The organism is Streptomyces anthophorae (assembly GCF_049310305.1).
Lineage (GTDB): Bacteria > Actinomycetota > Actinomycetes > Streptomycetales > Streptomycetaceae > Streptomyces.
Genome location: NZ_JBLWQQ010000001.1, coordinates 1,136,900 through 1,249,592, shown reverse-complemented (window position 1 = coordinate 1,249,592; position 112,693 = coordinate 1,136,900). Strand labels below are relative to the sequence as shown.

Below are 112,693 nucleotides of genomic sequence, written 5' to 3'. Positions count from 1 at the left end.
CCACGTCGACGAAGAGCGAAGGCGGCGAGTACGCGAGGATCGCCTTGCCGGTGCCCGTGCAGTACAGCGGCAGTCGGCCCGCCACCCGGGACTCGGCGTTCAGCCCGCGATGCGGGAAGATCTTGTCCAGGTAGACGACGTCCAGGCTGTCGGGGATGGCGAAATGGATGGTCTCCCGCGTGATCAGGAGGAGATCCTCCATGTACGGCTGCACGGCCTCGCGCAGGATGCGCTGCCGGTGCACCCGCTGCCCCAGCTCGAACAGCCGCAGACCGAGCCGGTAGTCGCAGCCCTCGCGCTCCAACAGCCCCCAGGTGACCAGCTCCTGGGCCAGCCGGTGCACCGTGGCCTTGGCCGCGCCCGACCGGCGCACCAGTTCGGCCAGCGAGAGCGCGGCGTCGTCGGAGGTGAAGGCCTCCAGGATCGGACGGACCTTCCCCAGAACGGAGTTCATCGGGTCCGCGTCGTCCGGCCCTGCCGCCGGCCCCGGCTCGGTGCGACGTGCCGAGAGCACGAACCCGGCAGCCCCCGTGACGCCCGGGCGGTGATCGGCCGTCGGTGCCCCGGCCGCCCCGCTCATGCCGACTGCCCCGCGTCCGCGGCCGCCGGGTCGATGACCGCGACCCCCATCCCGGTGAGCCACTCGGGCATCGGCTCGTACGCCAGACGCCGGGCGGGCGCATGGTCGAGGGCGGCGGCCATCAGCAGCCACGTCCGCAGCTCCTGGGCGCCGTTGCCCGCGGCCTTCTCCAGCTCCTCCGTCGTGTACGCGGTGAGGCGGTGTGCCTCGCCGCGTTCGAGCAGGGCCAGGAACTCGTTGTCGAACTCCGGCGTGAGGGAGGCCTCGGCGGCCCGGATGATCTCGCGGCGGCGCTTGTCGTAGTCCTGCCAGTTGTCGCGCCCGTTCAGCCAGGCGCCGACCATGAACTCCTCGTCGTCGCCGTGCGGTTCGCGCCAGTCCGGCCAGGGCAGCCGGTGCGAGAGCCCGCCCGATCCGACCACCGCGACGCGCCGGTCGCCGGGGAAGGCGAGCACGGCCTCGCGGATGGCGCGCCCCAGCTCCTGACATCGCTCCAGCGTCGGCAGCGGCTGCGCGAAGACGTTCACCACCAGCGGCACGATCTCCACGCCGAGCCCGTCGAGCAGGTACTGGATGGCGTGCGACTGCCCGTGGTCGATCTGGAGCCTGGCGGAGAACGCCGGGTCGAACCGTCCGCTCTCCACCAGCGAGTCGGCGATGTGCTGAGCGAGCGGCACATCAACAGGCTGCGGACCCTTGGGAGTTCCGGACTCGCCGCTCGCGATGCATTCCCCGACGCCAAGGGTGAAGGGCGGGATGAGGTCGAGCCAGAACCCGCGGAAGTGGTTCGAGCCGATCAGGACGACGGTGTCGGGCCGGGTCCTGGCCAGCTCCGCGCGGGCCGCACCGAGCGCGTCGCGGAAGCGTTCGGCGCGGTCCTTGTGGAGGGTCTCCTCCCAGTGCGTGTTCATCAGCGTGCTGTGGGAGGCCCCTATGCCGAGCACGATCTCGCTCATGCCGTTGCTCCTTCCGGCTCCAGGGCGGCCTCGCAGTCCGCGCGGGAGCGGGTGACGGTGTCGACCGCCGTACGGATCAGATGGCGGGTCAGCTTCTGCATCTCCTGTACGGAGACGGTGTTCATGCCGCGGGTGAAGTCGATGTCGAACGGTGCCTCGGTGACCTTGGGCATGCCGACACGGACCGTCGGGATGCCCCGCCCGCGCAGGATGTTCGCGTCGGTGGCGCCGCTGTTGCCGGTCACGACCTCATGGGGGCGGCCCTCCAGGGCCTCCCATCCGGCGACCGCGCTGCGGAACACCCAGCTCTCCCGGCTCGTGGACGTCCCGGGAATCGCCAGGATCATCTCCACGGTCGCGTCGAGCCCCGGCATCGAGCGCCGCAACTCATCCACAGCGGCGGTGAATTCACGCTTCGCCCGCATCGGCGTCGTCTCCGGCCCGATCCGCAGATCCACGCGCAGGGTGCAGACCGCCGGGGTGGCGGCGGCGAGCCGGGGCCAGCCGCCGCGCACCGACGACACGACCCCTTGCGGCGCGACCGTGCCGCCGGTGTGCCGCTTCGCGTACTCGGTGAACCACTGCTCCAGGTGCCGTACGACGTCGCCGGCGCGGCTGATCGCGTTGTCGTACGGGAGGCGGTGGCGCGAGCCCACGTAGGTGTGGGTGCCGTGCACCGTCACCTCGAACCACACCAGGCCGACCTCGTCCCACGACACGGTCCACCCCGGCTTGGCGATGACCGCGTAGTCGGTCCACACGCCCTGCTCGAGCAGGAACGAACAGCCCACGCCCTGACCGGTGTTGAACCGGTCGCTGCCGGGCCGGGCGTTCGTCGGCATGCCGCCCGCACCGAACGCGGCCACCAGATCCCCGGTGAGCGGGACCCCGGCGAGCGCGATCGCCTCGGCGGCCATCATCACGCAGGCCGCGTGGCCCTTGGGGTTGGAGGCGCCGAGACCGGTCACCAGGTCGTCGTAGACCGTCGCCTCGGGACGCATGTCCTCCCGCAGCTTCGGACCGGCCCACGGAACGTCCTCGCTCTCCTCGCCCACGGTGAACGTGTCGATGGGCGCGTACAGCATCAGGTCGGGCCCGGTACCGTCGCCCTCGAGGCGGGCCCAGGCGTTGGCCTGCCGCGCGTCGATCGGCTGACAGGCGGCGCGCAGGCCGGTCGATGCGAGCGTCCCCGCGATGTGTTCCGCCAGCGGACGCTCGTCACCGGTCGGGCTGGGGACACCGACCAGGCCCACGATCAGCTCGCGCAGTCGTTCCTCGGTGACGTGCTTCCACGCCTCCGACACCCAGCCGCGACGCTGTGCGTCGAGTCCGGAGAGTCCGTCGGGGTCGTTGCCCGAGCTCACTGGTTGACCCGGTGGACCTGGGTCATGGTCTTCTCCGCGAACAGCTGCTTGGCGCGGGGCAGTGCCACCGCGACCGCGACGCCGAGCAGGATCTTGAACAGGGTGCGGGCCATGATCAGGCCTCCTTTTCCGTGGTGTCCGCGGCGGGGTCGACGCCTGTGGCGGCGAGCTTCTTGGCGTACTGCTCCTCGCTGAGGTTGCGCCAGGCGGTCAGTGACACGTCGGGGCGGTAGAGCTTCTCCGGCGGCGCGTCGGTGATGTCGACCATCCAGGCGTCCTGGCCGGAGAACTGGCCGTGGAACAGCCAGCGGATGGCGCCGAGGTACTTGCCGTAGAAGCGGAGGGTGTCCCAGCCCCGCTTGAAGTTGACCATCACGCCGACGTACATGTGGTTGTCGGCGTCGATGGGCACGTAGAACTCGTAGTGCATGAAGTTGGGGTAGGCGATCCGCAGCATGCCCGGCATCGAAAGCGACGCGAAGCCGGGGAAGTTCTGGGACTCGATCACCGGGTCGACCTTGTCGGTCGCGCCGGTGTTGCCGAGGTTGAACGTCCCCTCCGGAGGCTGCTTCATCCACCACCGCTTGTTGGTCCAGCGACCCACGCCCGGGAAGTCGGCATCCCAGTAGACCTCGTCCTGGACGCGGTAGATCCAGCGGCCCTCCGGCACGATCCGGGTGATGTTCCACGTCGGCATCGGCTTGAGCAGCCGCCAAAGAGCCGTGCGGTGGAGGTACTTGGCGTGTCCTTCGTCGAAGCCGTTCTCGCAGGCGAAGCGCCAGTTGCCGCCGCGCTGATCGAAGCGGCCGCCCATCACGAAGGCGTTCGACACCAGCTCCTCGGGCAGCTGCTCGTCGATCGGGTGCGGCTCCTCGTCGGCGACCGGCATGTACACCCAGACCATGCCGAGCCGCTCCTCGACGGCGTACGTGCGCACGCCGAGCTTGCCCGTGAGGCGGCAGCCGGGGCCGTCGGTGATGACCGCGGACAGATTGCCGGTGGGCAGGTCGAAGGTCCAGCCGTGGTACGGGCAGGACACCGTGCCGGGGAACTGCTGGTTGCCCTCGGACAGCGGCACGCCGCGGTGCGGGCAGCGGTTGTGCAGCGCGTACACCTTGCCGTTGTCGCGGATCAGCGTGATCTTCTCGCCGCACAGCGTGAAAGGCTTGGGGTCGCCGGTGATGTGGCTGGCCCAGGTGACCGGGTACCAGTAGCCGCGGAAACCGGACGCCGCCGCGTCGTAGTGGGGCCAGGACGACCAGTCCTGCCGGCCGATCTTGTCGTCGGACGCGCGGCGCGCCTTGGCGGGCTGCTTCTCGGCGGCTTTCTTCACGGCGGGGGATCGTTCGCTCGTCGTCATCTCGTCGTGGCCTCCTGCTCAAGTGGGTGTGCGGCACGAGCATCCGACGGAGTGCGGCCCCCGCCTATGAACCTGTTCCGGTGAACGGACCGGGCTTGCGCGGACCGGTCAGCGAACCGGCGGCCTTGAGCGGACGGGAGCGGGTGGACAGCATCCGCTCATGAACCGCATGACGATTCCCGGCCTCGTCGACGCGGCGGCCGCGCACCACGGCGAGCGGACCTTCCTCACCGTCGACGGGACCCGGCGCACCTACGCGCAGACACGCGACGCCGCCGCCACCATGGCCGGCGCGCTCGCGGCCCGCGGCTGCCGACCGGGCGACCGTGTCGCCGCGCTGCTCCCCAACCGCGTCGAACTGGTCGACCTGGTCCTCGGCTGCGCCTGGCTCGGCGCGGTCGTGGTCCCGCTGAACACCGCACTGCACGGGCGGCTGCTCCGGCACGCGCTGGACGAGTCGAAGCCCCAATTCCTGTACGTCGACGAGGAATTCGCCGAGCGGGTGGAGGCGGTGGAGTACGCGGGCGACGCATGGGTTGCCGGTTCGCCGCGGGCGCCCGTCCCCGGCGTCGACGAGGCGCTCGCCCCGCACCCGTCCCGGCCGGGGGACACGGCCGCCGTCCTGTTCACCTCCGGCACCACGGGCCCCTCCCGCGGCGTGCGCTGCCCGCACGCCCAGTTCGCCTGGTGGGGCCGGAACGTGGCCGACTCGCTGCGCTTGACCGCCGACGACACCCTCTACACGTGCCTCCCGCTGTTCCACACCAACGCCCTCAACACACTGGCGCAGGCGATGACCGTGGGCGCCTCCATCGTGGTGGACCGCAAGTTCTCCGCCTCGCGGCACTGGCGGCGGGCCGCCGAGACCGGAGCCACGTGCGTGTACGTGCTCGGCGCCATGGTGCCGATGCTGCTCGCGCAACCGCCCGGACCCGGTGACCGTGCGCACCGGGCGTGGCGCGGGCTCGGCCCGGGGACGCCCGGCGGGCTGTGGGAGACCTTCCGCGAACGCTTCGGTGTGACGCTCGTCGACGGGTTCGGTTCCACGGAGACCAACCTGGTCATCGGCTCCGTACCGGAGGACTGTCGCCCCGGGCACATGGGCACGGTGCGCGACGGCTTCGAGGCGCGGGTCGTCGACACGGACCTCGCCGACGTGCCGGACGGAACCCCCGGTGAACTCGTGGTCCGCACCGCCCGGGAACACGCCTTCGCCACCGGGTACTTGGGGGAGGCGGCGCTTGACCCCGGCTCGTGGCGCCGCACCGGGGACCGCGTGGTGCGCGAACCCGACGGCTGGTTCCGCTTCGTCGACCGCGTCAAGGACTGCATCCGGCGCCGCGGCGAGAACATCTCCTCGTACGAGGTCGAGAGCGCCCTGCGTACTCATCCCGGCATCGAGGAGGCCGCCGCGTTCCCGGTGCCGTCCGAACTCGCCGAGGACGAGGTGATGGTGGCTGTGGTGCCGCGCGCCGGGAGCGGTCTTGAGCCGGCGGAGGTCGCGCGGCACTGCGCGGCGGAGCTGCCGGGGTTCGCGGTGCCGCGATACGTGGATGTGGTGGGGGAGTTGCCGCTCACCGAGACGGGGAAGGTGCGCAAGTCCGTGCTGCGGTCGCGCGGGGTCACGAAGGAGACGTGGGACCGATTCGGCTAGGGAGCCGGGGCGTTGGCACCGCCTGCGGCGGGCCGCACGCTGCTGGGCGCGCAGTTCCCCGCGCCCCTGGGGCATGCGGCTTCGCCGCTGCCATCAGGGACGCGGGGTGGGTGCGTCAGGCCGGCAGGAGGACCGCCCGACCCCGGACCCGTCCGCCCCGCAGCGCCTCCAGCGCCCTCGCGGCCTCCGCAAGAGCGAACTCCTGCACGGCCAGGGTCAGTTCACCCTCGGCGAGTCGCCGGACCAGGTCGCCGGAGACCTCCCGGGCCCGGCGTTCCTGGCGGATCATGTTCACCGGCAGCAGCGCCACCTCGTCGAGCAGCCAGCTCGGCAGGTCCAGCTCGACGCGGGGGCCCGCCACGTACCCGATGACGACCGCGCGTCCGCCCTGCCGCACCCACCGGCTGCGGCCGACAAGGCCTTCGCCGCCGAGCGTGTCGACGAGCAGCGACGCCGAACGGTCCCGGGCGAGGTCCGCCGCGCTCTCCAGTGTCACGGCCTCCACGCCCTTCGGCACGTCGGCCAGCTGGTCCTCCCGGCCGACCACACCGGTCACCCGGGCGCCCGCGGCCAGCGCCTGCTGGGCCACCATCGCGCCGACCGCGCCCGCCGCGCCCACCACGACGACGTTCTCGTCCTGACCGATCCGGGCGACGTCGTGCAGAGCCACGTACGCGGTCGTGGCCGGGACGAAGAAGCTCGCCGCCACGGCCGGGTCGAGCGGGGCCGCGAGCGGGGTGACGGCCTTGCGCTTCACGCTGACCCGCTCGGTCCAGGTGCCGTCGCGCAGGAGGCCGAGGCCGCCGCCGCGCAGCACGACCTGGGTGCCCGGCGCGAGACCGGATTCGGCGTCCGCCTCCAGGACCGTGCCCGCGCCCTCGACCCCTCCGACGTAGGGGAGTTGGGGCTTGAGCTCGAAGCCGCCGGACGCGACGGTGGCATCGAGGTGCGAGACACCGCCCGCCGTCACCTGGACGAGAACCTCGCCCGGCGCACGGACGGGCTCGGGCACCTCGTCCAGGACCGGAGCGGCGCCCCAGTCGTGGAAGCGGACCGCCCGCATCAGCCGGCCGCCTTGCCGATGAATTCGAGGCTGAGGGCGTTGAAGCGCTCGGCCTGCTCGTGCTGCGGCCAGTGCCCGCAGTCGTCGAACAGCTCCAGGCGGGAGCCGGGGATGCCCTCGTGCAGCGCCTTCGCCTCCGGCACGTCGCCGAACGGGTTCTTGCGGCCCCACACCACCAGGGTCGGCCGGGTGATCCGGGCCTGCTGCTCGGGGGTCAGCAGGTTGCGCTTGCGGCGATCCATCTGCTGGAGGGACAGCAGGTTGTCGACGCCCGCGACGAACTCCGGCGTGTGGTAGATCGCGTGCCGGACCTCGACGAGTTCCTCGGTGGCGGAGGCGTCGTCGGCCATCAGCAGCCGCATCCGCTTGCGGGTGAGTTCGATGTCGTCGGAGGTGACGGCCTTCTTGGTGCTGGTGCGGATGCGGTCCATCACCTCGGGGTTGGCCACCGTGCCCCCGGAGCACAGGAGTTGGAGGCTGCGCACCCGCTCCGGGTGCTCGACGGCGGCGCGGGCGCCGACCCAGCCGCCGAGGGACTCGCCGACGATGTGTGCGCTGTCGACACCGACGGCGTCCAGGTAGTCGAGCAGATGGGCCACGTAGTCGGCGATCTCGTACGGCCTGTCGGGCTTGCCGGTGTAGCCGTGGCCGAGCATGTCGATGGCGTGCAGGTCGTAGGCGGCGTGCGCGGTGATGTTGCGCGCGAAGGCCTCCAGGTGGCCGCTGGTGCCGTGCAGGAAGACGACGGCCTGGGCGTTCGGGTCACCGGCGCGCAGGGCGCGGGTGGGGACACCGGCGGCGTCGACGTACTCGACGCGGAAAGGGGTGGGGCTGATCTCCGTCCAGATGGACATGGGGCGCACTCCGTAAGGCAGTTGGGAGAGGGGGGCGAGGGCTTGGCTCAAGGAGCCTCAGCTCAGGGAGTCTCAGCTCAAGGAGTCTCAGCTCAGGGAGTTGAGGAAGCCGCTGACCACCGAGTGGTACGCCTCGGGGCGCTCCTCCTCGAGGTGGTGGGAGGTGTGGTCCATCACGTGGAGGTTCCCGTTCGGCACCATGCGGGCCAGCATCAGCGGGTAGTCCGGGGTGAGGAACGCGTCCTGCATGCCCCACATGAACAGCGTGGGAGCCTGGATCTTCCCCAGTTCCTCGGTGAGGTCCTGCCAGTCGCCGCGCGGCGAGTCGGACATGGCCGCAAGGGCGCGCTCCTCCTCGTCGAGGCTCTGCTCGTAGCGCAGCGTCAGCGTCTCCTCGGGGAGCTTCGCGCCGTCGTACCACTCCAGCTTCGTGATGAGGTCCCGCATCTTCTCGCGGGTCGGGCCCTCGCCGCCGTAGTAGACGTCGCGGGCCGTGCGACCGCGGTGACCGTTCTCCGGGAGCGGGGCGAGCGGCCCGTAGAAGACGGGCATGCTGCCGGTGATCACGAGGGACCGGACGCGCTCCGGGTACTTCGCGGCGAGGTTGAGGGCGATGGTGCCGCCCCACGAGCTGCACACGAAGTCCGCGCGGTCGACACCGAGCGTGTCGAGGAGGCCGACGGTCTTCGCCGCGTGGTGGTCCCACATCGGACCCTCGATGGGGGACTTCTCCGACTTGCCGTACTGCTGGATGTCGACGAGCAGACAGCGCCGGTCGGCCGCGAACAGGTCCGCGACGGGCCCGAAGTCGCTCCATGCGGTGCAGCCGGGTCCGCCACCGTGCAGGAAGACGGTGTCGGGCCCCGAGCCGAGGTCGTGGTAGTGGTAGCGGATGCCCGCGCCGTCCGCGTAGTGGCTCTCCGGTGCTGGTGACATGCGAGTCCTTCCGTCCTTCTGTACGACTGCGGGGGGGGATACGGTGTCGAGCCCATCACCGCGCGGGGCGCGGGCCCAGCGTCGCGGTCCGTTCAGCGAACCGCTCCCGCTGGGTGACGTGGACGACCGTTCACTGCGCGGTGTAGCCGCCGTCCGCGTGCAGCAGCGCGCCCGTGGTGAAGGACGAGCCGGCGGCGAGCAGCGGGAGCACCGCGTGCGCGATGTCCTCGGGCCTGCCCCAGCGGCCGAGCGGCACCTTGGCGGTGAAGGCGGCCTGCGCGGCGGCGTCGGTCGTGGCGTCACTCTCGTTCATCGGGGTGCGAACGGGGCCGGGCGCGACGCAGTTGACGGTGACGCCGGTCCCTGCGACCTCCAGGGCCGCCGACCTGGTGAGCGCGGCGACCGCGCCCTTGGTGGCGGCGTAGCCACCCCGTTCGGGGGCGCCCGTCGAGCCGAGCACGGAGCCGATCGTGACGATGCGGCCGTGACCGGCGTCGAGCATGCCGGGCAGGACGGCGCGGATCGCCAGCCAGGTTCCGATGACGTTGGTGTCGAGGGCGGCGCGGAAGTCGTCGGGTGTCAGGTCGAGCACCGAGCCGCGGGCCAGCTGCCCGGCGGCCGTCACCAGGCCGGTGACGGGGCCCCAGAGTTCGGCGGCCCGGCTCACGACCGAGGCCAGCGCGTCGGGGTCGGTGGTGTCCGCGACCCGCGCCAGCCGGCGTTCGCCCGCGATGCTTTCGAGCTGCTTCGCCGCGGTGCGGCAGCGGTCCTCGGAACGCCCGGTGACCACCACGGGGCGCCCGGAACGGGCCACCGCCTCCGCGACGGCAAGGCCGATCCCGCTCGTGCCGCCCGTGACGAGCACGGGCCCGTTCTGGAATGTCTCTTCAGTGCGCTGTGGAGAACTCATCCGCCGAGGATGCGGAACATACGGGAGGACGCCAACGCGGGCGGTCCGGTCACCGGAACCGGATCACCCGCGTCGGCGCGGCCTCAGTGTCCGATGAACACCGGAGCCCGCTTGTCGATGAACGCCTGAAGCCCCTCCGCCGCGTCGGCCGTCCCGATCAGGTCGGCGACGCCCTTCTCCTCGCGTTCCAGGGCCTGTTCGACGGGCAGCCCGTATCCCTCGTCGACGACCCGCTTCAGCAGAGCGATGGTGGCCGTCGGCTGCGCCGCGAGGCGGCGGGCCCGCTCGGCGACCGTCGCATCGAACTCGTCCTGTTCCACCACGACGTCGACGAGTCCGAGCTCCAGGGCGCGCCGCGGTGTCAGCCCTTCTCCCTCGATCATCAGGCGCTTCGCCAGGTGGGGTCCTACGAGCCGGGGGAGTCGCTGACTGCCACCGGCCCCCGGGAACAGCCCGAGCCGCATCTCCGGGAACCCGAACGTGGCCTCCTCCGAGAGGATCCGCAGGTCGCAGGCGAGCGCCAACTCCGCGCCGCCGCCCAGCGCGTGGCCGTTCATCGCCGCGACGACCGGCTTGGGGGCCTGCTCGATCACTCGCTGCACGTGGATCCAGCGACGCATCTTCGCCTGGTTCTCGGCGGACAGGTCCCGCATGACGGCGATGTCGGCGCCGGCGACGAAGAACCGGCCGGTGCCGGTGATGACGACGCAGCGCACCTCCGGATCGGCGGCCAGCGGCGACAGAGTCGCGAGGAACTCCTCGATCATCGCCGGATCCACGGCGTTCACCTTGGGACGGTCCACGCGGACCGTGGCCACGGCGCCGTCGCGCGTCACGTGCAGTACGGAGGGCTGCTCGTGGCTCGTGGTGGTCGTCTCGCTCATTCCGTCACTCCCTCGATGGTCAGTGCCGCCAGCTGTTCATCGCTCAGGTCGAGCAGCTCTCGCAGCACCTCGTGCGTGTGCTGCCCGAGGAGCGGTGCGGGCCGGTCGAGTCCGCCGGGCGTCGCGGCCAGCCGCGCGACGATGCCCTCGTGCGGGACCGGCCCGGCCAGGGGGTGGTCCAGTACGGGATAGAAGCCGCGGGCGGCGAGCTGGTCGTCGGCCTCGACCAGGTCCTGTCCGGTCGCCACGACCGCCGCCGGCACACCCTCGGCCTGGAGCAGCTCGGCCAGCTTGTGGCCGTCCTGCCCGCGCGTCCAGGCGGCGAGGGCGGCATCGATCTCGTCCTCGTGCGCCCGCCGTGCCGCCAAGTCGCCTTCGGTGCAGGGGAGTTCGGCGAGACGCGTCAGGGCGTGCCACTGCGCCTCGTCCGTCACCGACACCGCCACCCACCGGTCGTTCCCGGCCGCCGGGTACACACCGTGGGGCACGGCGTGCGGTGACCGGTTCGGATGCTCCGCCGTCCGGGGATCGGGCGCGCCGGCGCCGAGGACGGGCTCCAGGGCCGCCGGGCCCATCGTGGCGGCCATCGCCTCCAGTTGGGAGAGGTCCACGTGCCCGCCGCGTCCCCGGGCCAGCAGATCGAGGGTGGCGAGCACCGCGGAGTTGGCCGCGATCATGTCGCCGAGCCCGAAGGTCAGACCCTGTGGCGGGCCGTCCGGATCACGTGTCTCGTAGGACAGGCCGGACATCGCGGCGAGCGTGTCGGCGAACGTCACGGCCTTGCGCCAGGGCCCGGTCTGTCCCACCCCCGCCATCGACACCAGGACGACGTCGGGGTTCAGCTCGCGCAGCGACGCGTAGTCCATGCCCCACCGGGCCAGCACGCCCGGGCTGAAGTTCTCCACGACGACGTCGCAGTGCGGTACCAGCTCGCGCACCAGCCGTTGGCCCTCCTCGGTCCGCAGATTGAGGGCGACGCTGCGCTTGTTGCGGTTGAAGTTGAGGAAGTAGCCGCTGTCGTCGGGGTCGGAGCCCGGCCTCAGATGCATCGAGGGCGCGAAGCGCGTGGGGTCCTGACGGTGCCGGGACTCGACCTTGACGATGTCCGCGCCGTGCTCCCCGAACTGCTTGGTCACGTACGGTCCTGCGAGTACCCAGGTCAGATCGAGGACCCGAACGCCCTCCATGGCCCGGGACGTGGGCCGTTCCCGCTGTCGGCGCGCCGGGGCGGGGTGGCGCCACGGTGAATCGCCCTCCGCCTCGTGCAGCGTGGGCAGGGTGACCGGCCGGGGGAGCGCCGCCCACGGAAAGCCGACGTCCTCGACGCCTTCGTCCGGCAGTCCTTCGCCCGTGACGGTGACCAGGGACTGGCGGTCGCGCAGCTGCGGATGGGTGGTCAGCCGCTCGGGCGGCACGACCTCGGCCCACGGCAGGGCGCGCCGCCGCGCCTCCGCGGCGATGTCGGCGGCGGGCTGCCCCTTCGCGAACCGCCGCACCAGCTCGTCGACATGGGGGCGTCCGCGCCACCGGAACGCGGCGTCCTGCCAGCGCTCGTCGAGCAGGTCACCTGCCTCGCCCCGCTCGGCCATCCACGCCAGCAGATCCGTCCACATCCGGGGGCTGCCGGAGTAGCCCCCGGCCACATACCCGTCCGCCGCCTCGAAGATCCGGTGCGCGACGTGCTCGTACACCCCTCCGTTGCGCACGGGGAAACGTCCCGCGTGGATCCAGGCGACGGCGGCGGTCTCCAGCGTGGCGGCGACGGCCTCCTGCGCGGAAATGTCGACGAGCTGGGGAGTTCCCGACACGACGGCGAGCAGCGCGCCGATCGCCGCATGGGCCCCGGCGGTCTGCAACGCCTGCTCGCGTGGTGGGGGCTTGGGCTGCCCGTCGGGGCGCCCGCCGAGCCACGTCATGCCGCCCGCGGACGCCAGGACCAGATCGTCGCCGACCCAGTCGCGGCGCGGCCCGGTCAGACCGAACGGCGTCACCACCACGTGCACCGCGTGCGGCCAGCGGGACGAGCCGTCCTCGCGCAGGCCGCGCACCCGTGCCACGGGTCCGCTCTCCAGCACGACATCGGCCCCCGCCGCGAGTGCGTCGAGCTCCGCCGCGTCGCGCACGGCGGTCCACCGTTTGCCCGCGTGCCAGTGGGCCCGGGCAGCCGGGCCGAGGCCCGCGCCCGGTTCGATCCGGACGACGTCGGCGCCGATCCCGACGAGCAACCGGGCGCCCTGGTGGGCGAGTTCGTCGGTCAGATCGAGCACGCGCAGCGCTGTGGGGTCAGGGTCTGTTCGCACCACGGCTCCTCCCTTGACGTGACCGCAGCCTTTGCGGACTGCCACGATCACCGTGGCCGGGGAGGAGGACCATCGCGATGTTCTGTTGACCGGACCACAGGAGCGGCGGGGGTGGTCAGCCCACCGCGTGGCTCGTGTCGTACGACGCCTTCTGCGCCACACCGCGTTCGATGCGCTCGGCGGTGGCCCGCAACGCGGCGAGGTGGCGATCCACCGACACCTGCGCGACCGGCGCGGTGACCGAGAGCGCGGCGTGTACGGCGCCGCCCGCGACCACCGGCACGGCGAGGCTGGCGTCCCCGATCCTGACCCCTTCGAGCTCCAGCACGTACCTCTGACGGGCCGCCGCGGACAGGCGCCGCCTCAGCACCTCGGGGTCCGTCACGGAGCGCGGCGTCATGGTGGGAAGGCCGCCGCGGGTGAGGGCCGCCACCTGCTGCGGACCGTCCGGGGCCAGGGCGAGCAGCAGCTGACCTGTCGCGGTGCAGGAGGCGGGCAGCCGGCCGCCGACGTAGGAGTGGGTGAGCACATTGGCCTCACCCGCGATCTTCTCCAGGAACAGGACGTGGGTGCCGTCGAGGACCGAGAGGTGCACGGCGGCGCGGGTGCGGGTGAACAGGTCCGCCATCAGCGGACGGGCGACGGTGCGCAGCACCGCGGACGCGGGCACCCGCTCCCCCAGGTGAAAGAGCCGGATGCCCAGCTCGTACCGCTCGTCGTGCCGGTCGAGGAGGCCCCACTGCACCAGTTCCTGGGCGAGCCGGTACGCCGACGCCTTGGGCACCCCCGACCGGCGGCTCAGCTCGCTCAGCCGGAGCCGGTCCGCACCCGACTCGAACGCGGCGAGCAGCAGCTGAGCCTTCCCCAGGACGGAATTCGGCAGCAGGACCTCTTCGTCGGCATACGAGCCCATCGGCGCCCCTCACTTCTTCGCACGGCGGTACAGCCATTTGAAGTGCATCAACGCCATGTTGCCTAGAGGGTCGGGCCTGTGAACATCACGCAACGGGAGCGCCGGCCCCTTCCTCGGCCGGGTCCACGTCCCGCCCGCCCGGTCCCGCGGCGCCCCGGTCCTTCGGCACGTGTGCGAAGAAGACCAGGGCCACCAGAGAGACGACGGCCATCCCCATGGTGAGCAGCGCGATCGGCAGGAAGTGTCCCGTGGCGGCCAGCAGCGCCGCGGCCACGACCGGCGACAGGCCGCCGGCGATCGCCGTCGACAGCTCGTGGCCGAGCGCCATCCCGGAGTAACGGGTACTGGTGCTGAACAGCTCGGAGAAGTACGAGGGCTGGACCCCGATCATCGCGGCCATGGCGATGTGCCCGACGATGAACGCCACATACACCCCGACGGCCGACCCCGTGTCCATGAGCAGGAAGAAGGGCGCGGCCCACAGCAGCATGCCGATCGCCCCGCCGATGTAGACCGGCCGCCTGCCCACCTTGTCGGAGAGCCGACCGAAGACGACCATCATCGCCGAGTCCACCAGCATCGCGACGATCCCGGCCCACAGCAGCACGTTCGAGGAGATCCCCACGTACGCCCCGTACACGAGGGAGAAGGACATGAAGATGTAGCTGGCGCCGCTGTCGGCGAAGCGCAGCGCCATCGCGAACAGCACCTGGCGCGGATGGCGGCGCAGCACTTCCCGCAGGGGTGAGTGAGCCGGTGCCCCGGTCTTCGTGGAGTCGGCCTCGAAGCTGTCCGTCTCGCCGAGGTTGCGGCGGATGTAGATCCCCACCACGAAGATCACCACGCTGGCAAGGAACGGGAGTCGCCAGCCCCAGACGGCGAAGCCGTCCCCCGAGACCTGTTCGGCGAGCCACAGAGCCAGCGCCGACAGGACGAAGCCCAGCCCCATGCCGCAAGAGCTGAACGAGGCGAGAAATCCGCGGCGTTCGGCCGGAACGTTCTCGGTGATGACGAGCACGCCGCCGCCCCACTCGCCGCCGGCCGCCGCGCCCTGGAGAACCCGGAGCAGCACCAGGAGCAGCGGCGAGAGCAGACCGGCCGTGGAGTACGAGGGCAGCAGCCCCATGCAGAAGGTGGCGCCGCCCATCAGGGAGAGCGTCCCCATGAGAGCGGCCTTGCGCCCCCGCCGGTCACCGATGTGCCCGAAGACCAGGCCCCCGATGGGGCGGGCGGCGAACCCCACGGCGTGACCGGCAAGCGCGGCGATCGTGCCGAGCAGCGGATTCTCGCCGGAGGGGAAGAAGACCTGGCCGAGGACCAGTGCGGCGGCCGTGGTGTAGAGGAAGAAGTCGTACCACTCCATCATGTTGCCGGCGACGGACGCGATGACCACGCGTCGCGTCGTGGACGCGCCCTCGGTCGCGCTCTTGCGGGGCATACGGGCTCCTTGCCGTTCGACCTTGAGATCGCTGGAGCGTAGGGACGGCCCGGAGCCTCCTCAATCGGGTCGGTCCGCCAGATGGGACAGGGCGCCCGGCGGCAGCCCGACCGTACGGATCGGCAGCCCGACCGTACGGATCGACCGACACGCCGGGTGACCGAGTCCGCGGGCCGGCGGGCCCTCCCCGGCCCGGTCCGCTGAACGGACCGGGACGCAAGCCTCCGGCCTGCGGAGGCAGTAGTTTGCGCCAACTCACGGACCCGCACCTGATGACCTGCCGAGAAGTGTCCTACTCAGAGGTGACCATGCACACAGCGTCCCGTCCGGTCCATCGCATCACCGGCTCCGCCCTCCTCGTCGCGGCACTGCTCGCCGCGACCGGATGCGGCGCGGGCACCACCGATTCCGGAGCCCAATCGGGCTCCGGCGGCAAGGCGAGCGGCCCGCAGGTGCGGATCGCCGTCAGCGTCGACGGGGCGTACGCGCCGTTCTTCCTGGCCGACAAGGAAGGACTGTGGGCCAAGCACGGAGTGAACGTCGACCTCGTCCAGTTCGCCAAGGGCGGGGAAGGCGTCGACGCCCTGGGCGCCGGACAGGTCCAGATGGCGGGGAACTCCGACGCCACCACGATCGGTGTCCTCGGACAGCACCCGAACCTGCGCTCGCTCGCCGTCTACGAGGACTCGGGGAAGTTCCTCAAGGTCGTCCTCGGCCCCGGTGTGAAGTCCCCCGCGAAGATCAAGAAGATGGCGGTGGTCCCGGGCCTGTCCGAGCTCGCCGCCACCCGGTTCCTCGAATCGAAGGGCATCGACCCCAAGTCGGTGGAGTTCGTGACGAGCGACCCCGCGGAGATCCCGGCACTCACCAAGAAGGGCGACGTGGACGCCTACGTCCTGTGGGAGCCGTGGCCCGCCAAGGGGAAGGAACTCGGCTCGCGGATCGTGGAGACCACGGGCGACTACGGCTTCAGCTACCAGCACTGGCTGCTTTCGACCTCCACCTGGCTCAAGGGCCACAAGGACGTGGCGGGCAAGGTGGCCGAGACCCTCGCGGAAGCGGCCAAGAAGGTCGAGAAGGACCCGGAGGCCGCCGCACAGGCCACCAAGGAAGCGGCGAAGATCCCCACGGACCAGACCCTGACCGCGGTGAAGGAGATCGACTTCGGTGTCCGTGACTTCACCGCGAAGGACCTGAAGCGCTACGCCGACACGGCCCGGTTCTACGTCGACACCGGCAAGGTCAAGGCCCGCCCCGACGTGTCGGGCGCCGTCCAGCGGGGCTGGCTTCCCGACAACACGAAGGACTCCCGATGAACAAAGGGATCGAGAAGGACACGACGGCCGTGCCGGGGGAGGGGGCCGAGACGATGGACACCATGACGGCGCCCGCTGCCGGGGCGGAGCGCGCGGCGGGCCGCGGAGCGGCTCTGCGCGTCGAGCGCGCCGGGATCTCCTTCGGTGACTTCCAGGCCGTCCGGGACATCGACCTCGACATCCCGGCCGGCGAGTTCCTCTGTCTGCTCGGCCCGAGCGGCTGCGGCAAGTCCACGCTGTTGTCGGCGATGGCCGGCTTCCTCCCGGTCAGCGAGGGGTCGCTCACCGCCGACGGCGTACCCGTCAGCGGCCCCGACCCCGAACTCGGCATGGTGTTCCAGAGCAGCGAGGCCCTCTTCGACTGGCTGACGGTGCGGCAGAACGTCACCTTCGGGCCCCGCATGCGCGGCCGTTCGCGCGCCGAACAGGACCGGGCCGCCGAGGAGTTCCTCGGCCTGGTCGGCCTGCGTCACTGCGCGGACCGCTACCCGAACCAGCTCAGCGGCGGCATGCGCCAGCGCGTCCAGATCGCCCGGGTCCTGGCCAACGAGCCGGACGTCGTCCTCATGGACGAGCCCTTCGGCGCCCTCGACGCGCAGACCCGGCAGGTGCTCCAGGAGGAGACGGCCCGGATCTGGCGGGCGTCCGGCTGCACCGTCGTCTTCGTCACCCATGACATCGACGAGGCGATCCTGCTCGCCGACCGCATCGCCGTCATGACGGCGGGCCCCGCGGCCTCGATCAAGTCCCTGTACGAGGTCGACCTGCCGCGCCCCCGCGACGAGTCCGACCCCGCCGCCGTGCGCCTGCGCCACAAGCTGCGAGAGGACATCGGAGAAGAGGTCCGCAAGGCCATGCGCGACCAAGGACTCGACGACCAGCTCGACCGGGAGGCGAAAGGCGCATGACGATCACCACAACCGAGGCCCCGGCCCCGGCCCGCACACGCACCCGCCCGCGCCGCACCGGCGGGGCGCGGGGCCAGGGACTGCGCACCCTCGGCCTGTACGCCCTCGCCGTCCTCGTCGGCCTGGGGATCTGGCAGCTCGTCGCGATGAAGTACGGCCCCTCGCTGGTCGCCTCGCCCAGCCGGACCCTGTCGGCCGCGGGCGAGTTGGCCTCCGACGGCACCCTCACCAATTCGGTCATCGCCTCAAGCCGCCGCATCCTCATCGGCTGGGGCCTCGGCGTCGTCGTCGGCGCCCCGGTCGGCCTGCTGATCGGACAGATCAGAATCGTCCGCCAACTCCTCGATCCCTACATCGAGTTCTTCCGCTTCATCCCGCCCGTGGCCTTCGTGACCCTGGCGGTGGTGTGGCTGGGCATCGGCGAGTCGTCGAAGGTGGTCCTGATCTTCTACACGGCCGTCTTCATCGTCACGCTCAACACCAGCGCGGGCGTGATGGCCGTCAACGAGTCCAAGCTGCGGGCGGCGGCGAGCCTCGGCGCGAGCCGCCGCCAGATCCTGCAGCGGGTCGTGCTGCCGTCCACCGTCCCGTACATCCTCACGGGCGCCCGCCTCGCCATGGGCAACAGCTTCCTGACGATCGTCTCGGCCGAGATCGTCGCCTCCCAGGTGGGCCTCGGCTCCCTGATCTGGACTTCTCGCAATTACGGCCGCATCGACTGGGTCTTCGTCGGCATCATCACCCTCGGAATCCTGGGCCTCGTCTACGACCGGATCCTGCGCCTCATCGCGATGCGTGTACTGCACAAGTACGGAGCTAGGGTGTGAGTGTGGGGACAAGGCCGGCCAACGGGGACAAGAACGGAGAACGCAAGCACGTGAGCACTTCCGCAACGACATCGAGGGCCCTGCTCCTGGAGGAGTTCGGCACCCTGCCCCGCCTCACGGAGCGGGCCGTCCCCAAGCCCCGGCCGGGTCACACCCTGGTCCGGATGGCGGCGGCCACCGCCGCCCACCTGGACCTGAACATCCTCGACGGACAGTTCGGCATCCTGCCCGAGCTTCCCTTCATCCCCGGCACCCAGGGCAGCGGCTACGTCGTCGCCTCGGACACGCACCCCGAGGGTGCCCTGGTGCGACTGCGCGGCGAGGGGCTCGGCCTCAGCCGTGACGGCGCCTGGGCCGAGCACGCGCTCGTGCCGGACGCCGCCGCCGAGGTCATGCCCGAGGGCACCGACCCCGCCCTCGCCTGCATCTACTTCTCGCCTGTCGGCACCGCCTGGGCGACCGTCCACGCGATCGCCCAGGTCAAGCCGGGGGAGCGGGTCCTGGTGACCGGTGCGTCCGGCGCGGTCGGCGCCATGGCCGTGCAGCTCGCGGCCCGCGCGGGCGCCGAGGTGATCGGCGCGGTCGGCCGTCCGACGAAGCTGGAGCACGTTCCCGACGCCGCCAAGGCGCTGCTCGCCAAGGACCTCTCCGAGGAGGCGATCGGCGGCAAGGTCGACGTCCTCATCGACACGGTCGGCGGCCAGATCCTGCGCGACGCCCTCACCATGGTCCGCCCGCGCGGCCGGGCCGCACTCCTCGGCTACACGGCCGGCCGCGAGCTCAAACTGGACCTGGCGGACTTCTTCCTCGCCGACGTCACGCTCCTGCCGGTCAACATGATGACCCGCACCCCGGAGGTCGCCCCCGAGGTGCTGCGGCTGCTGCCGGACCTGTCCTCCGGCGCGCTGACGCTGCCGTACGAGAGTTACGGGATGGACGCCCTCGGCGAGGCGGTGGAGCGGCTGCGCTCGGGCTCGGCGGTGGGCAAGATCGTGATCGACCTGGGCGGCACCGCCGCCAACTGACCCGCCCCCTCCTTCCTACGAAGACACGAAGGGCCCCCTCCCGCCGGAGGGGGCCCTGCGCGTACGCCGGAGGGGAGGGTCAGGACTGGGGAACGCCCACCTGCGCGGCGAGCTTGTCCGGGCCGACGGGCAACCAGTCGTAGTCGATGGAGTTCCAGAACGCGCACTGGTGGCGCGCCTCGTACACCCCGGTCTTCAGCGCCCGGCTCTCACCGCCCGGCAGCAGGGACATGAACTTCCCCGCCCTGTACGAGGGCCAGTCGGCGATCCCCGGGGTGGCGGGGTTCCCGTGCTTCACGAACGAGCCCCAGTAACGCACCATCTCCCCGGACAGCTGCCGCTGCTCGTCAGTCAGCAGCTTCGAGGTCTCCGAGGGGAACAGGTACGACAGCTCGCTGGCGTGCGAGGCACCCGGGTCGAAGCCGGTCGAGGGCTGGCCGGTGGGCGGGTGCGGGTCGTCGAACTCGTAGAAGTACGTGCGCGGTTGACGCCGCGCGAGCCCGTCGGTGAGCTTCTGGTACTGGCAGCCCCCGAGCCCGAGGAAGACACTGCTGTCGCCCCACAGGGCACCGAAGGCGTACGCCCCGGTGTTGGAGTCGCCGTAGGCGCTGAACGGATAGCGCGCGAGGACGGCGTTGGCCTCGTCGCCGAACTCGATCCGGACCGCGCGCTCGTACTGTTCCTTGGTCGCGTTCGCGAACGGCAGCGCCCACGCGCGTACTTCGTTACGTGTCTGGCCGATGAGGAGGGGGACGTTCGCGGTACGGCCGGTGCGTGCGGCCTCCAGCGGCGCGACGGGCAGTTCGGGCGTCCCGGAGGTGGGCAGCGGGGTGGTCACGAGGTCGCCGGTGAAGTCCTTCGCCGCGGACTGCAGTTCACCGGCGGACTTGGAGCGCAGGCAGGACAGGTCGGCCGAATCGGGGTCGGCGGAGCAGCCGGTGGCCGTCGCGTACTTCTTTCCGCGGGCGACGGCCTGCTCGGGCGTGTAACTCGGGCAGCCGCCACTCTGGATGATCGCGCCGGAGAACAGGCCGCGTGCCGAGGGCGATGCCAACTGCGCGCACACGGAGTGGCCACCGGCCGACTCCCCGGCGATGGTCACCCGGCCCGCGTCCCCGCCGAACGCGCCGATGTTGCGCTGCGTCCAGCGCAGCGCCGCCTGCTGGTCGAGCAGGCCGTAGTTGCCCGCGCCCCGCTCGCTGAGTCCGGGCAGGTCGAGGAAGCCGAACGCGCCGAGCCGGTAGTTGATCGAGACGACCACGACGTTGTTGGCCTCGGCGATCTGAGAGCCGTCGTACGCGTCGCCGGAACCGGTGGAGAAGCCGCCGCCGTGGATCCAGAACATCACCGGCAACGGGCGGCCGGTCCGGTGGGCCGGCGTGTAGACGTTCAGGTACAGGCAGTCCTCGCTCATGCCCGGGCCGGAGTCGCCCGAGCCGTCACCGGGCTGCATGCAGCGGGGGCCGGGGGAGGTGGCCGACCGGGTGCCCGTCCAGGAAGCGGCGGGTGCCGGAGGCTGCCAGCGCTTGGCGCCGACGGGTGGGGCCGCGTAGGGGATGCCTTGGAAGCGGTCGACCTCGTCCGACGAGGCTCCCGCGACCGCACCCTTGTCGGTGGGCACCGTCATGGAGCGCGGGGCGGCAGACGCGGGCACAGCAGACAGGAGGGAAACGAGGAAGAGGAGGCTCGCCGTCCAGGCGAGTCTCCGTCGGGCAGTGGAACGCACTGAATCTCCCGAGAGGCCGGAGCGATGGGGGCGCCATGCTGCGGCTCGGGCGGCGGCCGCGCCACGTTCACGGTCCGCCCAGCGGACCCGCGGCGACGGGGGCCTCGTTCAGGACATGCGCAGGGCCGGATTGGTGCGGTCGGCTTCGTCGCGCGCGAGCAGTGCCAGCAGCGAGGCGACGTTCACGTCGGACTCGGCGGGGTGGCGCAGGATTCTGGACGGGTCGATCTCGTACACGTTGCTCCGGCCCTCGCGGACGTGGGAGAGATAGCCGGCCTCTTCGAGATCCGTGATGATCCGCTGCACCGCACGCTCGGTCAGGCGGCAGTGTGCGGCCAGGTCGCGGATGCGGACCTGTCGGTTGTCTGCGATGGCGGCCAGGACCCGGGCGTGGTTGGTCAAGAACGTCCACCCGGTGTGCGACGCGGTCTGCTCCTCCATGCCACCACTATAGGGCCTTCACCGCCAATCGAATCACGAATTTCTTTTCAGGTATTGGTTGACGTGATTTGAAGTTCGTACCAAGCTATGGGCCACTCGACAGGGCGACCGGACCGGGACGCGACACACGTAGGTGCGATTCCACATTCGTCAGCACAGTTGCAGAGGGGCATCCTCATGAACACCGAGACGGCACATGAACTCGCACAGCACCCTGCTTCACGGCCCCGGCGCGGGCTGATCGAGCGCGCCTGCGCGGATCCCGCCGCCATCGCTCCCCGGGATGCCCGTGAAGTGGGCAGGTACTTCTTCGAGCGCCTCGCCCACCTCGAGGAGGGCACCCGCGAACATCAATATGTCCGCAACACGCTGATCGAGATGAACCTCTCCTTCGTGAAGTACGCCGCCTCCCGCTTCAGGCACCGCGGCCCGGAGGAGATGGAGGACATCGTCCAGGTCGGCACCATCGGCCTCATCAAGGCGATCGACCGGTTCGAGCTGTCCCGTGAGGTCGAGTTCACCTCCTTCGCCCTGCCGTACATCACCGGTGAGATCAAGCGGTTCTTCCGCGACACCACCTGGGCGGTGCACGTCCCGCGCCGACTCCAGGAGGCGCGCGTCGAACTGTCCAAGGCCACCGACGAGTTGCAGACGCACCTGGGACGGCATCCCACCACGGCCGAACTCGCCGAGCTCATGCAGCTGGAGCCGGCCGAGATCGCCGAAGCGCAGAAGGCGGCCAACGGCTACAACGCCGCCTCCCTCGACGCCTCACTCACCGGCCAGGACGCCGAGGGGGAGGAATCCCGGCTCGCCGACGTGATCGGCGTCGAGGAGAACACCTACGAACTGATCGAGAACTACCGCTCCCTGGCTCCGCTCATCGACCGGCTCGACACCCGCGACCGTACGATCATCCACCTCCGCTTCGTGGAGGAACGGACTCAGAAGGAGATCGCCGAGACCCTCGGCATCTCCCAGATGCACGTCTCCCGCCTCCTGGCCCGTCTGCTCGCCCAACTCCGGGCCGGTCTCATGGCTACGGCGTAGGAGCCGCGCCGCGCGCCGCCATCACTCCGAACCCGGCGATGTACTCCTTGATCGGCCGGTAGAAGGAGTACGTCACGTCGTACGGGCCCGCCGCGCCCAGCGCCGCGAACGCGGCGACCCATGTACGCACCTCGTGGGCGGAGTTGCCGGCGTCCTCGGCCATCCGCTCCGGTGTCATCGCGTCGACGGGGGAGAGGTCACCGGAGGCGAACGTCGCCATCAGGGCCGTGTCCCAGTCGGGGTTCAGGTCCCGGATGCCGGCCGTGCCCGCGGCGAACGCCTTCGCCGTGTCCACGACCCGCTGCTGGCGGGCGTCGCGGGCCGCGGCCGTGGGGTGGCGGCCGTTCAGCAGCAGCGCGCGGGCGGCGTCGTCGGCGGTGGCCCACTGGGGGACCGGCGGGTCGTGGGAGAGGCCGCCGGAGCCGATGACGAGAACCCGCTCGTCCTCCAGGGTGGCGAGGAAGGAGCCGATCGCCTCGCCGAGCCGCCGCACGCGGCGCATCGTCACGAAGGGCTTGGCCACACCGTTCACGAAGACGGGAACGGTCGGCACCCGGTCGATGCCGCCGAAGAGGATCTCCAGTGGCTGGATCGCGCCGTGGTCGACCTCCATGCGGCGCGAGACGGCCACGTCGACGTCGCGCTCGGCCACCCACTGCGCGAGTTCCTCGGCCCGCCCGGTCGGCACGTTCAGCGGGCCCGCGGTGGTGCCGTAGTCCCCGACGCCCAGCGCCTCGTAGCCGATGCAGAATGGTGGCATCAGGTCGTAGAAGAAGCCGTTGTAGTGGTCGGGCGCGAAGGAGACCACCAGCGTGGGGTCGTACTCCCTGACGAAGGTCCGTGCGGCGGAGAAGGCGCCCTGGACCGCGGCATTCACCTCGGCGGGCGGGTCCGCGTACTCCAGGAGTGGGCTGTGCGACATGGTGACGAGGGCGACGGTCATGCCGGGGCTCCTTCCAGGGCCGGTTCCTCGACGGGTTCGGTGGTGAGCGACGCGGCCGTGCGCAGGGCGGCGAGGGCCCGGGACGCCTGGCGGGTGAGGCAGGCCGCCGCCACGAAGTGGTCGGGGCGCAGCACGACCAGGCCGCAGGCGCGCACGTCGAACCAGTCCTTGAGGGCGCCGGTGCTGTCGCCGACGACGGTGACGGGTGCCGGTGAGTTCGCGAACTCTTGCTCCGCCCAAGGGCGTTGGGTCTCCGGAACGAAGGAGACCAGCTCGATGCGGTGGCGGCGGACCAGGGCCAGGTCGGCCTGGGTGAGGAACGCCGTCGGGTTCGTTCCCCACGTGGGCAGCGTCCACCAGTCGCCCGTGACCTCGTCGAGGAGGACGTTCGCGGCGGCGGCGGTGGTGACGCGCGGCTGGATGAACTGGAGCCCCACCGGGGAGAGTTCACCGGCGGAGTCGGTGAACGGCGCCAGCTTTCCCCTTCGCTTGAAGTCGGCCCGCGCCCTGCCCGGCGTGAGCGTCGCCTGGTCGACCACGACCCCGGCGGCGTAGCGCGGCATCGGCTTGAAGTGCAGCTCGGTGAAGTACGACTTCCACTTCGGTACGAGGTTCAGCGCGGAGGCGGCGACGTCGCGCACCGCGCCGCCGAAACGGCCCATCTTCATGACCGTGCCCGCCGCCATGTTCACATCGATCATGTCGGAGGCGTGCTTGCGGCGTTCCTCGGTGTACGTGTCCAGGAGCGCGTCGGACGCGTCGCCCGCGAGGACCGCGCTGAGCTTCCACGCCAGGTTCGTCGCGTCGCGGATGCCGGAGTTCCAGCCCTGGCCGAGCCACACCGGCATCAGGTGCGCGGCGTCGCCGGCGAGGAAGACACGTCCCTTGCGGAAGTCGGAGGCCACGCGACCGTGGTGGGTGAAAGTGCGCTGGTTGATGACGTTCAGCGCGGCAGGGTCGGGGACGTGCCGTCGCAGCAGGGAGTGCATGAACGCCGGGTCGTCGCACAGGGCGGTCGGCTCGTCGTCGTGGAGCATGAACTCCCAGCGGCGGATGCCCTGCGGCAGGCCGATGGAGACGTACGGGCGGCGCGGGTCGGCGCCGAGATAGACCGAGGGGGTGCCGATCGGGTCGTCCGCCACGTCCACGACCACCCAGCGGGTCGAGGGTGACTTCCCCTCGAAGTCCGCGCCCATCCACTTGCGGGTGAAGGAGCTGCCGCCCTCGCAGCCGACGGCGTACCGGGCGGTGACGGTGACCGTGTCCGTCAACTCGCCCTCTGCGTCGCGCTGTTCGGCGGTGACGGTGACGTGATCGCCGTGCTCCTCCAGGCCGACGACCTTGTGGCCGAAGCGCAGTTCGGTGTCGGGGAACCGGTCGAGGCCCGCGGCGAGTTCCTTGTCGACGAGCGGCTGCACGAAGCCGTGCTTGCGCGGATAGCCGAACTCCTGGGCGCGCGGGTTGTTGGTGGCGAGCACCTGGCCGGTGCCGTTGACGAGCCGTACCACGTGGTGCGGGACCGTGAACGGCTGTACGCGCTCCCACAGGCCCGCCGTGTGCAGGGTGCGGATCGACTCGTCGTCGAGGCCGACGCCGCGCGGGTAGTCGATGAGTTCGTCGCGGGCCTCCAGGACGGTGGCCCGGTGGCCGCGGACGCCGAGCAGATTGGCGAGGGTGAGGCCGACGGGCCCCGCTCCGATGACGACGACGTCGGTGTCGAAGGTGGTCATGGGGTGTTCCGATCGATGCGGTGAGTTGCGGTGCGGGTCGGCTCAGTTGTGCGCGAGGAAGTCGACGACCAGGCGGTTGAACTCGGCGGCGTGCTCGATCATCGCCCAGTGACCGCACCGATTGAGCAGCACCAGACGGGAGTCGGGGATGTTGGCCAGCAGCCACAGGCTCGTCTCGTAGTGCAGGACGCGGTCGTCCTTGCCGTGGATCAGCAGGGTCGGCGCCTGGATGCCCGGGATCTTGTCGCGGTCGACCTTGATCGGGATGGGGGCGCCGTGCGCGAGGCCCTCGACGTAGTTCGCCAGGTGGTCGGGGCGGGCGAGCGCCGCCTCGGAGCGCGCCCGGGTCAGCTCAGGGGTCGCGAACCGCGCCTTGTCGTACGCCATGATCTCGACGAGCGCCCGCATGTTCTCGGGGCTCGCGTCCTTGTAGGCCCTGACCAGCACCTTCAGGCCCTCGCTCGGGCCGTCGCCGGGGCCGAAGAGGGAGGCCGGGCCACGGCCGAGCGAGGCACCCATGGTCACGAGGTGGGTGATGCGCTCGGGGTGCAGCGTGGCGAAGCGGACCGCGGTGTGTCCGCCCATGGAGTTGCCGACGAGGGCGGCCCTGGTGAGGCCCAGCGCGTCCAGGAACTCCACGAGTGTCGCGTCGTGGTCCATGTCCTTGGTGGCCTGGGCGTCGGAGTCGCCCCAGCCCGGCATGTCGGGGGCCACGACGTGGAATCCGGCGTCGGCGATCGCGCCGATGTTGCCCGAGAAGTTCGACCAGCCCGTCGCGCCGGGACCCGAACCGTGCAGCAGCACGACGGGCGTGGCGCCGGGTTCCCCGGCCTCGTAGTAGCGCATGCGCAGGCCCGACGGAAGGGCGATGTCGTGCGAGGCGGCTTCCTTGGTGAGGGACATGACCTGGCTCCTCGTTCTTTATGTGCACTCTCAAGGGCGTTATTTACACGCCAGACATCTCGATGGAACGCCGACCGGGTGGGAATGTCAAGAGGTGTTCGGCCGCGTCGTTCGTGCGTCGCACGCCCGTGACCTGGGGATTCGTGCTCGTGCGGGCATGCCGACGAGGGCCGGGAGCTCGTGCCCTCCCGGCCCTGCGTCGTACGAGGTGTCAGCTCGCTTCGGTGAGTCCCAGCGCCACGTCGACGATCATGTCCTCCTGGCCGCCGACCAGGCCCCGCTTGCCGACCTCGACGAGGATCGTGCGGACGTCGACGCCGTAGCGCTCGGCCGCCGCCTCCGCGTGCCGCAGGAAGGACCCGTACACCCCGGCGTACCCGAGGGTGAGGGTCTCGCGGTCGACGCGCACCGGGCGGTCCTGGAGCGGGCGCACCAGGTCCTCGGCGGCGTCCTGGAGGGCGAACAGGTCGCAGCCGTGCTTCCAGCCGTTGAGGTCGGCGACCGCGACGAACGGTTCGATGGGGCAGTTGCCCGCGCCCGCGCCCTGGCCGGCGAGGGAGGCGTCGACGCGGGTCACGCCCTCCTCGACGGCGACCATCGAGTTGGCGACGGCGAGGGAGAGGTTCTCGTGGGCGTGGATGCCGATCTCGGTGGCCGGGTCGAGGACGTCGCGGTAGGCGCGCATCCGCTCGCGGACACCGTCCATCATCAGGCGGCCGCCGGAGTCGGTGACGTAGACGCAGTGCGCGCCGTAGGACTCCATGAGCTTTGCCTGCGCCGCGAGCGTCTTCGCGTCGGCCATGTGGCTCATCATCAGGAAGCCGGACACATCCATGCCCAACTCGCGCGCCGTGGCGATGTGTTGGGCCGACACGTCCGCCTCGGTGCAGTGCGTGGCGACCCGCACGGAGCGCACCCCGAGTGCGTACGCCTGCTTCAGCTCCTCGATGGTGCCGATGCCGGGCAGCAGGAGGGTGGTCAGGCGGGCGTTCTTGATGTGCGCGGCGGCGGTCTCGATCCACTCCCAGTCGGTGTGGCTGCCGGGGCCGTAATTGAGGGAGCCGCCGGCGAGTCCGTCTCCGTGGGACACCTCGATGCCGTCGACACCGGCCGCGTCGAGGGCGGCGACGATCTTCCCGACCTGCTCGGGCTCGATCCGGTGCCGGATGGCGTGCATGCCGTCGCGCAGGGTGACGTCCTGGATGAACAGCTTGGTGTCACTCATGCGTCGGCTCCCTGGAGTTCGGTGGCGCGGGCGGCCATGGCTTCGGCCATCCGCAGGGCCGCGCTGGTCATGATGTCGAGGTTCCCGGCGTACGCCGGAAGGTAGTGGGCGGCCCCCTCGACCTCGAGGAAGACCGACACCTGGTGGGTGACCGGCGCCTCGGTGAGGGTGTGCACCGGCTGGTCGGCCGGGACCGGCGTGATCTGCACCTGCTGCTTGAGGCGGTACCCGGGCACGTACGCCGACACCTCGTCGACGCGCTGGGCGATCGCCGCGCGGATCGCGTCGTGCGCGGCCTCGTCCGGGGCGTTCACCAGCGCGAGCACGGTGTCCCGCATGATCAGCGGGGGCTCCGCCGGGTTCAGGACGATGACGGCCTTGCCGCGGTCCGCGCCGCCGACCGTCTCGATGGCGTGGCTCGTCGTCTCGGTGAACTCGTCGATGTTCGCGCGGGTGCCGGGGCCCGCGCTCTTCGACGCGATCGAGGCGACGATCTCCGCGTACGGGACGGGCGTCACGGAGGACACGGCCGCGACGATCGGGATGGTGGCCTGGCCGCCGCACGTCACCATGTTCACGTTGTCCGCGCCGACATGGTCGTCGAGGTTGACCGCCGGGATCACCATCGGACCGATGGCCGCGGGGGTCAGGTCGACGAGCTGCTTGCCGTACGGGGCGAGCGCGGCGGCGTTGGCGACATGTGCCTTCGCGGAGGTGGCGTCGAAGACGATCCTGATGTCGTCGAAGCCGTCCATGGCGATCAGGCCCTGGACACCCTCGGCGGTGACCGGAACGCCGAGCCGCTTGGCGCGGGCGAGCCCGTCGGAGGCGGGGTCGATGCCGACCATCGCCCCCATTTCGAGGGTGTCCGAGAGCCGGAGCACCTTGATCATCAGGTCGGTGCCGATGTTGCCCGAGCCGATGACGGCGACCTTGGTCTTCATGCGGTGGCTCCCTCATGGGTGGAGGCGTGGAAGCGGACGGAGACGGCGCCGAGTCCGCCGATGTCGGCGGTGAACGTGTCACCGGCCGCGGCGGGCACCATCGGGCCGAGCGCGCCGGACAGCACGACCTGGCCCGCGCGCAGCGGATCGCCGACGTCGCGGGCGGTCCGGGCGAGCCAGGCGAGGGCGATCAGCGGGTCGCCCAGACAGGCCGCGCCGTTGCCGGTGGAGACGGTCTCCTCGCCGCGCCGCATGGTCATCTCGGCCTCGACCGGCTCGAACTCGGCGAGCTGCTTGGCCGGGGAGCCGAGGACGTAGAGAGCGGAGGAACCGTTGTCGGCGACGGTGTCACCGAAGGTGATGTCCCAGTCGGCGATCCGGCTGTCCACGATCTCCAGGGCGGGCACGGCGTGCGCCACGGCGGCCCGGATCTGCGCGTCGTCGAGCGGGCCCTCGGCGAGGTCGGCGCCCAGGACGAACGCGATCTCCGCCTCGACCTTCGGCTGGAGCAGCGACCCGACCGCCACGGACGCCCCGTCGTCGACGCTCATGTCGGCGAACAGCACCCCGAAGTCCGGCTGGTCCACGCCCAGTTGCTGCTGCACGGCGGGGGAGGTGAGGCCGATCTTGCGGCCGGTGACACGACCGCCCGCCTTCAGGCGGTCCGCGGTGAGCAGCTCCTGGACGGCGTAGGCCGCCTTCACGTCGTCGCTGCCGATCAGGTCGCGGACCGGGGCGCAAGGGGCGTGGTCGGCGGCGGCGCGCAGCAGCCGCCGGGCGGCCCGTGCCACGGCGTCGTCGCCGGGGCCGCTGCCGTTGCTGGTGGCGGGGGGAGTCTCGTTCATGCCCTCAGCTTGGACACTCGGGCCGCCGCACGCCCAGCGTCGAGTTCCGTCTGGCGGAACTCTTCCGCAGATCAGTGCTTGCGCAGCTCCGCGCGGCGCCCGAGCGTCGCGGAGATCCCCGCCGCGGCGGCCCGCACGCTGTTGGCGTGCCGCGCGGGCTGGAAGCGGTGCACCGGGCCCGTGACACTGACGGCCGCCACGATCTCGTCCGCAGGACCGAAGATCCCTGCCGCGACGCACACGATGCCGACCGCCGACTCCTCGTACTCGAAGGCCACGCCCTTCGTGACGACGTCGGACAGTTGGCGCGTCAGGACGTCGACGTGGGTGATGGTCCGCGGTGCCTTGCGCTCCAAGGGCCCGCGCAGCGCGGTCTCGCGCACCTCGGCCGGAGCGTGTGCGAGCAGCACCTTGCCGATGGCCGTCGCGTGCAGCGGCATCCGGCCGCCGAGCCGGGAGGGTGAGTCGGCCTGCTGGTGGCCGCCCATCTTGGCGACGTAGACGACCTCGGTGCCCTCACGGGTCCCCAGATGGACCAGCTCGTGCGTGCGCACGAAGAGGTCCTCCAGGAAGGGGGTGGCCACTTCGAGCAGTCCGCGCTCGACCGACGCGCGCATGCCCAGCTCGAAGACGAGTCCGGACAGCCGATAGCGCCCCTGGACACGGTCGAGGAGACGCGCTGCCACGAGATCGCCGAGAACCCGGTGCAGGGTGCTCTTGGCGAACTCCGTGCGCCGTTGCAGCTCGGCGAAGCCCAAGGTGGTGTCCTCGACGGTGAAGGCCTGCAACACGGTGAGGGCCTTGGCCAGGACGCCGCTCGGCGCGTCGTCGCTCACGGGGACTTCCTTCCGGGGTCTTGCTTCCCAGGGACGTGTCCCGACTGTACGGGACGGGGGGCGCGGGCACCGGGCCGTGCGCCCGCGCCGGGGTGACGGTGTGTCACCACCGCGCACGTAGACTGAGCGGATGAGCGACAAGCAGGTGGGCAAGGCCGTCGGGTCCCAGACCCTCTCCCGTGGACTGCGCGCCCTCGAACTGGTCGCCGGGCAGCCGCAGGGGCTCGCCGTCCAGGACGTGGCGGAACACCTCGGCGTCCACCGCACCATCGCCTACCGCACCCTGGTCACGCTCGCCGAGCACCACCTCGTCGTCCGGGCCTCCGACGGCCGCTACCGCGCCGGGTCCGGCACCGTCACGCTGGCGCGCGGCTACGCGGCGGGCGTCCGCGAGGCCGCACTGCCGGTGCTGCGCCGCACGGCGGACGAGCTCGGCGCCACGGTCGCGCTGATCGCGGCGGAGGGGGACGAGGCGGTCGCCGTCGCCGTGGTCGAACCGCGGTCGGTGGACTACCACATCGGCTACCGGGTCGGCAGCCGTCACCCCGTCGGCGTCGGCGCCGCCGGCCTGGCGCTCGCGACGCTGCGGCTGCCCGCGCCCGGGGAATCGGCCCAGGTCACGCAGGCCCGCGAGCAGGGGTACGCCCGCACCTTCGGCCAGATCGAACCCGGCGCGCACGGTGTTGCCGTTCCCCTGCACACCGCGGACCCGGCGCTGCACATGTGCGTCAACCTCATCACCTCGCGCGAGGACGTGGCCGACGCCTCCGTGGCCGCGATGCGGGCGGTCGCCAAGGAAATCTCGGCGCACACATGACACAGGCCTCCACGTCCGACGTGGATGCTCTTCAGCCCTGCCGCTTCGCTCCCAGATGCTTCGTACCCGTGTGAATACCGTGCCCAATGCCGATGAGTCCAGACGCAGTGACCAAGGGGGTGGCCTCGCTGGTGGGCAGCCAGTGGAGCGTGACGCACAACAGGAGAATCACAAAGGCGAACAGCCCCCATGGAATGTCGGCGATGCCCATGAAGACACAGTCGACCTTTTTCCATCGCTCCTGGAGGCTGAGACGGTTGTCACTCGGCGGCGTTTCTTTGGGTGAGGTCATCGCGTCTCCCTCCGTCCGCGCCCTGTCGGCCGCTCCCCTCCGGTGTCTCGGCTGCACGCCTGCCGTGCAAGGTGCCGGCCGGTACCTGTCAGGGGCCGAAGGTCCCTCGCCCGGAGCGTTGTCCCGGGTTTCCGGGGAGATGTCACCTCACAACTCGACCTCGAATTCGAGGTCGTCGTAGCGGCGCTCCGCGATCCTTTCCCGGCGCCCCGCGATGAGGGTGAGGTAGGCGTCCTCCTCGCAGACCGCGCTCGCCGGGATACGGAGGAACAGCACGTCCCCGCGGTCCTCCACCGGGTTCTGCCAGGCGCGGGAGTGGCCGCCGAGCTGGATGTCGTGTGTCCACCGGGGGTAGAGGACGGCGTCGATCTTCCCGATCAGCCGGTCCACGAGACGTCGGCGCTCGGCGTCCTCTCCGGCGTACTCCGCGGCTTCCGCGACGTCGGACCAGCGCTGGAAGTCGGGCATGGTGGCGCCCGGGACGGCGTAGAGCGGGAACGGATCGTGGAAGTCAGGACCGGCTGTCCCCTCGACTTCCCGCAAGGGGTGTTCGGCGGCTCCGGCCTCCCCCGGCGGGAGGTGGATGACGGCGCCTTCCCCCGGGTAGTCGCTGATCTCGGCGAAGACCACCAGGTGCCCGTCAGCGGGGAAATCGATGTCGAGGGAATCGGCGGGTATGGCGGCGCAGTCGAGGGTCAGGATGTGCGGCAGGCCCTCGGGAGCCTCCAAGTCCTTTGGCAGACGGGCGGGTCCGGCGGCTCGGCCGACCGGCCGGGCCCCTTGTCTCTGCGCCTCCGGCACCATGTCGTAGGCGCAGAGATGAACGCAGGGGCGCAGGTGGCGGAGGAACGACTCCGTCACCGGATCGGGCACACCAAGGCCCCGTCCGGCGTCGAGGACGGCCTCCCGCGTGGTCTCACGTACGGTCGAAGTCATGGTCGGCACAGTGCCATGCGGCACTGACATCGGGGGCCGCGGACTCGACCCGTTACGAGGACTCCCGCACCACCAGCTCCGTATCGAGCACCAGTCGCGTCCGCGCGAGCGCCGGGTTCCCGATCTCGCGCAGCAGCGTGCGCGCGATCGTGCCGCCGATCTCCTCCGTGGGCTGGCGGACCGTCGTGAGCGGAGGGTTGGTGTGGCGGGCGAGGTAGGAGTCCTCGAAGCCGACGACCGAGACGTCCTCCGGCACCCGGCGTCCCTGGGCGCGCAGCTCGAGGAGGGCCCCCGCTGCCATCAGGTCGGAGGCGGCGAACACGGCGTCCAGGTCGGGGGCGCGTTCAAGTAGCGAACGCATCGCCGCGCGGGCGCCCTCCTCGGTGAAGTCTCCGGCCGCGACCAGGTGTTCCTCGGCCGGGATGCCGGCCTCGACGAGTGCCTCCCGGAAGCCGCGCAGCCGGCTGCGGCCGACCTCCATGTCCTGGGGGCCCGCGATGGTGGCGATACGGCGCCGGCCGCGCTCCAGGAGGTGGCGTACGGCGGTGGCGGCCCCGCCCCGGTTGTCGGCGCACACGTAGCTGAGCGGGTCGTCCTCGCGGCGGCGACCGGCGAGGACGGTCGGCAGCCCGGCGGACTCCAACAGGCCCGGCAGCACGTCGTGTTCGTGCACCGAGACCAGCAGCACGCCGTCGACCCGGCGTTCGGCGACGGACTGGGTGAGCTGGTCGCGCTCGGCCTGGTCGCGCACGAGCGTGAGCTGGAGCTGGGTGCGCGTGTCGGCGAGCGCCGCGCTCACCCCGCGGATCACGGCCGAGAAGTAGGGCTCCGAACCCAGGCGGCTCTCGGACTCGGGGATGACGAGGGCGACGGCGTTGGTCCGGCTGGTGACCAGGCCGCGGGCCACCGAGTTGGGAACGTAGCCCAGTTCGGCGATGGCGTTGAGCACGGCCTCCCGCGCCTGCTCGCTGACCAGCTCCGAGCCGTTCACCACACGGGAGACGGTGGTGCGCCCGACACCGGCCCGGGCCGCCACGGTCTTGATGGTCGGCCGGGAGGCGGACGCCCGGCCCTGTTCGCGCTCCGGCGGTGCGCTCCCGCTCCGCTCCCGGCGCGCGCGTTCGCTCTGCTCCGGGCGCGAGCCCAACTCCGTGCTGGTGTCCGACTTCCGCCGCGCGCCCTGCACCTGATGCGCGACCTGCTCGCCGTTCGTCATCGTCCTCGATCCTCCAATTCGCCGCCACGGCCTTCCTGTTGGATGTGCCGGCCCTCCGGACGCGCCCCGGCCCCCTCCCGGCCTGCGCATTCTGCCAGTCGCCACCCCGATTCTGCCCGCCCCGCGGCCCCGTTCGGGAAGCGTCCGTCGATAACGAGGTGGAAACGAGCTGGATTCGACTTCTTGACAAGGGAGTTGCCGGCAGCCAGTCTTCCAGCAACTCAGTGGGCACGTTCCCACCAACTCTTCAGCAGGCGCGCCAGAGACCGTGAACCTTGGTTGTCGGCCTCCGTCAAACCTGCCCTGAGCTGGGAACTTGTTGGTGCCTACCGCGGGCGGCCGAGCTTCGGGCCGACTCGTTCCACCGGTGCGTCGGCGCCGTCTCAGGGAGGACGTTCATGCTCAAGGTCGAGCGGAAACTGCGTACAAAAGTCACAGCCGTGCTGGCCTGTACGGCGGCGGGCGCCCTGCTCGCGGGCTGCGGCGGAGAGGGCGCCGGCGCCACGGGCGGCGGCGTCAAGGACGGCAAGGTCACCATCACCATGGGCCTGTACGGCGTGATGGGCTTCAAGGAGACCGGCCTGATCGAGAAGTACGAGAAGGAGCACCCGAACGTCACCGTCAAGGTCGAGGCGGCCGGCGACGAGCAGACGTACTACACGGCCCTCCAGACCCACCTCGCCAGCGGCTCCGGGCTCAAGGACGTCCAGGGCATCGAGGTGGCGCGGGCCAAGGAGATCACCGAGACGCAGGCCGACAAGTTCACGGACTTCGCCGGCACCAAGGGCACCGACCACTTCCAGCCGTGGAAGCAGGCCCAGATCACCACGAAGGACGACAAGGTCCTCGGTCTCGGCACGGACACCGGGCCCATGGCGGTCTGTTACCGCAAGGACCTGTTCGAGCAGGCCGGGCTGCCCACCGACCGCGAGAAGGTCGGCAAGCTGTGGGAGGGGGACTGGAAGAAGTACGTCGAGACCGGCGAGAAGTTCGCCAAGGGCAACAAGGACAAGAAGGTCTCGTACCTGGACTCGGCGTCCGGCCTGTTCAACGCCATGGTCTACGGCAACTCCGAGCAGTACTACGACAAGTCCGGCCAACTGATCTACAAGACCAACCCGGCGATCAAGGAGGCCTGGAACCTGTCGACCGAGGCCGCCCAGAAGGACCTGACCGCCAAGTTGCCGCAGTTCCAGCCGGGTTGGGACCCGGGGCTCGCCAACGGCACCTTCGCCACCACCGTCTGCCCGGCCTGGATGCTCGCCCACATCACCGACAAGGCCGGCAAGGCCAACAAGGGCAAGTGGGACGTCGCCAAGGCCCCCAAGGGCGCCAACTGGGGCGGCTCCTTCCTCGGTGTCACCGAGAAGAGCCCGGTGAAGGACGAGGCCAAGAAGCTCGTGGCATGGCTGACCGCTCCCGAGCAGCAGGCCTACCTCTTCGAGAAGCTCGGCAACTTCCCGTCCTCCAAGACCGCGCTTGAGGACCCGAAGGTGAAGGACGCGAAGTCGGAGTACTTCTCCGGAGCTCCGACCGGCCGGATCTTCGGTGAAGCGGCCAACGAGGTGCCCGCCGAGCAGATCCTCGGCCGTAAGGACGGCACCATCAAGGACGCCTTCTCGCAGGGCCTCCAGCTGGTCGAGAACGGCAAGTCCCCGGCGCAGGCCTGGAAGACCACCGACGAGCGCGTGAAGAAGGCGGTCGGCTGACGCGTACGGCACCGGACGGGTGCGGCCGGATCGCCCTCCGGCCGCGCCCGTCGCCCGCCGCATCGCTCATCCGCCAGCCCGCCGCCCCACGGAAGGACCCCCGGTGGCCGCCTCAACTCTCGCTTCGGACAAGCCCCGTTCAAGGATTCCGCTGCTGCACCGCCTTGACGTGAAGGGCGCACCGTACGCGTTCGTCGCGCCCTTCTTCGTCATCTTCGCCGCGTTCAGCTTCTACCCGTTGATCTACACCGCCTGGATCTCCCTCCACCAGGTCGAGCTGTCCACCTTCGACGTCATGACATGGCGGGGCCTGGACAACTACACGGCGCTCTTCGCCGACGAGCGGTTCTGGAACGCACTGCGCAACACCGTCACCATCGGCGTGATCTCCACGGTTCCGCAGCTGCTCATGGCCCTCGGCCTGGCGCATCTGCTCAACTACAAGATGCGCGGCTCGACCTTCTTCCGGGTCGCCGCCATCACCCCGTACGCCACCTCGGTCGGCGCCGCCGCGCTCGTTTTCACGATGCTCTTCCAGCGCGACTTCGGGATGATCAACTGGGGTCTCGGCCTGGTGGGCATCGACCCGATCGACTGGGAGAACTCCACCGGAGCCTCCCAGACCGCCATCTCCGCCATCGTGATCTGGCGCTGGACCGGCTACAACGCCCTGCTCTACCTGGCCGCCATGCAGGCCGTGCCGCTGGAGCGCTACGAGGCCGCCGCCATCGACGGCGCCAACCGCTGGCAGCAGTTCCGCACCGTCACGGTCCCCGGCATCAGGGCCACGATCGTCTTCACCATCGTCCTGTCGACGATCGGCGCCACCCAGCTCTTCGGTGAACCACTGATCTTCGGCCAGGGTCCCAACGGGGTCACGGGCGGCACCGACAACCAGTACCAGACGCTCGGCCTGCTGCTCTACGAAGAGGGCTGGAAGAACTACCAGATGGGCCGCGCGGCCACCGTGGCCTGGGCGATGTTCCTGCTGCTCGTCCTCGTCTTCGTCCTGCAGCGCGTCATCTCGCGCCTGCGCAACCGCACGCACTGACCGGGGGAGCCACGCCATGACCACCGACACCGCTCCGGTCCGCACCGGCGCCGCACGCCGCGGCGCCGTCGAACGCCCCGCACCGGCCCGCCGCAGGCGCCTGCGGCAGGGCGCGGGCAAACAGCACCACGCCGGGCCCCTCGCCTACATACTGCTCGGGCTCACGGCCCTGGTCTCGCTCTTCCCGCTGTACTGGACGCTGGTCGCGGCCTCCACGGACAGCGCCCGGATCTCGCGGACCCCGCCCCCGTTCCTGCCGGGACCGAACCTGTTCACCAACCTGTCCCGGGCCTGGACCGAGGCCGCCATGGGCAAGGCGATGATGAACTCGCTGATCGTGGCCGGTGCCATCGCGCTGTCCACGGTGCTCTTCGCGACCCTCGCCGGATTCGCCTTCGCCAAGCTCCGCTTCAAGGGCCGCAACGCCCTGCTCATGGTCGTCATCGGAACCATGATGGTGCCGCCCCAACTCGGCGTCGTCCCGCTGTTCATGATGATGAGCGACCTCGGCTGGGGCCAGCAGCTGCCCTCCGTCATCTTCCCGACGCTGGTCAGCGCGGTCGGCGTGTTCTTCATGCGGCAGTACTTCGCCGAGGCGCTGCCCGACGAGCTCGTCGAGGCGGGCCGGGTCGACGGCGCGCACTCGCTGCGCATCTTCTGGTCCATTGTGCTGCCGATCGCCCGCGCCCCCATGGCCGTCATCTTCATGATCACGTTCGTGCACGCCTGGAACGACTTCTTCTGGCCGTTCATCGCCCTCGACATGAGCAACCCGACGGTGCCCGTGGCCCTCACCCAGCTGAGCGCCGGCTACGTCCGCGACCAGTCCCTGATCATGGCGGGCGCGCTGCTCGGCACGCTGCCGCTGCTCGCGATGTTCATCGTCTTCGGCCGCCAGATCGTCGGCGGCATCATGCAGGGCGCCGTCAAGGGCTGAGCAAAGCGCTCAATCGGCCCCGCACTGCGCCAACTCCCCTACCTCTCACGTCCGTTCTTCTCGGAGGAGCCCTCCATGTCATCCGCGCTCACGTTCCCCGCCGACTTCCTGTGGGGCACGGCGACCGCCTCGTACCAGATCGAGGGCGCCGCCCAGGAGGACGGCCGCACGCCCTCCATCTGGGACACCTATGCACGCACCCCCGGCAAGGTCCTCAACGGCGACACCGGCGACATCGCCTGCGACCACTACCACCGGTGGGCCGAGGACGTCGACATCATGGCCGACCTCGGCGTCAAGGCGTACCGCTTCTCGCTGGCCTGGCCGCGCATCCAGCCGACCGGCCGCGGCCCGGCCCTCCAGAAGGGCCTCGACTTCTACCGGCGCCTCGCCGACGCGCTGCGCGAGAAGGGCATCAAGCCGGTCGCCACGCTCTACCACTGGGACCTGCCACAGGAGTTGGAGGACCTGGGCGGCTGGCCGGCCCGCGAGACCGCCGAGCGGTTCGCCGAGTACGCGGCGCTCGCCGCCGAGGGCCTGGGCGACCACATCGACACCTGGACCACCCTCAACGAGCCCTGGTGCAGCGCTTTCCTCGGCTACGCGTCCGGCGTGCACGCCCCCGGTCGCACCGAGCCCGTCGCCGCCCTGCGCGCCGCACACCACCTCAATCTCGGCCACGGCCTGGCCGTTCAGGCGCTGCGCTCCCGACTGCGCCCGGCCGCCGAGATCTCGGTGACACTCAACGTCCATCACGTGCGCCCGCTGACCGACGCGGCCGGGGACGTGGACGCCGCCCGCCGCATCGACGCGCTCGCCAACCGGGTCTTCACCGGCCCGATGCTGCGCGGCGAGTACCCCGATGACCTGCTGAAGGACACGGCGCCGCTGACCGACTGGTCCTTCGTCGAGGACGGCGACCTGAAGAAGATCAACCAGCCGCTGGACTTCCTGGGCGTCAACTACTACTCGCCCACGCTGGTCTCCGAGGGCGACCCGGCCCACGGCAACGACGGCCACGGCGCCAGCACGCACAGCCCCTGGGTGGGCGCGGACCGCGTCGCCTTCCACTCCACGCCCGGCGACCGCACGGCGATGGGCTGGACGATCGACGCCTCCGGCCTGGAGGAACTCCTCCTCCGCCTGGGCGCCGACCACCCCGGCCTGCCCATGGTGATCACCGAGAACGGCGCCGCGTTCCACGACTACGCGGACCCCGAGGGCAAGGTCAACGACCCGCAGCGCATCGCCTACGTCCGCGACCACCTGGCCGCAGTGCACCGCGCGCTGTCCGCGGGCGCGGACATCCGCGGCTACTTCCTGTGGTCCCTGCTGGACAACTTCGAGTGGGGCTACGGCTACAGCAAGCGCTTCGGCATGGTCCACGTCGACTACCCGACGGGAAGGCGTACGCCGAAGGCAAGCGCCCGCTGGTACGCGGGAGTGGCCGCGACGGGGGTGCTGGAGGGCTGACGGAGGGGGCGGGGACGAAGGGCGGGGGCTCGACCCCCGCCCCCTACCGCCGGACCGGAAGCGCCGCCCGCCTCCGGAACAGTTCCTCCGCCGCGCTCTGCGCCCGCCGCCGCACCTCGTCCGTGTCCACGCTCAGCACCTTCCCGCCGGACACCCGCAGTTCGCCGTCGACCCATACGTGGTCGACGTCCGCGGCGGATGCGGAGAACACCAGGTGGGGGACGGCGTTGAAGTCGTCGCCGTGCAGGAGGGGAGTGGTGTGCAGGGTGCGCAGGTCGACGGTGACGACGTCGGCGCGCTTGCCCGGAACCAGCGATCCCGTGACGTCGTCGAGGCCGAGCGCGCGGGCCCCGTCGCGGGTGGCCATGTCGAGGATGTCCCACGGGTCGCCGGTGGTCGGGTCCAGGGAGGTCACCTTCTGGAGCAGCGAGGCGAACTTCATCTCCTCCAGCAGATCGAGGTTGTTGTTCTCCTTCTCGCCGTCGCTGCCGATGCCGACGGCGATGCCCCGGCGACGCATGTCGGCGACCCGGGCGGGGCCCGACGACAGCTTCATGTTGGAGCAGGGGCAGTGCGCGACGCTCGTACCCGTCCCGGCGAGCAGGTCGAGTTCGCGGTCGTCGAGCCACACACAGTGGGCGATCACGGTGCGCGGTCCGAGGATGCCGCGATGGTGGAACTCCTCGACGGGGCGGCGTCCGAACTGCCGTAGTGACTCCTCGACTTCCCACGTCGTCTCGGAGGAGTGGGTGTGCAGGCCGGTGTCGAACTCCTCGGCCAGCGCGGCCGCCGCCCGGAACGCCTGCTCGGTGCAGTAGAAGAGGTGCTCCAGGCCCACCCAGGAGCGCACCCGCCCGTGGGCGTACGTGCGGTACTCCTTCAGCAGGCGGCGGTTGGTCTCCAGCGTCTCGAAGTAGTCGTAGCCGGGGAGATCGGCGACGTAGGGGACGAGGGTGGCGCGGATGCCGACCTGTTCGGCGGCGTGCGCCGAGCCCTCCATGTGGCGCCACATGTCCATCACGGACGTGGTGCCCGCGCGCAGCGACTCCGTGTAGCAGAGCAGCGAGGCGGCCTCGGCGATCTCGGGCGTAATGGCCTTGTGGGCCGGATCCACGTAGTCGCGCAGCCAGTCCCACAGGGACTTGGACTCGGCGGTGCCCCGCAGCAGGCCCGAGTGCAGGTGGGTGTTGTGCAGGCCGGGGACGACGGCGTGGCCGGTGGCGTCGACGACCCGCGCGTCGGTGGTGGCGAAGGCCTCCGGGCGGTCGACGGCGACGATGCGGTCGCCCTCCAGGAGGACGGAGCCGGGGTCCAGGACCGTGCGCGTGCCGTCGCAGGGGATGACGATGCCGTTGTGGATCAGCGTGCGGGCCCGCCCGTGCTGTGTGTGCGTCATGACCAGAACCCTTCGTGGACCGAGGACGCCTCCGCGTGCAGGCAGGGGCCGACGACATCCACCTGCCGCTGCCCGGCGGCCAGCACTTCCCGGCACGGCAGCGCCATCGTCGGGTTCTCGGGGTTCGCGCCGGTGAGGGCGAGGAGTTCGTCCTCACCGAGGGCGTACGCGACCCGGCCGATGCCGCTCCAGTAGACGGCGCCGGTGCACATCGCGCACGGCTCGGTGGAGGTGTACAGGGTGGCGCGGGCCAGTGTGTCGCGGTCGTAGGCGCGGGTCGCCAGGCGCACCAGGTTGGTCTCGGCGTGGCCGGTGGCGTCCCGTTCCGACACGACGGTGTTTCCGGCCTCCAGGACCTGCTCGCCGTCCAGGACGAGCAGCGCGCCGAAGGGATGGTTGCCGGCGGCGCGGGACTTCGCCGCCGCGGCGATGGCGGCACGCAGGAAGGTCTCGTCCCTCGTGTCGGGCGCGGTGGTGACGGTCATGCCTGGCTCCTCAACTTCTCGTACGAAGGGGTGGGTTGGGGTCGGACGCGCGGGGGCGGGGGCACACCACGGTGTACGCGGCCCCCGCCACCGCGAACCCGACGAACAGGCCGAACGGGCCGAGCACCGGGTGTGCCTCGGCGAGCGGCCCCGTATAGAGGGACTGGTTCATGAACGGCAGCTCGGCGGCGATGGCCAGGAGTACGCACGGCAGGCCCCGGCCGAAACGGTGCCGGGTGTCGTACGGATCCGCGAGGGCGCGCCGCCCGCGCCCCCAGTACGCGACGATCATCACCGCACCCCAGGGCGCCAGCCAGTAACCCGTCATCAGCAGAAAGTCGTTGAGCTGCGCCGCGAAATCGCCGTGCCCCGCGTACCAGGCGAGCGCCGTGCCGAGCCCGCCGACGACGAGGACCGACACCCAGCGAGGAATGCGGACCCCGGCGACGAGCGCGGCCATCGCACCGGAGTACAGGTCGATGACCGTGGAGGCCAGCGTGGACAGGAGCAGGCACAGCAGCACGACGGTGCCGAGGGCGGGCGGCAGCAGGCCGCTGACCATGGCGCTCGGATCGTCGAGCGCGCCCACCGTGCCGAGGGCCGCGCCGAGCGAACCGATCCACACCCCGGCGAGCGCTCCGCCGCCGCCCGCCGCGAGGAACACGCGGCGCGGCGAGCTCTGCGCCGGCAGATAGCGGCTGTAGTCGGAGGCGTACGCCGACCAGCCGAGCACGCGGGCCGAGGTGACGGCGACGACCAGCAGGAATGCCGCGGTCGAGCCGTCGGCCGGGGCCACGGGGGCGGTCGCGTGCGCGGCGCCGAAGCCGTACACCGACATCACGGCGAACACCACGACCAGGACCACGGCCAACACCCGCTCCACGGTGTGGATCAGCCGGTACCCCACGACCGCGATGCCGAGCTGTGCCACCGCCATCAGGGCGAGCGCGGGTCCGAAGCCCATGCCCGTCAGATCGCGCAGGATGAAGACACCGAGCAGCGAGTCGACGACACACCAACCGACGCCGTTGACCACGGTGAACGCGGCGGACGGCAGATTCCCGAGCCGGCCGAACGGGCCGCGCGACTGGATGAGTTGCAGCACGCCCGTCAGCGGCCCGCGCGTCGAGAACAGGCCGACCAGGGCCGAGCTGAGCAGTGTGCCCATGACGATCGCGAGGACGGCGGGCAGCAGGTCGAGGCCGAACACCGAGGTCGACAGGGCGCCCACGCTGAGCGTCGCGAACTGCACGTTCGCACCGAACCAGAGCGTGAACAGCGACCAGGGCCGACCGTGCCGCCGCGTGAGCGGCACGGGTTCGGCCCCCAGGCGTTCGACGGTCGAGGGGCGGTCGGGGGCGGGATGTTCGGGGGCGGCGCGCATGGTGGGCTCCTCACCAGGACAGGACGGGAGTACGGAGCGGGGTGGGACGGGTGCGTGTGCGGGTGCAGGTGCGGGACATGCGGCTCGTTGCGTGTCTCAGTGAACCGGCGTCGCGGCGCTCGCGGGATTGCACATCTCTCCAGACGAGCGGCCCTTTTCGCGCGGTGGGCCCGTACTATGCTCCAAACCCCTTGCACGCCGGTGTGCATGCCTGTAACACGAGTCGCCCGCCCCTCCCGTGGGCGGTGCCGAGGAGGCCGACCGGTGGAGCTCGCCGAACTGCTCGCGATGCCACGACTCGGGCTGCGGTCCGTCGTGGCGTCCCCCGTCGAGAGCCCGCGCATCCGGGGCGTCTACACCACGGACCTGCCCGATCCGGGGCGCTACCTCGACGGCGGGGAACTCGTCCTGACCAGCACCACCTGGTACCACGAGCCGCGCGACGCCGATGTGTTCGTCGCCGCCCTGTCGGGCGCGGGCGTCGCCGCGCTCGTCGCCGGGACCGCGGACGTCGGCACGGTGCCCGCGCCGCTCGCCGACGCCTGCACCCGGCACGGCCTGACACTGCTCACCATCGACGACGACGTGTCGTTCGCGGCGCTCACCGAGACCGTGCTCGCCGCGCTCGGGGGCGGCCACCGTCGCGCGCCCTCCGTGAACCTGCACCGCGGGCTTGTCGCCAGCATGGCCGCGGGGGAGGGGGCCGAAGGGCTCATCGACGTGTTCGCACGGGCCACGGGTGTGTGGTGCGCGGTGCTCTCCGCGACCGGCGCGCCGCGCGCGGGCGGGGTCCCCATGGTGAGCGAGCGGCAACTCGCCCGCGCCCACCACGACGCGCTCGGCGCGGGCGGTTTCCCCGCCGTACGCGCCGTCTCCGGCCGCGGCGAACTCACCCTGTTCCCCGTCGAGTCACCGGCCGCGCGCCGCCCGCCCTCCGCGTATCTCGCCTCCTTCGGCGACTACCGGGACTGGGCGCCGGGCGTGGCCGACGCCGCGTGGGAGGTGTGCGCGCTGCTCGCGCTCGACGGCGCCGCGGCTCAGGAGCGCCGCCGCGTCGAGGCGCGCTTCCTGCGGGAGGCCGTCGACCTGCTCGCAGCCGGCCGGGAGGAGGCGGCCGCCGCCCGGCTCACCAGCCTCGGCCTCGACCTCGGCGCGCCGCTGAGCGCCGTGTACGTGCGCACCACCGGCAGCCCGTACGGGGCCGAACTCGCCGCCACCGTCCTGGAGGACGTCGCCGAACGGCTGCCCGGCAGCTCGGTGCCGATACCCGCAGAGGGCGGGGCGTACCTCATGCTCGTACCCGAGGGCGACCACGACACGTCCGGCGCCGCCGAGCGGCTCGCCCCGCTCCTCGCGGACGGTCACGCCGCCATCGGCACGGGGGAGCCGGCCACCGGCACGACCGGCCTGCGCCGCTCCCTGGAGGAGGGCCGCAACGCGCTCCGCGTCGCGGCCCTCGAAACCGGCACCGTGCGCACCGCGGGCACCGGTTCGCTCTCTTCCTACCAACTCCTGCTCGCGGCCGTCCCCGACGACGTGCGCCGCTTCTACCGCGACCGCCTGATCGGCGTCGTCGAGAGCTACGACGCCGCGCACGGCAGCGAACTCGTGGCCACGCTCAGGGCGTTCCTCGACGCCTCCGGCTCGTGGCAGCGCTGTGCGGAGCAACTCCACATCCACGTCAACACGTTGCGCTACCGGCTCCAGCGGGTGGAACAGCTGACCGGCCACAGTCTCGCCACCCTGCGCGACCGCATCGACTTCTGCCTGGCGCTGAGCATCGGGTGAAAAGCCGTGTCAGTCCCGCGAGTTGCCGAACATGACCCGGTAGCCGACGAGGAGGACGAGCGAGCCCGCGATGGCGGCGATCCAGGTCGGCAGGTCGAAGAAGTCCTTGGTGATGGGGCGGTCGAGGAAGCGGGACGACAGCCAGCCGCCCACGAAGGCGCCCGCGACGCCGATGAGTGTGGTGCCGATGAGGCCGCCCGGATCACGGCCGGGGAGCAGAACCTTGGCGATGGCTCCGGCTATGAGGCCCAGGATGATCCAGCTGATGATGCCCATGAGTTGGTCGGTCTCCGTTCGCGTTCGTACCTTGCTTGTTTGCGCAACTCTATAGGTGTGCAAGGGGGTGTCGGGAACGGCGGCAGCGGCGTGGGTCGGTCAGTGCCGTTCCGGGCTGATCCCCGCCACCGCGAGGCCGAGCAGCGCCTCGGCGCGTGCCGTGGGCTCGGGGTGGTGTTCCGTTGCGAGGGCCAGGCCGACGGCCAGGGTGATCAGGTCCTCGACCGTGAGCCGTGAATCGACCGCGCCCTCCCGTGCGGCGCCGCGCAGCAGGGGCTCGCCCGCCTCGATCAGCGCCGCCGCACAGGAGTTGCCGCCCACGGGGTCGTGGTCCGCGTCGTACGAGAGGGCGGCCGCAAGCCCCCGCGCGGTGACACAGTAGGCGAGCACCTCGCCCAGCCATTCCAGGAGCGCTCCGCGGCTGCCGCCGTCATCGCCGTCGCGACCGTCGAGCTCTCGTGCCCGCGCGCACAATGTCTGGATCCGCTGCTGGGACACCGCCTCGAGGAGTGCCCGTCGGGTCGGGAAGTGCCTGCGCACGGTCGCGGAGCCGACCCCGGCCACGCGCGCGATCTGCTCCAGCGAGGCGTCCGCGCCCCGGGCGGCGACCTCCTCCTCGGCCACGGCGAGGATCCGCTCGTAGTTGCGCCGGGCGTCGGCGCGCTGCCGCTCGACCATGTGATCAGCTCCAGGATTGCTAAACGGCGGGGTCCGCCATATCGTATCCGAGCATAAGTGGCGGGCCCCGCCGTTTAGCTTGTCGAGGGAGTTCATCCATGTCTGTTCCGCACACTGATCCGTCGCGGCTCCATGCCCCCGTGCTCGTCACCGGCGCCACCGGGCGTCAGGGCGGCGCCACCGCCCGTGCGCTGCTCGCCGCGGGCGTGCCCGTACGTGCCCTGGTCCGGGACCCCGGCACCGAACGGGCCCGCGCCGTCGAAGCGCTCGGCGCCCGGCTCGTCACCGGAGACCTCCTGGACCGCGACTCCGTGACGCGCGCCGCAGAGGGGGCCCGCGCCGTCTTCTCGGTCCAGATGCCGCTCTTCACCGCGGAGGGAGTCGACTTCGACAACGAGCTGACGCAGGCCACCAACCTCGTCGAAGGTGCGCAGGCCGCCGGGGTGGAGCAGTTCGTGCACACCTCCGTCGCCGGGGCGGGGCAGCACACCGAGGTGTCCGGCTGGGCCGAGGGGCGCTGGGACTTCATGGCCCCCTCCCTCGACACCAAGGCCGCCATCCAGGACCTGGTCCGCAAGGCCGGCTTCGCGCGCTGGACCCTCGTCAAGCCGGGCTTCTTCATGGAGAACCTGCTGCCCTCCATGGCCTACCTCTTCCCGCACGGCATCGAGGGCGGCCTGATCACGATCATCAAGCCCGACACCCGACTCTCCCTCACCGCGGTCGCCGACATCGGCACCGCGGCCGCGGCGGCCCTGACGGACCCGGACCGCTTCCACGAGGTGGAGCTCGAACTGGCCAGTGAGTACCGGTCGATGGCGGAGATCGCCGAGGTCCTCAGTCGCGTCCTCGACCGGCCGATCACCGCGCCCGACCTGACCCTGGAGCAGGCCCTCGCCGCCGGAATGCCGCCCATGGGCGCCTCCGGTGCCTTCATGAACGCCGCGAGCCAGCCGGGCCGCCCGGAGTTCGCGCGAGCGCTGGGCCTGCCGCTGACCCGCTTCGAGGACTGGGCGAGGGACAACCTGGGTTAGCCGGTCAGCTCCGGGCGTCGGACTCCCGTCGTCGCCCGGCCGCAAGCGCGACGTCGATGGCCGTCCACGCCATGCCGGTCGCCCCGTCGAGCACGGCCCGGTCCGCCGCCTGCGTGGCGCACGCGGCGGTGAACTCCGGCTGGTGATTGACAGCGGGCGCGCAGTCGAGGCCGAGCATGGGGTGGATGGTGGGCACGACATGGGAGACGTTGCCCATGTCGGTGGCGGCGCCCGCGACGCTCTTCGGCAGCTCGGGAAAACTGCGGCCGAGCGCCGTCGCGTTGGCGACCCACAGGTCGAGCAGTCCCTGGTCCGGGCGCAGGTCGGCGTAGTCGGGGCCGACCGGCGTGGTGGCCAGATCGCAGCCGGTGGCCAGTGCGCCCGCTTCGAAACAGCGGTACACACGCTCCGTCAGCGGCTGGAGGGCGTCCAGGGTGTCGCTGCGCACGATCCAGTGGCCGCGGCTGACGTCGGGGATGACATTGGCGGCGGAGCCGGCCTCTGTGACGACGCCGTGGATGCGGTCGGAGGCGGCGGTCTGCTGGCGCAGCAGCCCGATGCCCACCTGGGCGAGGGTCATGGCGTCCGCCGCGTTCACGCCCAGTTCGGGGTAGGCGCCGGCGTGTGCCGGCTTGCCCTTGTAGGTCACATCGAGCTGGGTGACGGCCAGGCCCGGCATCGCCGCCATCTCGACCGCGGCCGGGTGCACCATCATGGCCGCGTGCACGCCGTCGAAGGCGCCCCGCTCCAGCATGAGCACCTTGCCGCCGCCGCCCTCCTCGGCGGGTGTGCCCAACACCCTTACGGTCAGGCCGAGTTCGTCCGCCAAAGGGGCCAGTCCGATCCCGGCGCCGACCGCCGCGGCGGCGATGATGTTGTGGCCACAGGCGTGCCCGATGTCCGGCAGCGCGTCGTACTCCGCGCAGATCGCGATGTGCGTCGGACCGCTGCCGATGGTCGCTTCCACGGCGGTCGGCAGGTCGCAGTACCCGTGCCGGACCTCGAACCCCGCATCGCTGAGAGCATCGGCGACCCAGCGGCTGGCGCGATGCTCCTCGAACGCCAACTCCGGGTGGGAGTGGATGCGGTGGGACAGTTCGATCAGGCTGTCCTCGGCGGCACGGATGTGCCGTGCCGCGGTCTCCTTGGCGGCCATCACCGGGCCACCGCCGGGGACGTGGCGGCGATGTGCACGGTGGCGGGCCGGGTCGCGGCGTCGTACGCGGCACGTGCGCCGGTGGCGCCCATGCCGCTGTCGCGGGCGGGTTCGTAGAGCCGCTCGGGGCCGCCGCCCTGCCACTGGTTGACCCAGACGACACCCACGGGGAGGTGTGCTGCCGCCGCGATGTGGTCGGGGTCGTCGGTGTAGACGGTGGCTGCGAGGCCGTAGCGCGAGTCGGCGGCGCGGGTGAGGCCCTCCTCGAAGTCGGCCACGACGGTGACGGGCGCCACCGGCCCGAACGTCTCCTCGGTCATCACCAGCATGGTGTCGTCGACCCCGGTGAGCACGGTCGCCGGGTAGAAGTAGCCGGGACGTTCCGGAACCGCCCCTCCGGTGTGCACGGTGGCACCCTTGGCGACGGCGTCCTCGACATGGCGTCGTACGGTGTCGCGCTGGCGGGCGTCCACGAGGGGGCCGAGCATCGTGGCGGGGTCGAGGCCGTCGCCGATGGTGAAGGTGTGTGCCGCGGCCACCAGGGCCTCGACGAACTCGTCCGCGACCCGCTCATGGACGTAGATCCGTTCCATGGAGGTGCAGATCTGGCCGGTGTTGATGAACGCGCCGAAAGCGACGGCCTGCGCGGTGGCCACCGGGTCGACCCCGGCGTCGACCACGACGGCGTCCTTGCCGCCGAGTTCGAGCACGCAGCGGTTCAGGCGTCCCGCGGTCGCCGTGCCCACGGCGCGGCCCGCTGCGACCGACCCGGTGAAGTGGACGAGTCGTACGTCCTCGTGCTCCGCCAGCGCCGCGCCGGTGGGGCCGTCGCCGAGGAGCAGGTTGAGTACGCCCGCCGGCAGCCCGGAAGCGGCGGCCAGCTCGAACAGCCGCACCGTCGAGAGCGGGGACCGCTCCGAGGGCTTGACCACGACGGTGTTCCCGGCGGCCAGCAGGGGGCCGAGGGCGCCGAGGACCATGGCGACGGGGAAGTTCCACGGGGTGATCACGGCGGTGACACCGAGCGGGTGGCGGACGATGTCGGTCCGCTCGCCCGCTGGACCCGGACCGGTCACCGTTTCGCTGAACGGGTAGGTGAGCGCCTGGTCGGCGGCGGCCTTCAGCCCGGCCACCGCGCCCTCGACGAACGTGCGCCCGATGCCGACCGGCTTGCCCATCTCCCGGCATTCCAGCTCGGCCAGCTCCGCGGCGTGCGCGGCGATCGCGTCGGCCCAGGTGTGCAGGTGCTCCACGCGCCGCGCGACGGTGAGTGCGGCCCACTCCCGCTGCGCGGCGCCCGCCGCGGCCACGGCGCGGTCGACGTCGTCGGCGTTGCCCGCGTGGAACTGGGCTGTGGCTTCCTCGGTGGCGGGATTGACCACGGCGACGACGTCCTCGCCGGCCGGCTTCTCCCACCGGCCGCCGATGAAGTTCTGGAGGGTTTCCATGGTGGGGGCCGTTTCTGTTCGGTAGGGGGTGCTGCGCGTCACGGGGGCGGTGTCAGGCGTCGAGGCGGTCGGCCATGAGCTCGCCGGCCATGATGGCGGCGAGGTTGGTGTTGGCCCGGGGCACGGACGGGAAGACCGAGGCGTCGACGACCCGCAGGCCCCGGACACCCTGCACCCGGCAGGCCGGGTCGACGACCGTCCCGGCGGCGCCGGGCGCGCCCATCCGGCAGGTGCTCGTGCCGTGTTGGGCGTCGAGGACTGTGGACAGCAGGTGGTCATCGAGGGCGCTGTCGTCCGCCAGGGCCGCGAACAGCGGGGCGTTCGCCTCCTCGACCGATCCGCCCAGGACGGCGGCCGTCTCGGCGCTCGCGCTCAACTCGACGAGGGCGCGCACACCCTCCCTCATCGGGGCGAGGTCGCGCGCGTCGGAGAGCATGCGCTGGGCGACGTACGGGTGTGCCGTGGGGTCGGTGGAGACGAGGGTGAGTTCACCGCGCGAGTGGGTCCGGTTCAGCCAGACACCGAAGGCACCCGCGTGCGCCTGGGTGTTCGCGGTCGCCATGGCCAGCACGTTCTGATTGAGCGAGACGAACATGAGGTCGTCGGAGTGTGTGCCCGACCGGCTGGACCAGCGTACGCACACGTTGGTGTGCCGGTCGTGCGGCGACTTGATGGCCGCCTCGGGCCGCAGCGGCAGCGAGAGCACCGTCATCGCGTGGTCCTGCATGCCGACACCGACCGGCAGGTCCTGACGCACCTCGATCCCCAGCGCCCGCAGTTGGGCGGCGGGGCCGATGCCCGAGCGCAGCAGGATCGCGGGGGAGTGGACGACTCCCGCGCTGAGGACCACCTCGTCCGCGTACTCGGTGACGAGGGAACCGTCGATCACCGCACGCACACCGACCGCGCGGTCGTTCTCGAAGACGACGGTGTCCACGAGCGCGTCGCCGCGGATGGTGAGACCGGGCAGCTCGCGCCCGGCTTCGAGGTAGGCGTCGTTGACGCTGACGCGGCGGCCGGCACGGGAGTTGATCGGGTACGGCGAGACACCGGTCGCGCCGGGCGCGTTGACGTCGGGCGCCCAGCCGAACCCGGCCGCCAGGGCCGACTCGGCCAGCGCCCGGTCGATGCTGCCCCAGTCGTCCTTCGCGGTCCGGTGGATCGGGGTCGGCCCGCCGCGGCCGTGGTACGGCCGGTCGCCGAACGCTTCGTCGTCCTCCAGCCTGGCGAAGTACGGCAGCACGTCATCGGGCGCCCAGCCGGTGCAGCCGAGCCGGGCCCACTCCTCGAAGTCCGCCATCGGAGGCCGGATCGCGATCTGGCCGTTGACGGACGAACTGCCGCCCACCCCGCGGCCTCGCCAGTACGGGGCCTGCGGCTGCTTCTCGGTGCGCGAGGAGTTCAGACCGGTCCATACGAGGTGCTCGGAGGCCGCGGGATCCATGAGGGCCACCACCGGGTTGGGGGAGCGCCACGCCTCCGGCATCTGCGCCGAGCGGTAGTCGGGGCCCGCCTCGAGCAGGAGGACCCGCCGACCGCGAGCGGCGGCGCGGGCGGCGAGCGCCGCACCCGCGGAGCCCGCCCCGACGACGATCAGGTCGTGAACGTGCTGAGCCTTCTGGTGCTGTGACATGTCTACTCCTTGATGCGGGAGCGTCCCGCACCGGTGACTGCCGCGCGGATGCTGGTAATGTGACGCACCAAGGAAAGTTCAGTCAAGAATGAATTTTCAGTTTTTTCCGTACAGGGAGGACCGGTGCCGCCAACCGCCGACAATGGCTCAGCCATGGGCGACGGGTCGCTCGTCGAGGACTTCGGCCGGCGGATCGGGCGCGCGATGGGATGGCCGCCGATCGCCGGACGGCTGGCGGGAGTCCTGATGCTCAGCCCCGCCCCCATGACCCTGTCGGAACTCCAGGAGGTGCTGGGGGCCAGCAAGGGGTCGACGTCGGAGATGACCCGCCTGCTCATCGCGAACGGCACGGTCGAACGGGTCAAGGCGCCCGGCGTCCGCCAGGCCGGTTACGTATGGCGCGACGACGCGTGGAGCGGCTGCCTCCAGCACCAGCTCGCCCAGACCGAGCAGCTGCTCGAACTCGCCGAAACCGCGAAGGCGCGGGGGGCCGGCATGCCGGAGGTGCAGCAGGCGCGGCTGCGCGACATGCACACCTACTACGAGTTCATGGTGCGGGAGTTGCGGCGCCTGCTCGACGAGTACCGGGAACTGCACGCCGGATAGCCCTCAGTCCAGGTCGGACATGTCGAGCACGAACCGGTAGCGGACGTCGTTCCGCTCCAGGCGGTCGAGGGCCGTGTTCACCTGGGCCGAAGGCAGCAGCTCGATGTCGGCGGTGATGCCGTGTTCCGCGCAGAAGCGCAGCATGGCGGCGGTGGACGGGCGGCCGCCGCTGCCGGCCGAGCTGAGCTTCTTGCGGCCGATCAGCAGGTCCAGGGTGTCCACGGTGACCGTTCCGAGGTGGCCGAGGTGGCTGAGGGTGCCGTCCATGGCGGTCACCCGCAGGTAGGGGGCCAGATCGTGGGGCGCCGAGATGGTGTCGATGACGACATCGAACCGGTCGCGGACCGCCTTCATCTGCTCCGGGTCGGTGGACACGACGAATCCGCGCGCGCCCAGGTCGCGTGCCTCCTGGGCCTTGTCCGGGGTCCGGCTGATGACGGAGGTCGCCGCGCCGAGCCCGGCCGCCATCTTGACCGCGAGGTGCCCGAGGCCGCCCAGCCCGGCCACGGCGACGGTGCTGCCCGGTCCCACGCCGAGCGCCCGCAGCGGCTCCCAGACGGTGACGCCGGCGCAGAGCAGAGGTGCCGCGGCGGCCGCGTCGAGACCGGCCGGGAGACGGTGGGCGAACCGATGGTTCACGACGTACTCGCGCGCGTACCCGCCCAGCGTGGTCGACCCGTCCTGCCGGTCGGCCCCGCCGTAGGTCAGTGTCGGGAACTCGCGGCAGAAGTTCTCCTGGCCGGCCCGGCACATACGGCACTCGCCGCACGAGTCGACGATGTTGCCGACGGCCACCGGCTCGCCCGGGGAGAATCCGGCCACCGCGCTTCCGACCTCGCTCACGACGCCGGTGAACTCGTGCCCCGGTACGAGCACTTCCTTCGCGTCGCTCTCGTGCGCCCGCAGCGCGTGCAGGTCCGTGTGGCAGACGCCGCAGTAGTCGACGCGTACCGCGATGTCGTCCGGGCGCAGGTCCCGGCGCTTCAGTGGCGCTCGGCGCAGTGTCCGCGTCGCGCCGTCCGCTTGCCATCCCATCGTGGAACGCATCGCCAACTCCTTCGGCAGATTCTCAGACAGACTGTTCGGTCTGTTTGAAGGTAGGCGCATGCGGGGCAAGAAGCAAACAGACGAGTCTGTCTGTTACGGTGCGGCTATGCCCGACCAGCCATCCAGCAGCCGCGGAGCGGCGACGTACCAGCGCATCGTCGACGTCGCCACACAGGAATTCGCCCAGTACGGCATCGCCGGCGCACGCGTCGAGCGGATCATCGCCGGAGCGCGCACCAACAAGGCGCAGCTCTATGGGTACTTCGGCAACAAGGAGCAGCTCTTCGACGCGATCTTCTTCGCCTCGCTGGAGCGGATCACCAATGTCGTCGCCATCGACGCCACGGACCTCGCCGACTGGGCGGTGCGCCTCTACGACGAGTACCTCAGCCGCCCCGATCTGATCCGGCTCGCGACCTGGGCGCGCCTGGAGCGGCGCCCGACCGGGCATCTCGTCGCGGACCACGACCAGTACGACGACCGCAAGCTCGCCGCCATCGCGGAGGCCCAGGCCGCCGGGCGCATCCGCAAGGGAGACCCCTTCGACCTGATGGCCATGGTCATCGCCATGTCCATGGCCTGGTCCCCGGTGAGCAACGTCTACGCCGCCTCCGCCGAGGAACCCGCGAGCGTGCACGACCGGCGGCGCGCCCTGCTCCGCGACTGCGTGAGCCGCGCGGTCGCCCCCGACTGAGGCGCGCAGTCGGCGCCGACTCACTGATCAAGTCAGCTGGAACGGCGCCCAGTTGGCGATCCGGAAGCCCGAGCCCTCCCGGCGCAGCTCGAAGGCGCCGTGGCCGGGGAGGTGGGCCGGGAGGACGAGGGCGTTGGTGTCGGCGGCGTGCGCGAACATGCGCGCACGGCTGGCGCGGGCACCGTCCTCGTCCTCCTCGAAACAGCTGTTGATGTGCGGCTCGTGCACCTGGATCGCGCCGTGCAGGAGGTCGGCCGCGAAGACCGCCCGATCGCCCGCCGATTCCAGGTGGATGATCGAGGTGCCCGGTGTGTGGCCGGGGGCCGACTCCAGGCGGAGGTGGGAGTCGATGGTGTACGACTCGTCCCAGGTCTCCACCAGGCCGGCCTCCACGACAGGGGTGACGCTGTCCTCGTAGACGTTCTGATTGCCCCGGCCGAACACGGTGTTGTGGAGGTTCTCCGGCTTCCAGTACTCGACGTCGCGGCGCGGCATGAGGTACGTCGCGTTGGGGAACGTCGGAACCCAGTCGCGGCCATCGAGCCGGGTGTTCCAGCCGACGTGGTCGTCGTGCAGGTGGGTGTTGACGACGAGGTCGACGTCCTCCGGGCGCACCCCGACGGCGGCGAGATTCTCCAGGTAGCCGGTGTTCAGGTAGGACCAGATCGGTTGCAGCGGGCGGTACTTGCCGTTGCCCGCGCCCGTGTCGATCAGGATGATCCGGCCCTCGCTGCGCAGCACCCAGGACTGGGTCGCGGCACGGGTCAGGTCGGTGTGCGGGTCCCAGTGGTGCGGCGTGAGCAGCTCGGTGTGACGCTGCCACTCCTCGGGCCTGCTGTTGGGGAAGAAGACATCGGTCGTCATCGGGGTGGTGTCGGAGAACTCCATGACGCGGTGGATCTGGACGTCACCCAGTTCGAGGGTGGTGACTGTCGGTGCCGCGGTGCCGGTCTCGATCGCGGTGCCGGTCTCGGAGGTGGTGAGGGGAGGCATGGTGGCTCTCCTTGATGGCTCGTTCGCCTTGGTGGCGGTGGACGCCCTCCACCCTGCGGGCGGGGGATGTCTCGGCGGTATCGGTCACGTGACTGCACCTGTGCCTGCACCTGCATCTGCATCTGTGCCTGCTCCTGCATCTGTGCCGGGCCCGTCTTCGTGCGATGTGATTCGTACGATGTGAGGGGAGGCGGAGAGGGCTGGTGGACGACGTGGTCAGGGACGCGGAGCTGTGCACGCTGCTCGCGGCGGTGCGGCCTCCGGGTGCGATGGGCCCACTGGTGACCGTGGTGGGGGCGCCAGGCAGTGGCAGGACCACCCTGCTGGAAGCCGTCGCGGGCCGGTTCGCCGCGGACGGCGGACGTGTGCTGCGGGCGTACGGCAGCCGGTCCGAGAGCGGCCTGGCGTACTCCGGCCTGCACCAGCTGCTGCGTCCGGCCCGCGAGGACATCGGGACACTGCCGCCGCGGCAGCGCGAAGCCCTGCATGCCGCCTTCGGCCCGGCGGAGCCGGGCCGGGCGCCGGATCCCATGCTCATCGGGATCGGCGTGCTGGCCCTGCTGTCCGAACTCGCCGCGCGGCAGCCCCTGTTGGTGGTCGTGGACGACGCCCAGTGGGTCGACCCGGCCTCGCTCGACTCGCTCTCCTTCGCCGCTCGGCGCCTCACCGCCGACGAGCCCGTGACCCTTCTGCTCGCCGCACGGGACGGTGTGCCGCGGGACATCACCGCGCGAGCGGTCGCCCTCGAACTCGCTCCGCTCGACCGGAGCGCGGCGGCGCGGCTGCTGGATCTCCAGCCACGGGTGCCGACCGGCCTGGTCAGGGATCGTGTCCTCGACCAGGCCGAGGGCAATCCGCTCGCGCTGGTGGAACTCGCCCGCGCCACCACCACCGCCGGTGACGACGGCGGTGGGCCCGACGGCCCGCTGCCGGTCACCGACCGACTGGAGCGGCTCTACGCCGACGAGCTGGCGGCCCTGCCCGAAGCGACCCGCCGCTCCGTGGTGCGCCTGGCCACCGCGGACACCGAGGACCCCGTACAGGCGGTGCGGTCCTGGCTGCCGGACGTCGCCGACCCGGTGTGGACGCCCGCCGAGGAGGCCGGGCTCGTGCGGCGCGGCGGGGGACGGCTGCGCCACGGCCATCCGCTCTCCCGTCTCGCCGTCCACCAGGCGGCCCCCGCGCACGAACGGCGGGCGGCACACCTCGAACTGGCCGAGCTCTTCCGCGAGCAGGCCCCCGACCGGCACGCCTGGCACCTCGCCGCCGCCACCTCCGGGTCGAGCGCGCGGGTGTCGGCCGCACTGGAGGCCGGTGCGGAGCGGGCACGGCAGCGCAGCGGCCACGCGGCCGCCGCGCACATGCTGGAGAGGGCGGCGGAACTCCACCCCGACCGGGGCGAGAGCACCCGGCTGCTCACCGCCGCGACGAGCACGGCGGTCCTCACCGGCCGTCTCGACTCGGTCGAACGGCTGGCCGCCCGCACCCGCTCTCATACCGACGACCCGAAGGCCGCGGCCCTCGCGGCCGTCCAGGTGGGCCGGCTCATGGCCCTGACCGCATCGCACAGCGCCGCCTTCGGTCAACTCATGCGCCCAGCCGCCGTGTTGGCGGGCCATGGTGAACCCGGAGCCGCGCTGGAGGCCCTGGCCGCCGCCGCGGTGGTCCGCTTCTACTCCGGTGACACGGCCCAACTGCACGAGATCGAACGCCTGCTGCCCGGTGTCACCGCTCACCCCACCTCGGCTCTCGGCGAGCGGGACAGGCTCCTGGCGGCGTGGACCGGGACCGTCGCACACCCCCAGGCGGCCGACCCGCACCTCGTATCGCAACTGCCCGCCCTGGCCGCGGCCGCGCGCGAGGAGCCGGAGACACTGACCCTGCTCGCCGTCGCCGCCTGGCTGCTCGACGAGACCGACACGGCGGCACGGACCTTCGACGATGCCTTCGCCTCCTGGAAGTCGCAGGAACCACTGCCGGACGGCCTCGGCGGGGTCGCCGCCCTCGCCTACCTGGAACAGGGGCGGTGGGCCCGCGCCCGGAGCGCCTGCGCCGACCTCGAGGCCGTGGCGTCCCGTGCGGGACTCGACCATGCCGTGGCCTGCGCCGTCTCGACCGAGGCGCTGCTGCGTGCCCTGCGCGGGGACGTGACCGGAGCGCGCGCCCGGGCCCGGCACGCCCTCTCGCTGGTCGACCCGGACGAGAGCCGTTCCGTGCTCGTCCTCGCCCACCGCGCGCTGGGCGCCGCCGCCACCGCGGAAGGCGACCATGAGACCGCGTACCAGCACTACCGGACGCTCTTCGACGGCCGGGGAAACCCCGCGCACTATCACCTCTCCTACCCGGCGCTGCCCGAGCTGGCGGCCGCCGCGGCCCGGACACACCACGAAGAGGAGGCCACCGGGATCGTCGACGGCGTCGAGGAGTCACTGGCGTACGCGGGTGCTCTCGCTCCGCGCAGGAGTGCGCTCGTCCGGCTGAGCCGGGCGGTACTCGCATCGGCCGACGAGGAGGCAGAGGCCGAGCGGCACTTCGCCGCCGCCCTGAGTGACCCCGCGCTCGCCCGTCGCCCCTTCGAGCAAGCCCGGGCGCGATTGACGTACGGGCAGTGGCTGCGCCGCCGTCGGCGGATCGCCGACGCCCGTCGGCCGCTCGTCGAGGCCGAGGCCGTGTTCCGACGGTTGGGTGCGCAGCCGTGGGTGGAGCGGGCCCAGGCCGAACTCAGGGCCGCCGGAGACCGGAGCGGTCCGACGGAGCCCGACGCCTTCGCGAAGCTCACCGCCCAGCAACAGCAGATCGTGCGACTCGCCGCGCTCGGCCTGAGCAACCGCGAGGTGGCCGACAAGGTCTACCTGTCTCCGCGCACCGTCGGCTCACACCTCTACCGCGCATTCCCCAAGCTCGGCATCACCGCGCGCGCCCAACTCAGGGACGTGGTCGATGCGGTCGACGCGGCAGCCGCGCACACGGGCACGGACTGAGCCGCCCCGGACCGATGGCCGATGGGGGCCTCGGACATCTCGGCCGATCGGACCGGAAGCCTGGCCGGTCGGCCGACGCGGCGCCGGGGACCCCCGGGCTAGCGTCCTTCTCGGCAGGTGACACCACGGACACCGCCATCGCCACCAGTAACGCCACGGAGGGGAAGCCACCATGGACCAGCGAACGTCCGCCCACGACACCGGCCTGGCCACCGAGTTCGAGAAGGACGTCGTCAAGCTGCTGCTGGAGGCGTTGCGGGCGGTGGCCAAGCAGGAACGGGAGGACCTCGGGACGGAGAGCGTCCTGTACGCGCTCGTGTCCGGCGACTCGGCCGCCGGCTCCGCGATCGCCCCCGGGATGCGGGCCTCCGGTTCGCTCGGCGGCTCGATCGGTTGCCGCGGGACGTCCGTGTGGGTGAGCGCGGACGCGGGGGACGGCGTGGCGGAAGCGCCGGACGACGAGCAGGAGATCGACGCCGTATGGCGGGAGGTCGGGCACGAGGAGGCCAAGCGGCGACGGACGGAGAACCGGAAGAAGGAGAAGAAGGGACAGGACCCGGGGAGGAGCCAACTTCCGCCCATGACCGGCGCGTTGCGGTCCTGTCTGCGCAAGGCGCTGGAGGCCGCACGGGAGGAGGGTGCCGTTTCGGTGCGCGTACGTCATGTGGCGTACGCCCTGGTCGAGTTGCCCGAGACGCGGGCCCGTGAGGCCATGGTCGTCGAGAAGCTGGACGTTCCGGCTGCCGCGACCGCGCTCGAGGCGTTGCGGGGGAGCGACGAAGTGCCGGAGCCCACCTCGGTGTTCATCCTGCGCACGTCGGGGACGTTCGGGAAGAGCGGCAATCCGCTGGCCCGGAAGTTCGCCGCCTGGGTCTTCGGCGGTGGCGCCGGGTTCGGCTCGGCGGTCGTGGGCGCGGTCCGTTCGGAGGCGTCGCGGGTGGCGGTGCGGCGCGGCGGGCCGCACACCCGGGCCGTCGACACACTACTGGGCGTCCTCGCGCTGGACCGCTCGTTGCGCGTGGCGGGGCGTGAGCTGCCCGAGAAGTTGCGGGCGGCGAACCGAGGGGCGGAACTCCTGCGCCGACACGGTGCCCGACAGGACACCCTCGCCCGCGTGCTGCTGCCCACGAACGGGGTGGAGGAGGGCGAGCCCGCGGAGGTGAGCGGCCCCGCCGACTTCGAGCGGAGGCTCCTGCACGTCGCCCAGTTCACCGCCTCCCACCACGGTTCACCCACCGTCGGCACGACACACCTCCTGGCCGCGCTGCTCGACGAGGCCGGGACGGACCCGGAGTCCGCGGCGGAGATCGAGCGCGTGCTGACCGAGGGCGGTGTGGACGTCGACGGGCTGCGGGCGGAGCCGGACCTCCAGGTGCCCGGCGGAGCGGCACGGCCCGCCTGAGGCCGCGGTGGACGCCAACACCTGTGAAACGATCAGCCGTTGAGAACGGAATCCGCACAGATGCGCGCAGATCCGCACGGGTTCACAGGGGCTCATGCGGATTCGTACGGAGGAAGCCATGGGCCCGGTAACACGACCGTCGTGGGCGCGGATACGCCGCGAGGCCGCCGCGATCCGCGACGCGGTGCGAGCCGCGCCCCGGCGCACGGTCGTGATCGAGTCCCTACTCGCCGGCCTGGTCCTGGTGTGCTCGCTCGTGCCGGTACCGCTGATCCCGCCCGCTCACCCCGTCCCTGTGGCCCTCGTTGGTGTGTGGGCCGCGCTGCTGGTGCCCGCGCGGCGCAGGTACCCGACGCTCGTGGTGCTGGGCTGCATGCCGGTGCTCGCCGGGGAGAACGTGTGGGCGACGGTGGTGGTGCCATGCGTGGTGTGGTCCGCCGTACGCCGCATTTCCTCCGTGCGGCGCGCCTGGGCGGCGGTCGGGGCGACCGCCGTGGGCGCCGTGCTCCTCGCGGTCGTCGGGCAGGCGCGGAGCGAGTTGCCGACGTTGCCCTACCTGGTCACGGGCGCGGGCCTCGCCGCACTGTTCGTCCTGCTGCCCGCGCTGTCCGGCAGGGTCCTTGGCCACCGCCGCCCGCTGCTGGGTCTGCTGCGGGAACGCAACGCCTACCTCGAACAGGCCCGCTTCCTCACCGACGAGGCGGCCCGCATGGAGGAACGCACGCGCATCGCCGCCGAGATGCACGATCTGCTCGGCCACCGCATCGGACTCATCTCCGTGCACGCGGGAGCCCTCCAGCTGGCCGCCGAGAAGCAGGCACCCCCGCTCGCCCCGCAGGCCGAGCTGCTGCACACCACCGCCGGAACCGCCATGGACGAACTGCGCGGCATCCTCGGCGTCCTGCGCCACCAGTCCGGCGAGGACATCGGCGAACGAGGGACCCGCGAGTCCCTCTCCGCCCTCGTCGCGGACTCCAGGAACGCGGGCGTCGACGTCGAACTGCACTGGAACGGCATGGAGTTGAAGGACGCGGACGCCCGCACCCGGCAGGCCGTCCACCGCGTCACCCGCGAAGGACTCGCCAACGCGCTGAAGCATGCGCCCGGCGCGCGCGTCCGTGTGACCTTCCAGGGTGAGGGCGACTCGGTGGTGATCGCAGTCGTCAACGACGCCCCACCCAGGCCCTGTTCACCCGGCGCGGGCAACCGCAGCGGACTGGTCGGCCTCCACGAAAGGATCGGCCTGCTCGGGGGCGCCCTGCATGCCGGTCCGCGCCTGGAGGGCGGCTTCGTGCTCTCCGCCCGGATACCCGCCCGGCCGGACGTGCGGTCCGCGTACGCCCTTTCGTCGAAGCCGCTGTCCGACGGGGCGGGCTCCCGGCCCCCGCTCTCCACGGAAGTGCTCACATGGCCCCGCATCCTGGGCGGCGGCTGCGCGGCGCTGCTCGTGCTGCTGCCGACGATCGGCGGCACCATCGCCCTGTTGATCATGGCCGTTCTAGACTGAGCCGATGATCCGAGTCCTGATCGCCGACGACGAGGCGCTGATGCGCACCGGTATCCGGCTGGTCCTGGAGCACGACGACGAGATCCGCATCGTGGCGGAGGCACAGGACGCCCGCGAGGCCGTCGAGGCCTGCCGCGTACACGCCGTCGACGTCGCCCTTCTCGACATCCGCATGCCCGGGGACGGCATCACCGCGGTCGCCGGGATCGTCCGCCACGCGCCCCGCACCCGTGCGGTGATGCTGACGGCCTTCGGCGAGGAATCCACCGTCACCAGTGCCCTGCGTGCCGGAGCCCACGGCTACCTCCTCAAGGACACCGGCCCCCGCGAACTCATCGACGCCGTACGCCGGGCGGCCGCAGGCGATCCCGTCCTCGCCCCGCAGGTCACCCGTCAACTCGTCGAGTTCCGGACCCGCATGGGTCACACGAGCGACGCCGCGACAAGCCGGATCGCACCTCTGACACCCGCTGAACGCGACATCCTGCGGCTGCTCGGCACCGGCCTCTCCAACGCTGAGATCGCTGCCCAACTCCACCTGAGCTCCGGCACGGTGAAGGCCCACATCAGCAGCATCCTCACCCGCACCGACTGCACGAACCGGGTCCAGGCCGCGGTGCTCGCTCAGGAGGCCGGGCTGCTCGGCTGACCCCGACGTCAGCCGGTGTGGCAGAGGTAGATCGGGCCGAGCCAGCGGGTGCAGGTGGGCGAGGGCGCGCTGGGCTCCGGGGGAGTGGGAGTGGAGGGCTCCGGGGGTGTCGTGGGCTCGGAAGGTTTTGTTGGCTCAGGTGCAGTGGGTGCGGGACTCGTCGGTGTGGTGGGCTCGGTTGGCGGAGTCGGAGTCGGGGTCGGAGTCGGTGCATCCGTGGACGGCGGCGGGGTGGGCGTCGGCGTCTCGGGTCGCTGCTCCTCCGGCGCGGCCCGCTCGGTGGCGGGCGGAGCCGGGGGAGTGGTCGGCGTGGCCGGGTCGCTCGGGGCGGCGGTCTCGGTGTCCTGCGGCTCGGCCGGTGCCTCGGGTGCGGCGGGCTCCCCCGCGTTCCCAGAGCCCCCCGGTGCCGCCTCAGGGCCGGGCTCGGCCGTGCGCCGAGACCGGTCCTGCGGAGCAGCAGGCTCACGCGAAGCGGAAGTCGACGGGCGCGAGGACGAGGGTTGGGACGGGGACGAGAACGACGGGGCGTCGTCCCGCCCGCCGGGTGTCTCGCTCTGCACCGCCGCCGACCGCTGCGGCGGCACCGTGTCATCGTTCCCCGTGAGCATGAGCCCCGCCGCGACGGCGGCCCCCGCCACCGACACACCGAGCACCCCGGCCACGGCCCCCTGCGCCTTCGCCCCGCCGGTCAGCGCATGTCGTACGCCGTGCAGCAGCCCGGAACCGGTGCCGTGTCCGCCCGCTGCGGCGCCGGTGGCCCCGGCCCCGGCCATGACCGGAACCAGGAACTTCCCGGCCCCGCCGAGCACGAAGATGAGCAGCGCCGGACCCACCAGGGCCGGCAGCCGGTCGTTGGCACGCAGCAGGAACGCGAGTCGCGCCCGGCAGTCGTCGCAGTCGTCGACGTGCGCGAGGAGCTTCTCCGACTGGCGCGCGGACGCGTTGCCGCGCACATGCGCGGGCATCCGGTCCCAGTGGCTCTCGCACGCCGGATCGTCCGGGGTCCCCGGGTGCGCCCGCAGGAACGCCTGCCGCATGCCCTCCCGCGCGCGGTGCAGCAGCACGGCCGTGGCCCCGCTGCCCGCGCCGATGCCGCGGCCCACCGCCTCCAGCGGCTGCCCCTCGGCCTCGGAGAGCCACAGGGCCTTCACCCACCGTTTCGGCAGCTGCCCGAGGACCTGGGAGAGCAGGTCCACGGAGGAGGCGCGGGCGGCCGGGTCCTGGTCGCCGTAGGTCCCGGAGCCGTACGCATCGCTCGACACCTGCATCGGTTCGAGTCCCGCGTGCGGATCGAGGGGTGTCTCGCGCGCCGCCCCGCGCCCGGCCGAGGCGGCCAGGTTCCGCACGGTCGTCGTCAGGTACGCGGCCACGTTGTCGATGTCGTGCCCGGCCGCGAGGCGCCGCCAGACCCGGAAATGCGCCTCGGCGACGAGATCGTCGGCGAGCCAGGCGTTGCCGGTCAGTGAGCGGGCGTACGCGACGAGGTGCGGCTGCTCCGCCTCGTAGATCCGCGCGTACGCGGCGGGGCTGAGGCCGCCCTCCGTGGCGGCGGGGGGTATCGGCGCGGCGGCGGGGCCGTCGGTCATGGCAGGAGTCTTCCGTTCCGTCCGACGTCGGCGGTGCTCATTCGTGCTCATTCATCGCTCCGCCCGACTGCGGATCGGGCGAGGAGGATGAGGAGGGTGAGGAGAATGAGGAGGAGTTTGAAACCGTAAGCCACAAATGTCGGATTATGGGAGGGGTGAGTGGCACAGGTCACAACAGGCTTTTTGGAAAACGCCGTAATGCCGCACCCCGCCGCTGCGTCGAACGGGCACCTGGAACACGCAGCATCGAAAGGGGCCTGCCATGCCGACCACGCTGCCCGTCACGCTCGAACAGTCCGCCCGCGCCCGCCTCGTCGTCGCCGAGGGTCAGGGCCCCGAGCGCAGTGTCACCGTCACCCTCCGCTACAAGTCCGCCGACCCCCTCGCCCTCCAGCTGGTGTTCCCGGCCGAGGCCACGCTCGACGGGATCGAGGTGACATGGGCCTTCGCCCGCACCCTCCTCGACGACGGCCTGCGCCTGCCGACCGGGACCGGCGACGTCCATGTGTGGCCGTGCGGCCGCGCCCGCACCGTCGTCGAGCTGCACGCGCCGCAGGGGATGGCCGTGGTCCAGTTCGACACCTCGGCCCTGCGCCGCTTCCTGCTGGGCACGTACGCGCTCGTGCCGGCGGGCAAGGAGGACGTGGAGGCCGTCGTCGACCGCGCCCTCGCCTCGCTCTTCGGCCCCGACCCGGAAGGCTGACGCCTGTCGGGGCTCAGCCCCGGGTGTCCTCGTCGATGGCGGGCATCGGCTCCCCGCCCGCATGCCAGCGGCCGAGGAAGGAGGCCTGCCGGGCCACGTCGACGAGTTCGATCCGTGCACCGATGCTGTCCACCTGGTGGTAGGCGAAGGGCCGTCCGTAGGGGCAGCCGGAGAAGTCCACCGGAAGGCCCTCCGCCTCCAGCCGCCGCGAACCCGCCCGTACATCGCTGGTCCAGAAGCCGAGGTGATCGAACCTGGCGCCCCCGGACGCGTCCCAGGGGCTGCCGGGCGGTCCTTCGATGAGCTCGATGAACGGCGGCCCGCCCGTGGTGAACACGATCCGGTAGTCCCACTCGCCGAGCCGGTCGGACGCGGGCTCGCCCCACTCGACACCGGCCGAGCGCCGAAAGTCCCGCATCGCCCGCTCGATGTCCGGGACGGCGAAACACACGTGGTAGAAGGCAGTCATCGACCCATGATCGAGCACGGTCCGCGGACACGGGCCCGTAACGACCCGGTTCCGGGCGGCAGGTGTACGCCACACCTGGGTAACAAGCGACGGGCGGGGCGTGGTTCGGTCCGTGCGGCCCTCATAGGATGAACGCCGCACGGTCGAACACGACGTGACGGTGCCGGACGGAGAGGACCACGGGGGAACGATGAGCAGCCCGACCCAGGCCCCAGAGCAGGCCCGTGTCAGCTATGAGCCCCACCCGTACATCGGGGGACGCAACGCCGCGCTGCGCGTGCTCGCCGCGTGGCGGATGGAGTGGCCGGGTGCGCCCAGGGTCGTCATCCTGACGGGCAGCCCGGGCACCGGGTGTTCGCGGCTGCTCACCGGGTTCCTGATGCTCTGCGACCCGGAGTACCGCAAGGGACTCGACCTCGACGCGTTCGATCCGGCGACCGTGCCGCCGGACCTCCCCGCACCCGCGGTCCCCGGCGTCGCGGGGCTGACGGCGGCACAGACCCTGTGGCTGCTCGCCGACCACTACGGGCTGTCCGCGACCCGCGCGGCCGACATCTGCCCCGAACTCGGCCAACTCGCCGCGTCCGGGCATCCGGTGACGATCGTGGTGCCGGATGTCGACCGGGCCGGACCGGTGCGCGGAGCCGGGGAGCCCGCGCGCCTGGTGCGGGACGTGCTCAAGCCCCTCGCCGCCGTCGAGTCCGTACGCCTCCTCGTCGACGTGCCACGGGAGTTCGCCACCGAACTCGCCGAGGGGCTGCCGCCCGGTGCCGCCCGGATCATCGACCTCGACGCCCCCGAGTGGGCCGACCCCGAAGGGCTCGTGCTTCAGGCCGAGGCCCTTCTCAACCCTCAATTCGGGGCTCCTGAACTGCCGTTCACGACCGAGCCCGCCGCTCGGCGCGCCCTCGCCGAATCGATTGCCCGGCACGCGGGCGACGGCGCGGGCAGCCGCCTCACCGCGCACCTCGCCGTGCAGTCGATCCTGACGCACCCGGAGGGGTTCGACCCGGCGGGCGGCGCGGACGCGGGTCAACTGCCCGGCACCATAGGCGAAGCGCTCGACCTGCACGCCCAGCGGCTCGGCGCGCACCCCCGCACCCTGCGGCAGATCCTCGCGCCCCTCGCCCTCGCCGAGGGCGAAGGACTGCCCGTGCACCTGCTGACCCCGCTCGCCTCCGCCGTCGCCGAACGGGACATGCGCGAGGACATGGCGCGGGGCATGCGCCTCGCCGCCCCCTTCATCCGCCCCGTCGAGCGGGATGGCGAGGACACGCCCGAGGGCGAGCGGACCCTCGTAGGACTGCAACACCCGGGCATAGGCGACGCCGTCCGGGCGGGCATCGCGGACGTGCCCGGGGCGCAGGCACGTATCGCCATGGAGCTGCTGGAGGCCGTGCCCGACCAGGACTGGTCGAGGGCGGGTGAGTACGTGCGCGACCGCATCGCCGGACACACCCTTGAGGCCGGGCTGCTGCCCCGCCTCCTCACCGACCCCAACCTGTTCGCACAGGCCGACCCGGTGCTGCTGCGCGCCGCGGTGGAGGCCCTGCCCTACGAGGAGTTGGCGGCGCCGGGACGCACGTATCTGCGCACCGCCCCGCTGCTCACCCGCACCCAGGCGCCCGCGATGCTGCGAGCGGCGTTCCTGGAGACCGCGTTCGTCGAGGACGGGCTGCCGGAGTACGCGGCGGTGCTGCGCCAGGCACTGCCGGAACTCCCGTGGCACACCTTGTGGAACGTGCCGGTCGCGGGGGTCGACGGCGTGACCGTCGGCAAGCTGCCCGCGGCTGGGGCGGACGGCGTCGACGAGGCCCCGATGTCGGTCGCCGTGAGCGTGGTGCCTCAAGGCACGCCGGGATCACGCCCGTTGAGGGCCGACGACCCCGATTCGCCCGCCGTGCTCGTGCAGAACCTCACCACCGGCTCCGTCGTCGAAGACGCCGACCCGGCCCGGATCCAGCGCCCCTCGGACGACGAGCGCGCCGCGGCGCCGCTGGGGTTCAGCCGCGGCACCGACTACGTGCGCATCTGGCGTCGCGGCGCGCAGAAGGGCGACGAGAAGCTCGTCACGGCCCTGGTCTCCGCCACGCCCTTCACAGGAACCGACCTCGCCGCCGAGGGCATCCTCCTTGTCGCCACGGAACGCGGTGTGAAGGCGCTCCGGATCCGCCCGACGCGCCCCGAAGCGGACCCTGGGCCAGGGGCCGACGCCCGCCCGGCCGCCTGACAGTCAGCCACTCGGCGCAGCGCCGCCGCCCCCCCCACCCATCCGAAGTCTCGAACCCCCGAAGGGAACTCCGTGATCAGCCAGGAGCAGGCGCTCGCGACCGCCGAGGGATGGCTCAACCCCGAGGGACAGCAGCGCCGTGAGGTGCGCATCCAGGAGTTCGACCTGGGCTGGGTGGTGTGGGCCGCGGCCCCGCCGCTGGAGCGTGACCCGGTCACGGGCAAGCGGCGGCCGCCGGCCACGTTCGGCCACTCCTGCGGTGTGGTCGACCGCCGCACCGGCGAGCTGAGCACCTGGCCGTCCGTGCCGGTCGAGGAAGTCGTGCGGATGTACCAGCAGAAGCACGGCGGGGGCCAAGAGACACCGAAGCCGCCCGCGCAGCCGCCGGTCACCGGCCCCGGCAACACCGCGGTCTTCACGTACGTCGACCCGGCCACCGGCGAGGAGACCAGCCTCGCCCGGAACTCCGCCCCCGGCGAGCCGCACTCCGAGTACCAGGCCATGGCGGACCTCGACCGCCTCGGCGTCCCCGCCGAGAACGTCGTCGCGATCCACACCGACCTCAGCCCCAGCCTGCTCCCCGGCGGCTACCCGGGCCTGCTGCTCGGACGCCGTTTCCCCAACGCCAAGTTCACCTGCGTACAGGAGTACGGCCTGCGTGCCGAGGAGCGCGCCGAGGCGGTCGCCGGGCTGGTCGAGTACGTCGAGCAGACGCACCGGATCGCGGGACAGCAGCCGCCGCCCCGCCCGCACCGCGCGCCGGTGCCGACCGGCGTCGAGCCGGCCGAGCCGCTCCGCGACGTCGCCCTGGGCCGCGAGCTGACGGAGGCCTTCGGTGCCGACGCCGTACGCCGCTACGACGCCGACGACGTGGCGGGCACACCGCTCCCGGAGGCCGCCAAGTCGACGCTGACGTGGGCCGGTCTCCCGGCCGACGTCCCGTTCTTCTTCACGGCCGACGGCCCGCAGGCGGGTCTTCCGGGCGGCCTGTTCGGCAACGCGGCCGCGCACCTGCGCGAGGCCGGTACCCGGGCGGGCGCCGACGCCCTCGCGTTCCTGGAGGGCCACGTCCGGATCGGCACCGACGGCGTCGCCCTGATCACCGTCCAGTGCACGGACTCCGACCTGGAGGGCGAGCCGGTCGGCCAGGTCTGGGCCGTCACCCCGGACGACGGCGCGGGCCGCCGCGTCAACGCCTCGGTGTCCGCCTTCGCCCGCTCCCTCGCGCTGCTGCACACCACGCGCGAGGAGATGACCGCGCTCGACCCTGTGATGGCCGGCAGCGCCGTCGCCGACTTCCAGGAGCAACTCGTCGCCATCGACGAGTCGGCCCTGGACGACTCGCGGAACTGGTGGTCGGTGATCGTCGAGCAGATGTGGGACGGGTTGTTCTGAGCGGGGTCGGATTGTTCTGAGTGGGGTCGGGTTGTTCCGATCGGCGGACGGGTGGTTCTGATCGGGAGTCGGGCGATGAGTTGGCGTCACATGTTGTGCAGCATGTACGCCCAGGCGGGCTGCTCGCTTCCCGTCTCGTCCACAACCGGTCGGCGGCATCGGCCGGGCGGGCCACCGGCTCCAGCTCGAGCAGCGGGCCCAGCCGCTGGATCACCCGGCACACCGTCGAGGACGAGACGTCGAACAGCGGCCCGAGCTGCCGCATGGTCAGGTTCGTGCGGTAGTACACGGCCGCGATCAGCACTCGCTCGGCCAGCGGCAGACACCACGGCCGGCCCCGCAGCGTGCCGTTGCCGCCCCGCTCCCGCACCGCTTTGAGTAGCCGCCCGAACTGCTCCCACCGCAGCCCCGGGAATGTCTCCACCCACACCCGTTCGCACCTCAACACCCCAGCCATACACCGGAGATGCCCAGTTCACAGCCATGTGCAAGACCCTTTAGCGTGGAAAGCGAGGCTTCGAGGATCGCGGAGGCAGGGATTGGTTCCTGCCGTTCCTGCCTCAGTCACGCTCGCGATGTCGCGAGGAGTCTGGTGTGCCGTGCGCCGTTGGTCGCCTCGTGGCGCCCTTTCGTGATCGTCGCTATGTGCCGCGGAGCATCTCCGCGAGTCGCGACAGCGTGCCCTCGTTGCGTTTGTAGTGGATCCACTTGCCGACCCGTGTGGCCTGTACCAGGCCTGCCCGCTCGAGGGTTGCCATGTACGAGGAGACTGTCGATTGCGCCAGCCCCGACTTGGCCTGCAGATGGCTGACGCAGACTCCGACCTCGTCCCGGTCGGCGATGGGCTCCCACTGAGCGAACTCGCGGTGAGGGTCCCGCAGCCAGTCCATGATTTGCAGCCGTGCAGGGTTCGCCAGCGCCTTCAAGGCCTCGACCGCAGCCAGAGGGGGCTCGTTCTCCGCGTCGTCTCCTGAGTTCGTTGCCTGTGACGTCGCCACGGTCGCCTCCTTGCCTGTCACACACCATCGTATCTCGATGTGACGAACCGAGTTCACCCCCAGCCACACATTGACACATCGCGATATCGCGATATGGTCGTTGTGTTCACGCTCCTCCGGTATCTGCCGCGCAACTGCCGTCCGCTGCGAACACCGGGATACACAAGAGGAAGTACACGATGTCTGAGAACAGCAAGCCGTTGATCGTCGTCGCGGGTGCCACTAGCAAGCAGGGAAGGAGCGTCGCCACCTCCTTGCTTGCTAGTGGCAAATTCCGAGTGCGAGCCCTGACCCGAGACGCCGGCTCTGCCCAGGCCCGGAGCCTGGCAGGACTGGGAGCTGAGATCGCCGAGGTTCCTCTCGCGCTGGGTCACCAGCGCGAGCTCGTCGACGCGTTCGGATCGGCCGAGGGGGCCTTCCTGATGACCCCGCCCATCGCGCCGCCCTCCACCGAGGAGTTCCTTCTCGGGCGCCAACTTGCCGATGCGGCGGTTGAGGCCGGAGTGAGCCACGTCGTCTTCAGTGCTCTCGAGAACGTCGAAGAGCGGTCCTCGGGCGCCAAGTACGCCCCGCACTTCACCGACAAGGCGCTCATCGCGGAGTACATCCGGACTCTGCCGATCGCGCACACCTTCATCATGCTCTCGTTCTTCTACACCAACGCGCTGGAGTACTACCCCCCGCGCATCGATGGTGACACGGTGCTCATGCCCTTCTACCTCCCCGAAGACTTCCGTGCCCCGTTCGTGGACCCACTCACCGCGACCGGGCCGGCCGCCCTCGAGGTGTTCTCCAACCCCGACACCTACCGCGGCGCCTGTCTGCCGGTCGTGGGGGACGTCATCTCCCCGGCCGAGATGGTCGAGGAGTTCTCCCGCGTCACCGGACTCAAAGCCGAATACCGCAGCGCCTACTCCCGCGAAGACCTGCTGACCTACTTCCCCGCGCTGGGAGAGAACCCTCTGCTGGTCGACGAGACCCTCGGCATGGTCCAGTACGCGGTCGAACTCGGATACTTCCGAGACGACCGCGACACGACGTGGAGCCGGCGCATCGATCCCAACACGCTGAGCTGGGAACAGTTCCTCCGCAAGACCGACTGGCATGGCCAGCCGGTCACCTTTGGTCACTAGACCCATCGCCGACGAGATCGGACACGCGCCATTCGGGAAGTCCTCGACGTTGTCTGAGCCCGTGGTGCGTGCCGCTGCGCGCTGCCATCACGCCAACACCTACTGCGTGAACTGCGACCTGCTCGTCGGTCTCGACGATCTCCACGTGATTGACGTCGACCGGGGTGATGGCGACCGATTGACTGTTCGGGTCGAGTCGGCGCGGATGGTGATGGGCTGCCGGACCTGCGGCGCGATCGCTCACTCCCACGGTCGACGCGAGGTGGTCCTGATCGACGCACCACGGCGTGGACCTCGATCCGTCCCCTGCTCAAGGCGATGGCCGATGACGACACGCGGTTCGACGGGGTCACCCGGCTCGGGGTCGATGAGCATGTCTGGCACCATGCCAGCGAACGACCCATCGACCAAGGGGGTCGCGGGCCGAAGACGCTGACCGGGATGGTCAACCTGACCACCGACGCGAAGGGAAGGACACGAGCCCGGCTGCTCGACCTCGTCGCGGTCCGGTCCGGGCACGCCTACGCCGACTGGCTCGAAGAACGCGGACCGGGCTTCCGTGATGGGATCAAGGAAGCGACCTTGGACTCGTTCCGCGGCTACAAGAACGCCATCGATGACAAGCTCGAGGATGCGACTGCGGTCCTGGATGCGTTCCACGTCCTCAAGCTTGGTTCCGGTTCCGCGGCCGTCGACGAGGTCCGTCGTCGCGTCCAGCAACAGATCCATGGCCACCGGGGCAGGAAGGGCGCGACCTGCTCTACGGCATCCGCACCATCTTGCGCTGCGGGGTCGAGAAACTCACCGACCGACAACGAACGCGACGCGACCTCGTGATCGCCGCTGACGAACGCCACGACGAGGTTCTCGTCGCGTGGCTCTGCGCCCAGCAACTGCGAGCCGCCTACCAGGCAGACAGTCCCGCACAGAGGCCATCAACGGACTCATCGAACTCCAACGCCGCATCGCACGAGGCTTCCGCAACCGCGATCACTACCGACGACGCATGCTGCTCATCGGAGGCGGACTCACCAGCCCCCACCTGAAGTAGGAAGAGCCACTATCGCGATGGGCATGTGGGCCTCGCAATTCCACGCTCGGCATTCCCAGGTCGGCGTCACGTGCCGTGGAGGACGTACGACCAGGCCGGCTGCTTTCCGCCTGTTTCGTTGGTCTCGATCAGGGCGCCCACCACCCAATAGGTGGCCTGCTGTCGTTCGGCGCTGGTCGGGGGTGCGAGGACCCGTGAGCGCCGGCCGGTGACGAACACCGCGACCAGGGTGAGGAATTCCTTGAGGCTTTCCGTGACGGGAAGGCCGCCGAGGTGGTCCTCGCCGGGCTCGGTGGGGACGCGCAGGACGTGTCCTGTGGGGCCGTCGACGACGAGTTTGCCGCCCACCCACTTGCCGATCTGGAAGAAGGGGCCGGTTTCGGTGACGGGGTCGATTCCCTCGGGCCATGACGGCAGTTCGTCGAGTACGCCCATCTCCCAGTTGCCGAACGGGAAGAGCCCCATGGCCCCTTCCTTCATGTACGGCAGACCGAATTCCAGGAGGAGTTCGCGGGTCGCGGGATCGGTGAGCCGGTCCGGAAGGTCCTCGGGCTGGATGGGATGGATCAGGTCCTCACCGAACAAGGTGATGAGGTCCTCGTGGCTCGGGGCAGGCGCGTCGACCGGGCTGCACGGGCCCGCGTCCGTGTAGTCACCGCTGAGGGGGAGCGATCGGGCGCCGAAGTCGGAGAGGCTCACGCTGTTCGAAGGTTCGATGGCAAGCAGCCCCAAGTCGCCCGCGAATACAGTGACCTCACCCACTGGCAGCGGTACGCAGGGCAGCATGAAGGCGTGGTCGTCCCGTCGCGGGAGCGACGCGGCGAACAGTTCGGAGACACTGTCGGGCGCGGCGAGGGTGTGCCCGGGCGCCGGGGGCCAGGTGAGTTCCGTGCCGTACTCCTCCAGGATGTCGTCGTCCTCGAGAGGCTCCGTGAGTTGCTCGCCCGTTTCCATGTCCCAGATCGAGACGTACAGCAACTCCTCCTCGTTCACCGTCCGCCGTTGCAGACCGGCGACGGCGGGCCGCCCCTCGAAGCACGCTTCCGCCAGCGCGGCCAATCGCCCCGCCTCGAGGAAGTCCGCGTGCAGACCGCCCGGCGGCCGCCACTTCGCCCACTTGGCCCGCCAGGGCAGCGCGACACCGGAGGAGGAGACCGCCGACGCGAAGGCGCGGTCGTTGCGCGAGAGCGCCATCAGGTGCATCCACGACGCCCACTCCGTCTGCTGCCGCGGGACGATTCCCCAGCCCCACAGGTGGATGGCGTCGGCGGCGGCCGTGTTCCCGGGGATGCAGAAGGTGATGCTGCGTGCCGCGTCCATGAGGGCCGTCTGCGGGAGGTTGGCGACGACACGCCCGTCCTGGAGGAGGTCCTCGTACGTTCCCGCCTGTACGGCGTGCATGGCGAGGCCCGTGGCCGCGTACAGGCCGACGCTGCCGTGCCGGGCCCAGCCCTCGGGGTGCCGGAAGTCGGGAGCCGAACGCGTCAGCCAGTCCACCATGTGCCCATGGAGACGCCGGAGTTCATCGGAATCGGCCTCGGTTCCGGTGTCCCGGCGCAGCCTCTCGGCGAGGCCCTCGTCGGCGAAGGAGACCCCGAGCGGTCCGGTCCGGAGAACTCCGGGTGATTCCCTTACAAGCGCGGCGAGTTCGTCCTCGGACGCCGTTTCACCGGTCAGCGCCGTGACCAGTTGGGCCCACACAGGAAGAGGTACGAAACGGGGCTCGGCCAGGGCCAGGGCCCGCAGGGCCGACGAGTCCGGTGTCGGCGTCGGCCCGGTGGCGGGTGCCGAGACCCGGAACACCGTCCGGGGGACGGCGTCGGAGGGCAGCAGTCCCGGAACCGTATGAATCAGCACGGTCAACTTGCCGCGTGCCAACTGCGGGAGCGTCCGGGTCACCAGACGCTCGGCCTCGTACGAGCGGCGGGTCGGGCCGGCCCGGTGGGTGTTGACGACCAGCAGCAGCCGCTCCTGCGGCCACGCGCCGAGTCCGAAGCGCCAGGCGTGCGGCCTGTCGGCGGGCAGCTCGACGTCGAGCGCCGTGAGGGCCTGCCGCAGAACCTGCTCGGCGGTGAGACCGGTGGCGTCGACGATGACGCTGCCGGGGACCTGCTCGTGCGTTTGACGCACGACCGCCGAGGCGTCGTGGTCGTCCTCCAGGGCGAGGAAGGCGAGGTGACCGTCACGCCCGCCCTCACGCCACCACGCGCCGACGCGGCCGGGGACCTCCCCTTCGGGGATCCCGTCGGCGGTGTCGGTGGTCGGCTCGGGCACCGCGCCTCTCCCTGGTTGGTGTCGGTTCCCTGGTCTCAGGAGGAACGGGGCGGCCTGCCCCGCTGAATCACCCGGTCGATGAAGGCCGCGGCTTCGATTTCCGAGATCTCCACGTGGTCGGTGTCATTGTGTCCCAGCGCGTGCAGGCGGAAGTAGTCGGTGGTTTCCCAGCACATATTCCGGCCGAAGGCCTCGTCGCGCGTGAGGGGCTCCCGCCCGACCGCCCGACGGCGCATCAGCCCCATCGGCCGCTCCCTCGGGAACCCGTCGTCGACCACCGCGAAGTACGTGACCTTTCCCTTCGCGTCGGAATCCAGGGCGTCGAGTGTGGCCGCGGCCATCGTCAGGAACGGCGGAGCGTCGATGGCCGTGTCGAGGCCCCAGCGTGGCAGGCTCACGCCGTTGAGGTCGATGGCCTGATCGACGTGGAAGCCGCCCCCGCGCTCGTACATGAGCAGCAAGGGTTCGTACGGTTCCGGGAGTTCGGGCAGATCAGTACGCCCCTGACGACGCAACTCCGACCAGCGGACAGCGCCCGCCACGGTCCGCTCGACCGAGTTCGGCCCGATCCCGCCTCGCAGGAACGCGTCGAGTTCGCTCGCGACGCCCGGGGCCAACTGCACTGTCGGGTAGGCGTGTTCAGCGATGTCGAAGAACGGCCAGGCGTCCTCGGCGCCGTAGTGCCGGGCCCACTGGGCGGACCGGCGCAGGTACTCGCGCATCAGCAGGGCGCGCGACCGCGAGTGGTCGAACGCCACTGACCAGTCGTCCCAGTTGATGGCTTGGAGTCGGCGGAGAGTCACTTACGTCCCAGGGGTGCAGGGCTGTCGGCGTTCTCGGGGAAGGTCCCGTACTCCTGGACCAGGTTGCCTTCCTTGTCCCATTGGCGGCCGCTTACGTCCACGCCGCGTTCGGTGTAGAAGATGCGTTTGGCCAACTGGCCATTGCGGTGCCATGAATGCCACTCGCCAACGTGCGCCTCCAGGCTGAGTTTTCCTTCCGACCTCAAGGACCCGTCAGGCCACCACCGGCGGTACGGGCCGGTCGACACACCGTCGACATATGTCTGTAGCTGGATCAGCTGACCCTCTTCGTCGTGCGACACGACCTCGCCCGTATAGGGCTCGCCCTCGTAATGCACGATCACATTGTCGTCTTCTGTGTACGTGTCTTCGCTGTCCACTCGCATCGTCATTCCGTGTACCGCCTACTCGGGTGGCATCGGCTGGGCAGTGCCATTCCCGAAAAGGTACCGGTACATGTCTTGCAGATAGGAGTACAGGGCTTCCTCGCTCTCGAACTCGATGTCGGTGAGTCTCTCGTAATCGGGCGTCGAGAGTCGGCGATCCCGGAGTACGGTTTCCAGCCCTTGTCGCACGCGTTCGACGTATTCGGGCTTAAATACGTGCAGAGTTGGGCGAAGCGTTCCACTGGTGTCGTACGCCTGGTCGTAGTCCAGGTAGACCTTGATGAAATTCTCGAGATCCCTGTTCACGCATGACCCCCACTACGGGCGACACCGGATGTCACCGCTCGCGTCACTCGTTCTCAAGGACGTACGCCCACGCGGGCTGCTCGCCGCCCGTCTCGTCGACTTCGGCCAGCGCTTCCAGGATCCAATGGGCGACCTGCTTCCGCTCGGAGCTGAGCGGGGGCGCAAGGTCTCGCGTCCGCAACCCTGTGACGTACAGCGCGACCATGGTCAGGAAGCTCTCCAGATCGCGTGCGGCGGGGAGCGCGGTCAGGAACTCCTCGTCGGGGCCGGCCGGATCGGGGCCGGTCGGGACGCGCAGGACGCGGCCTGTGGGCCCGTCGACGACGAGCTCGCCCCCCAGCCACCTGCCGATCTGGAAGAAGGGGCCGCGCTCCGCCGCGGGCTCGACGTCCTCCGGCCAGTCCACCTCGTCGAGCAGGTCGACGTCCGCGTCCCCGTACGGCAGGAGAGCCATGGCGCCCTCCGCCATGTCCGGCAGCCCGAACTCGGTGAGAAGCTCACGCGTCGGCCGGTGGGTCAACTCCTCCGGAAGTTCCTCGGGTTCGGCCTCGAAGATCTCGTCTTCGCCGAACAGGGCGACCAGGTCCCGGTGGCTCGGCGGAGCGGCATCCATGGGGCGGCTCGGGTCGGGGGCCGGGTAGTCCCCGGACAGGGGAGTCAGTCGGAGGCCGAAGGTGTCCGAGGGGTCCACGCCGTCCGTCGACTGGAGGGCGACCAGCCCGAGTTCGCCCCCGAAGACCACTGACTCGCCCACGGTCAAGGGCGCGCAAGGCATCAGGAAATCGTGCTCGCTGCGCCGGGGCGACGACGTGGCGAACAGGTCGACGAGACGCGAGGGAGGCCCGGCCGGCTCGCTGTCCTGTGAGGCCGAGGCCGAGGCCGACGCCGACGCCGACGCCGCCGATGTCGACGTCGCAGAGCACAGAGACAGGTCCGCACGGTGTTTCTGCGGAACCTCGTCCCGGTCCCAGGGGCCCGCGAGGAGTTCGCCCGTCTCCGCGTCCCGGACGGACACGTACGGTTCCGGAGACCTGTCGACCATGCGCTTCTGCAACCCGGCGATGGCGGGCCGCCCCTGCCAGCGGACCTCCGCGAGCCTGGAGAACCTGCCGGTCTCGAGGAAACGTGCGTGACACCCGCCCGGCGGCCGCCAGCGGGCCCACGTCGTACGCCAGGGAAGTGAGACACCGGACGAGGCCACGGACCGGGCGAACTCGAACTCGTCGCGGGACCAGGCCATCAAGTGCAGCCAGGACGCCCAATCGCGCTGGCGGTTCGGTACAACTCCCCACCCCCACAGGTGAATCGCGTCGGCCGCGGGGCTGTTTCCAGGGATGATGGGGCTGTGACTGCGTGCCGCGTCGATGAGGGCGGTCTGCGGCAGATGGGCGACCGTCCGCCCGTCCGCCAGAAGTTCCTCGTACGACCCGGCCTGCACGGCGTGCATGGCGAGCCCTGCGGCGGCGTACAACCCGACGGGGCCGGACCTGGCCCACCCTTCGGGATGACGGAATTCGGCGGACGTGCGCAACAGCCAGTCGACCAAGTGCGCGTTGACACGCCTGAGGTCCTCGGCATCGACCTCGCGCCGCAAGGCCTCGGCCACGCCCTCGTCGGCGAAGGAGACGCCGAGCGGACCGGTCATGAGAACGTCTGAACGCTCTTGGACCAACCCCGTGAGCTCCTCCGCGGTCATGGTCTCGCCTGTCAGGGCGGCAACGAGCTGTGCCCATACGGACACGGGTACGCTGCGCGGCTCCGCCAGGGCGAGAGCGCGCAGGGCGGCCGGAACGTCGGGAGCCGGTGTGTCAGCGGCAAGCCCGGCCAGGTGGAAGAGATTCTCGGGCGGCAGCCCCAGCGGCAGGAGCCGGGCGTCGGCATCGGTCAGCAGGGCCAGCTTCCCCGTCGCAAGGCGACCGACGGTGCTGCGCAGGAGCCGCCGCGGCTCCTGCGACCGCCGAGTGTGCCCGGAGCGGCGGGTGTTGACGAGCACCAGCAACCGCTCCTCGTTCCACGAACCGAGCGCCTGCGGCCAGAAGCCCCGCTCGCCGGGAGACAGATCGACCCCCAGCGTGGTCAGGGCCTGATCCATCACCTGCTCGGCGCTGAGCCCCGCGACATCGATCAGCACACTTCCCGGGACGGCCTCGTGCACCCGACGCAGGACAGGCGCGGCATCGACACCGTCCGGAGCGACGACATGGGCGGCGCTGCCGCCCCGCCCTCCGGCACGCCACCATGCGCCCACCCGGCCTGGTGCTTCTTCTGCGGGCATGCCCACGGATGTCACGGTCATGTCGCCTCTCGTCGCAACGGCTTCCGAAGTCCACCACGGTAATGGGGCAGCGTTGCCACCGGGAATCGATGCTCTGGCGGCCGGCCGGCCGGGCGAGTGCGTGTGCCCGGGGTCTGTACGACCTGCTCGGAGTCTGGCCGGGCCGACTATTGCGCGCGGAGTGCTTCCTGGACGGATGCCCGTACTCGGTCGTCGCCGCTCATCGACAGATACTCGGCGAAAGCACGTGCTTCCGGGGCGTGTGAGCGCTGGACGATGGACACCGCGTGCAGGAGAGCGCGGGGATGTGCCTCCTGTGCAAGTACATCGGTCGCCAGTGTGACCGCGGTTGCCGCGTCCACGGGTGCCAGGGAGGCCGCTAGGTCCACGAGTTGGGTCGGCAGGTCGAACTTCCGGGGCTTCCCCGCTGCGAGAGCCGCCACGCCGTGCGCCACTACCGTGCGAATCGGTGAAATCAGGGTTGCGGCTGTCGGGGCGTCCAATTGATCCCCGAGCTTCTCGTCGAAGTACTCGCTGTCCGCGATCCCGATCAAACACCGGAACGCCTCGGTGCGTTGGGCCCAGGTGCCCTTCTCGCGAGCGAGAACATCACTGTCGCCCACGGCGAGAGCCAATTGAGCGAACGTGTTGTCCACCGAGAACTTGCGGTCGACGAGCAGGTCGTACCAGGGCGCCAGTTTGGGATCCTGGGCGGCTTCGATCACGGCCGCGTACCCGGCCGGTTCGGCCCAGGTGGTCAGGGCGACGCAGGACAGGAAGCGCTCGCGGTCTTGGGCCGTCGTGTCCTGGAGAAGGGCAGTGAGCCCGGGCACGCGTTCACGATGGCGGGGGTCGTCGAGAGCTTCGTAGATCACGTCCTCAACATCATTGGTGGGCCGGCCCTCGAAGTCCGTTCCCAACAGTGCCTCGAACCCGTCTGCTCCCGTTCCGTCAACGAAGTCAGGCACCGAGCGACCCCTCAATGTAATCATGCGGAACGACGCCCTTGATGAGCCACTCTTCATCGCGTCGCGTGTTCATCATATCGATCATGCGTTGCGCAATCCTCTTGGCCTTTGCGTTGCTCAGGCCCTGTGCTCGCGCCATTTCCTGGGCCTGCGCCTTGTTGGTCCCAGGCGGCACCGTCAGGTCCACAGGTTTGCCGGCGATCTTGTCGGCGTTCTCCTGGATGATGCTCTGGACCTTGTCGGGGGAGTAGACCTCGACGTCTTGGACGCGGCCGGCGGCAATGTCCTGCTCCAGCCGGTCCAGATCGATGCGAATGCGATTCGACCCGAACGCCTTCGCGTTGGCACCTTCCGAACTCAAGGAAGTGTAGGGGCTGTCCGACTTCGCCGGGTCGCGGCCCACAACGTGATCGACGACACTCGCAGTGCCGTGCGGGTTTGCCGGGACCAGGTCTCCTTCCGAGTTGATGTGCGACTTGCGTTGTCCTCGACTGTTCATCTCGGAGTGGAAGTCATCGTCTTGCCGGACGAGGCCGGGCCTCGGTTCACCGTTGCCTTCGTCCGGGGTATTCGCTTCAGTTGTGGTCGGTTCGCCATTGGGTGGTTCGGTGTTGCCGGCCGGGTCCGGTGGCGGTGTGCGGTTGGGGGCATCGGGCTTGTTGGGGTTCGACGAGCCCGACGGTGGTTCCTGGGCGGGCGGTGTTGTCGCGTCAGGGGCCTGAGGTGGGGTTGAGTTCTGGCCGTCGTTCTGGGTTTGGTTCTGGGCGGACAAGCTTTGGACGAAATTGCGAATAAAGTCCACATGTTGATGGATTTCCGCGTCCATGAGCAGACGGTTGGTGGTCTTGTAACCCTCCGTCGCCTTCTTCGCCTGGGCCTCGGTCATGCCCTCCTGCTGTCGGGCGGCGCGCTCCTGCTGGAGCAACTGGTCGCGCTGAGGGTCGACCCGGTACGTCGTGCTGTAGTACACCGGCACGCCGTTCATGGCGGTGGACTTGCGGATGGTGTCGGAGCAGTCCGCATGTCCGGAGTTGTTCTTGCGCTCACCGCAGGGTTCTCGCTCGGTGTACAAGCCGGCGACCTTGTATGGGGGACGTCCTTCAGCTGCCCGGCCATTGTTGAGTTGGTGGATGGACTCAAGGATGTGGCTTTCCGAGTGCCGTGGGCGCACGGCGTCTCCGGCAGCCGGCACCGAGGAGTCGATAATGAAGTGGCTTTCGCCGTGCTCGTCGACGACCTCCACCACCGCGTAGTTCTTGTCGGAGAAGTCCGGGGAGTTGCGTTCCGTTGCGTCCAACAAATCCCCGAGGTCCTGTGGGACGTTGTCCTTGGGGCGAGCCGTGGCCTCACGGCGCGTGGAGGCCACGGACTCGTGATGATCGTGAGCCGGGTCCGTCCTCTGCCTCTTCTTGGGCGGGGCCGTGGCGTACGGGTCGCTTCGAGGCGCAGGCTCCGGACTCGAGCCCACCGCGTTGTTCGCGTGGAACGAGTGACTCATTCGTGCCAGGGTCGCGAGTGCTGCATAGCGGTCGCCGTCGTTCATTTGTGACCATGCCGGGTCGAGGTGGCGGCGGAGATCGCTGTCCGTGAAGTTCGTCCGCGGCATCGCGACGTCGTCGCGGTGCGCCTGCAACGCATCTTTGTGTTGTTGGGCAGCCTGCTTCTGGGCATTCTTGGCGTCGGACAGTCGCTGTTTGGCCTCCGCCTGCTCCGAAGGATCAGCCTTCTTCAGCGCCTGCTTTGCACGGGCGACTTCCTTCTTGGCGTCGTCCAGTGCCTGCTTGGCGTCACGGACAGGTAGTGCGGCCTCTACATGCTGCCGCCGTCGCTCCATGGACTCTTGCAACAGACCGTGCAAGGGGGAAGAACCATCGGCCTGAGGCTGGGCCCAGGCACGCATCTGCTGTTGGACCGGTAGCAGATCAATGCGTCGCACCGGGTGCTTCTCGCGGAGGTCCTGCTGTGATTGGTCCGGAGGGAGGTTCGCATGCTGCTGGTTCGTGGCCTCCCGGCTGGGGAGGCTCTGGTTTCGCTGCGTGCGAGTTGCTTCGGCACTGCGTTGGCTGTCCGAAGGACCAGTCGTGCCCGCGGGGGTCTGCGATGTCGTGCGGGCGGTGGATGGCGGGGAAGCCGGGGTCTGAGTGTGACCCGCGGGCCGGTTGGCGGTGTCGACGGGGCGGCGATTGGCGTCCAAGGGGATCGCGAAGACGCCGTTGTTGCCGCTGTGCAGCGGAGTGGTGCTGCTCCGGCCCGTCTGGGGGTCGGCGTAGACGATCTGGCCGTTGTGGTTGACCACGTTCCAGGCGTGGGCGCGGCCGTCCGCGTTCTGGGTGATGATCACGGCCTGCGAGCCGTGGCCCTCGTTGAGGAGGGTGGTCTCCAGGTTGTTGTACGCGTCCCGGCCGTCGCCGAAGTCGTCGAACTCGGCGCCCAGGGTGTTCTCGATACGGTCGCGGCCGCCCGGCTCCGGAGTGTCCGCCGGGGTGCCGTCCTCGTTCGGGCTGCGGCGGGCGGCGACCGTGGGGTTGCCGGCGTACGAATCCGCGAACGCCAGGGCGCCGTCGGGGCAGTTGACGTCGCGGCCGGAGTCGTCGGGGTTCTGGCCGCGGATGTCGTTCAGCCAGGAGCCCTCGCGCGGGTCGGGGGCCTGCTGGAACGAGCCGTCCTCGTTGCGCGGGAATCGTTCCTGCTGAGCGCGGTTGTCGGCGTCCGTGGGGTCGTCGTAGCCGTCCGGGGGGCCGGAGGGGCGGGTCGCCGTGGACGGTGTCGGTGCCTGTGTCGGCTCCGTTGAGTCCTGGTCCTGGTTCTGGTCCTGGTCCTGGTCCCGGCCCTCGTCCTGGTCGGTGCTGTCGGTGTCGGTGTCGGCGGAGTCCCGGGAGTTCTGGGAGTCCTGCGCGGGATCGGGGTTCCGGCTGTCCTCCTGCGTGCCCTGGTCCGTGTCGTCCGTGGCTTCAGGCTGCTGGGGCGTGTTCGAGTCCGAGTCCGGGTTCGTGGTGGTCTCGGATGCCTGGTCCGGGGACGGGTCGGACGACTGGGGAGCGGGCGTCGAGTCCGTGTCCGGGGTGGTGTTGTCCGTGGACGGCTGAGGCGTCGACGGCGTGAGGAAGTACGGGGTGATCGGGTTCCGGTCGGCGTCGAGCGGGGTGTAGAAGACGTCTTTGGCGCCCTGGTGGATCGGTGTCTCGCTGACGACGCCCGTTTGCGGGTCGACGAACAGGACCTGGCCGTTGTGGTTGACCGCGGCGAAGGCGTGGCCGCCACCGCCGGGCCAGTTGACGGCGATCATGGCAGCCGAGCCGTGACCTGCCTGCGTCAGCTCGTGGGATATTCGTGCGTACGGGTTGGGGTGGTCGCTGCCCGCGTACGTGCTGGGGGCGCCGGCCCAACGTGCCTGGTTCTCGACCGAGTCGCGCTCCGCCGAGAAGGTGTCCAGACTGCCGTCCGGATTGGTGTCCAGGGTGCGCGGGGCGGACACCGTCGGGCGGCCGAACCATGTCTCCAGGAACGAACGGGTGCAGTCGGCGCAGTTGTTGGACCGGCCGGGCACGCCGGGGCCGCCGTCGTTCTGGAGACCGGCCCAGTTTCCCTGGCGCGGGTCCGCGAACACCTGCGGGGTGCCGTCGGGGTTGGTCGGGTGGGCGTTCTCGAGGTCCTGCTGGTGGGCCGGGTCGGGTGTGGTCAGGCCCTCGCGCGGGATGTTCAGGTCGCCGCGGATGTCCGACAGGTCGTCCGCCTGGGGCGGCGGCGGAGGCGCGGTGGGCTGCTGGCTCTGGTCGGGTGTCTGGCTCTCGTCCGGTGTCTGGCTCTGGTCTGGTGTCTGGCCCTCGTCGGGCGTCTGGGGGGTGGCGTCCGGCTGCGGGGTGTTCGGCTGGTGGTTGTCCGGCTGCTGGTTGTTCTGTGCCGGCATCCCCTGGTCGTTCGGCGTGGGGGACTGGGCGGGTGACTGGTGGTCCGTCGGACGGTCGCCGCGCGGCGGCGTGCTCGGGCGGCTCGGCGTCTGCGTGCGCGGTGTCTCGCGGCGCGGCGGCGATGCCGGGCCGTTGTGCCCGCTGTCCCGGGACGGCGTCGTGGGCCGGGTGCCCGGCTGTTCCGTACGCGGCGTCGTGGCACTGGGCGTGTTTGCCCGCGGCGTCGTCGCGGGACCGCCCGCCGCCGGGGCCTGCGTCGGGATGGGTCCGGCCGTCGGGGGCGGCATGGCACCCGGGGGCGCCGTCGAGGGTGCCGCGGAGGAGTGGGCCGCCTGCTGCGGGATGCCCGCGTCACCGGACTGCGCATGAGGGGCCGGGGGTGCCGCCGTGGCGACGCCGCCCATGAGGTCGATGCTGTCCGGGTCGTTCGGGTCGTGCGGCGTCGGCGTCGACTGTGCCGGTGCGTGGCCCTGGCCGGGACTGGCGTGAGAGGTGGGCGCGTTGCCGGGCATGGCGCCGCTCGGGATGCGGCCGCTGCCGGTGCCCTGACCCTGGTTGTCGTTGTTGCTGCCGTCGCCGGAGTCGGTCGGCGTGGGGCCCTGGGCGTGCGCCGGCATGGTGGAGACCGAGTCGGGGTCGACCTGGTGCACACCGGGGTCGGGCCTCGAACTGTCGGGAGCCGGGGTCGGCGCGCCCTCGGGCGGCGTCGACGGCGTGGGCTCGGAGTTGCTCTGGTCCGGGATCGACGCGCCCTGGCCCGGGCTGGGGGTGTCGGCGCCTTCCGGGCGGCTCGGGGCCGCGCCCTCCGGAGTGGTGTCCGGCGTCGGGGACGTGCTGACATCCGGGGACGGGGACGGGGACGGGGACGGGGACGGGGACGTGCCCTCGCCGGGCGAAGAGTCGGGGGACAGGGACGGTTCGTTGCCCGGGGGCGTGCTCGGCGGGGCGTCCGGCGTACTGTCCGGACGGGCGGAGTCGGGGGTGTGGTCGGGGGCCGGCCCGCCTTGGATGTCCGGCGTCGTGGCGGAGGGCGTGGACGAGTCGGGGCCGGACGAGTCCGGAGCGGAGGTGTCACCGCCCGACGGCTGACTGATGCTGTCCTGGTACGCCTGCGTGCCCACGTCGAACGGGCTGGGCGGACCGGAGTCACGGCTCGGCGCGGGCGAGGGCGATGATGTGTCGGCGCCGTCCGTACCGCCGCTCGGCGCCGCACTCGGCGAAGAGGAGGGCGAGCTCGACGCGGAGGTGTCCGAACCGCCACCCGACGGCGAAGGCGACGACGTCGAGGACGAGGAACCACCGATGTCCGGCGCCCTGCGCCCGGAGTCCCCACTGCTCGAACTCGTCGAACCGTCGGAACCGGTGCTGGAGTCGCCCGACGAACCGCCGTCGCCCGCCCCCGATGTGGACGAGCTCGACGAGCCGTTGGACGAACTGCCTCCACCCGACGAGGAGTTGCCTCCGGACGTCGAACCTCCGGAACTCGACGACGAGCCCCCGGAGCCCGACGACGAACCGCCCGAGCTCGACGACGAACCGCCACTGTCGGAACTCGACGACGAACCGCCACTGTCGGAACTCGACGACGAACCACCGCTGTCGGAACTCGACGAGCCGTCCCCGCCCGCGCTCGACGATCCGTCGCCGCCCTCGTGCCCGCCACCGCTCAGCCCGTGTCGCGCGCCGTGCCCCGCGCGGGAGCCGGCGCCGTCGCGCAGGGACTCTCCGAAGGTGGAACCGGAGTTCTCCAGGGCGCTCTTGCCCTCTTCGTAGCCCGTCTTGGCGGTGCGGCCCAGGTCGTAGCCCGACTGCTTGCCGAAGTTCTGCTCGACGGTCTGGGCGACGACGTCGGAGATCATGGCTTCGAGAGCGGAGACGAACGGTTCCTTCGCGGTCTCCAGCACCGCTTGCAGGATCTGTTGGGCTATCTCCTTGAGGAGTTTGCGCAGGATCATGCGGGTCGCGGCGGCCGCGCCCATCGCGCCGATCTCGGACAGGCCCAGGGTGAACGGTGCGGCGGCCTGGGCCGCGGCGATCTCGACCGCGAGGATGACCAACTGGGCGATGACCGCGATCTTCAGCCCGATGATGAGCATCGCCGCGGCGTCCATGCAGGTGGCGATCAGCTCGGCGCCCTGGCGGTCGTCGTCGAAGTAGCCGGAGCCGCCGGCGAACTTCTCCCAGGTCTTGTTGAACCCGTCGATGGAGTCACCGGCGTTCTCGGCGAGAACGTTGCCTGCGGCCATGAGTCCGCGGGACTGGAGGTCCGTCACATCGGCGGCGAACTGGCGCCAGGTGTTGGCGCACTCCATCATCTTGTCTTCGTCGCCTGTGGGCCAGTCGAAGCCACACATCTCGAGAAGCCACTCAAGCCCGTTCGGCAGCATCAAAGCCACGACGAAGACCCCCGTTGTCGCCATGCATATCGTGTTGTCCCGGCCTTCTGGGCCGGCCGGTCCCTTCCCGCCTCACTGTCGGCGGAAGGGGCAAAGGTCCGTCGGAAATCTCAACCGCGGCGCATGCTGCGGTAGAGGTCGATCGCCGAGTCCGGCGGAAAGTTGGGGACGTAGGTGACGGCCCCGTCGGCCTTGGAGATCACCATGTGGCTGCCGCCCAAGGGCGCCTGGGTGCCGGGCGGCGGCGGGGGCATCACGGCGTGGACGAGGAACCCGATGTCGAATTCGACCACGTGCAGCGGCGCCGGGTTACCCGCCGGGTCCAGCACTTCGAATCGGGACCGGGCGGCCGCGAGGGCCTCCTCGGCGGTGGCGGGGACGGGCTGTACCGGTGCCGGCGTGCCGGGCTGTGACACGGACTTGCTCCTGTGGGTGAGGCGGGACGGTGGGACCGCGGGGCGGGCGTGGCCGCGAGCAGTGCTACTTGCTCACGGACTTCAGGACGTGGACCTCGCCGCCGAACTGGTTCTCCGGCGTCTGCTCCTTGACCAGGGCCTCGTTGAAGTCCTCGTTCTCCTCGTGGTTCTTCGCCATCCGCTCCAACGCCTTGCCGATCTCGTTGAGCTTGGTGGCCAGGTGGTCCATCGAGTCCGTCATGCCGTCGCGCAGGCCCTCGTAGACCACGCCGAACTTCTCGCCGAGCTCGTCGTCGCCCCAGGGCGGGGTGCCCTGCTTGTCGCTGAAGGTGGTCATGCCCTTCCAGGCGTCCTGGGCGACACTCGCGAACGACGTGTCCTTCGGCGCCTCGCCTCCGCCGCCCCCGCCGTCGCCCTGCGCTGCCAGGCCGCTCCGCAGCCTGGCGGTCGCCTGGTAGAACTCCCTGCCGATGTCGGAGAAGTTCTTCCCCTCGACCTTCAGTGTCTCCGGACTGCTCCTGAATCCGTCACCCATGACCACGCCCCCGTTTCACCAACCGGCCGCATACTGCCGCCGGTTCGCGTCCGCCTCATGTCTGTTCCAGAATACCCAAAGGAACTGACAAGCTCTCAACCTCCGGGCGTCACAGTGCTGTCCCAGGAGTGGGGATCACCCCCGGTGGCCGCCGCCCTGCCCCCGCTTCTTGGAACCGGTGAACAGGTTCGTCGAAGGACCGTCGCGCTCCTCGCGCTCCTTCTGTGCTTCCTCGTCCCGCTTGCGCTCCCACTCCTCGCGCTTTCCGCGCTCGGCCTCGCGGTCCTGCATGGTCTGCGACTCCGCGGCATGCCGGATCTCGGTCATGCGGTCGCCCAGTGCGCCCATGTAGCGCTCGTCCTTGATGGCGTCGGTCATTCCCATGCGACCCGACAGGATGCCCTGGGCCATCTCCTGGAGCGGACCGGTCACATTGGGATTGTTGGCCAGCGTGCGCAGCGCCTTGTGGAGGCTCTCGGCCTGCTCCGGGTCCTGCGCGACGTCCATCAGCTCCGAGTCGTCGATCTCCCGATCGTTCGACCCCGGCCCGGTTCCCGGTCCGTTTCCCGGCCTGTTGGCCATGACTTCCCCCTTCGAGCCCAGAGGGCCCTTCCCGCACACCGAACGCGGCCTGCGCACTCGTTGCGATTCGTCGCACTGGTTGACGAGCCTACCGAGCCGCCCGTTCGACCCGTCAACCCGTCCTCGTGCGCGGCCCCTTCGAGTGGCGCCGGTGCCTCGCCGCTGCGGCAGCATGTACCACCGGACCGGGATCAACCGAGCGAGAAGTGGGAGGCCGCGTGGCCTGCATCAAACCGTCGTGGGCCGAGCGTGAGCTGCCGGCGTTCTTCAAGAAGTGGCGCACCGAATGGGCGGACGACGGGCTCCGTCCGGACAACTACCTCGACTTCGAGGGCGGCCTGCGGTTCGTGCTGGCCGCCGCGTGGATGTTCTGCCCGGAGACGGTCGAGTACCGCGGGTGCGTCTTCCTCAAGGACCGGTTCGTCCGGACCACCGTCGACGACTGGTTCTCGAAGCTGGGTGACGACCGCAAGCGCATCGAATCGGTGGTCAACCACGTGGAGTTGTGGGGCACGTTCCTCAATGCCCCGCTGACGGACGACGACCGGCTGGGGGAGGAGCTGCCGCAACTGGCCCTGGCCCTGGGGGAGTGCTGGCAGGGGGTCCTGTCCACGCGCTACCCGGATCGCGGCATCACCGTCCACGTGAGCGACGAGGAGGACGGCTCCTACGGGCCGACCGTGACGCTCTGGACTTCGTCAGAGGGCCCCGTCCCCCGGTAGCGCGCCGATGACGTTCACTGTGTTGCCGCACACGTGGACGGGGATGTGGATCGGAACCTGGACCAGGTTGCCCGACAGGACATCCGGCGAGTGGGCGGCCGCGTCGTGAGCACTCGTGTCAGCCATGGCCGGACCGGACCGCACCAGATGTTCGCCCTGCTCGGCCCGCGCGTCGTACGCATCCTCCAGCGGAACGAGCGACCGCGGGGCTGTGCACACCCGCCTCGTCCAACTCCTGCGAAAACCAGGGGAGTTATGGGTCCCCCGAGGCGTCGAAGATCTGGTGACCGGACCGGATGAGGGGTACATTCGACTGCCCAAAAGCTTGTTCCATGCATCTGCGCCAACGGGGGTTGCGCACACGATGACGCGCCACACGGCCGCGCCCGGCCGCCATGAAGCCCGGCTGCTGCTGTGGCTGCACGAGCAGTGCGGCCGGCAGGCCGATGTACCGGTGCCGACCGGCGGATTCGGGCAGCAGAGGAACATGCCCGCGCTGGGCGTCGCCGCGCTCATCGAGGCACTCCAGGAGCGCGGCCTCGTCCGCGTCCACGAGGACGGCGAGCGGCCCCCGCCCGACGCGGAGCTGACCGCGGCGGGGCTCGCGCAGGCGGAACAGCTGCTCGCCGATCTGGGGAACCCGGACGCGGTGCGGCGCTACACCGAGAACGCCCTGATCATGTGGGCGTACGAGGAGAACCGGTCCGGGCGCCGCCCGCGCCTCAAGGAGTTCTTCATCGCCGAACAATCCTCGTTCCACGGCCAGGTGCTCGGCCAGGCGATCGTCGAGGGCAGCGCCGCGTATCTGCGGCAGGCCAGGCTGCTCGCCCTCGACGGGACCGGGATCGCGGCCCGCGTCGAGCTGACCGACCGCGGGCGGACCTGCGCGACCGGCGGCGGCGACGTAGCGGCGTACGTGGCCCACGAACCGGCCACACCGGGGCTCACCATCGGCTCGGTGACCGGCACCGTCAACGTCCTGTACGGAAGCATCGAGACGTTCAATCAGGAGACCGGGCTCAGCCTGGACCCCGAGCAGATCCGCCAACTCATGCAGGCCGACCGGGACATGGGGGACCGGCCGGGCGGCGCGCCGCCGAGCCCCGAGACCCGCACTCTCGCGGCCCGTATCCGCGCGCAGCTGGCGGCGGCGCCCAACTCCATGGCCGCGCAGGTCCTGTTGCAGACCATCGGACCGGCCCTGACCAGAGTGCTCGGCGGCTGAGGCCCGGACTGAAGGAGGACGCGCGTGAGCAGACTGTACGGTCGGGACGCCCTCCTTGACGATCTGGTGCCACGCCTCGTGGGATATCCGCGCAAGGAGGAGCACGGGGACGTCGACCAGGTGCACAGGGACGATCCGCCCGCGCTGCTCCTGACCGGCCCGCACGGCCGTGGCCGCACCGCCGTCCTCGACACGCTGTACCGCTCCTACAGCGGGCGCATCCCGGTGGCGGAGGTGGACTGCGCGCAGGGCGCGGGAGCCGGAGAGGGCCTTGTCGGCAATACGTCGCAGGGCGCCGACTTCCTGATCGACGTCGCCTGCGGGCTCTGCTCCCAGGTCGCGGGCGAGCGCAAACTGCTGCAACTGCCGCGGCTGTGGACCGGGCTCGTGGCCGTGTGCGCCTGGCGGTTCGGTGACCCGGGGGAGCAGGAAGCGGCTCAGGACCGCGTGGGGCGGCTGCTCGCCGGGTGCGGTCTGGAGGTCGCGGGTTCCACCGTCGCGGACAGCTGGGTGCGGGATGTCAACGACCGGCTGCCCACCGTCGTCGCCCGGGAGGAGCTCCAGCCCGTCGTGGACGCCTCGGTGGAGCTGTTCGCCGAGCGGTACCTGACGAAGAAGGGGCAGGCCGACGAGGTGCTGGCGTTCTACGCCGCACGGCCCGGCACCCGCCGCGACGAATCACCCCTGAGCGCGCACTCCCGCGCCTTCCACCAGGGCGGTGACCTGCGCGAGCTGGCCGAGGCCTCCCTGGCCGTGGCACTCCTCGAGGACCTGCGCACCCGCTACGGCACCCGCTGGATGCGCTTCAACCGGCCGCCGCGCCCGCTGCTGCTGCTCGACAACGTGCAGACGCCGTCGGGCGCCCGCCTCCTGAACCAGCTCCTCACCCACCGTGCGAAGCGGGCCGGTGACCCGCTGGTCGTGGTGGCCGCAGCGCGCGGCAGCGCCCGCCGTCGCGCGCTGCCCGACGCGACACACCTCACCCTGGAGCAGGTCACCGGCGGGGCGGTCGACTGGCGGCGACCGGAGACCGGGACGCCGTCCGCCGGACTGATCACCATCGAACTGCCGCGGCTCGAGCGGCACGACATCGTCACCATGCTCAGCGACGCCGCCCCCTCGCTGCGCGGCGAACTCCCGCGCGTGGTCCGCCGGTTCACCCAGGGATCGCCCCTGGGGTGCGGGCTCCTGACCGAGGCGGTGCGGGCCGCCCCGAACAGCGCCGCCACACCCGGACTCGACGTCGGCGCGCTGCAGCTGAACGGCCAGTCGGTGACGCGGCAGATCGCGGTGCGGCTCGTGCCCGACCCGGAACTGCGCCGCAATCTGACCCTGTTCTCCGTGGCCCGGGACAGCGCCGCGGCGCGCGCCCTGGCCGCCGCGTACCTGCCCGCTGACCCGGACCGCGCGGCGGTGGAGAGCGCCCGCAGCCACCTGCGCGCCGAGCACGGAGCGCAGGCGCCGCGTCCGTTCGTCCCCGACCCGTTCCTGCGGGCCGTCCTCGTCCTCGAACTGCGCCGCCGCCAGGCGCAGCCCACACGGCCTGTCCCGGGCTGGAACGGACTGCACCAACTGCTCCGCTCCCATCACGAGCGGGCCCGTCAGGACGTCGACGCCCTGCACCACGCGCTCGCGGGCGGCGACACCGGGCATGTGGTGACGAGCCTGTACGAGCGGTTCGCGCGGCCGGGCGGCGCCGAGCAGTGGCTGCGCGATCTGTGGCAGGTGGCCTCGGCGCCGCATCCGCCGGACACCGGCTGGGCCAGGGACTGCTGGAACAAGGCCAGCGGAAAGAGCGGCACGGAACCCGCGGGCGACGACGTGCTGCGCTCCGTGCACCGCCTCCTGCACGCGGTGTGGCTGGCCGCCGACCCGCTGACCGCACCGGACGACCGGCTCTGCGAGCGGATCCGCTTCGACCTCGAACTCCTGTCGGGCCGTCATGTCACGGGCGCGGGCACGCTCTTCGACGCCGCGCAGGAGTGGCACGACGACCTGCGCGAGCTGCGCACCCCCGCCTCGGCCCGGCCGGCGCCCGGCCCCGAAGGGAGCCACGGTGAGCTTCACTGACATCTTCGTCCGCCCTTTCGTCAGGGGGCGTCCGCTCCGGCGCGGTGAGCGGATCCTGGGCCGGTGGATCGCGGGGTTCGTGGCCCTCGCCCTCGTGGGCGCCACGGCGTGGATCGTCGTGCCGATCGTGACCGGGAGCGACTGCGCGGACGGGCTCGAGGAAAAGGGTGGCGAATGCGTCGGCCTCGTGGACGCGACGGTCAGGGATCCGGTGTTCAAGCCCGGCGAGGACGGGCCGGGCAAGGAGATCTCCGGTCTTGTCGAACGCATCGCGCGGGAGAACGACCGGGTGCGGGTCCTGTGGGAGGACCCCAAGGGCGCCGCCGACAAGAAGCCGTACGTGAAGGTGGCGCTGCTCCTGCCGTTCAACACCTCGAAGTCCGGGGCGATGACTGCCTCGCTCCTCAAGCGCAGCCTCGCGGGCGCCTACGCCGCACAGCGCGACGCCAACACGTCCAGCAACAGCGTCAACTTCCAGATGCTGCTGGGCAACATCGGCGCCAATCTCGACCTGTGGCCGACCGCCGTGGCCGCGGCGGCCGAGCTGACCGGCGGCGGGAAGCAGCAGGAGGGCGACTCCCCGCTGGTGGGTGTGATGGGGCTGCCCAACAGCGAGCAGGACACGCAGGACGCGGCGAGCGCCCTGGCCAAGAGCAACATCCCTGCGGTCAGCGGCGTCCTCAGCTCCCCGAACATCAAGGCCAGGACGTTCTACAAAGCGGCCCCCAACAACCGGAACTCCGTGCTGGCGCTGGCCCGTTATCTCAAGGGCCACCCGGGCAACGGCAAGGGTTTCCTCGTATGGGACTCACGCGCCGCCGACGACTACGTCACCAACACCAAGGCGGAGCTCCTCAAGATCTTCGGCGCGAAGTACCAGCTCGCGGTCCGGGACCGCTCGTACATCGGCACCATGGGTCCCTACGAGGGCGCACCCGCAGCGATGGCGCCTGCCGCGTCCCGGCTGTGCCAGTCGGGTGCGGACACGGTGTTCGTGGCCGGCCGGGACTGGGATCTGCCCGAGCTGGTGAAGGCCATCGCCAAGGACGCCGACTGCCAGGCCCGCAAGGACAAGGACAAGCACCCCATCCGGGTCCTACGGGTGTCCACCGGGCTCACCTCGCGGCTGACCGGCAGGGACATGCGCGAGTCGATGGCGCAGGCCAACGTCGTCACGCTCAACGCCGCGCCCACGGACAACCTGTCGTGGAGCCGTGGACAGAGCGCTCCGGGGCGGTACAGGACGTTCGCCGCCACCATGGCCAAGGACGCCGGGGTCAAGGGGACCGACCTGGACGACGGCTACGCGATCATGCACTACGACGCCTTCCAGGTCCTCATCAAGGGCGTCACCCAGTTCACGAACGACGAGGCCAACAAGGGCCAGCTGCCCACCAAGTTCGACGTCGACAGCAACATCAGCAACATGAAGGTGGGCACCGACGGCGACTGCGGGGACTGTGTGCGCGGCGCCAGCGGTGACTTCGGGTACACCTCCGAGAACGACAACTGGCCCGTCTGCAAGGTCGTCCCGGTCATCGAGTACCCGCGGTCGAAGGACTACCGCCCGCCGAAGCCGTTCCGGACCAGCCCGGGCCGGGGAGGAACCTGCCCGGGCTGACGCGGTGGTGTGCCGGGTCAGTTCCCGTTCCTGGTGTCCTGTCCGGGAACGGGGACCGGCGCGGACCCGGTCCCGGAGACCGGCGCGGCGGCCTCGTCCTCCGTCGCCCGCCACGGAGCGCCCGGTACCACCAGCGGGCTGCCGGTGACCGGGTCGGGGACCACCACGGAGTGCAGGCCGAAGACCGTGTGGACCAGGTCCGCCGTGATGACCTCGGCGGGCGGGCCCTCCGCGACGACGCGGCCGTCCTTCATGGCGACGAGGTGGTCGGCGTAGCGGGCGGCCTGGTTGAGGTCGTGCAGGACGGCGACGACGGTGCGGCCGCGCTCGTGGTTGAGGCGGCGCACCAGGTCGAGGACCTCCACCTGGTGGGCGATGTCGAGGTAGGTGGTCGGCTCGTCGAGCAGGAGCAGCTCGGTCTCCTGGGCGAGCGCCATGGCGATCCACACCCGCTGGCGCTGCCCGCCGGACAGCTCGTCCACCGGACGCTCGGCGAGGGCCGTGGTGTTGGTGTGCTCCAGGGCCTGGGTGACGGCGCGCTCGTCGGCCTCCGACCACTGCTGCCACCACTTCTGGTGCGGCTGACGGCCGCGGGCCACGAGGTCGGCGACCGTGATCCCGTCGGGCGGGGTCGGGCTCTGCGGGAGGACGCCGATGGCCCGGGCGATGTCGCGGCCGGGGGTGCGGGCCAGTTCGGCGCCGTCCAGCAGCACCGTGCCGGCGCGCGGCTTGAGGAGGCGTCCCAGGGCGCGCAGCAGCGTGGACTTGCCGCAGGCGTTGGGGCCGACGATGACGGTCACCTTGCCGTCGGGGATCTCCAGGTCGAGGCCGTCGACGACGGTGCGGTCCTCGTACGCCAGCGTCAGGGACTCGGCGGTGAGCCGGCTCGTACGGTCGGTCGCGGCGGTGGCCGTACGGCTGCCGGTCGGGCTCATTTGTTGCCTCCGGAACGACTGCGGCCGCGGGCGATCAGCCACATCAGATAGGGGGCGCCCACCGCTGCGGTGAGGACGCCGACGGGGAGTTCGACGGGCGAGAACAGCTGCCGGGCCAGCAGGTCCGCGACCACCACCACGAGCGCCCCGGTCAGGGCCGAGGACAGCAGCGGGATCTGCGCGGTACGGGTCAGGCGGCGGGCGATCTGCGGGGCGAGGAGGGCGACGAAGTCGACCGGCCCGGTGGCCCCGGTCGCCATCGAGGCGAGCACGACACCGAGCACGGTCAGGCCGAGCCGCACCCGGTTGAGGCGGATGCCGAGGGCCGTGGCGGTGTCGTCGTCGAAGGACGCCGAGCGCTGCGCGCGGGCCGCCCACAGCACCGCAGGGACGGCGATGAGCAGGACCAGGGCCAGCGGCGTCGCCTGCTCGTAGCCGCGGCTGTTGAGCGAGCCGGTCAGCCACACCTTCGCCTGCTGGGCGACGAGCGCGTCGCCCTTGGTGAGGAACAGCTGGGTCAGCGAACCGAGCGCGACGGAGATGCCGATGCCGATGAGGACGAAGCGCGAGGCCTGCATCCCGCGCCGCCAGGCGAAGACGTACACCAGCAGCGCGGCTCCGATGCCGCCCGCCACCGAGACGTAGGGCAGCGCGGTGTACGAGGCGAGGCCGAAGCTCATCGCCGCGACGGTCACCGCGCCCGCTCCGTGGGTCACGCCGATGATGTCGGGGCTGGCCAGCGGGTTGCGCGCGACGGTCTGCACGAGGGCGCCCGCGATCCCGAAGGCGAGCCCGGCGAGCAGCCCGACCGTCAGACGCGGCAGCCGCAGCGTCCCGACGACGAGCTGGTCGGGACTGGGCCTGCCGAGCAGGACGTCGACGACCTCGGCGGGGGAGACGAAGGCCTCGCCGACGCACAGGTACGCGACGACGGCCGCAAGCAGCAGGACCGCGAGCGCGACGGCGACGACGACCGACCTGCGGTGGACCAGGAAGCTGGAGCGGCCGGGGCGCAGCACGGTGTGTCCGGCCGGACGGATCCGGCGCTTCGGCGCGGTGGTGGCGCTGCTCATGCGGCGACCACCGCCCGGCGGCGTACCAGCGCGATGAGGAACGGCACCCCGAGGATCGCGGTCATGACGGCCACCGGCACCTCCGAGGGCGGGAAGACGATGCGGCCGAGCACGTCCGACACCAGGATCATCACCGGGCCGAGCAGTGCGGCGGCCGGCAGCACCCAGCGGTGCGCCGTGCCGACCAGGGCTCGCGCGATGTGCGGAACGGCCAGGCCCGTGAAGGCGATCGGACCGGCGGCGGCCACCGCGGCGCCGGTCAGCACCGTCGCGGCCACCGCGCCCTGGACGCGCAGCAGGCCCACGTTGTGGCCGAGCCCCCGGGCGGCGTCGTCGCCGAGGGCGAGCGCGTCCAGGCCGCGGGCCGCGACCGCGACCAGCACCAGGCCGACGAGGACGAACGGCCAGATCTGGCCGATGACTTCGCCGTCCCGGCCGCTGATGGAGCCGACCTGCCAGAACCGGAACTCGTCAAGGGCGTGCGCGTCGGTGGTCACGACGCCGGAGACGATCGCGGCCAGGAACGCGTTCATCGCGGCGCCGGACAGTGCCAGCTTGACGGGCGAGGCCCCGCGGTAGCCACCGGCGGCGACGGCGTACACCACCACCGTGGCAAGGGCCGCGCCCGCGAACGCGAACCAGATGTAGCCGGTGAGGCTGTGCACACCGAGGAACGCGATCGCACACACCACACCGACCGAGGCACCCTGGCTGACACCGAGGATGCCGGGCTCGGCGATGGGGTTGCGGGTGATGCCCTGCATGACCGTTCCGGCGACCCCGAGGGCCGCACCGGCCAGGATGCCGATGACGGTGCGCGGCACCCGCAGGGAGCGCACCAACTGGGCGTCGGGGCTGGTGCCGTGCTGCATCAGCGCCCGTACCACCTCACCGGGTGCGATGGGGCGGCTGCCGACGGCCAGGCTCAGCAGCACGGCGATCAGCAGCAGCACCGCACACCCCAGCAGCCAGGCGATACGGCGGCGGGTCGCTCGCGCCATGTGCCGCGCTCACTCTCTTGTCTTTCAGATGTCTGTCAAAACGGGCTACTTGGTGAGGTGACTGTCCAGGTCGTCGAGGACCGCGTCGGCGGCCATCGTGCCGAGCCCGAGGTACCAGGTCTCGTCCGGGACGTCGTAGGCGTGGCCGGCCTTGACCGCCTTGAGGTTCTTCCACAGCGGGTTCTTCTGGACCGTGGACTTCTCCGTGGCGTTGGGCTTGCCGTAGACACCGGTGAAGATGTAGTCGGCGTCGGCCTGGTCGATGTTCTCGGCGCTGACCTCGGCGGCCAGGTCGGAGATGGCCTGGTTCTTCGGCCGCGGGATGCCGACGTCCTTGAGGATGGTCCCGATGAACGAGTCGTTCGCGTAGAGGCGGATCTTGCCCTCGGGCATGAAGCGCAGCATCGTCACGGACGGCTTGTCGGCGCCGAGCTTCGTCCCGAGGTCCTTGGCGCGCTTCTCGTACGCGGCGAGGTTCTTCTTGGCCTGCGCGGTCCTGTCCAGGGCGGCGGCGTTGAGGAGGTAGTTCTCCTTCCACGTGAAGCCGGGGCGGATGGAGAAGACGGTCGGCGCGATCTGCGACAGCTCGTCGTAGGAGTTCGCGGCGCGCAGCTGGCTGCCGATGATCAGGTCCGGCTTGAGCGCGGCGATGGCCTCGAGGTTGAGGCTGTTGATGGTGCCGACGTTCTTCGGGTGGCCCGCGTCCTTCTTGAGATAGGACGGCAGCTCCGGCGAGCCCTCGCTGGGCGCGAGGCCGACGGGCTTGATGCCGAGGGAGACGACGTTGTCCAGCTCGCCGACGTCCAGGACCACCACACGCTTGGGCTGCCGCTCGATGTCCGTGCTGCCCATGGCGTGCTTGACGGTGCGCGGCCACTGGCCGGGCTTGGCGTCGGTGCCCAGCGCTGCGGTCTTCTTGGCGGCGTCACCGAAGTCCTCGCCGCCCTGCGCGACGGACTTCGAGTCCTTGTCGCCGCCCGCGGCCCTGCCACCGCCCGCCGCGCCGTCGCCGGACCCGCCGCACGCCGTCAGGGACAGCAGGCCGGCAAGAACGATCGAAGCCGCGGCAGCGCCGCGCCGTCGGAGAAGCATGGTGCCCCCGGAGCAGTTATCAAACATTCAAAGGAAAGGTGAGGCATACCTTACGCACAGGAATGAAGGGTTCGACAAGAGGGGCATCATGCACTGTTGTGCGCCATACATAAAAAGTGCATGCTGCACGGAAAGTGCATGATGCACTTTCCGTACGCCACATGGTGCCGGCCCTTCCGTCATCGATGCCGATACCGATACCGATCCCGACAACAACCTGCCGCCTCCGCCCCACAAGGAGACGCACACCATGACCGACCAGGCCGAACCCCTCTACGTCCAGCCGCCCGTCCGCCTGCCGCTGTCCGGAGACACCGCGCTGGAGCCGCCCGCCGTGTGGGAAGAGCTGCGCGCGCGGTGCCCCGTAGCCCACGCCACGCTGCCCAGCGGTGACACCGCCGTCTACCTGACCCGGTACGACGACGTCCGGGGCCTGCTCTCCGATCCCCGCTTCGTCCGCCCCACCGAGCAGGACAACGCCGCCCGGATGGCGCCCGAGGGCGCAGGGGGAGCCGCCGCCACCGGCAGCTCCGCCATCAAGACCCCCAACCGCGGTGAACCGCACCAGCGTTGGCGCCGTCAGGTGGGCCGCTACTTCACCGCCAAGCGGATGACCGCCCTGCGCCCCGGCATGACCCGCCTCGCCGAGGGCCTCGTGGACGCCATGCTCGCCGAAGGCGCTCCCGCCGACCTGCGGGCGAGCCTCGGGTTCCCGTTCCCCGTCTACGTCATCTGCGATCTGCTCGGGGTTCCCGCCGAGGACCGGGACCGCTTCTCCGGCTGGTCCGACAGCTTCCTCAGCGTCACCCGCTACGGCGCCGACGAAATCCGCACCGCCCAGGAGGAGTTCGTCGCCTACATGTCCGCGCACATCGCCGCCAAGCGGGCCGCCCCTGCGGACGACCTCCTCAGCGTCCTCATCACGCAGAGCGAGGAGGCGGGGAGCGCCGGGAGCGAGGTCGAGGGCGGCGGGCTGAGTGACGAGGAACTCGTCTCCACCGGCATGGGCCTGCTCGTCGCGGGCCACGAGACCACCGCCAACAGCATCGGCAAGATGGTCTCCTTGCTGCTCGCCGACCGCGGCCTGTGGGAGCGGCTCCTCGCCGACCCGTCGCTGGTGCGCACCGCCGTCGAGGAGTCCCTGCGCTTCGACAGCAACCTCGGCTTCGGGCTGCGCCGTTACCTCGGAGAGGACGCAGAGATCGGCGGCGAGGTCGTCCCTGCGGGCAGCACGGTGGTGTGCAGCATGCCGGCCGCCAACCGCGACGAGCGTGCCTTCGCGGGCGCCGATGCCATGGACCTCGCCCGCACCCCGAACCCCCATCTCACCTTCGGTGTGGGCCCGCACTCCTGCCTCGGTCAGGCGCTGGCCCGCACCGAGCTCCAGGTCGTCCTCGAGGTCCTGCTGGCCCGCGTTCCCGGCCTGCGCCTCGCGGTGCCCGCCGCCGAACTGCGAAAGACGGAGGGCCTGTTGGTCGGCGGGCTGAGCGAAGTCCCGGTCAGCTGGTGACCCCCGGACCCGGAGGAGGGGCGAACACCATGAAACTCACCGTCGACCAGGACAAGTGCTGCGGCGCCGGTGCCTGCGTCCTGTCCGCGCCGGAGGTCTTCGACCAGCGGGACGAGGACGGCGTTGTGACGCTTCTGACCACCGACCCCGCCCCGGCACACCACGCCTCCGTACGAGAGGCGGCAGCGATGTGTCCGACGGCGGCGATCGGTGTGCACGAGCCCCCAGCGCCCGACTGACCGTCAGAAGCCGGCGGTCAAAGGGTCTTTCGGGGGTGGAGGGTCAGATGTTCGGCGCAGCCGTGACCTTGCCGGACGGTGCCTTCGCGCCGACGGGCGTACCGAAGTCGGACCACGTGATGGTCTGGTCGCCGGTCCCGTCGGTGTACGGCGTCTTCTGCTGGAGCAGGTAGGGCTTGCCCGTGGTCGCGACGCTGTACGTGGCCTTCTTGCCCGGGGCCGTGCCCGTGCCGACGACCGTGGCGACGGGCTGACCCGCCACCTCGGCGGCGGAGCCCTTCGTCAGCTTGATGGAGGGCTTCTCCTGCGCGCCGAACTGCTCGCCGTGGCAGTAGCTGACGAGCACCTTCGTGAGCGCGGCGTCGGGCGAGCCGTGCATCCACTGGCCGGCCTTGATGGCGCCGCCGCCGTTCTTCTTGACCCAGGTCGAGAAGGCGGAGTCGACCTTGCCCCAGACGTCGTCGCCCTTGCGGACGACCTCGAAGGAGCCCATGTCCTTGAGCTCGACCGTGCCGGCGCACTCCGTCGCGGAGAGGCGGAGGTCGGACGTGGCGTCCGACCGGGACATCACCTCATGGACGGAGCCCGCGGCGGCCTTCGTCTCCAGGCCCTTGGCGCGCAGCTCGGCGGCGCCGAGCTTGTCGACACCGTTCGGCTTGGCGTCGGCCTTGGCCGGCTTGTCGGCGGCGGTCGACGGCTTGCCGTCGCCGTCCGCGGCCTTGTCCGAACCGCTGTTGCAGGCCGTCAGCGACAGCAGCGCGGCGGCGCAGACGAGCGCGGTGGCGGCGCGGCGGGCGGACAGGACATGCGTGTTGTTCATCAAAGTCCCCGTTGTTCCCCGTGAAAGTGCGGTTGCCGTGTGTGGCATGTCCCATTCAATCAGTGACGGGTGACGCCTCGTGACGGGGGGTCGACTCAACGTCGTGAACGGCGACCTGTTATTGGGGGCGGGCGGGGTCCGTCGGGGCCTCGGCCGCGGTCGGGTCGAGGCGGGCCAGCGCGCCCGTCTCCAGGGCGGTCCACAGGGCGCCGTCCGGACCCACCGTGATGCCGTGCGGTTCGGAGGCGGGGGTGGGCAGGTCGTGGACGGTGATGGTGCCGTCGGGGGTGATCGAGCCGACCCGGTTGGCGCCCCACTCGGTGAACCACGCGGTGCCGTCCGCATCGGTGGTGACGGCGTGCGGCCGCGACGACCGGTCGGGCAGCGGGTACTCGGTGATCCGGCCGTCGGATGTCCTGCGGCCGATCTGACCTGCCGCGATCTCGGTGAACCAGACGGTGTCGTCCCGGGCCACGGTGATGCCCACCGGTGCGGCCCCTTCGGTGGGCAGCTCGTGAACCGTGATCCGGCCGTCCATGCCGATGCGGCCGATGGCGTTGGCCTGGTTCATCGTGAACCACATCGCGTCCCCGCCCGCCGCGAGCGCGGAGGGGAAGGCGCCGGTGCGCGGCAGCGGGTACTCCGTGACGGATCCGTCCGTGGTGATGCGGCCGATGCGGTCGGCGGCGGTCTCGGTGAACCACAGGGCGCCGTCCGGACCGGCGGCGATGCCGAAGGGGCCGCACTGCGCCGTGGGCAGCGGGAACTCGGTCACTTCGCCGGTGGTGCTGATCCGGCCGATCCGGTGCGTGCGGTACTGCGTGAACCACAGGGCGCCGTCAGGACCGGCGCAGATGATGGTCGGACCGCTGTCCGGGGCCAGTTGATGAAGGGTCGGTTCCTGCCCGGGGACGAGCCGGCCGACCTGGCCGCCGTGCACCAAGGTGAACCACAGGGCGCCGTCCGGGCCGGTGACGACCGCGTACGGGCCGCCCGCCGGGTCGGAGACCACATGCTCCTCGAATGTCCGTGTCGTCGTCACTGCTGCTCCAGACCCTCGTCGGCGGCGATACGGGCGATGTCCCGCGGTGAACCGGCCATGATGGTGTGCGCGTTGGCGGTCACCACGTCGACGGGCCAGTCCCACCAGGCGGCGCGCAGGAGCTGTTCGACGCCACGGTCGTCGAAGCGCTGCCGGATCGCTTTCGCCGGGTTTCCGCCCACGATGGTGTAGGGCGGCACATCGGCGGTGACCAGCGCGCCCGCCGCGATCACGGCACCGTCCCCGATCCGGACGCCCGGCATCACCGTGGCCCCGTATCCGAACCACACGTCGTTGCCGACCACCGTGTCGCCCCGGCTCGGCATGCCGGTGACGATGTCCAGCGTGCGCTCGGCCCACTCGCCCCCGAACATGGTGAACGGGAAGGTGGACACCCCCATCGACGGATGGTCGGCGCCCGCCATCAGGAACGTCGTCCCCGTCGCGAGCGCGCAGTACTTGCCGATGACCAGGCGCTCGGGGCCGTAGGCGTACAGCACATTGCGCCGCACGAAGTCGGTCGCGCCGTCGGGGTCGTCGTAGTAGGTGAAGTCACCCGCCTCGACATGGGTCCCGGCGACCAGTGGCTTGAGGAAGACGACCCGCTTGTGGGCGGGCATGGGGTGGAGGGTGGCCGGGTCGGGTGTGCGCGCGGCACTGTCGTCGGACGTCACGCGGGATCTCTCCATGGTGGTCTCTACGGGGCGGGGCAGACGCGGCGCGGCCGGCGCCGCTCCGGGTTCCACCCCAGCATGCGCAGCGAACCCTCCGGGAACAACGGCCGATCTTGCTAGGGTCGTTAACCCAGAGGTTCACGATCCGGGGCCGTCCGACGTCCTGCGGTGGAGCCACGAGCAGGGGGCGGGGCAGGATGGAACTGCGGGACATCGAGATCTTCCTGACGCTCGCGGAGGAACTCCACTTCGGCCGCAGCGCCGAACGGCTGAACGTCTCCCCGGCCCGCGTCAGCCAGGCGATCAAGAAGCAGGAACGCCGCATCGGGGCCCAGCTCTTCGAGCGGACCAGCCGGCAGGTGCGCATGACTCCCGTCGGCGAGGAGCTGCACCAGCGCCTCAAACCTGCCTACGACACCATCCAGACGGCCATCACCGAAGTGACGGCCCTCGCCCGCCGGCCGCCCGCCACGCTGACGCTGGGGATGATGGGCGCGCAGATGCACGAGCTGCGCCCGGCCCTCGACCGCTTCCGGGACCGGCACCCGGCCGTCGAACTCCGCTTCAGGGAAGTGTTCTTCAGCGACCCGTTCGGCGCGCTGCGGGCGGGCGAGGTCGAGGCGGTGGCCGCCTGGCTCCCGGTGCGCGAGCCGGACCTGACCGTCGGCGTGGTGCTGCGCGAGGAACCGCTCCGCCTGATGGTGGCAGCGGACCATCCGCTCGCCGGGCAGGAGTCGGTGAGCCTGGAAGTGCTCGGCGACCACCCGGTCCCGAGCCTGGCAGGACCGATTCCCGCCTACTGGACGAGCGCGGTCCTGCCCACCCGCACACCGGCGGGGCGTCCCGTCAGCCAGGGCCCGGCCGTCTCCACCTTCTACGAGATCCTCGCTCTGGTCGCGGCCGGGGACGTGGTGTGCACCGTCCCCGACGAGGGGCGGCGCTACCACGCACAGCCCGATGTGGTCTTTCTTCCCGTCCACGACGCGCCGCCCGTCCAATGGGGGCTGATCTGGCGCGCGGATCGTGCGACCCCACTGGTGCGCGCACTCGCCGACGCGGCGAAGGAGTGCGGGGCCTGGTAGTGCGGCAACCGCCGTACGCCCGCCGCGGATTCACGGCCTTGATCGTCTCTCGCGCGGCGCCTAGGCTCTCCTGTCCATGGGGACGGGGGAGCCGGGCGGCGGGCCGCGGGCATGGCGCGGCGGGCCGATCGCGCGTCGTATGGGTGCGGGTCTGCTGGTGGCGGCCGGACTGGCCGTGCTGGGCACGATGTTCGTCGTACTGCCGGGTGTCGTGGTCCACCACGATCTCGGCGGGGCGAAGGTCGACGCGCAGGACCGGCTGAAGGCGGTCAACGATGTCCGTACGACCCTGTTGCAGATGGTCGGCGGCCTGGTCGTGCTCTTCGGTGCGTACGCCACCTGGCGCCAACTGCGGGTGAGCCAGGACGGGTTGCGTGCCACGCAGGAGGGCTACGTCACCGACCGGTTCAGCCGCGCCGTCGACCAGCTCGGCAGCGACAAGCTGGATGTGCGCATCGGTGGACTGCACGCGCTGTGGCGGATCGCGGAGCAGTCGGACCGCGACCGGGAGGCCGTCATCTCCATCCAGGCCGCGTATCTGCGCACCCACCTGCCCTGGCCGCCCACCGCCCCGGAGGCTCCCGCGGCGGACGAACCCATCAATGACATCGCACCCCTGGAGACGCGCGCCGCCGACGCGCAGGTGGCACTGACCGGGCTCGGTGTGCTGTGTCAGCGCCGGGAGCAGCCCTGGGTCAACCTCAGCCTCACCGACCTGCGCCGGGCCGACTGCGACGGGCTGTGGTTCCCCGAGGTCAACTTCGACCGCGCGTGCCTGGAGGCGGCGGGCCTGTACCGCGCCAACCTGACCCAGGCGTCCCTGGTCTCGGCCAACCTGCGGCACACCGACCTCACGACGGGGACGCTGCGCAGGGCGCGCTGCGTCATGGCCGACCTGCGGGCCGCGAAGCTGGTCCAAGTCGACCTGCGCGACGCCGACTTCACCGGGAGCGACCTGCGCGAGGCGAACCTGCGCAAGGCCGACGCCCGCGGCGCGGTCCTCCACCGCGCCGACCTGCGCATGGCCGACCTGCGCGGCACCGACCTGAGCACGGCCGATCTCGCCGGGGCACGTCTGACCGGCGCGCTGGCCAGTGAACACACCCGCTGGCCCGAGGGCTTCGACCGCGCGGCGGCCGGAATCGTCGACGGCGAGGACCCCGGCCCCGAGCCCTCGCCGCTGCTCCAGCCGCCGAGCATGACGCAGCAGGCACCGCCGCTGCGTTCCGCTCCCTGACCCGGCGCCTACCGGGTGGTCAGTCCTCGACCTTGCTGCGGCTCTGGTAGGCGAGGTCCTGGTAGTCGGGGTGCCGGGCCATCCAGCCGGAGATGAACGGGCACACGGCCAGCACTCTGAGCCCGTCGGCGCGGGCGGCGTCCAGGGCCGCGCGCGCCAGCGCCGAACCGACGCCCTGCCCGTTGTACTCCGGGTCGACCTCGGTGTGCGTGAAGACGACGAGCCCGCTCTCCTTCGTGCGCATGTACTCGGCGAATCCCGCGTGCTTCCCGTCGACCCGGGCCTCGTAGCGGTTGGTGTCGGGGGAGTCGGTGATCTCGATGGCCATCGTGGGGCCCTCCGTGTCGTGGTGTCTTTTGCGTAGTTTGGCGCAGTGGGGTGGATCAGGTCACTGGACCGCCGGGTTCGGCATGGCGGCCCGGCGGACGGGGTGCTTGCTGAGGATGGAGACTCGGTTGAAGGCGTTGATGGTGATGGCGGCCCAGATCGCCGCCGAGATCTCCGCCTCGTCGAACACCTCCCGCGCCGCGGCGTACGCCGCTTCCTGTGCGGTGGCGTCGTCCGGATGCGTGACCGTCTCGGCCAGGCCGAGCGCCGCCCGCTCCCGGTCGGTGAACACGTCCGCGTCCCGCCATCCCGGCAGCACGCCGAGCCGCAGCGGTGACTCGTCGGCGCGCAGGGCGGCACGGGTGTGCGTGTTGAGGCAGAAGGCGCACCCGTTGATCTGCGAGACGCGTACGTTGATCAACTCCAGCAGAGCGGGCTCCAGGCCGGCCGCGGCGGCCGTGGCGCGAACCGTCTCGGAGGCGTGCCGAAAGGCCTCGTACGCGTCCGGGGACTGCTTGTCGATGAAGACGCGGCGCCGCTCGTGCGTGCCGGTGGTGGTCGCGGTGCTGCTGGTCATGGGTGGGCCCTCCCTCGTTCGTGGCCGCCGGTGGGAGTGGCGGTCCACGCCAATATAGTTTACCTTTCAATCACCTTGTGACGGGGAAGATCGAAAAAGAGGGGGCGGGGCACCATGTCCGCACACGAGCAGGCAACGACCGAGGCGGGACGCGCGACCGTGACGCCACATCAGAACACCGCGGAGGGGCGTCGGGTGGAGGTGCTCCCGGCCCGCGAGGTGCCGCTCGGCGGCCCCCGGGCGATGACCGTACGGCGCACCCTTCCCCAGCGGGAGCGGAGCATGATCGGTGCATGGTGCTTCGTCGACCACTACGGGCCCGACGCGGTCGCCGCCACCGGCGGGATGGACGTCGCACCGCACCCGCACACCGGGTTGCAGACGGCGAGTTGGCTGTTCGACGGGGAGATCGAGCACCGCGACAGTCTGGGCACCCACGCCATGGTGCGGCCCGGCGAACTGAACCTGATGACCGCGGGACGGGGCATCAGCCACTCCGAGGTCTCCACCCCCGACACCACGGTCCTGCGCGGCATCCAGCTCTGGATCGCGCTCCCGGACGACCACCGCGACGTCGCCCCGGCCTTCCGGCACCACGCCCCCGCCACCATCGCCCTGGACGGGGCCGAGGCCAGGGTCTTCCTCGGCACACTGGCCGGAGACACCTCCCCGGTCCCCACGTATTCGCCCCTGCTCGGCGCGGAACTCGTACTCGAACCGGGCGCCCACACCACCCTCGCGGTGGACCCGGCCTTCGAGCACGGAGTGCTGGTCGACGAAGGGGCCGTTCGGGTGGACGGCACGGCCGTTCCGGCCGCGCAGTTGGGCTACCTGCCCCCGGGCGCCGACACGCTCACCCTCACCAACGACGCGAGCGGCCCGACGCGCCTCCTGCTCCTCGGCGGCACACCCTTCGGCGAGGAGATCGTGATGTGGTGGAACTTCATCGGCCGCAGCCACGAGGACGTCATCGCGGCGCGGGCGGAATGGGAGGCGGCGTCGGAACGCTTCGGCACGGTCTCCGGCTACCCCGGGGCGCGCCTCCCGGCCCCTGAACTGCCCAACAGCCGCCTCAAGTCACGCGGCAACCGCGGGCAGCGCTGACACTCCCAGAGACACACCAACACACCAACACACCAACGCCGTTCAGGTAGAACACGAGGAGACACGCGCCATGACATCTGACACCACTCCGGTCGTGGAACACCGCCCCGACGAGCAGCGCTACGTCATCACGGTCGACGGCGAACAGGCCGGCCTGACCGAATACCGCGACCGCGACGACCAGCGGGTCTTCTTCCACACCGAGGTCGACGACCGCTTCGCCGGACAGGGCCTGGCCTCGATCCTGGTGACGGAGGCACTGGCGGACGTCCGCGCCGCCGGCAAGCGGGTGGTACCGGTCTGCCCCTACTGGGCCAAGTACGTCAAGAAGCGCGCAGAGGAGACGTCCGACGTCGTGGACGCGGTGACCCCGGAGATCCTGAACTGGGTGCGCGGAAAGCTCGGCTGAATCGGGAGCCACCCCCCTTCGGCCAAAGTCGGCGCGCCACGGGAAGCCTACGGCCGGGCCCGCCCGGCCGTAGGTACGCTCGGTGTGCCGAGACGCGAGAAGGGGGCAGGCATGACTGCCGATGCCGCACGAGCCAAGACGGCTCCCGAGCCCGTCCGTGACACCGCCGCCGACCACCTGCTCACGCCGGACAACTGCGCGGTCGTCTTCATCGACTACCAGGAGGGCCAGTACGCCACGATCGGCTCGGCCGACCGCGAGGAGATCGACCTCGGGGCCGTCACCCTGGCCAAGCTGGCGCGCGCGTACGAGGTCCCGACGGTGCTGTCCACGGTGGCCGTGGGCATGGGCGTCAACCGGTCGACGGTCCCGGAGATCACGAACGAACTCCCGGACGTCCCCGAGATCGACCGCACCGGCGTCAACTCCTGGGAGGACGCCGACTTCCGCGCCGCGATCGAGGCGACCGGCCGCAAGAAGATCGTGATGGCCGGGCTCTGGACGGAGGTCTGCCTCGCCTTCCCCACGCTGGACATGCTCCGCGAGGGCTTCGAGGTCTACCCGGTCGTCGACGCGGTCGGCGGCGTCTCCCCGGTCACCCACGCCGCGGCGATCGAACGGATGACGCAGGCCGGCGCACACCCGATCACGTCCCTCGCCTTCGGCTGCGAACTGATGCGCAACTGGGCCCGCCCGGACGCGGACCTGTTCCGGACGGTCATCAACGACTACTTCGCCCGCAAGCGCGCCATCGGCGACAAGACGGGGACCCTCTTCCAGTAGGTCGCGTCACGGAGCGCCCCGTCATTCGGAGCCCTCGTCGGGTGCGGGAAACTCCTGTGCGAAACCTGCGTACGGGGAATACGACGAGCGCAGCAGTGATTGGCCACAACATGAAGGCCATCGTGTACAGCAGCAACGGCGACTCCGAGGTTCTGAAGGTGGAGGAGCGTCCCGTCCCCGACCCCGGTCCCGGCGAGGTCCGCGTCGAAGTCCATGTCTCCGGGGTCAACCCCACCGACTGGAAGGTCAGGGCCGGTGTGTCGGGCAGTCTCGGGGAGGGCGAGAGCCAGGTGCCCAACCAGGACGGCGCGGGACGGATCGACGCGGTCGGCGAGGGGGTCGATTCCGCGCGGATCGGGGAGCGGGTGTGGCTGTACCTGTCCGCGGCCGGGCGCCCGGACGGCGGCACCGCCCAGGAGTACCTGACCATCCCGGCCGAGCGTGCCGTGCCGCTCCCCGAGGGCGCCGGCTACGACCTGGGCGCGGCGCTGGGCGTACCGGCGCTCACCGCCCACCGGGCCCTCACCCTCGCCGCCGACGGGCCGGACCGGCTGTCGCCCGGCGCGCTCGACGGGTGGACCGTACTGGTCGCCGGGGGCGCGGGCGCGGTCGGCAACGCGGCGATCCAGCTGGCCCGTTGGGCCGGGGCGACGGTCATCACCACCGTCAGCTCCCCCGAGAAGGCCGACCTGGCGAAGGCCGCCGGCGCCCACCACATCGTCAACTACCGTACGCAGGACGCCGCCAAGGTCATCCTGGAGCTGGCGCCGGACGGCGTGGACCTCGTCGTCGAAGTCGCCCCTGCGGTCAACGCCGAGCTGGACCTGGCGGTCACGAGGAACAACGCGACGATCGCCTTCTACGCCAACAACGGCGGCGACGAACTGCGCCTGCCGCTCCGCGCCACTTTCGGCAAGAACCTGGACTGGCACGGTCTGTCCCTCTACACGGTCCCGGCCGCGTCGATGCGCCACGGCGTGGCCGCCGTCTCGGATGCGGTCGCGGCCGGTGCGCTGCGGGCCGGAGCCGAGGCCGGACTGCCGTTCGTCCGCTTCCCGTTGGGCGATACGGCCCAGGCGCACGAGGCCGTCGAGGGCGGTGCCGTGGGCAAGGTTCTCATCGACGTCAGGACGACCGCGTAGCAGCGCTGCCTGCGCGCGGCAAAGCGCGCAGGCAGCCCCCGGGTCCACGTCCAGGCAGGCGACGCTCGTCCGGCGCTACTTGCCGCTGTAGACGGGGAACATGCTGTGCTCGCCGTAGTCCACGTGCCGCAGGCCCCGCAGCGCGTCCATGTCGTCGCCGGAGATCTCGAAGTCGGTCGCGGCGTTGGAGCGCATGTGCGCGGGGTTCGCCGTCTTCGGTAGTGACACCGTGCCGAGCTGCAAGGTGTAGCGGATGCACAGCTGCGGGACGGACACACCGTACTTCTCCGCCATCGCCCGGACCTCGGCGTTCTCCAGGATCGCGCCGTGGGCGATCGGCGAGTACGCCTCGACGAGGATCTGCTTGCCCTCGCAGTAGTCCAGGAGCTCCGACGGGGTGTTGCCCGCGTGCACCAGCAGCTGGTTCACGTGCGGCACGACGTTCGCGCCCTGGAGGATGTTCTCCAGGTCCTGCTGCTGGAAGTTGGACACACCGATGGAGCGGAGCTTGCCCGCCCGGTGTGCCTCTTCGAGCGCGCGCCATGCCGCACGGTTGCCCTCGGCGTAGTCGCCGCCGCGGAAGTCGTCCCACGGCTGCGGGCTGTGAATGAGCATCAGGTCGATGTACTCGAGGCCGAGCTTCTTGAGCGACTCGTCGATCGAGGCGACCGCCTCGTCGTAGTCCTTGATCTCGGCGGCGAGCTTCGTCGACACGAACAGCTCGTCGCGGGGGACCGCGGCGGTGCGCACTCCCTCGCCGACGCCGCGCTCATTGCCGTAGGCCTGCGCGGTGTCGATGTTGCGGTAGCCGATCTCCACGGCCGCGCGGACCGCCTCGGCCGCCTTGTCGTCGTCGATGAACCAGGTGCCCAGCCCCAGCTTGGGGATCTCGACGCCGTTGGACAGCGTGCAGGTCTCGTTCAGGATGGTCATGCGGTCGCTCCGTTCCTCGGCAGCTCGCCGTACACCTCGTCGGTGACCGGCTCGAGCCATTCGTTGCTGACGTCCTCGCCCGGGGTGATGAGGGCGACGTGGGAGAACCACGTGTCGGCCTTCGCCCCGTGCCAGTGCTTTGTGCCCGCCGGGACGCGGACCACCGTGCCCGGCTCCATGCTGACGGGGTCCTCGCCCTCGGCCTGGTACCAGCCGCTGCCCGCCGTGCACAGCAGGATCTGGTCACCGCCGCCACCCCTGCCGTGGTGGATGTGCCAGTTGTTGCGGCACCCCGGCTCGAAGGAGACATTGCTGACGGGAACGCTTCCCGCGGCGAGCGGAGCCAGGTAGCTCTGGCCGGTGAAGTACTGGGCGTAGGCGTCGTTCCTCTCGCCGAGCGGGAAGATCTGGTCGAATCCGTTGACAGTCATTTTCTCGTGTTCTCTTGCCTTCTTCGGGGTGGTTCCGCGGTGGACGCGGTGGATGTCGCGGCGACGCTCGCGAGCAGTCGCAGGCGCTCCTGGCTGGGTGAGCCGGGCTCCGCGGTGTAGATGAGAAAGGAGAGCCCGGGCTCGGCGGTCAGCTCCAACCCCTCGTACGTCAATGTGAGGTCACCGACCTCGTGGTGGTGGAACTCCTTGGTGCCCGATCCGTGGCGCCGCACATTGTGCGCGCCCCACCGGGTACGGAACGCGTCGCTGCACGTGGACAGCTCGCCGATCAGGTCGTGCAGCTGCTTGTCCCGGGGGTCCCGGCCGGCTTCGCTGCGCAGGATCGACACGGTGATGTCCGAGGCGGCCTCCCAGTCGGGGTAGAACACCTGGGCCCGCTCGTCGAGGAAGCAGTACCGCGCCAGGTTCCCCTGCCCGGGACCGTCGAACACCTCGTCGTAGAAGGCGCGCCCCAGGGCGTTGGTGGCGAGGACGTCCATCCGGCCGTTGCGCACGAACGCGGGCCCGAGGGCGATCGCGTCCAGCGCACGGGTCAGGCTCTCCCTGGGCACCCACTGCTTCGACCTGCGCCTGCGCACCGGCCGGGCCGCGCCATTGGCCGCCCGCGCGAGGTCGAAGAGGTGCTCGCGCTCGGCGTCGTCAAGGCGCAGCGCCCGGGCGAGCGACTCCAGGACGGCGTCGGAGACACCGGCCAGCTGGCCGCGCTCGATCTTCGCGTAGTACTCCGGGCTCACGTCCGCGAGCATCGCCACCTCGCCGCGGCGCAGGCCGGCCACCCTCCGGTGCCCGGAGACCGGCAGACCGGCCTGCTCGGGAGTGAGGTTCGCGCGACGTGACATGAGGAACTCCCGCGCCTCGCTCCTGGCGTCCGTTCGATCCATGCGATCCACGCTAATCCGCGATCCCGATGTGAGGGATGCCCTGTCAGTACGCCCCTCACCGGGGACTCCCTCGCCCGACAGGCGCGGCGATGTCATGGGCCTCGCACCTACAGAGTTCGACGAGCCCACGTCGACGCGAACAGGGAGAGATCATGGCTGAGAACACGGGTACCGGCTGGACCGGCGGAAAGAACGCCTTCGGCGACTTCGCTCCGGGGATGGTGCATTACACCGACAGGGTGCTCTTCGACGAGGTCTGGGAGCGCGAGGGGCTGTCCAAGCGGGACCGCAGCCTCGTCACGGTCGCCGCGCTGACCGCGCTCGGGAAGACGGACCAGCTGCCGTTCCACCTCGGCTTCGCACGCCGGAACGGTGTCACCGACGAGGAGCTTCAGGAGGCACTGCTGCACCTGGCGTTCTACTCCGGCTGGCCCAACGCCATGGGAGCGACGGGCGTACTGAAGGGCATCGTCGAGCAGCAGGACTGAGCGTGCCCCGGCCCCGGTGAGGCGTGGGAGGCGGCGGGGGCCCGCGGGCTCCGGCGGAGCCGTTCCCGCGGGAGGAGATCCGACAACGTTGTCCGCACCCTTGTCGCAGGCTCCCAATGTTTGTACGTTGCACCAGGCATCGCAGGAAGCGCTTTCTTCGCTTGCTCCCGGGAGGGGACATGACGCCTCGCACAGTCACGCCTTCACGCCGACACAGATCCTTGAGGGCGGGGCCACGGCACCTGAGGGCGAGGTCGTGGCCCCTCGCGACGGCCGCCGGGGCCGCTCTGCTCGCCGCCGCGCTCCTCACCCCGCCCGCCGGCGCGTCCGTGCCGGACGCCGGGGCCCCGATCGCCGGGACGGGTGCGCGGGAAGGCCTGGTCGCGGGCTACGACTTCGAGCATCCGGACCCCGCGGACGCCGCGCGCGAACGCGACGTGGGGCCGTCCGGCACCACCCTCTCGCTCGTCAACGGCGGCGCGGCGATGCGCGTGCGCGACGACGCCGATCCGCGGCGCGGCCACGTCCTCCAGACCCGGCAGGTCAGCCCGGAGACGGCGGGCAACGACGACTGGAAGGCCGGTGTGTACGAGCCGGGCGGCGCGGCCTCGCTGCACGCGTTCAACGGGGCGCGCCAGGCCACCGTGATGGGCTGGTTCCGTACCACCGGGCAGAACCCGAGCCCGAATTCGGGTTCGGCGGACCCCGCCGACCGCTACAACGCCATCGGGCTCTCGGGTCTCCTCACCGGGGACTCCAACGGGCACGACGTGCGGGCCCTGCTCGAACTCATCGACGTAAAGGGCGAGTTGCGTCTCGTGGCGCTGGGGCGCCGCGTGGACGGTTCCGCGTCCCAGACCTTCGCCGCGGACGGCGACTGGCGCACCCACCTGCCGGACGGCCAGTGGGTCCACCTGGCCGCGACCTTCGACTTCGACACGGGGGACATGGCGCTGTACCGCAACGGGCGGGCCCTGCCCGGCAGTTACGTGCGCGACGACGACCCGTGGGCGCTCGCCGGAGAGCCGGAGCCCGACCTCGCGTCGCCGACCGACCCGCGCGGCATCAAGATCGGCGGGAGTTTCCCGCAGAACACCCGTGAGGCCAACCCCTGCAACTGCCGCATGGACGACCTGATGTTCCTCGACCGTGCCGCCACCGCCGGACAGGTCATGGCCGAGTACCGCCGCACCGGTGGTCGCCCCGCGTCGTGACCCTCCGGGGCGGCCCCGCCGCCGAACGCACGCACCTTCCACGCGTCCCACATGAAGGGAGCCCCCTTGTCCCCAACGGCCCCGCACGCCCGGCCCCGTAAGAGATCGATCCTCGTCCGAGTCCTCACAGGCGTCCTGGTCGCCGCGACGCTCACCGCGGCACCCGTGGCGGCGACCGCTTCGGCGAGCGCCGCCGAAGCGCCCGTCGACGCCGCGTCCGCCGCCGTCACCGACCCCATCCCCGGCAAGCCCATCACCTCCGGACTCGGCCTGGAAGTCAAGGAGTTCGCCCAGCTGCCGAAGTCCGAGCCGCGCCCCGGGCCGGTCGAGGACAACCGGCTCATCCGGTACAACCGCATCAACTACCTGACGCCGTTCCCCGACGGCTCGAACCGCCTGGCCGTCGCGGACCAGAACGGCATGTTCTACTCCCTGAACAAGGACGGCTCCGGGCAACGCCCCTACCTGGACCTGTACAAGGAGTTCTCCTCCGCCTACTACGCCAGCCGGGGCCTGGGCACCGGCTTCGGCTACGTCACCTTCGACCCGGACTTCCGGCACAACGGCCGCTTCTACACCGTCCACACCGAGAAGCCCGAACTGACCGACGCCAAGCCGGACTTCAACCAGCCGAGCGGCAACGGCTTCCACGGCGTCGTCACCGAGTGGACCGCCGACGACCCGAGCGCGCCCACCTTCTCCGGCACCCACCGCGAACTGCTCCGGATCGGCTTCAACGGCCAGGTCCACGGCATCCAGCAGCTCGACTTCAACCCGACCGCCAAGCCCGGCGACGCGGACTACGGACTGCTGTACATCGCGGTCGGCGACGGCGGCAAGGGCTCCACCACGGGCGACCCGCAGAACAGGGCCCTCCCGCACGGAAAGCTCCTGCGCATCGACCCGCGCGGCCACGACAGCGCGAACGGCGAGTACGGCATCCCGCCCGCCAACCCGTTCGTCGGCGAGGCCGGCACCCTCGGCGAGATCTACGCCATCGGCATGCGCGACCCGCACCGCTTCAGCTGGGATCCCCGCGGCAGCCACCGCATGTTCCTCTCCCACGTCGGCGAGCACGCCATCGAGTCCGTCTACGAGGTGAAGGCCGGCGACAACTACGGCTGGAGCGAACGCGAGGGCGCCTTCGTCTTCGACAAGAAGGCCACCGACCCCTGCGCCAAGATCCTCCCGCTGCCCGCCGACGACGCGAAGTACGGCTACACCTATCCCGTCGCCGCCTACGACCACGACCCGCCGGCCGACTGGAACTGCACCTCCGACGTCGGCGTCGGTATCTCCGGCGGCTATGTCTACCGGGGCCACGACCTGCACGGACTCCAGGGCAAGTACATCTTCGGTGACATCGTCGACGGCCGGCTGCTCTACTCGGACGCCTCCGACATGCGCCGCGCGAAGCCCGGAGCGCAGCAGCGCCTGGCGCAGCTCTACAGCCTGATGGTCTACGACGCGAAGTCCGGCAAGCGGGTCACCATGCAGCAGCTCGCCGGTGACAAGCGCGTCGACCTGCGGTTCGGGCAGGACGCGGAGGGCGAGCTGTACATCCTCTCCAAGGCCAACGGAAAGATCTGGAAGGTGACGGGGACGCGCACGTTCGCGAGCTGCGACACGAGCGGGACCACCCTCACCGATGTGATGGGCGCGGACAACTGGGCGCCCGTCACCCCCTCGAAGTGGCAGTTCAAGGACGGCGAGGCGGTGCTGACCGAGCCGGGCGTGGAGCGGCCCGGGCCCCGCCGCCCCTACGAGTACGCGGTGCTCAAGGCCGGACCCACGTACCGCAATGTCCGTGTCGACGCCGAGGTCCGCATCGACACACCGACCGACATCAGCAACCGGGACGTGATCGTCGTCTTCGGTTACGAGTCGGACACCAGGTTCGGCTACGCACACCTCTCCCAGGACAACTCCATCTATCCGCACAACGGCGTCTTCACGGTGGACGACGCCGACCGGCTGCGGGTGGAGGACCAGTGGAACGGCACCACCGGCGCCCCACCCGCGATCAGCGACGCGGCCTGGCACCAGGTCAGGGTGGTGCGCTGCGGGGACACCGGCGAGACGGCCGTCTACATGGACGGCTCACCGCACCCGCTGATGACAGCGGTGAGCGCCCGCCCCGGCGACGGCCGGATCGGCTTCGGCTCCTTCGACAACGCGGGCAGGATCCGCGGGGTGAAGGTCTCGGGCAAGCCGTAGCAACCGGGTGCGGCGGCCGGCGGCGTCCGCCCGCCGGCCGCCGCACTATGACGTGGGCCCTGCCGTCAACCCCACAGCCCCAGCGCGAACTCCGCCGCGACCGTCGACAGCCGGTGAACGAGGGCCTGCCGACAGGCGAGTTGCCCGGTGAGGTCCTGGTGCGGAGGACCCGGGCTCAGCGCAGCCCGGGCAGGCGGCGCAGTTCGTCGACCTTCAGCAGCCGGGCGAGCAGGACGTACCCCACCGCTGTCACGAGCACCCCGGCAGCCAGGGCGACGGCGGTGGGCCACGTCCCGCTTCCAAGGCGTGCGCACGCACGTGCCGCGGCCCAGCCCAGGGCCGCGGCCGGAGCCGCGGCGCAGCACAGTTTCCCGTAGGTGCGGCGCAGGCCGCCGTCGTCGATGCGGCTCCCGAGTCTCCCGCGCAGCAGACGCGCGGTGAGCGCGAGGCCCGCCACGTACGAGAGGGTGTAGGCGCCGGCCATGCCGACGACCGCCCAGCGGGCGGGCAGCAGCAGGTGACAGGCGGTGGCCAAGGCGATGTTCACGCCCGCGGTCCAGGTCGCCATGAGGAACGGCGTGCGGGTGTCCTCGAAGGCGTAGAAGCCGCGCAGCAGCAGGTACTGGGCGGAGAACGGGACGAGTCCGAGGCCGAAGGCCTGGAGCATGTACCCCAGCGGGCGGGCCGATGCGGCGTCGGCCGCTCCGTGGGCGAACAGCAGCGAGGAGATCTGCGGGCCAAGGGCGAGGAAGAGGAAGGCGGCGGGCACGATGACCACGCCGCTGATCCGCAGCGCCCGGGACAGATCCGCGCGCAGGTCCGCGATGCGGCCCTCGGCGACGGCCCGGCTCATGCGCGGCAGCAGTGCCGTGACCAGGGAGACCGTCACGATCGACTGGGGCAGCAACCAGATGGTCTGCGCGTAGGTGTAGGCCGAGTATCCCGCGCCCGCGTGGGGCAGTTCCTGGTCGGCGGCGTTGGCGTAGTTCGTGACCACGGTGAGGGCCACCTGGTTGGCCAGGACGAACAGGAGCGTCCACTTCGCCGCGTGGACGCTCTTGCCCAGCCCGGTGCCGCGCCAGTCGAACCGGGGCCGGAAACGGAAACCGGCCGCCCGGGCGAACGGGACCAGGGCCAGGGCCTGTAGGGCGATGCCCGCCGTCGTTCCGATCCCGAGCAGCCGCACCTGGCCGGCGGTGATGTCCGCCACCTGGTCGGGCACCGACATCAGCCCCAGGTAGGCGGCGAACATGCCGACCAGCACGACGTTGTTCAGCACCGGCGTCCACATCATCGCGCCGAACTTCTCCCGGGCGTTCAACACCTGCCCGTAGATGCCGAACAGCCCGTAGAAGAAGATCTGCGGCAGCAGGAACCGGGCGAACGTCACCGTCAGCCGAAACGCCTCGTGACTGTCCGGGGTGTCCCGCATGTACAGGCCCACGATCCGCGGCGCCGCCCACACCGCCAGCGCCGTCCCCACCGCGAGCACGCTCACGACGAGCGTGACCAGTCGCTGCTCGTACGCCCGCCCGCCATCGGGCTGCGTCGCCCGGGCCCGCACCAGCTGAGGCACAAGCACCGCGTTCAGCGCGCCGCCGATGAGCAGTGTGTACAGGCTCGTCGGCACGGTGTTCGCCGTGTTGTACGTACTCGCCAGCAGGCCCGTGCCCAGCGCCGCGGCCTGGAGGACCTGGCGGATCAGCCCCGTCGCCCGGGACACCACCGTCCCGACAGCCATCAGCAAGGACGAACGAACCAGCCCGCCCTTGCTCCCCTCGCGCCCAGCGGCTTGCCGCCCCGCCCCCTGCTGCTCCTGCGACACCAACCGCGCCGCGGAGTCCGTCCCCTCCACCATGCGGTCAACCTACGTGGTCAACGGCCCAGGGC

At 71.0% G+C, this 112,693-nt stretch carries 101 protein-coding genes and 1 pseudogene (1 of these 102 only partly in view); 40 read left to right on the top strand and 62 right to left on the bottom strand.

Annotated features, from left to right (window positions below; genetic code table 11):
- From ACNYS0_RS05510 to ACNYS0_RS05495, 4 genes are all read right to left on the bottom strand, one after another.
- Window positions 1-454, bottom strand: partial view of an IclR family transcriptional regulator gene (locus ACNYS0_RS05510; RefSeq protein WP_422471525.1) — the 5' portion only. It extends 272 nt beyond the left edge of the window; 454 of the gene's 726 nt are visible here — the first part of the coding sequence; its start codon is at window positions 452-454; its stop codon lies off the left edge, out of view.
- Window positions 455-576: 122 nt separating this feature from the next.
- Window positions 577-1,536, bottom strand: a complete 960-nt coding sequence (locus ACNYS0_RS05505) for a DODA-type extradiol aromatic ring-opening family dioxygenase (RefSeq protein ID WP_422471524.1) — start codon at window positions 1,534-1,536, stop codon at window positions 577-579.
- Window positions 1,533-2,900: a M20 family metallopeptidase gene (locus tag ACNYS0_RS05500; protein ID WP_422471523.1), complete on the bottom strand. Its 1,368-nt coding sequence runs from the start codon at window positions 2,898-2,900 to the stop codon at window positions 1,533-1,535. The genes ACNYS0_RS05505 and ACNYS0_RS05500 overlap by 4 nt, the downstream gene beginning before the upstream one ends.
- Before the next feature lie 115 nt (window positions 2,901-3,015).
- Window positions 3,016-4,260 (bottom strand): aromatic ring-hydroxylating oxygenase subunit alpha, encoded by a 1,245-nt coding sequence (locus tag ACNYS0_RS05495; protein WP_422471522.1) that lies wholly within the window; start codon window positions 4,258-4,260, stop codon window positions 3,016-3,018.
- Between the two features lie 160 nt (window positions 4,261-4,420).
- Between ACNYS0_RS05495 and ACNYS0_RS05490 the strand changes: the two genes are divergently transcribed.
- The gene (locus tag ACNYS0_RS05490) at window positions 4,421-5,914 is read left to right on the top strand and encodes an AMP-binding protein (protein WP_422471521.1); all 1,494 of its coding nucleotides are present in this window, start codon (window positions 4,421-4,423) and stop codon (window positions 5,912-5,914) included.
- Window positions 5,915-6,029: 115 nt separating this feature from the next.
- Here the strand turns inward: ACNYS0_RS05490 and ACNYS0_RS05485 are convergent, their stop codons facing one another.
- The 8 genes from ACNYS0_RS05485 to ACNYS0_RS05450 all read right to left on the bottom strand — a co-directional run bounded on the left by ACNYS0_RS05485 (window position 6,030) and on the right by ACNYS0_RS05450 (window position 15,212).
- Window positions 6,030-6,977, bottom strand: coding sequence for an alcohol dehydrogenase catalytic domain-containing protein (locus tag ACNYS0_RS05485; protein ID WP_422471520.1), 948 nt, complete (start codon window positions 6,975-6,977; stop codon window positions 6,030-6,032).
- Window positions 6,977-7,831 (bottom strand): alpha/beta fold hydrolase, encoded by an 855-nt coding sequence (locus ACNYS0_RS05480; protein ID WP_422471519.1) that lies wholly within the window; start codon window positions 7,829-7,831, stop codon window positions 6,977-6,979. Before ACNYS0_RS05480 ends, ACNYS0_RS05485 begins: the two co-directional genes overlap by 1 nt.
- Before the next feature lie 87 nt (window positions 7,832-7,918).
- Window positions 7,919-8,767, bottom strand: coding sequence for an alpha/beta fold hydrolase (locus ACNYS0_RS05475; protein WP_422471518.1), 849 nt, complete (start codon window positions 8,765-8,767; stop codon window positions 7,919-7,921).
- Window positions 8,768-8,897: 130 nt separating this feature from the next.
- Window positions 8,898-9,677: an SDR family NAD(P)-dependent oxidoreductase gene (locus ACNYS0_RS05470; RefSeq protein ID WP_422471517.1), complete on the bottom strand. Its 780-nt coding sequence runs from the start codon at window positions 9,675-9,677 to the stop codon at window positions 8,898-8,900.
- Between the two features lie 83 nt (window positions 9,678-9,760).
- The gene (locus ACNYS0_RS05465; protein ID WP_422471516.1) at window positions 9,761-10,561 is read right to left on the bottom strand and encodes an enoyl-CoA hydratase/isomerase family protein; all 801 of its coding nucleotides are present in this window, start codon (window positions 10,559-10,561) and stop codon (window positions 9,761-9,763) included.
- A complete protein-coding gene (locus tag ACNYS0_RS05460; protein WP_422471515.1) occupies window positions 10,558-12,861 on the bottom strand; it encodes a CaiB/BaiF CoA-transferase family protein in 2,304 nt (767 codons plus the stop codon). Before ACNYS0_RS05460 ends, ACNYS0_RS05465 begins: the two co-directional genes overlap by 4 nt.
- A gap of 115 nt (window positions 12,862-12,976) precedes the next feature.
- A complete protein-coding gene (locus ACNYS0_RS05455; protein WP_422471514.1) occupies window positions 12,977-13,774 on the bottom strand; it encodes an IclR family transcriptional regulator in 798 nt (265 codons plus the stop codon).
- 85 nt (window positions 13,775-13,859) lie between these two features.
- Window positions 13,860-15,212, bottom strand: coding sequence for an MFS transporter (locus ACNYS0_RS05450; protein WP_422471513.1), 1,353 nt, complete (start codon window positions 15,210-15,212; stop codon window positions 13,860-13,862).
- A gap of 308 nt (window positions 15,213-15,520) precedes the next feature.
- On the opposite strand from ACNYS0_RS05450, the gene ACNYS0_RS05445 reads away from it, so the two are divergent.
- The 4 genes from ACNYS0_RS05445 to ACNYS0_RS05430 are packed head-to-tail and all read left to right on the top strand — an operon-like array spanning window position 15,521 to window position 19,288.
- Window positions 15,521-16,528: an ABC transporter substrate-binding protein gene (locus ACNYS0_RS05445; protein ID WP_422471512.1), complete on the top strand. Its 1,008-nt coding sequence runs from the start codon at window positions 15,521-15,523 to the stop codon at window positions 16,526-16,528.
- Window positions 16,525-17,436, top strand: a complete 912-nt coding sequence (locus ACNYS0_RS05440) for an ABC transporter ATP-binding protein (protein WP_422471511.1) — start codon at window positions 16,525-16,527, stop codon at window positions 17,434-17,436. The genes ACNYS0_RS05445 and ACNYS0_RS05440 overlap by 4 nt, the downstream gene beginning before the upstream one ends.
- On the top strand, window positions 17,433-18,263 hold the full coding sequence (locus ACNYS0_RS05435; protein WP_422471510.1) for an ABC transporter permease: 831 nt from the start codon (window positions 17,433-17,435) through the stop codon (window positions 18,261-18,263). Before ACNYS0_RS05440 ends, ACNYS0_RS05435 begins: the two co-directional genes overlap by 4 nt.
- Before the next feature lie 50 nt (window positions 18,264-18,313).
- Entirely contained in the window at window positions 18,314-19,288 is a 975-nt protein-coding gene (locus ACNYS0_RS05430) for a quinone oxidoreductase family protein (protein ID WP_422471509.1), read from the top strand.
- Between the two features lie 79 nt (window positions 19,289-19,367).
- Here the strand turns inward: ACNYS0_RS05430 and ACNYS0_RS05425 are convergent, their stop codons facing one another.
- Together ACNYS0_RS05425 and ACNYS0_RS05420 are read right to left on the bottom strand one after the other, a co-directional pair.
- Complete coding sequence (locus ACNYS0_RS05425) at window positions 19,368-20,942, bottom strand: carboxylesterase/lipase family protein (protein WP_422471508.1); 1,575 nt, start codon at window positions 20,940-20,942, stop codon at window positions 19,368-19,370.
- 180 nt (window positions 20,943-21,122) lie between these two features.
- Entirely contained in the window at window positions 21,123-21,455 is a 333-nt protein-coding gene (locus ACNYS0_RS05420; RefSeq protein ID WP_422413618.1) for a helix-turn-helix transcriptional regulator, read from the bottom strand.
- 177 nt (window positions 21,456-21,632) lie between these two features.
- Between ACNYS0_RS05420 and ACNYS0_RS05415 the strand changes: the two genes are divergently transcribed.
- A complete protein-coding gene (locus tag ACNYS0_RS05415; RefSeq protein ID WP_422471507.1) occupies window positions 21,633-22,505 on the top strand; it encodes a SigB/SigF/SigG family RNA polymerase sigma factor in 873 nt (290 codons plus the stop codon).
- Here the strand turns inward: ACNYS0_RS05415 and ACNYS0_RS05410 are convergent.
- The 7 genes from ACNYS0_RS05410 to ACNYS0_RS05380 form a co-directional block, all read right to left on the bottom strand.
- Complete coding sequence (locus ACNYS0_RS05410) at window positions 22,495-23,448, bottom strand: 3-carboxyethylcatechol 2,3-dioxygenase (protein ID WP_422471506.1); 954 nt, start codon at window positions 23,446-23,448, stop codon at window positions 22,495-22,497. The genes ACNYS0_RS05415 and ACNYS0_RS05410 overlap by 11 nt on opposite strands.
- Window positions 23,445-25,178 carry a bifunctional 3-(3-hydroxy-phenyl)propionate/3-hydroxycinnamic acid hydroxylase MhpA gene (gene mhpA, locus ACNYS0_RS05405; RefSeq protein WP_422471505.1) on the bottom strand — a complete coding sequence of 578 codons (1,734 nt, stop codon included), beginning with the start codon at window positions 25,176-25,178 and terminating at the stop codon, window positions 23,445-23,447. The genes ACNYS0_RS05410 and mhpA overlap by 4 nt, the downstream gene beginning before the upstream one ends.
- Before the next feature lie 42 nt (window positions 25,179-25,220).
- Window positions 25,221-26,081: an alpha/beta fold hydrolase gene (locus tag ACNYS0_RS05400; RefSeq protein ID WP_422471504.1), complete on the bottom strand. Its 861-nt coding sequence runs from the start codon at window positions 26,079-26,081 to the stop codon at window positions 25,221-25,223.
- A gap of 211 nt (window positions 26,082-26,292) precedes the next feature.
- Window positions 26,293-27,306 carry a 4-hydroxy-2-oxovalerate aldolase gene (dmpG, locus tag ACNYS0_RS05395; protein WP_422471503.1) on the bottom strand — a complete coding sequence of 338 codons (1,014 nt, stop codon included), beginning with the start codon at window positions 27,304-27,306 and terminating at the stop codon, window positions 26,293-26,295.
- Window positions 27,303-28,250 carry an acetaldehyde dehydrogenase (acetylating) gene (locus ACNYS0_RS05390; protein ID WP_422471502.1) on the bottom strand — a complete coding sequence of 316 codons (948 nt, stop codon included), beginning with the start codon at window positions 28,248-28,250 and terminating at the stop codon, window positions 27,303-27,305. The genes dmpG and ACNYS0_RS05390 overlap by 4 nt, the downstream gene beginning before the upstream one ends.
- The gene (locus tag ACNYS0_RS05385) at window positions 28,247-29,095 is read right to left on the bottom strand and encodes a 2-keto-4-pentenoate hydratase (RefSeq protein ID WP_422471501.1); all 849 of its coding nucleotides are present in this window, start codon (window positions 29,093-29,095) and stop codon (window positions 28,247-28,249) included. Before ACNYS0_RS05385 ends, ACNYS0_RS05390 begins: the two co-directional genes overlap by 4 nt.
- Window positions 29,096-29,166: 71 nt before the next feature.
- Window positions 29,167-29,931, bottom strand: a complete 765-nt coding sequence (locus ACNYS0_RS05380) for an IclR family transcriptional regulator (RefSeq protein WP_422471500.1) — start codon at window positions 29,929-29,931, stop codon at window positions 29,167-29,169.
- 130 nt (window positions 29,932-30,061) lie between these two features.
- On the opposite strand from ACNYS0_RS05380, the gene ACNYS0_RS05375 reads away from it, so the two are divergent.
- A complete protein-coding gene (locus ACNYS0_RS05375; RefSeq protein ID WP_422471499.1) occupies window positions 30,062-30,748 on the top strand; it encodes an IclR family transcriptional regulator in 687 nt (228 codons plus the stop codon).
- A gap of 31 nt (window positions 30,749-30,779) precedes the next feature.
- On the opposite strand, the gene ACNYS0_RS05370 is transcribed toward ACNYS0_RS05375, so the two are convergent.
- The 3 genes from ACNYS0_RS05370 to ACNYS0_RS05360 form a co-directional block, all read right to left on the bottom strand.
- Window positions 30,780-31,040: a hypothetical protein gene (locus ACNYS0_RS05370; protein WP_422471498.1), complete on the bottom strand. Its 261-nt coding sequence runs from the start codon at window positions 31,038-31,040 to the stop codon at window positions 30,780-30,782.
- 147 nt (window positions 31,041-31,187) lie between these two features.
- On the bottom strand, window positions 31,188-31,976 hold the full coding sequence (locus tag ACNYS0_RS05365; protein ID WP_422471497.1) for a hypothetical protein: 789 nt from the start codon (window positions 31,974-31,976) through the stop codon (window positions 31,188-31,190).
- Between the two features lie 52 nt (window positions 31,977-32,028).
- Complete coding sequence (locus ACNYS0_RS05360) at window positions 32,029-33,192, bottom strand: LacI family DNA-binding transcriptional regulator (RefSeq protein WP_422471496.1); 1,164 nt, start codon at window positions 33,190-33,192, stop codon at window positions 32,029-32,031.
- Between the two features lie 398 nt (window positions 33,193-33,590).
- Between ACNYS0_RS05360 and ACNYS0_RS05355 the strand changes: the two genes are divergently transcribed.
- The 4 genes from ACNYS0_RS05355 to ACNYS0_RS05340 all read left to right on the top strand — a co-directional run bounded on the left by ACNYS0_RS05355 (window position 33,591) and on the right by ACNYS0_RS05340 (window position 38,362).
- Window positions 33,591-34,901, top strand: a complete 1,311-nt coding sequence (locus ACNYS0_RS05355) for an ABC transporter substrate-binding protein (RefSeq protein ID WP_422471495.1) — start codon at window positions 33,591-33,593, stop codon at window positions 34,899-34,901.
- A 103-nt stretch (window positions 34,902-35,004) separates the two neighbouring features.
- Window positions 35,005-35,952 carry a carbohydrate ABC transporter permease gene (locus ACNYS0_RS05350; protein WP_422471494.1) on the top strand — a complete coding sequence of 316 codons (948 nt, stop codon included), beginning with the start codon at window positions 35,005-35,007 and terminating at the stop codon, window positions 35,950-35,952.
- Window positions 35,953-35,968: 16 nt separating this feature from the next.
- The gene (locus ACNYS0_RS05345) at window positions 35,969-36,889 is read left to right on the top strand and encodes a carbohydrate ABC transporter permease (protein ID WP_422471493.1); all 921 of its coding nucleotides are present in this window, start codon (window positions 35,969-35,971) and stop codon (window positions 36,887-36,889) included.
- A gap of 75 nt (window positions 36,890-36,964) precedes the next feature.
- Window positions 36,965-38,362: a GH1 family beta-glucosidase gene (locus ACNYS0_RS05340; RefSeq protein WP_422471492.1), complete on the top strand. Its 1,398-nt coding sequence runs from the start codon at window positions 36,965-36,967 to the stop codon at window positions 38,360-38,362.
- A 43-nt stretch (window positions 38,363-38,405) separates the two neighbouring features.
- On the opposite strand, the gene ACNYS0_RS05335 is transcribed toward ACNYS0_RS05340, so the two are convergent.
- Genes ACNYS0_RS05335 through ACNYS0_RS05325 form a run of 3 tightly spaced genes read right to left on the bottom strand, consistent with a single transcriptional unit; the run spans window position 38,406 to window position 41,627 of the window.
- On the bottom strand, window positions 38,406-39,758 hold the full coding sequence (locus tag ACNYS0_RS05335) for an amidohydrolase family protein (RefSeq protein WP_422471491.1): 1,353 nt from the start codon (window positions 39,756-39,758) through the stop codon (window positions 38,406-38,408).
- The gene (locus tag ACNYS0_RS05330; protein ID WP_422471490.1) at window positions 39,755-40,243 is read right to left on the bottom strand and encodes a nucleoside deaminase; all 489 of its coding nucleotides are present in this window, start codon (window positions 40,241-40,243) and stop codon (window positions 39,755-39,757) included. Before ACNYS0_RS05330 ends, ACNYS0_RS05335 begins: the two co-directional genes overlap by 4 nt.
- A 10-nt stretch (window positions 40,244-40,253) precedes the next feature.
- Window positions 40,254-41,627, bottom strand: a complete 1,374-nt coding sequence (locus ACNYS0_RS05325; RefSeq protein ID WP_422471489.1) for a purine-cytosine permease family protein — start codon at window positions 41,625-41,627, stop codon at window positions 40,254-40,256.
- Between the two features lie 264 nt (window positions 41,628-41,891).
- On the opposite strand from ACNYS0_RS05325, the gene ACNYS0_RS05320 reads away from it, so the two are divergent.
- Window positions 41,892-43,415, top strand: a complete 1,524-nt coding sequence (locus ACNYS0_RS05320) for a PucR family transcriptional regulator (RefSeq protein ID WP_422471488.1) — start codon at window positions 41,892-41,894, stop codon at window positions 43,413-43,415.
- Window positions 43,416-43,424: 9 nt separating this feature from the next.
- Here the strand turns inward: ACNYS0_RS05320 and ACNYS0_RS05315 are convergent, their stop codons facing one another.
- On the bottom strand, window positions 43,425-43,691 hold the full coding sequence (locus tag ACNYS0_RS05315) for a GlsB/YeaQ/YmgE family stress response membrane protein (protein ID WP_422471487.1): 267 nt from the start codon (window positions 43,689-43,691) through the stop codon (window positions 43,425-43,427).
- A gap of 99 nt (window positions 43,692-43,790) precedes the next feature.
- Window positions 43,791-44,369 (bottom strand): TetR/AcrR family transcriptional regulator, encoded by a 579-nt coding sequence (locus ACNYS0_RS05310; protein WP_422471486.1) that lies wholly within the window; start codon window positions 44,367-44,369, stop codon window positions 43,791-43,793.
- A gap of 98 nt (window positions 44,370-44,467) precedes the next feature.
- Here ACNYS0_RS05310 and ACNYS0_RS05305 point away from each other — a divergent pair, with 98 nt between their 5' ends.
- Window positions 44,468-45,403: an NmrA/HSCARG family protein gene (locus ACNYS0_RS05305; protein ID WP_422471485.1), complete on the top strand. Its 936-nt coding sequence runs from the start codon at window positions 44,468-44,470 to the stop codon at window positions 45,401-45,403.
- A gap of 4 nt (window positions 45,404-45,407) precedes the next feature.
- On the opposite strand, the gene ACNYS0_RS05300 is transcribed toward ACNYS0_RS05305, so the two are convergent.
- From ACNYS0_RS05300 to ACNYS0_RS05290, 3 genes are read right to left on the bottom strand one after another with little or no spacing between them, the layout of a single operon-like run.
- The gene (locus ACNYS0_RS05300) at window positions 45,408-46,559 is read right to left on the bottom strand and encodes a M20 family metallopeptidase (RefSeq protein ID WP_422471484.1); all 1,152 of its coding nucleotides are present in this window, start codon (window positions 46,557-46,559) and stop codon (window positions 45,408-45,410) included.
- Complete coding sequence (locus ACNYS0_RS05295) at window positions 46,559-48,049, bottom strand: aldehyde dehydrogenase family protein (RefSeq protein WP_422471483.1); 1,491 nt, start codon at window positions 48,047-48,049, stop codon at window positions 46,559-46,561. The genes ACNYS0_RS05300 and ACNYS0_RS05295 overlap by 1 nt, the downstream gene beginning before the upstream one ends.
- Window positions 48,050-48,059: 10 nt before the next feature.
- Window positions 48,060-49,640: a GMC family oxidoreductase gene (locus ACNYS0_RS05290; RefSeq protein ID WP_422471482.1), complete on the bottom strand. Its 1,581-nt coding sequence runs from the start codon at window positions 49,638-49,640 to the stop codon at window positions 48,060-48,062.
- A 153-nt stretch (window positions 49,641-49,793) separates the two neighbouring features.
- Here ACNYS0_RS05290 and ACNYS0_RS05285 point away from each other — a divergent pair, with 153 nt between their 5' ends.
- A complete protein-coding gene (locus tag ACNYS0_RS05285; protein ID WP_422471481.1) occupies window positions 49,794-50,246 on the top strand; it encodes a GbsR/MarR family transcriptional regulator in 453 nt (150 codons plus the stop codon).
- 3 nt (window positions 50,247-50,249) lie between these two features.
- Here the strand turns inward: ACNYS0_RS05285 and ACNYS0_RS05280 are convergent, their stop codons facing one another.
- A complete protein-coding gene (locus ACNYS0_RS05280; protein WP_422471480.1) occupies window positions 50,250-51,293 on the bottom strand; it encodes an NAD(P)-dependent alcohol dehydrogenase in 1,044 nt (347 codons plus the stop codon).
- A gap of 106 nt (window positions 51,294-51,399) precedes the next feature.
- Between ACNYS0_RS05280 and ACNYS0_RS05275 the strand changes: the two genes are divergently transcribed.
- Complete coding sequence (locus ACNYS0_RS05275) at window positions 51,400-51,987, top strand: TetR/AcrR family transcriptional regulator (protein ID WP_422471479.1); 588 nt, start codon at window positions 51,400-51,402, stop codon at window positions 51,985-51,987.
- A gap of 27 nt (window positions 51,988-52,014) precedes the next feature.
- Here ACNYS0_RS05275 and ACNYS0_RS05270 read toward each other — a convergent pair whose 3' ends face one another.
- On the bottom strand, window positions 52,015-52,980 hold the full coding sequence (locus tag ACNYS0_RS05270; RefSeq protein WP_422471478.1) for an MBL fold metallo-hydrolase: 966 nt from the start codon (window positions 52,978-52,980) through the stop codon (window positions 52,015-52,017).
- Window positions 52,981-53,183: 203 nt separating this feature from the next.
- Here ACNYS0_RS05270 and ACNYS0_RS05265 point away from each other — a divergent pair, with 203 nt between their 5' ends.
- The 4 genes from ACNYS0_RS05265 (at window position 53,184) to ACNYS0_RS05250 (ending at window position 59,519) form a co-directional block, all read left to right on the top strand.
- Window positions 53,184-55,961, top strand: coding sequence for a helix-turn-helix transcriptional regulator (locus ACNYS0_RS05265; RefSeq protein WP_422471477.1), 2,778 nt, complete (start codon window positions 53,184-53,186; stop codon window positions 55,959-55,961).
- 172 nt (window positions 55,962-56,133) lie between these two features.
- Window positions 56,134-57,363 carry a hypothetical protein gene (locus tag ACNYS0_RS05260; RefSeq protein WP_422471476.1) on the top strand — a complete coding sequence of 410 codons (1,230 nt, stop codon included), beginning with the start codon at window positions 56,134-56,136 and terminating at the stop codon, window positions 57,361-57,363.
- Window positions 57,364-57,481: 118 nt separating this feature from the next.
- On the top strand, window positions 57,482-58,870 hold the full coding sequence (locus ACNYS0_RS05255; RefSeq protein WP_422471475.1) for a sensor histidine kinase: 1,389 nt from the start codon (window positions 57,482-57,484) through the stop codon (window positions 58,868-58,870).
- A gap of 4 nt (window positions 58,871-58,874) precedes the next feature.
- Window positions 58,875-59,519 (top strand): response regulator, encoded by a 645-nt coding sequence (locus ACNYS0_RS05250; RefSeq protein ID WP_422471474.1) that lies wholly within the window; start codon window positions 58,875-58,877, stop codon window positions 59,517-59,519.
- 8 nt (window positions 59,520-59,527) lie between these two features.
- On the opposite strand, the gene ACNYS0_RS05245 is transcribed toward ACNYS0_RS05250, so the two are convergent.
- Window positions 59,528-61,105 (bottom strand): sigma factor, encoded by a 1,578-nt coding sequence (locus ACNYS0_RS05245; protein WP_422471473.1) that lies wholly within the window; start codon window positions 61,103-61,105, stop codon window positions 59,528-59,530.
- A gap of 262 nt (window positions 61,106-61,367) precedes the next feature.
- On the opposite strand from ACNYS0_RS05245, the gene ACNYS0_RS05240 reads away from it, so the two are divergent.
- Window positions 61,368-61,808, top strand: a complete 441-nt coding sequence (locus ACNYS0_RS05240) for an SsgA family sporulation/cell division regulator (protein ID WP_422471472.1) — start codon at window positions 61,368-61,370, stop codon at window positions 61,806-61,808.
- A 13-nt stretch (window positions 61,809-61,821) separates the two neighbouring features.
- On the opposite strand, the gene ACNYS0_RS05235 is transcribed toward ACNYS0_RS05240, so the two are convergent.
- Window positions 61,822-62,277 carry a VOC family protein gene (locus tag ACNYS0_RS05235; protein WP_422471471.1) on the bottom strand — a complete coding sequence of 152 codons (456 nt, stop codon included), beginning with the start codon at window positions 62,275-62,277 and terminating at the stop codon, window positions 61,822-61,824.
- A gap of 190 nt (window positions 62,278-62,467) precedes the next feature.
- Between ACNYS0_RS05235 and ACNYS0_RS05230 the strand changes: the two genes are divergently transcribed.
- Both ACNYS0_RS05230 and ACNYS0_RS05225 read left to right on the top strand, forming a co-directional pair.
- Window positions 62,468-64,507, top strand: coding sequence for an ATP-binding protein (locus ACNYS0_RS05230; RefSeq protein ID WP_422471470.1), 2,040 nt, complete (start codon window positions 62,468-62,470; stop codon window positions 64,505-64,507).
- 72 nt (window positions 64,508-64,579) lie between these two features.
- Complete coding sequence (locus ACNYS0_RS05225) at window positions 64,580-65,902, top strand: SUKH-4 family immunity protein (RefSeq protein WP_422471469.1); 1,323 nt, start codon at window positions 64,580-64,582, stop codon at window positions 65,900-65,902.
- A gap of 139 nt (window positions 65,903-66,041) precedes the next feature.
- Here the strand turns inward: ACNYS0_RS05225 and ACNYS0_RS05220 are convergent.
- Both ACNYS0_RS05220 and ACNYS0_RS05215 read right to left on the bottom strand, forming a co-directional pair.
- Window positions 66,042-66,359, bottom strand: a pseudogene (locus ACNYS0_RS05220) (helix-turn-helix domain-containing protein); the annotation flags it as partial.
- A gap of 184 nt (window positions 66,360-66,543) precedes the next feature.
- Window positions 66,544-66,792: an ArsR/SmtB family transcription factor gene (locus ACNYS0_RS05215; protein ID WP_347583660.1), complete on the bottom strand. Its 249-nt coding sequence runs from the start codon at window positions 66,790-66,792 to the stop codon at window positions 66,544-66,546.
- A 287-nt stretch (window positions 66,793-67,079) separates the two neighbouring features.
- Here ACNYS0_RS05215 and ACNYS0_RS05210 point away from each other — a divergent pair, with 287 nt between their 5' ends.
- The 3 genes from ACNYS0_RS05210 (at window position 67,080) to ACNYS0_RS05200 (ending at window position 69,084) form a co-directional block, all read left to right on the top strand.
- A complete protein-coding gene (locus ACNYS0_RS05210; protein WP_422471468.1) occupies window positions 67,080-68,033 on the top strand; it encodes an NmrA/HSCARG family protein in 954 nt (317 codons plus the stop codon).
- A gap of 318 nt (window positions 68,034-68,351) precedes the next feature.
- Window positions 68,352-68,870 carry a transposase gene (locus tag ACNYS0_RS05205; RefSeq protein WP_422471467.1) on the top strand — a complete coding sequence of 173 codons (519 nt, stop codon included), beginning with the start codon at window positions 68,352-68,354 and terminating at the stop codon, window positions 68,868-68,870.
- A gap of 37 nt (window positions 68,871-68,907) precedes the next feature.
- Window positions 68,908-69,084, top strand: a complete 177-nt coding sequence (locus ACNYS0_RS05200) for a transposase (RefSeq protein WP_422471466.1) — start codon at window positions 68,908-68,910, stop codon at window positions 69,082-69,084.
- Window positions 69,085-69,150: 66 nt separating this feature from the next.
- On the opposite strand, the gene ACNYS0_RS05195 is transcribed toward ACNYS0_RS05200, so the two are convergent.
- The 10 genes from ACNYS0_RS05195 to ACNYS0_RS05150 form a co-directional block, all read right to left on the bottom strand.
- Window positions 69,151-71,358 carry an SUKH-4 family immunity protein gene (locus ACNYS0_RS05195; protein WP_422471465.1) on the bottom strand — a complete coding sequence of 736 codons (2,208 nt, stop codon included), beginning with the start codon at window positions 71,356-71,358 and terminating at the stop codon, window positions 69,151-69,153.
- Window positions 71,359-71,393: 35 nt separating this feature from the next.
- The gene (locus ACNYS0_RS05190) at window positions 71,394-72,161 is read right to left on the bottom strand and encodes a hypothetical protein (RefSeq protein WP_422471464.1); all 768 of its coding nucleotides are present in this window, start codon (window positions 72,159-72,161) and stop codon (window positions 71,394-71,396) included.
- The gene (locus tag ACNYS0_RS05185; RefSeq protein ID WP_422471463.1) at window positions 72,158-72,541 is read right to left on the bottom strand and encodes a toxin-antitoxin system YwqK family antitoxin; all 384 of its coding nucleotides are present in this window, start codon (window positions 72,539-72,541) and stop codon (window positions 72,158-72,160) included. Before ACNYS0_RS05185 ends, ACNYS0_RS05190 begins: the two co-directional genes overlap by 4 nt.
- Before the next feature lie 24 nt (window positions 72,542-72,565).
- Window positions 72,566-72,853, bottom strand: coding sequence for a hypothetical protein (locus tag ACNYS0_RS05180; RefSeq protein WP_422471462.1), 288 nt, complete (start codon window positions 72,851-72,853; stop codon window positions 72,566-72,568).
- A gap of 43 nt (window positions 72,854-72,896) precedes the next feature.
- Window positions 72,897-75,149, bottom strand: coding sequence for an SUKH-4 family immunity protein (locus ACNYS0_RS05175; protein WP_422471461.1), 2,253 nt, complete (start codon window positions 75,147-75,149; stop codon window positions 72,897-72,899).
- 146 nt (window positions 75,150-75,295) lie between these two features.
- A complete protein-coding gene (locus ACNYS0_RS05170) occupies window positions 75,296-76,096 on the bottom strand; it encodes a hypothetical protein (protein ID WP_422471460.1) in 801 nt (266 codons plus the stop codon).
- The gene (locus ACNYS0_RS05165) at window positions 76,089-82,424 is read right to left on the bottom strand and encodes a toxin glutamine deamidase domain-containing protein (protein WP_422471459.1); all 6,336 of its coding nucleotides are present in this window, start codon (window positions 82,422-82,424) and stop codon (window positions 76,089-76,091) included. The genes ACNYS0_RS05170 and ACNYS0_RS05165 overlap by 8 nt, the downstream gene beginning before the upstream one ends.
- A gap of 86 nt (window positions 82,425-82,510) precedes the next feature.
- Entirely contained in the window at window positions 82,511-82,816 is a 306-nt protein-coding gene (locus ACNYS0_RS05160) for a hypothetical protein (RefSeq protein ID WP_422471458.1), read from the bottom strand.
- Between the two features lie 64 nt (window positions 82,817-82,880).
- The gene (locus ACNYS0_RS05155) at window positions 82,881-83,351 is read right to left on the bottom strand and encodes a hypothetical protein (RefSeq protein WP_422413530.1); all 471 of its coding nucleotides are present in this window, start codon (window positions 83,349-83,351) and stop codon (window positions 82,881-82,883) included.
- Window positions 83,352-83,486: 135 nt separating this feature from the next.
- Window positions 83,487-83,933 (bottom strand): hypothetical protein, encoded by a 447-nt coding sequence (locus tag ACNYS0_RS05150; protein ID WP_422471457.1) that lies wholly within the window; start codon window positions 83,931-83,933, stop codon window positions 83,487-83,489.
- Between the two features lie 218 nt (window positions 83,934-84,151).
- On the opposite strand from ACNYS0_RS05150, the gene ACNYS0_RS05145 reads away from it, so the two are divergent.
- Entirely contained in the window at window positions 84,152-84,655 is a 504-nt protein-coding gene (locus ACNYS0_RS05145; RefSeq protein ID WP_422471456.1) for a hypothetical protein, read from the top strand.
- Here ACNYS0_RS05145 and ACNYS0_RS05140 read toward each other — a convergent pair.
- A complete protein-coding gene (locus tag ACNYS0_RS05140; protein WP_422482462.1) occupies window positions 84,632-84,844 on the bottom strand; it encodes a chaplin in 213 nt (70 codons plus the stop codon). The genes ACNYS0_RS05145 and ACNYS0_RS05140 overlap by 24 nt on opposite strands.
- Window positions 84,845-85,019: 175 nt before the next feature.
- Here ACNYS0_RS05140 and ACNYS0_RS05135 point away from each other — a divergent pair, with 175 nt between their 5' ends.
- Genes ACNYS0_RS05135 through ACNYS0_RS05125 form a run of 3 tightly spaced genes read left to right on the top strand, consistent with a single transcriptional unit; the run spans window position 85,020 to window position 89,571 of the window.
- Window positions 85,020-85,880 carry a hypothetical protein gene (locus tag ACNYS0_RS05135; protein ID WP_422471455.1) on the top strand — a complete coding sequence of 287 codons (861 nt, stop codon included), beginning with the start codon at window positions 85,020-85,022 and terminating at the stop codon, window positions 85,878-85,880.
- Between the two features lie 24 nt (window positions 85,881-85,904).
- The gene (locus ACNYS0_RS05130) at window positions 85,905-87,950 is read left to right on the top strand and encodes an ATP-binding protein (protein WP_422471454.1); all 2,046 of its coding nucleotides are present in this window, start codon (window positions 85,905-85,907) and stop codon (window positions 87,948-87,950) included.
- Window positions 87,937-89,571 carry an ABC transporter substrate-binding protein gene (locus tag ACNYS0_RS05125; RefSeq protein WP_422471453.1) on the top strand — a complete coding sequence of 545 codons (1,635 nt, stop codon included), beginning with the start codon at window positions 87,937-87,939 and terminating at the stop codon, window positions 89,569-89,571. The genes ACNYS0_RS05130 and ACNYS0_RS05125 overlap by 14 nt, the downstream gene beginning before the upstream one ends.
- A gap of 17 nt (window positions 89,572-89,588) precedes the next feature.
- Here the strand turns inward: ACNYS0_RS05125 and ACNYS0_RS05120 are convergent, their stop codons facing one another.
- Genes ACNYS0_RS05120 through ACNYS0_RS05105 form a run of 4 tightly spaced genes read right to left on the bottom strand, consistent with a single transcriptional unit; the run spans window position 89,589 to window position 93,672 of the window.
- Window positions 89,589-90,506 carry an ABC transporter ATP-binding protein gene (locus ACNYS0_RS05120; RefSeq protein ID WP_422471452.1) on the bottom strand — a complete coding sequence of 306 codons (918 nt, stop codon included), beginning with the start codon at window positions 90,504-90,506 and terminating at the stop codon, window positions 89,589-89,591.
- A complete protein-coding gene (locus tag ACNYS0_RS05115) occupies window positions 90,503-91,579 on the bottom strand; it encodes a FecCD family ABC transporter permease (RefSeq protein WP_422471451.1) in 1,077 nt (358 codons plus the stop codon). Before ACNYS0_RS05115 ends, ACNYS0_RS05120 begins: the two co-directional genes overlap by 4 nt.
- Entirely contained in the window at window positions 91,576-92,580 is a 1,005-nt protein-coding gene (locus ACNYS0_RS05110; protein WP_422471450.1) for a FecCD family ABC transporter permease, read from the bottom strand. Before ACNYS0_RS05110 ends, ACNYS0_RS05115 begins: the two co-directional genes overlap by 4 nt.
- Window positions 92,581-92,625: 45 nt before the next feature.
- The gene (locus ACNYS0_RS05105; RefSeq protein ID WP_422471449.1) at window positions 92,626-93,672 is read right to left on the bottom strand and encodes an ABC transporter substrate-binding protein; all 1,047 of its coding nucleotides are present in this window, start codon (window positions 93,670-93,672) and stop codon (window positions 92,626-92,628) included.
- A 250-nt stretch (window positions 93,673-93,922) separates the two neighbouring features.
- Here ACNYS0_RS05105 and ACNYS0_RS05100 point away from each other — a divergent pair, with 250 nt between their 5' ends.
- Window positions 93,923-95,182 (top strand): cytochrome P450, encoded by a 1,260-nt coding sequence (locus ACNYS0_RS05100; RefSeq protein WP_422471448.1) that lies wholly within the window; start codon window positions 93,923-93,925, stop codon window positions 95,180-95,182.
- Window positions 95,183-95,211: 29 nt separating this feature from the next.
- Window positions 95,212-95,421 (top strand): ferredoxin, encoded by a 210-nt coding sequence (locus ACNYS0_RS05095; RefSeq protein ID WP_422471447.1) that lies wholly within the window; start codon window positions 95,212-95,214, stop codon window positions 95,419-95,421.
- A gap of 43 nt (window positions 95,422-95,464) precedes the next feature.
- Here ACNYS0_RS05095 and ACNYS0_RS05090 read toward each other — a convergent pair whose 3' ends face one another.
- From ACNYS0_RS05090 to ACNYS0_RS05080, 3 genes are all read right to left on the bottom strand, one after another.
- Complete coding sequence (locus ACNYS0_RS05090; RefSeq protein WP_422471446.1) at window positions 95,465-96,241, bottom strand: hypothetical protein; 777 nt, start codon at window positions 96,239-96,241, stop codon at window positions 95,465-95,467.
- Between the two features lie 118 nt (window positions 96,242-96,359).
- Window positions 96,360-97,283 carry a Vgb family protein gene (locus tag ACNYS0_RS05085; RefSeq protein WP_422471445.1) on the bottom strand — a complete coding sequence of 308 codons (924 nt, stop codon included), beginning with the start codon at window positions 97,281-97,283 and terminating at the stop codon, window positions 96,360-96,362.
- Window positions 97,280-97,972, bottom strand: coding sequence for a CatB-related O-acetyltransferase (locus tag ACNYS0_RS05080; RefSeq protein ID WP_422471444.1), 693 nt, complete (start codon window positions 97,970-97,972; stop codon window positions 97,280-97,282). The genes ACNYS0_RS05085 and ACNYS0_RS05080 overlap by 4 nt, the downstream gene beginning before the upstream one ends.
- Before the next feature lie 182 nt (window positions 97,973-98,154).
- Between ACNYS0_RS05080 and ACNYS0_RS05075 the strand changes: the two genes are divergently transcribed.
- Window positions 98,155-99,039, top strand: coding sequence for a LysR family transcriptional regulator (locus ACNYS0_RS05075; RefSeq protein WP_422471443.1), 885 nt, complete (start codon window positions 98,155-98,157; stop codon window positions 99,037-99,039).
- Window positions 99,040-99,115: 76 nt separating this feature from the next.
- On the top strand, window positions 99,116-100,276 hold the full coding sequence (locus ACNYS0_RS05070) for a pentapeptide repeat-containing protein (RefSeq protein ID WP_422471442.1): 1,161 nt from the start codon (window positions 99,116-99,118) through the stop codon (window positions 100,274-100,276).
- Between the two features lie 19 nt (window positions 100,277-100,295).
- On the opposite strand, the gene ACNYS0_RS05065 is transcribed toward ACNYS0_RS05070, so the two are convergent.
- Window positions 100,296-100,604, bottom strand: coding sequence for a GNAT family N-acetyltransferase (locus ACNYS0_RS05065; protein ID WP_422471441.1), 309 nt, complete (start codon window positions 100,602-100,604; stop codon window positions 100,296-100,298).
- A gap of 60 nt (window positions 100,605-100,664) precedes the next feature.
- Window positions 100,665-101,180, bottom strand: coding sequence for a carboxymuconolactone decarboxylase family protein (locus ACNYS0_RS05060; RefSeq protein ID WP_422471440.1), 516 nt, complete (start codon window positions 101,178-101,180; stop codon window positions 100,665-100,667).
- 114 nt (window positions 101,181-101,294) lie between these two features.
- Between ACNYS0_RS05060 and ACNYS0_RS05055 the strand changes: the two genes are divergently transcribed.
- From ACNYS0_RS05055 to ACNYS0_RS05040, 4 genes are all read left to right on the top strand, one after another.
- Window positions 101,295-102,284, top strand: a complete 990-nt coding sequence (locus tag ACNYS0_RS05055) for a pirin family protein (RefSeq protein ID WP_422471439.1) — start codon at window positions 101,295-101,297, stop codon at window positions 102,282-102,284.
- Between the two features lie 70 nt (window positions 102,285-102,354).
- Window positions 102,355-102,693, top strand: a complete 339-nt coding sequence (locus ACNYS0_RS05050) for a GNAT family N-acetyltransferase (RefSeq protein WP_422471438.1) — start codon at window positions 102,355-102,357, stop codon at window positions 102,691-102,693.
- Between the two features lie 111 nt (window positions 102,694-102,804).
- Entirely contained in the window at window positions 102,805-103,476 is a 672-nt protein-coding gene (locus ACNYS0_RS05045; protein ID WP_422471437.1) for a hydrolase, read from the top strand.
- Between the two features lie 110 nt (window positions 103,477-103,586).
- On the top strand, window positions 103,587-104,618 hold the full coding sequence (locus tag ACNYS0_RS05040) for an NADPH:quinone reductase (protein ID WP_422471436.1): 1,032 nt from the start codon (window positions 103,587-103,589) through the stop codon (window positions 104,616-104,618).
- Between the two features lie 75 nt (window positions 104,619-104,693).
- Here the strand turns inward: ACNYS0_RS05040 and ACNYS0_RS05035 are convergent, their stop codons facing one another.
- The 3 genes from ACNYS0_RS05035 to ACNYS0_RS05025 are packed head-to-tail and all read right to left on the bottom strand — an operon-like array spanning window position 104,694 to window position 106,884.
- Entirely contained in the window at window positions 104,694-105,551 is an 858-nt protein-coding gene (locus tag ACNYS0_RS05035; RefSeq protein WP_422471435.1) for an aldo/keto reductase, read from the bottom strand.
- Window positions 105,548-105,982, bottom strand: a complete 435-nt coding sequence (locus tag ACNYS0_RS05030; RefSeq protein ID WP_422471434.1) for a cupin domain-containing protein — start codon at window positions 105,980-105,982, stop codon at window positions 105,548-105,550. The genes ACNYS0_RS05035 and ACNYS0_RS05030 overlap by 4 nt, the downstream gene beginning before the upstream one ends.
- A complete protein-coding gene (locus ACNYS0_RS05025) occupies window positions 105,979-106,884 on the bottom strand; it encodes a helix-turn-helix transcriptional regulator (RefSeq protein WP_422471433.1) in 906 nt (301 codons plus the stop codon). Before ACNYS0_RS05025 ends, ACNYS0_RS05030 begins: the two co-directional genes overlap by 4 nt.
- A 152-nt stretch (window positions 106,885-107,036) precedes the next feature.
- On the opposite strand from ACNYS0_RS05025, the gene ACNYS0_RS05020 reads away from it, so the two are divergent.
- From ACNYS0_RS05020 to ACNYS0_RS05010, 3 genes are all read left to right on the top strand, one after another.
- Window positions 107,037-107,372, top strand: a complete 336-nt coding sequence (locus ACNYS0_RS05020; protein ID WP_422471432.1) for a carboxymuconolactone decarboxylase family protein — start codon at window positions 107,037-107,039, stop codon at window positions 107,370-107,372.
- A 179-nt stretch (window positions 107,373-107,551) separates the two neighbouring features.
- Window positions 107,552-108,586 carry a hypothetical protein gene (locus ACNYS0_RS05015; RefSeq protein WP_422471431.1) on the top strand — a complete coding sequence of 345 codons (1,035 nt, stop codon included), beginning with the start codon at window positions 107,552-107,554 and terminating at the stop codon, window positions 108,584-108,586.
- Window positions 108,587-108,652: 66 nt separating this feature from the next.
- Window positions 108,653-110,803, top strand: a complete 2,151-nt coding sequence (locus tag ACNYS0_RS05010) for a PQQ-dependent sugar dehydrogenase (protein WP_422471430.1) — start codon at window positions 108,653-108,655, stop codon at window positions 110,801-110,803.
- A 175-nt stretch (window positions 110,804-110,978) separates the two neighbouring features.
- Here ACNYS0_RS05010 and murJ read toward each other — a convergent pair whose 3' ends face one another.
- Window positions 110,979-112,661: a murein biosynthesis integral membrane protein MurJ gene (gene murJ / locus ACNYS0_RS05005; RefSeq protein WP_422471429.1), complete on the bottom strand. Its 1,683-nt coding sequence runs from the start codon at window positions 112,659-112,661 to the stop codon at window positions 110,979-110,981.
- Window positions 112,662-112,693: the final 32 nt, after the last annotated feature.

Bases quoted from the DNA above. Each gene is read 5' to 3' on its own strand.
- ACNYS0_RS05470 (WP_422471517.1), bottom strand. From the start codon at position 9,677: ATGAGTTCTCCACAGCGCACTGAAGAGACATTCCAGAACGGGCCCGTG.
- ACNYS0_RS05110 (WP_422471450.1), bottom strand. From the start codon at position 92,580: ATGGCGCGAGCGACCCGCCGCCGTATCGCCTGGCTGCTGGGGTGTGCG.
- ACNYS0_RS05355 (WP_422471495.1), top strand. From the start codon at position 33,591: ATGCTCAAGGTCGAGCGGAAACTGCGTACAAAAGTCACAGCCGTGCTG.
- ACNYS0_RS05105 (WP_422471449.1), bottom strand. From the start codon at position 93,672: ATGCTTCTCCGACGGCGCGGCGCTGCCGCGGCTTCGATCGTTCTTGCC.
- ACNYS0_RS05175 (WP_422471461.1), bottom strand. From the start codon at position 75,149: ATGACCGTGACATCCGTGGGCATGCCCGCAGAAGAAGCACCAGGCCGG.
- ACNYS0_RS05060 (WP_422471440.1), bottom strand. From the start codon at position 101,180: ATGACCAGCAGCACCGCGACCACCACCGGCACGCACGAGCGGCGCCGC.
- ACNYS0_RS05475 (WP_422471518.1), bottom strand. From the start codon at position 8,767: ATGTCACCAGCACCGGAGAGCCACTACGCGGACGGCGCGGGCATCCGC.
- ACNYS0_RS05410 (WP_422471506.1), bottom strand. From the start codon at position 23,448: ATGACCGTCGCCCTCGTCACCATGTCGCACAGCCCACTCCTGGAGTAC.
- ACNYS0_RS05040 (WP_422471436.1), top strand. From the start codon at position 103,587: ATGAAGGCCATCGTGTACAGCAGCAACGGCGACTCCGAGGTTCTGAAG.
- ACNYS0_RS05050 (WP_422471438.1), top strand. From the start codon at position 102,355: ATGACATCTGACACCACTCCGGTCGTGGAACACCGCCCCGACGAGCAG.
- ACNYS0_RS05020 (WP_422471432.1), top strand. From the start codon at position 107,037: ATGGCTGAGAACACGGGTACCGGCTGGACCGGCGGAAAGAACGCCTTC.
- ACNYS0_RS05095 (WP_422471447.1), top strand. From the start codon at position 95,212: ATGAAACTCACCGTCGACCAGGACAAGTGCTGCGGCGCCGGTGCCTGC.
- ACNYS0_RS05155 (WP_422413530.1), bottom strand. From the start codon at position 83,351: ATGGGTGACGGATTCAGGAGCAGTCCGGAGACACTGAAGGTCGAGGGG.
- ACNYS0_RS05440 (WP_422471511.1), top strand. From the start codon at position 16,525: ATGAACAAAGGGATCGAGAAGGACACGACGGCCGTGCCGGGGGAGGGG.
- dmpG (WP_422471503.1), bottom strand. From the start codon at position 27,306: ATGAGTGACACCAAGCTGTTCATCCAGGACGTCACCCTGCGCGACGGC.
- murJ (WP_422471429.1), bottom strand. From the start codon at position 112,661: ATGGTGGAGGGGACGGACTCCGCGGCGCGGTTGGTGTCGCAGGAGCAG.
- ACNYS0_RS05495 (WP_422471522.1), bottom strand. From the start codon at position 4,260: ATGACGACGAGCGAACGATCCCCCGCCGTGAAGAAAGCCGCCGAGAAG.
- ACNYS0_RS05120 (WP_422471452.1), bottom strand. From the start codon at position 90,506: ATGAGCCCGACCGGCAGCCGTACGGCCACCGCCGCGACCGACCGTACG.
- ACNYS0_RS05480 (WP_422471519.1), bottom strand. From the start codon at position 7,831: ATGTCCATCTGGACGGAGATCAGCCCCACCCCTTTCCGCGTCGAGTAC.
- ACNYS0_RS05490 (WP_422471521.1), top strand. From the start codon at position 4,421: ATGAACCGCATGACGATTCCCGGCCTCGTCGACGCGGCGGCCGCGCAC.
- ACNYS0_RS05260 (WP_422471476.1), top strand. From the start codon at position 56,134: ATGGACCAGCGAACGTCCGCCCACGACACCGGCCTGGCCACCGAGTTC.
- ACNYS0_RS05055 (WP_422471439.1), top strand. From the start codon at position 101,295: ATGTCCGCACACGAGCAGGCAACGACCGAGGCGGGACGCGCGACCGTG.
- ACNYS0_RS05080 (WP_422471444.1), bottom strand. From the start codon at position 97,972: ATGGAGAGATCCCGCGTGACGTCCGACGACAGTGCCGCGCGCACACCC.
- ACNYS0_RS05045 (WP_422471437.1), top strand. From the start codon at position 102,805: ATGACTGCCGATGCCGCACGAGCCAAGACGGCTCCCGAGCCCGTCCGT.
- ACNYS0_RS05100 (WP_422471448.1), top strand. From the start codon at position 93,923: ATGACCGACCAGGCCGAACCCCTCTACGTCCAGCCGCCCGTCCGCCTG.
- ACNYS0_RS05445 (WP_422471512.1), top strand. From the start codon at position 15,521: ATGCACACAGCGTCCCGTCCGGTCCATCGCATCACCGGCTCCGCCCTC.
- ACNYS0_RS05135 (WP_422471455.1), top strand. From the start codon at position 85,020: ATGACGCGCCACACGGCCGCGCCCGGCCGCCATGAAGCCCGGCTGCTG.
- ACNYS0_RS05285 (WP_422471481.1), top strand. From the start codon at position 49,794: ATGGGCGACGGGTCGCTCGTCGAGGACTTCGGCCGGCGGATCGGGCGC.
- ACNYS0_RS05360 (WP_422471496.1), bottom strand. From the start codon at position 33,192: ATGACGAACGGCGAGCAGGTCGCGCATCAGGTGCAGGGCGCGCGGCGG.
- ACNYS0_RS05505 (WP_422471524.1), bottom strand. From the start codon at position 1,536: ATGAGCGAGATCGTGCTCGGCATAGGGGCCTCCCACAGCACGCTGATG.
- ACNYS0_RS05210 (WP_422471468.1), top strand. From the start codon at position 67,080: ATGTCTGAGAACAGCAAGCCGTTGATCGTCGTCGCGGGTGCCACTAGC.
- ACNYS0_RS05235 (WP_422471471.1), bottom strand. From the start codon at position 62,277: ATGACTGCCTTCTACCACGTGTGTTTCGCCGTCCCGGACATCGAGCGG.
- ACNYS0_RS05280 (WP_422471480.1), bottom strand. From the start codon at position 51,293: ATGCGTTCCACGATGGGATGGCAAGCGGACGGCGCGACGCGGACACTG.
- ACNYS0_RS05300 (WP_422471484.1), bottom strand. From the start codon at position 46,559: ATGGCCGCCAAGGAGACCGCGGCACGGCACATCCGTGCCGCCGAGGAC.
- ACNYS0_RS05385 (WP_422471501.1), bottom strand. From the start codon at position 29,095: ATGAACGAGACTCCCCCCGCCACCAGCAACGGCAGCGGCCCCGGCGAC.
- ACNYS0_RS05270 (WP_422471478.1), bottom strand. From the start codon at position 52,980: ATGCCTCCCCTCACCACCTCCGAGACCGGCACCGCGATCGAGACCGGC.
- ACNYS0_RS05025 (WP_422471433.1), bottom strand. From the start codon at position 106,884: ATGGATCGAACGGACGCCAGGAGCGAGGCGCGGGAGTTCCTCATGTCA.
- ACNYS0_RS05115 (WP_422471451.1), bottom strand. From the start codon at position 91,579: ATGAGCAGCGCCACCACCGCGCCGAAGCGCCGGATCCGTCCGGCCGGA.
- ACNYS0_RS05090 (WP_422471446.1), bottom strand. From the start codon at position 96,241: ATGAACAACACGCATGTCCTGTCCGCCCGCCGCGCCGCCACCGCGCTC.
- ACNYS0_RS05250 (WP_422471474.1), top strand. From the start codon at position 58,875: ATGATCCGAGTCCTGATCGCCGACGACGAGGCGCTGATGCGCACCGGT.
- ACNYS0_RS05365 (WP_422471497.1), bottom strand. From the start codon at position 31,976: ATGACTTCGACCGTACGTGAGACCACGCGGGAGGCCGTCCTCGACGCC.
- ACNYS0_RS05075 (WP_422471443.1), top strand. From the start codon at position 98,155: ATGGAACTGCGGGACATCGAGATCTTCCTGACGCTCGCGGAGGAACTC.
- ACNYS0_RS05030 (WP_422471434.1), bottom strand. From the start codon at position 105,982: ATGACTGTCAACGGATTCGACCAGATCTTCCCGCTCGGCGAGAGGAAC.
- ACNYS0_RS05150 (WP_422471457.1), bottom strand. From the start codon at position 83,933: ATGGCCAACAGGCCGGGAAACGGACCGGGAACCGGGCCGGGGTCGAAC.
- ACNYS0_RS05390 (WP_422471502.1), bottom strand. From the start codon at position 28,250: ATGAAGACCAAGGTCGCCGTCATCGGCTCGGGCAACATCGGCACCGAC.
- ACNYS0_RS05330 (WP_422471490.1), bottom strand. From the start codon at position 40,243: ATGACCGTCACCACCGCGCCCGACACGAGGGACGAGACCTTCCTGCGT.
- ACNYS0_RS05205 (WP_422471467.1), top strand. From the start codon at position 68,352: ATGGCCGATGACGACACGCGGTTCGACGGGGTCACCCGGCTCGGGGTC.
- ACNYS0_RS05455 (WP_422471514.1), bottom strand. From the start codon at position 13,774: ATGGGCTCGTATGCCGACGAAGAGGTCCTGCTGCCGAATTCCGTCCTG.
- ACNYS0_RS05240 (WP_422471472.1), top strand. From the start codon at position 61,368: ATGCCGACCACGCTGCCCGTCACGCTCGAACAGTCCGCCCGCGCCCGC.
- ACNYS0_RS05245 (WP_422471473.1), bottom strand. From the start codon at position 61,105: ATGACCGACGGCCCCGCCGCCGCGCCGATACCCCCCGCCGCCACGGAG.
- mhpA (WP_422471505.1), bottom strand. From the start codon at position 25,178: ATGACCACCTTCGACACCGACGTCGTCGTCATCGGAGCGGGGCCCGTC.
- ACNYS0_RS05450 (WP_422471513.1), bottom strand. From the start codon at position 15,212: ATGCCCCGCAAGAGCGCGACCGAGGGCGCGTCCACGACGCGACGCGTG.
- ACNYS0_RS05035 (WP_422471435.1), bottom strand. From the start codon at position 105,551: ATGACCATCCTGAACGAGACCTGCACGCTGTCCAACGGCGTCGAGATC.
- ACNYS0_RS05305 (WP_422471485.1), top strand. From the start codon at position 44,468: ATGTCTGTTCCGCACACTGATCCGTCGCGGCTCCATGCCCCCGTGCTC.
- ACNYS0_RS05230 (WP_422471470.1), top strand. From the start codon at position 62,468: ATGAGCAGCCCGACCCAGGCCCCAGAGCAGGCCCGTGTCAGCTATGAG.
- ACNYS0_RS05340 (WP_422471492.1), top strand. From the start codon at position 36,965: ATGTCATCCGCGCTCACGTTCCCCGCCGACTTCCTGTGGGGCACGGCG.
- ACNYS0_RS05310 (WP_422471486.1), bottom strand. From the start codon at position 44,369: ATGGTCGAGCGGCAGCGCGCCGACGCCCGGCGCAACTACGAGCGGATC.
- ACNYS0_RS05290 (WP_422471482.1), bottom strand. From the start codon at position 49,640: ATGTCACAGCACCAGAAGGCTCAGCACGTTCACGACCTGATCGTCGTC.
- ACNYS0_RS05315 (WP_422471487.1), bottom strand. From the start codon at position 43,691: ATGGGCATCATCAGCTGGATCATCCTGGGCCTCATAGCCGGAGCCATC.
- ACNYS0_RS05375 (WP_422471499.1), top strand. From the start codon at position 30,062: ATGAGCGACAAGCAGGTGGGCAAGGCCGTCGGGTCCCAGACCCTCTCC.
- ACNYS0_RS05400 (WP_422471504.1), bottom strand. From the start codon at position 26,081: ATGTCCCTCACCAAGGAAGCCGCCTCGCACGACATCGCCCTTCCGTCG.
- ACNYS0_RS05335 (WP_422471491.1), bottom strand. From the start codon at position 39,758: ATGACGCACACACAGCACGGGCGGGCCCGCACGCTGATCCACAACGGC.
- ACNYS0_RS05215 (WP_347583660.1), bottom strand. From the start codon at position 66,792: ATGGACTGGCTGCGGGACCCTCACCGCGAGTTCGCTCAGTGGGAGCCC.
- ACNYS0_RS05415 (WP_422471507.1), top strand. From the start codon at position 21,633: ATGAACACCGAGACGGCACATGAACTCGCACAGCACCCTGCTTCACGG.
- ACNYS0_RS05485 (WP_422471520.1), bottom strand. From the start codon at position 6,977: ATGCGGGCGGTCCGCTTCCACGACTGGGGCGCCGCTCCGGTCCTGGAC.
- ACNYS0_RS05435 (WP_422471510.1), top strand. From the start codon at position 17,433: ATGACGATCACCACAACCGAGGCCCCGGCCCCGGCCCGCACACGCACC.
- ACNYS0_RS05465 (WP_422471516.1), bottom strand. From the start codon at position 10,561: ATGAGCGAGACGACCACCACGAGCCACGAGCAGCCCTCCGTACTGCAC.
- ACNYS0_RS05070 (WP_422471442.1), top strand. From the start codon at position 99,116: ATGGGGACGGGGGAGCCGGGCGGCGGGCCGCGGGCATGGCGCGGCGGG.
- ACNYS0_RS05275 (WP_422471479.1), top strand. From the start codon at position 51,400: ATGCCCGACCAGCCATCCAGCAGCCGCGGAGCGGCGACGTACCAGCGC.
- ACNYS0_RS05015 (WP_422471431.1), top strand. From the start codon at position 107,552: ATGACGCCTCGCACAGTCACGCCTTCACGCCGACACAGATCCTTGAGG.
- ACNYS0_RS05345 (WP_422471493.1), top strand. From the start codon at position 35,969: ATGACCACCGACACCGCTCCGGTCCGCACCGGCGCCGCACGCCGCGGC.
- ACNYS0_RS05420 (WP_422413618.1), bottom strand. From the start codon at position 21,455: ATGGAGGAGCAGACCGCGTCGCACACCGGGTGGACGTTCTTGACCAAC.
- ACNYS0_RS05255 (WP_422471475.1), top strand. From the start codon at position 57,482: ATGGGCCCGGTAACACGACCGTCGTGGGCGCGGATACGCCGCGAGGCC.
- ACNYS0_RS05370 (WP_422471498.1), bottom strand. From the start codon at position 31,040: ATGACCTCACCCAAAGAAACGCCGCCGAGTGACAACCGTCTCAGCCTC.
- ACNYS0_RS05325 (WP_422471489.1), bottom strand. From the start codon at position 41,627: ATGCGCGCCGCCCCCGAACATCCCGCCCCCGACCGCCCCTCGACCGTC.
- ACNYS0_RS05065 (WP_422471441.1), bottom strand. From the start codon at position 100,604: ATGGCCATCGAGATCACCGACTCCCCCGACACCAACCGCTACGAGGCC.
- ACNYS0_RS05165 (WP_422471459.1), bottom strand. From the start codon at position 82,424: ATGGCGACAACGGGGGTCTTCGTCGTGGCTTTGATGCTGCCGAACGGG.